General features: G+C 71.0%; 94 protein-coding genes, 5 tRNA genes and 3 pseudogenes (1 of these 102 running past the window's edge). 43 read left to right on the top strand and 59 right to left on the bottom strand.

What is annotated here, in order from left to right; genetic code table 11:
- Positions 1–108: 108 nt before the first annotated feature.
- Both ACIP67_RS15630 and ACIP67_RS15635 read left to right on the top strand, forming a co-directional pair.
- Positions 109–1,107 carry a helix-turn-helix domain-containing protein gene (locus ACIP67_RS15630; RefSeq protein WP_401692151.1) on the top strand — a complete coding sequence of 333 codons (999 nt, stop codon included), beginning with the start codon at positions 109–111 and terminating at the stop codon, positions 1,105–1,107.
- Positions 1,104–1,598, top strand: coding sequence for an LURP-one-related/scramblase family protein (locus ACIP67_RS15635; RefSeq protein ID WP_401692153.1), 495 nt, complete (start codon positions 1,104–1,106; stop codon positions 1,596–1,598). Before ACIP67_RS15630 ends, ACIP67_RS15635 begins: the two co-directional genes overlap by 4 nt.
- 71 nt (positions 1,599–1,669) lie before the next feature.
- On the opposite strand, the gene ACIP67_RS15640 is transcribed toward ACIP67_RS15635, so the two are convergent.
- Positions 1,670–2,467, bottom strand: coding sequence for a carbon-nitrogen family hydrolase (locus tag ACIP67_RS15640; protein ID WP_401692155.1), 798 nt, complete (start codon positions 2,465–2,467; stop codon positions 1,670–1,672).
- Between the two features lie 187 nt (positions 2,468–2,654).
- On the opposite strand from ACIP67_RS15640, the gene ACIP67_RS15645 reads away from it, so the two are divergent.
- Positions 2,655–3,479, top strand: a complete 825-nt coding sequence (locus tag ACIP67_RS15645) for a maleylpyruvate isomerase family mycothiol-dependent enzyme (RefSeq protein WP_401692157.1) — start codon at positions 2,655–2,657, stop codon at positions 3,477–3,479.
- Positions 3,480–3,578: 99 nt separating this feature from the next.
- Here ACIP67_RS15645 and ACIP67_RS15650 read toward each other — a convergent pair whose 3' ends face one another.
- Positions 3,579–4,478 carry a D-alanyl-D-alanine carboxypeptidase family protein gene (locus ACIP67_RS15650; RefSeq protein ID WP_401692159.1) on the bottom strand — a complete coding sequence of 300 codons (900 nt, stop codon included), beginning with the start codon at positions 4,476–4,478 and terminating at the stop codon, positions 3,579–3,581.
- Positions 4,479–4,706: 228 nt separating this feature from the next.
- On the opposite strand from ACIP67_RS15650, the gene ACIP67_RS15655 reads away from it, so the two are divergent.
- The 5 genes from ACIP67_RS15655 (at position 4,707) to ACIP67_RS15675 (ending at position 9,324) form a co-directional block, all read left to right on the top strand.
- Positions 4,707–5,369 carry a GntR family transcriptional regulator gene (locus ACIP67_RS15655; protein ID WP_401692161.1) on the top strand — a complete coding sequence of 221 codons (663 nt, stop codon included), beginning with the start codon at positions 4,707–4,709 and terminating at the stop codon, positions 5,367–5,369.
- Positions 5,366–6,679, top strand: coding sequence for a nitrate/nitrite transporter (locus ACIP67_RS15660; protein WP_401692162.1), 1,314 nt, complete (start codon positions 5,366–5,368; stop codon positions 6,677–6,679). Before ACIP67_RS15655 ends, ACIP67_RS15660 begins: the two co-directional genes overlap by 4 nt.
- A gap of 171 nt (positions 6,680–6,850) precedes the next feature.
- Positions 6,851–6,922 (top strand) — tRNA-His (locus ACIP67_RS15665).
- A 5-nt stretch (positions 6,923–6,927) separates the two neighbouring features.
- Positions 6,928–6,999, top strand: a tRNA-His gene (locus ACIP67_RS15670).
- 3 nt (positions 7,000–7,002) lie between these two features.
- On the top strand, positions 7,003–9,324 hold the full coding sequence (locus ACIP67_RS15675; protein WP_401692164.1) for a hypothetical protein: 2,322 nt from the start codon (positions 7,003–7,005) through the stop codon (positions 9,322–9,324).
- A gap of 331 nt (positions 9,325–9,655) precedes the next feature.
- Here ACIP67_RS15675 and ACIP67_RS15680 read toward each other — a convergent pair whose 3' ends face one another.
- From ACIP67_RS15680 to pdhA (ACIP67_RS15690), 3 genes are read right to left on the bottom strand one after another with little or no spacing between them, the layout of a single operon-like run.
- A complete protein-coding gene (locus tag ACIP67_RS15680; RefSeq protein WP_401692165.1) occupies positions 9,656–11,197 on the bottom strand; it encodes a dihydrolipoamide acetyltransferase family protein in 1,542 nt (513 codons plus the stop codon).
- 10 nt (positions 11,198–11,207) lie between these two features.
- Positions 11,208–12,209, bottom strand: coding sequence for an alpha-ketoacid dehydrogenase subunit beta (locus ACIP67_RS15685; RefSeq protein ID WP_401692167.1), 1,002 nt, complete (start codon positions 12,207–12,209; stop codon positions 11,208–11,210).
- 1 nt (position 12,210) lies between these two features.
- Positions 12,211–13,518 carry a pyruvate dehydrogenase (acetyl-transferring) E1 component subunit alpha gene (gene pdhA / locus ACIP67_RS15690; protein ID WP_401692169.1) on the bottom strand — a complete coding sequence of 436 codons (1,308 nt, stop codon included), beginning with the start codon at positions 13,516–13,518 and terminating at the stop codon, positions 12,211–12,213.
- Between the two features lie 522 nt (positions 13,519–14,040).
- Here pdhA (ACIP67_RS15690) and ACIP67_RS15695 point away from each other — a divergent pair.
- Positions 14,041–15,045: a phosphotransferase gene (locus tag ACIP67_RS15695; protein ID WP_401692170.1), complete on the top strand. Its 1,005-nt coding sequence runs from the start codon at positions 14,041–14,043 to the stop codon at positions 15,043–15,045.
- Positions 15,046–15,151: 106 nt separating this feature from the next.
- Here ACIP67_RS15695 and ACIP67_RS15700 read toward each other — a convergent pair whose 3' ends face one another.
- A complete protein-coding gene (locus ACIP67_RS15700) occupies positions 15,152–16,765 on the bottom strand; it encodes a protein kinase (protein WP_401692171.1) in 1,614 nt (537 codons plus the stop codon).
- Positions 16,766–17,111: 346 nt separating this feature from the next.
- Here ACIP67_RS15700 and ACIP67_RS15705 point away from each other — a divergent pair, with 346 nt between their 5' ends.
- Positions 17,112–18,761 carry a protein kinase gene (locus tag ACIP67_RS15705; protein ID WP_401692505.1) on the top strand — a complete coding sequence of 550 codons (1,650 nt, stop codon included), beginning with the start codon at positions 17,112–17,114 and terminating at the stop codon, positions 18,759–18,761.
- A 117-nt stretch (positions 18,762–18,878) separates the two neighbouring features.
- Here ACIP67_RS15705 and ACIP67_RS15710 read toward each other — a convergent pair whose 3' ends face one another.
- On the bottom strand, positions 18,879–19,427 hold the full coding sequence (locus tag ACIP67_RS15710; protein ID WP_401692173.1) for a bacterial proteasome activator family protein: 549 nt from the start codon (positions 19,425–19,427) through the stop codon (positions 18,879–18,881).
- A 121-nt stretch (positions 19,428–19,548) separates the two neighbouring features.
- Positions 19,549–19,818 carry a hypothetical protein gene (locus tag ACIP67_RS15715; protein WP_401692174.1) on the bottom strand — a complete coding sequence of 90 codons (270 nt, stop codon included), beginning with the start codon at positions 19,816–19,818 and terminating at the stop codon, positions 19,549–19,551.
- A 52-nt stretch (positions 19,819–19,870) separates the two neighbouring features.
- Here ACIP67_RS15715 and ACIP67_RS15720 point away from each other — a divergent pair, with 52 nt between their 5' ends.
- Positions 19,871–20,131, top strand: coding sequence for a hypothetical protein (locus ACIP67_RS15720; protein ID WP_401692175.1), 261 nt, complete (start codon positions 19,871–19,873; stop codon positions 20,129–20,131).
- Positions 20,132–20,166: 35 nt separating this feature from the next.
- On the opposite strand, the gene ACIP67_RS15725 is transcribed toward ACIP67_RS15720, so the two are convergent.
- The gene (locus ACIP67_RS15725; protein ID WP_401692176.1) at positions 20,167–21,147 is read right to left on the bottom strand and encodes an NAD(P)H-quinone oxidoreductase; all 981 of its coding nucleotides are present in this window, start codon (positions 21,145–21,147) and stop codon (positions 20,167–20,169) included.
- Positions 21,148–21,334: 187 nt separating this feature from the next.
- Here ACIP67_RS15725 and ACIP67_RS15730 point away from each other — a divergent pair.
- Together ACIP67_RS15730 and ACIP67_RS15735 are read left to right on the top strand one after the other, a co-directional pair.
- Positions 21,335–21,508, top strand: a pseudogene (locus tag ACIP67_RS15730) (ATP-binding cassette domain-containing protein); the annotation flags it as partial.
- 1 nt (position 21,509) lies between these two features.
- Positions 21,510–21,656 (top strand): annotated as a pseudogene (locus ACIP67_RS15735) (ABC transporter permease); the annotation flags it as partial.
- 162 nt (positions 21,657–21,818) lie between these two features.
- Here ACIP67_RS15735 and ACIP67_RS15740 read toward each other — a convergent pair.
- Positions 21,819–22,487 (bottom strand): annotated as a pseudogene (locus ACIP67_RS15740) (potassium channel family protein); the annotation flags it as partial.
- A gap of 111 nt (positions 22,488–22,598) precedes the next feature.
- Between ACIP67_RS15740 and ACIP67_RS15745 the strand changes: the two are divergent.
- Positions 22,599–23,714: a potassium channel family protein gene (locus tag ACIP67_RS15745; RefSeq protein WP_401692177.1), complete on the top strand. Its 1,116-nt coding sequence runs from the start codon at positions 22,599–22,601 to the stop codon at positions 23,712–23,714.
- A 106-nt stretch (positions 23,715–23,820) separates the two neighbouring features.
- Here ACIP67_RS15745 and ACIP67_RS15750 read toward each other — a convergent pair whose 3' ends face one another.
- From ACIP67_RS15750 to pdhA (ACIP67_RS15770), 5 genes are read right to left on the bottom strand one after another with little or no spacing between them, the layout of a single operon-like run.
- Positions 23,821–25,299, bottom strand: a complete 1,479-nt coding sequence (locus ACIP67_RS15750; RefSeq protein WP_401692178.1) for a molybdopterin molybdotransferase MoeA — start codon at positions 25,297–25,299, stop codon at positions 23,821–23,823.
- On the bottom strand, positions 25,296–26,198 hold the full coding sequence (locus ACIP67_RS15755; protein WP_401692179.1) for an NTP transferase domain-containing protein: 903 nt from the start codon (positions 26,196–26,198) through the stop codon (positions 25,296–25,298). The genes ACIP67_RS15750 and ACIP67_RS15755 overlap by 4 nt, the downstream gene beginning before the upstream one ends.
- 54 nt (positions 26,199–26,252) lie before the next feature.
- On the bottom strand, positions 26,253–27,821 hold the full coding sequence (locus ACIP67_RS15760) for a dihydrolipoamide acetyltransferase family protein (RefSeq protein ID WP_401692180.1): 1,569 nt from the start codon (positions 27,819–27,821) through the stop codon (positions 26,253–26,255).
- Complete coding sequence (locus ACIP67_RS15765) at positions 27,821–28,825, bottom strand: alpha-ketoacid dehydrogenase subunit beta (RefSeq protein WP_401692181.1); 1,005 nt, start codon at positions 28,823–28,825, stop codon at positions 27,821–27,823. Before ACIP67_RS15765 ends, ACIP67_RS15760 begins: the two co-directional genes overlap by 1 nt.
- Entirely contained in the window at positions 28,825–29,958 is a 1,134-nt protein-coding gene (gene pdhA / locus ACIP67_RS15770) for a pyruvate dehydrogenase (acetyl-transferring) E1 component subunit alpha (protein WP_401692182.1), read from the bottom strand. Before pdhA (ACIP67_RS15770) ends, ACIP67_RS15765 begins: the two co-directional genes overlap by 1 nt.
- 190 nt (positions 29,959–30,148) lie before the next feature.
- Between pdhA (ACIP67_RS15770) and ACIP67_RS15775 the strand changes: the two genes are divergently transcribed.
- Positions 30,149–30,634, top strand: coding sequence for an Lrp/AsnC family transcriptional regulator (locus ACIP67_RS15775; RefSeq protein WP_401692183.1), 486 nt, complete (start codon positions 30,149–30,151; stop codon positions 30,632–30,634).
- Between the two features lie 66 nt (positions 30,635–30,700).
- Here ACIP67_RS15775 and ACIP67_RS15780 read toward each other — a convergent pair whose 3' ends face one another.
- On the bottom strand, positions 30,701–31,291 hold the full coding sequence (locus ACIP67_RS15780) for a TetR/AcrR family transcriptional regulator (protein ID WP_401692184.1): 591 nt from the start codon (positions 31,289–31,291) through the stop codon (positions 30,701–30,703).
- A complete protein-coding gene (locus ACIP67_RS15785; RefSeq protein WP_401692185.1) occupies positions 31,288–32,811 on the bottom strand; it encodes a 3-hydroxyacyl-CoA dehydrogenase in 1,524 nt (507 codons plus the stop codon). Before ACIP67_RS15785 ends, ACIP67_RS15780 begins: the two co-directional genes overlap by 4 nt.
- A gap of 212 nt (positions 32,812–33,023) precedes the next feature.
- Here ACIP67_RS15785 and paaN point away from each other — a divergent pair, with 212 nt between their 5' ends.
- Positions 33,024–34,715, top strand: a complete 1,692-nt coding sequence (gene paaN, locus ACIP67_RS15790) for a phenylacetic acid degradation protein PaaN (protein ID WP_401692186.1) — start codon at positions 33,024–33,026, stop codon at positions 34,713–34,715.
- 7 nt (positions 34,716–34,722) lie between these two features.
- Here paaN and ACIP67_RS15795 read toward each other — a convergent pair whose 3' ends face one another.
- The 7 genes from ACIP67_RS15795 to ACIP67_RS15825 all read right to left on the bottom strand — a co-directional run bounded on the left by ACIP67_RS15795 (position 34,723) and on the right by ACIP67_RS15825 (position 42,016).
- Positions 34,723–35,505 carry a TrmH family RNA methyltransferase gene (locus ACIP67_RS15795; RefSeq protein WP_401692188.1) on the bottom strand — a complete coding sequence of 261 codons (783 nt, stop codon included), beginning with the start codon at positions 35,503–35,505 and terminating at the stop codon, positions 34,723–34,725.
- Positions 35,502–36,722 (bottom strand): HTTM domain-containing protein, encoded by a 1,221-nt coding sequence (locus tag ACIP67_RS15800; protein WP_401692190.1) that lies wholly within the window; start codon positions 36,720–36,722, stop codon positions 35,502–35,504. The genes ACIP67_RS15795 and ACIP67_RS15800 overlap by 4 nt, the downstream gene beginning before the upstream one ends.
- Entirely contained in the window at positions 36,719–37,351 is a 633-nt protein-coding gene (locus ACIP67_RS15805) for a DUF5819 family protein (RefSeq protein WP_401692192.1), read from the bottom strand. The genes ACIP67_RS15800 and ACIP67_RS15805 overlap by 4 nt, the downstream gene beginning before the upstream one ends.
- A gap of 1,369 nt (positions 37,352–38,720) precedes the next feature.
- On the bottom strand, positions 38,721–39,050 hold the full coding sequence (locus ACIP67_RS15810) for a rhodanese-like domain-containing protein (RefSeq protein ID WP_389519396.1): 330 nt from the start codon (positions 39,048–39,050) through the stop codon (positions 38,721–38,723).
- A gap of 158 nt (positions 39,051–39,208) precedes the next feature.
- Positions 39,209–40,006, bottom strand: a complete 798-nt coding sequence (locus tag ACIP67_RS15815; protein ID WP_401692194.1) for a hypothetical protein — start codon at positions 40,004–40,006, stop codon at positions 39,209–39,211.
- Positions 40,007–40,051: 45 nt separating this feature from the next.
- Positions 40,052–41,503: a DUF2252 domain-containing protein gene (locus ACIP67_RS15820; RefSeq protein WP_401692196.1), complete on the bottom strand. Its 1,452-nt coding sequence runs from the start codon at positions 41,501–41,503 to the stop codon at positions 40,052–40,054.
- Between the two features lie 429 nt (positions 41,504–41,932).
- Positions 41,933–42,016: transfer RNA gene (locus ACIP67_RS15825), tRNA-Leu, on the bottom strand.
- A 452-nt stretch (positions 42,017–42,468) separates the two neighbouring features.
- Here ACIP67_RS15825 and ACIP67_RS15830 point away from each other — a divergent pair.
- From ACIP67_RS15830 to pknB, 6 genes are all read left to right on the top strand, one after another.
- Positions 42,469–43,338: an FhaA domain-containing protein gene (locus ACIP67_RS15830; RefSeq protein ID WP_401692198.1), complete on the top strand. Its 870-nt coding sequence runs from the start codon at positions 42,469–42,471 to the stop codon at positions 43,336–43,338.
- A 10-nt stretch (positions 43,339–43,348) separates the two neighbouring features.
- Positions 43,349–43,864, top strand: coding sequence for an FHA domain-containing protein (locus ACIP67_RS15835; protein WP_401692200.1), 516 nt, complete (start codon positions 43,349–43,351; stop codon positions 43,862–43,864).
- Positions 43,865–43,956: 92 nt separating this feature from the next.
- Complete coding sequence (locus ACIP67_RS15840) at positions 43,957–45,534, top strand: Stp1/IreP family PP2C-type Ser/Thr phosphatase (protein WP_401692202.1); 1,578 nt, start codon at positions 43,957–43,959, stop codon at positions 45,532–45,534.
- Positions 45,535–45,561: 27 nt separating this feature from the next.
- A complete protein-coding gene (locus tag ACIP67_RS15845; RefSeq protein WP_401692204.1) occupies positions 45,562–47,001 on the top strand; it encodes an FtsW/RodA/SpoVE family cell cycle protein in 1,440 nt (479 codons plus the stop codon).
- Complete coding sequence (locus ACIP67_RS15850; RefSeq protein WP_401692206.1) at positions 46,998–48,464, top strand: penicillin-binding transpeptidase domain-containing protein; 1,467 nt, start codon at positions 46,998–47,000, stop codon at positions 48,462–48,464. Before ACIP67_RS15845 ends, ACIP67_RS15850 begins: the two co-directional genes overlap by 4 nt.
- Positions 48,465–48,634: 170 nt before the next feature.
- Positions 48,635–50,629, top strand: a complete 1,995-nt coding sequence (pknB, locus tag ACIP67_RS15855; protein ID WP_401692208.1) for a Stk1 family PASTA domain-containing Ser/Thr kinase — start codon at positions 48,635–48,637, stop codon at positions 50,627–50,629.
- A gap of 110 nt (positions 50,630–50,739) precedes the next feature.
- On the opposite strand, the gene ACIP67_RS15860 is transcribed toward pknB, so the two are convergent.
- From ACIP67_RS15860 to ACIP67_RS15885, 6 genes are all read right to left on the bottom strand, one after another.
- A complete protein-coding gene (locus ACIP67_RS15860; protein WP_401692210.1) occupies positions 50,740–51,561 on the bottom strand; it encodes a class E sortase in 822 nt (273 codons plus the stop codon).
- 6 nt (positions 51,562–51,567) lie between these two features.
- Entirely contained in the window at positions 51,568–52,644 is a 1,077-nt protein-coding gene (locus ACIP67_RS15865) for a class E sortase (protein ID WP_401692507.1), read from the bottom strand.
- Positions 52,563–53,201 (bottom strand): aminodeoxychorismate/anthranilate synthase component II, encoded by a 639-nt coding sequence (locus ACIP67_RS15870; RefSeq protein ID WP_389519042.1) that lies wholly within the window; start codon positions 53,199–53,201, stop codon positions 52,563–52,565. Before ACIP67_RS15870 ends, ACIP67_RS15865 begins: the two co-directional genes overlap by 82 nt.
- Positions 53,198–53,407: a hypothetical protein gene (locus ACIP67_RS15875; protein ID WP_401692539.1), complete on the bottom strand. Its 210-nt coding sequence runs from the start codon at positions 53,405–53,407 to the stop codon at positions 53,198–53,200. The genes ACIP67_RS15870 and ACIP67_RS15875 overlap by 4 nt, the downstream gene beginning before the upstream one ends.
- Positions 53,408–53,411: 4 nt before the next feature.
- Complete coding sequence (locus ACIP67_RS15880) at positions 53,412–54,146, bottom strand: class E sortase (RefSeq protein ID WP_401692212.1); 735 nt, start codon at positions 54,144–54,146, stop codon at positions 53,412–53,414.
- A gap of 70 nt (positions 54,147–54,216) precedes the next feature.
- Entirely contained in the window at positions 54,217–55,005 is a 789-nt protein-coding gene (locus ACIP67_RS15885; RefSeq protein WP_401692214.1) for a DUF881 domain-containing protein, read from the bottom strand.
- A gap of 140 nt (positions 55,006–55,145) precedes the next feature.
- Between ACIP67_RS15885 and crgA the strand changes: the two genes are divergently transcribed.
- On the top strand, positions 55,146–55,400 hold the full coding sequence (gene crgA / locus ACIP67_RS15890; protein ID WP_385063455.1) for a cell division protein CrgA: 255 nt from the start codon (positions 55,146–55,148) through the stop codon (positions 55,398–55,400).
- A gap of 256 nt (positions 55,401–55,656) precedes the next feature.
- Here the strand turns inward: crgA and ACIP67_RS15895 are convergent, their stop codons facing one another.
- Both ACIP67_RS15895 and ACIP67_RS15900 read right to left on the bottom strand, forming a co-directional pair.
- Positions 55,657–56,550, bottom strand: coding sequence for a rhomboid family intramembrane serine protease (locus ACIP67_RS15895; RefSeq protein ID WP_401692216.1), 894 nt, complete (start codon positions 56,548–56,550; stop codon positions 55,657–55,659).
- A gap of 98 nt (positions 56,551–56,648) precedes the next feature.
- Positions 56,649–57,191, bottom strand: a complete 543-nt coding sequence (locus ACIP67_RS15900; RefSeq protein ID WP_401692218.1) for a peptidylprolyl isomerase — start codon at positions 57,189–57,191, stop codon at positions 56,649–56,651.
- 328 nt (positions 57,192–57,519) lie between these two features.
- On the opposite strand from ACIP67_RS15900, the gene ACIP67_RS15905 reads away from it, so the two are divergent.
- Complete coding sequence (locus ACIP67_RS15905; protein ID WP_401692220.1) at positions 57,520–58,224, top strand: DUF5324 family protein; 705 nt, start codon at positions 57,520–57,522, stop codon at positions 58,222–58,224.
- A 453-nt stretch (positions 58,225–58,677) separates the two neighbouring features.
- On the opposite strand, the gene ACIP67_RS15910 is transcribed toward ACIP67_RS15905, so the two are convergent.
- A tRNA-Ala gene (locus ACIP67_RS15910) sits at positions 58,678–58,750 on the bottom strand.
- A 184-nt stretch (positions 58,751–58,934) separates the two neighbouring features.
- Here ACIP67_RS15910 and ACIP67_RS15915 point away from each other — a divergent pair.
- Both ACIP67_RS15915 and ACIP67_RS15920 read left to right on the top strand, forming a co-directional pair.
- Positions 58,935–59,483: a helix-turn-helix domain-containing protein gene (locus ACIP67_RS15915; RefSeq protein ID WP_389519035.1), complete on the top strand. Its 549-nt coding sequence runs from the start codon at positions 58,935–58,937 to the stop codon at positions 59,481–59,483.
- Positions 59,484–59,698: 215 nt separating this feature from the next.
- Positions 59,699–61,465, top strand: coding sequence for a serine/threonine-protein kinase (locus tag ACIP67_RS15920; protein ID WP_401692222.1), 1,767 nt, complete (start codon positions 59,699–59,701; stop codon positions 61,463–61,465).
- Here the strand turns inward: ACIP67_RS15920 and ACIP67_RS15925 are convergent.
- Positions 61,429–62,808, bottom strand: a complete 1,380-nt coding sequence (locus ACIP67_RS15925; protein ID WP_401692224.1) for a hypothetical protein — start codon at positions 62,806–62,808, stop codon at positions 61,429–61,431. The genes ACIP67_RS15920 and ACIP67_RS15925 overlap by 37 nt on opposite strands.
- A gap of 288 nt (positions 62,809–63,096) precedes the next feature.
- Positions 63,097–63,225 (bottom strand): DLW-39 family protein, encoded by a 129-nt coding sequence (locus ACIP67_RS15930; RefSeq protein ID WP_003999697.1) that lies wholly within the window; start codon positions 63,223–63,225, stop codon positions 63,097–63,099.
- A 349-nt stretch (positions 63,226–63,574) separates the two neighbouring features.
- On the opposite strand from ACIP67_RS15930, the gene ACIP67_RS15935 reads away from it, so the two are divergent.
- Positions 63,575–64,024, top strand: coding sequence for a DUF6344 domain-containing protein (locus ACIP67_RS15935; protein ID WP_401692226.1), 450 nt, complete (start codon positions 63,575–63,577; stop codon positions 64,022–64,024).
- Positions 64,025–64,208: 184 nt separating this feature from the next.
- Here the strand turns inward: ACIP67_RS15935 and ACIP67_RS15940 are convergent, their stop codons facing one another.
- A complete protein-coding gene (locus ACIP67_RS15940) occupies positions 64,209–65,024 on the bottom strand; it encodes a lipase family protein (protein WP_401692228.1) in 816 nt (271 codons plus the stop codon).
- A gap of 295 nt (positions 65,025–65,319) precedes the next feature.
- Here ACIP67_RS15940 and ACIP67_RS15945 point away from each other — a divergent pair, with 295 nt between their 5' ends.
- Both ACIP67_RS15945 and ACIP67_RS15950 read left to right on the top strand, forming a co-directional pair.
- On the top strand, positions 65,320–66,084 hold the full coding sequence (locus tag ACIP67_RS15945) for a glycosyltransferase family 2 protein (RefSeq protein WP_401692230.1): 765 nt from the start codon (positions 65,320–65,322) through the stop codon (positions 66,082–66,084).
- Between the two features lie 531 nt (positions 66,085–66,615).
- A complete protein-coding gene (locus ACIP67_RS15950; RefSeq protein WP_401692232.1) occupies positions 66,616–70,926 on the top strand; it encodes a hypothetical protein in 4,311 nt (1,436 codons plus the stop codon).
- A 241-nt stretch (positions 70,927–71,167) separates the two neighbouring features.
- On the opposite strand, the gene ACIP67_RS15955 is transcribed toward ACIP67_RS15950, so the two are convergent.
- The 9 genes from ACIP67_RS15955 to dnaA all read right to left on the bottom strand — a co-directional run bounded on the left by ACIP67_RS15955 (position 71,168) and on the right by dnaA (position 84,183).
- Positions 71,168–71,244, bottom strand: a tRNA-Ile gene (locus tag ACIP67_RS15955).
- 88 nt (positions 71,245–71,332) lie between these two features.
- Positions 71,333–72,145, bottom strand: coding sequence for a DUF3566 domain-containing protein (locus tag ACIP67_RS15960; RefSeq protein WP_401692234.1), 813 nt, complete (start codon positions 72,143–72,145; stop codon positions 71,333–71,335).
- A gap of 18 nt (positions 72,146–72,163) precedes the next feature.
- The gene (gyrA, locus tag ACIP67_RS15965; RefSeq protein ID WP_401692236.1) at positions 72,164–74,758 is read right to left on the bottom strand and encodes a DNA gyrase subunit A; all 2,595 of its coding nucleotides are present in this window, start codon (positions 74,756–74,758) and stop codon (positions 72,164–72,166) included.
- Between the two features lie 42 nt (positions 74,759–74,800).
- Positions 74,801–76,861, bottom strand: a complete 2,061-nt coding sequence (gene gyrB / locus ACIP67_RS15970; protein ID WP_401692238.1) for a DNA topoisomerase (ATP-hydrolyzing) subunit B — start codon at positions 76,859–76,861, stop codon at positions 74,801–74,803.
- Between the two features lie 409 nt (positions 76,862–77,270).
- Positions 77,271–77,801: a DUF721 domain-containing protein gene (locus tag ACIP67_RS15975; RefSeq protein WP_401692240.1), complete on the bottom strand. Its 531-nt coding sequence runs from the start codon at positions 77,799–77,801 to the stop codon at positions 77,271–77,273.
- Positions 77,798–78,919 (bottom strand): DNA replication/repair protein RecF, encoded by a 1,122-nt coding sequence (gene recF / locus ACIP67_RS15980; RefSeq protein WP_401692242.1) that lies wholly within the window; start codon positions 78,917–78,919, stop codon positions 77,798–77,800. The genes ACIP67_RS15975 and recF overlap by 4 nt, the downstream gene beginning before the upstream one ends.
- A gap of 52 nt (positions 78,920–78,971) precedes the next feature.
- Positions 78,972–79,847: a phosphogluconate dehydrogenase (NAD(+)-dependent, decarboxylating) gene (gene gnd / locus ACIP67_RS15985; RefSeq protein ID WP_401692244.1), complete on the bottom strand. Its 876-nt coding sequence runs from the start codon at positions 79,845–79,847 to the stop codon at positions 78,972–78,974.
- Positions 79,848–80,036: 189 nt separating this feature from the next.
- Entirely contained in the window at positions 80,037–81,167 is a 1,131-nt protein-coding gene (dnaN, locus tag ACIP67_RS15990) for a DNA polymerase III subunit beta (RefSeq protein ID WP_401692509.1), read from the bottom strand.
- 1,081 nt (positions 81,168–82,248) lie between these two features.
- Positions 82,249–84,183 carry a chromosomal replication initiator protein DnaA gene (gene dnaA, locus ACIP67_RS15995; protein WP_401692246.1) on the bottom strand — a complete coding sequence of 645 codons (1,935 nt, stop codon included), beginning with the start codon at positions 84,181–84,183 and terminating at the stop codon, positions 82,249–82,251.
- 377 nt (positions 84,184–84,560) lie between these two features.
- Between dnaA and rpmH the strand changes: the two genes are divergently transcribed.
- The 9 genes from rpmH (at position 84,561) to ACIP67_RS16040 (ending at position 91,516) form a co-directional block, all read left to right on the top strand.
- Positions 84,561–84,698, top strand: coding sequence for a 50S ribosomal protein L34 (gene rpmH / locus ACIP67_RS16000; protein ID WP_003956500.1), 138 nt, complete (start codon positions 84,561–84,563; stop codon positions 84,696–84,698).
- 21 nt (positions 84,699–84,719) lie between these two features.
- Positions 84,720–85,091, top strand: coding sequence for a ribonuclease P protein component (gene rnpA / locus ACIP67_RS16005; RefSeq protein WP_389519005.1), 372 nt, complete (start codon positions 84,720–84,722; stop codon positions 85,089–85,091).
- Positions 85,088–85,441 carry a membrane protein insertion efficiency factor YidD gene (yidD, locus tag ACIP67_RS16010; protein WP_401692248.1) on the top strand — a complete coding sequence of 118 codons (354 nt, stop codon included), beginning with the start codon at positions 85,088–85,090 and terminating at the stop codon, positions 85,439–85,441. The genes rnpA and yidD overlap by 4 nt, the downstream gene beginning before the upstream one ends.
- Before the next feature lie 3 nt (positions 85,442–85,444).
- Complete coding sequence (yidC, locus tag ACIP67_RS16015; RefSeq protein WP_401692250.1) at positions 85,445–86,743, top strand: membrane protein insertase YidC; 1,299 nt, start codon at positions 85,445–85,447, stop codon at positions 86,741–86,743.
- A 15-nt stretch (positions 86,744–86,758) separates the two neighbouring features.
- The gene (locus ACIP67_RS16020; protein WP_401692252.1) at positions 86,759–87,271 is read left to right on the top strand and encodes a protein jag; all 513 of its coding nucleotides are present in this window, start codon (positions 86,759–86,761) and stop codon (positions 87,269–87,271) included.
- 118 nt (positions 87,272–87,389) lie between these two features.
- Positions 87,390–88,106: a 16S rRNA (guanine(527)-N(7))-methyltransferase RsmG gene (gene rsmG, locus ACIP67_RS16025; protein ID WP_389519002.1), complete on the top strand. Its 717-nt coding sequence runs from the start codon at positions 87,390–87,392 to the stop codon at positions 88,104–88,106.
- A gap of 263 nt (positions 88,107–88,369) precedes the next feature.
- Positions 88,370–89,440, top strand: a complete 1,071-nt coding sequence (locus ACIP67_RS16030) for a ParA family protein (protein ID WP_401692511.1) — start codon at positions 88,370–88,372, stop codon at positions 89,438–89,440.
- The gene (locus ACIP67_RS16035; RefSeq protein ID WP_401692255.1) at positions 89,437–90,534 is read left to right on the top strand and encodes a ParB/RepB/Spo0J family partition protein; all 1,098 of its coding nucleotides are present in this window, start codon (positions 89,437–89,439) and stop codon (positions 90,532–90,534) included. The genes ACIP67_RS16030 and ACIP67_RS16035 overlap by 4 nt, the downstream gene beginning before the upstream one ends.
- A 364-nt stretch (positions 90,535–90,898) precedes the next feature.
- Positions 90,899–91,516: a GNAT family N-acetyltransferase gene (locus ACIP67_RS16040; protein WP_389519000.1), complete on the top strand. Its 618-nt coding sequence runs from the start codon at positions 90,899–90,901 to the stop codon at positions 91,514–91,516.
- A gap of 168 nt (positions 91,517–91,684) precedes the next feature.
- Here ACIP67_RS16040 and trxA read toward each other — a convergent pair whose 3' ends face one another.
- The 7 genes from trxA to ACIP67_RS16075 form a co-directional block, all read right to left on the bottom strand.
- Entirely contained in the window at positions 91,685–92,014 is a 330-nt protein-coding gene (gene trxA / locus ACIP67_RS16045) for a thioredoxin (protein WP_401692257.1), read from the bottom strand.
- Between the two features lie 40 nt (positions 92,015–92,054).
- Positions 92,055–93,023: a thioredoxin-disulfide reductase gene (gene trxB, locus ACIP67_RS16050; protein ID WP_401692259.1), complete on the bottom strand. Its 969-nt coding sequence runs from the start codon at positions 93,021–93,023 to the stop codon at positions 92,055–92,057.
- Positions 93,024–93,190: 167 nt separating this feature from the next.
- Positions 93,191–94,156, bottom strand: a complete 966-nt coding sequence (locus tag ACIP67_RS16055; RefSeq protein ID WP_401692261.1) for a hypothetical protein — start codon at positions 94,154–94,156, stop codon at positions 93,191–93,193.
- The gene (gene sigM / locus ACIP67_RS16060; RefSeq protein WP_401692263.1) at positions 94,153–94,878 is read right to left on the bottom strand and encodes an RNA polymerase sigma factor SigM; all 726 of its coding nucleotides are present in this window, start codon (positions 94,876–94,878) and stop codon (positions 94,153–94,155) included. The genes ACIP67_RS16055 and sigM overlap by 4 nt, the downstream gene beginning before the upstream one ends.
- Before the next feature lie 19 nt (positions 94,879–94,897).
- Entirely contained in the window at positions 94,898–96,583 is a 1,686-nt protein-coding gene (locus tag ACIP67_RS16065; RefSeq protein ID WP_401692265.1) for a protein kinase family protein, read from the bottom strand.
- A 138-nt stretch (positions 96,584–96,721) separates the two neighbouring features.
- A complete protein-coding gene (gene murJ, locus ACIP67_RS16070) occupies positions 96,722–99,070 on the bottom strand; it encodes a murein biosynthesis integral membrane protein MurJ (protein WP_401692267.1) in 2,349 nt (782 codons plus the stop codon).
- A gap of 42 nt (positions 99,071–99,112) precedes the next feature.
- Positions 99,113–101,500, bottom strand: coding sequence for a DUF6049 family protein (locus ACIP67_RS16075; protein ID WP_401692269.1), 2,388 nt, complete (start codon positions 101,498–101,500; stop codon positions 99,113–99,115).
- Between the two features lie 256 nt (positions 101,501–101,756).
- Between ACIP67_RS16075 and ACIP67_RS16080 the strand changes: the two genes are divergently transcribed.
- Positions 101,757–103,223 (top strand): CCA tRNA nucleotidyltransferase, encoded by a 1,467-nt coding sequence (locus ACIP67_RS16080; protein ID WP_401692271.1) that lies wholly within the window; start codon positions 101,757–101,759, stop codon positions 103,221–103,223.
- 128 nt (positions 103,224–103,351) lie between these two features.
- Here ACIP67_RS16080 and ACIP67_RS16085 read toward each other — a convergent pair whose 3' ends face one another.
- The 4 genes from ACIP67_RS16085 to ACIP67_RS16100 form a co-directional block, all read right to left on the bottom strand.
- On the bottom strand, positions 103,352–103,840 hold the full coding sequence (locus ACIP67_RS16085) for a hypothetical protein (RefSeq protein WP_401692273.1): 489 nt from the start codon (positions 103,838–103,840) through the stop codon (positions 103,352–103,354).
- Positions 103,841–103,962: 122 nt separating this feature from the next.
- Positions 103,963–105,225, bottom strand: a complete 1,263-nt coding sequence (locus ACIP67_RS16090; RefSeq protein WP_401692275.1) for an MFS transporter — start codon at positions 105,223–105,225, stop codon at positions 103,963–103,965.
- Between the two features lie 90 nt (positions 105,226–105,315).
- Positions 105,316–106,398, bottom strand: coding sequence for an inositol-3-phosphate synthase (locus tag ACIP67_RS16095; protein WP_401692277.1), 1,083 nt, complete (start codon positions 106,396–106,398; stop codon positions 105,316–105,318).
- A 44-nt stretch (positions 106,399–106,442) separates the two neighbouring features.
- The gene (locus ACIP67_RS16100) at positions 106,443–107,126 is read right to left on the bottom strand and encodes a helix-turn-helix transcriptional regulator (protein ID WP_401692279.1); all 684 of its coding nucleotides are present in this window, start codon (positions 107,124–107,126) and stop codon (positions 106,443–106,445) included.
- A gap of 384 nt (positions 107,127–107,510) precedes the next feature.
- On the opposite strand from ACIP67_RS16100, the gene ACIP67_RS16105 reads away from it, so the two are divergent.
- Complete coding sequence (locus ACIP67_RS16105; RefSeq protein WP_401692280.1) at positions 107,511–110,162, top strand: transglycosylase domain-containing protein; 2,652 nt, start codon at positions 107,511–107,513, stop codon at positions 110,160–110,162.
- Between the two features lie 131 nt (positions 110,163–110,293).
- Positions 110,294–111,793, top strand: coding sequence for a glycosyltransferase family 87 protein (locus ACIP67_RS16110; RefSeq protein ID WP_401692281.1), 1,500 nt, complete (start codon positions 110,294–110,296; stop codon positions 111,791–111,793).
- 83 nt (positions 111,794–111,876) lie between these two features.
- Here ACIP67_RS16110 and ACIP67_RS16115 read toward each other — a convergent pair whose 3' ends face one another.
- The 3 genes from ACIP67_RS16115 to ACIP67_RS16125 all read right to left on the bottom strand — a co-directional run bounded on the left by ACIP67_RS16115 (position 111,877) and on the right by ACIP67_RS16125 (position 114,673).
- The gene (locus ACIP67_RS16115) at positions 111,877–112,908 is read right to left on the bottom strand and encodes an alanine racemase (RefSeq protein ID WP_389518985.1); all 1,032 of its coding nucleotides are present in this window, start codon (positions 112,906–112,908) and stop codon (positions 111,877–111,879) included.
- Between the two features lie 120 nt (positions 112,909–113,028).
- Complete coding sequence (femX, locus tag ACIP67_RS16120; protein ID WP_401692282.1) at positions 113,029–114,150, bottom strand: peptidoglycan bridge formation glycyltransferase FemX; 1,122 nt, start codon at positions 114,148–114,150, stop codon at positions 113,029–113,031.
- Positions 114,151–114,361: 211 nt separating this feature from the next.
- A complete protein-coding gene (locus ACIP67_RS16125; protein ID WP_401692283.1) occupies positions 114,362–114,673 on the bottom strand; it encodes a hypothetical protein in 312 nt (103 codons plus the stop codon).
- A 285-nt stretch (positions 114,674–114,958) separates the two neighbouring features.
- Here ACIP67_RS16125 and rpsF point away from each other — a divergent pair, with 285 nt between their 5' ends.
- Together rpsF and ACIP67_RS16135 are read left to right on the top strand one after the other, a co-directional pair.
- Entirely contained in the window at positions 114,959–115,249 is a 291-nt protein-coding gene (rpsF, locus tag ACIP67_RS16130) for a 30S ribosomal protein S6 (RefSeq protein WP_004950685.1), read from the top strand.
- A 79-nt stretch (positions 115,250–115,328) separates the two neighbouring features.
- On the top strand, positions 115,329–115,343 hold the beginning of the coding sequence (locus tag ACIP67_RS16135; RefSeq protein WP_401692284.1) for a single-stranded DNA-binding protein. It continues 564 nt past the right edge of the window; only the first 15 of its 579 coding nucleotides appear in the window; its start codon is at positions 115,329–115,331; the stop codon falls past the right edge of the window.

Below are 115,343 nucleotides of genomic sequence, written 5' to 3' on the forward strand. Positions count from 1 at the left end.
ACGCACCAAAGCAATCTCGTCCGGAGTCACACACTCTCAACGCCATACCGGGCCAGCAGGACACGCAACACCAAAACCAACCTGACCAAGCACTACTAGGAATCGCACATGGCGCAAGGATCCTCTCACCGTCCGCACCGCGTCGCGGTGATCGTCGACGAGGGCACCAACCCGTTCGAGGTGGGGGTCGCCACGGAGCTGTTCGGGCTGCCCCGCCCGGAGCTCGCTCGGCCTGAGCCGCTCTACGAGGTGGTGCTCTGCACGCCCACGCGCGCGGTGCGGATGAACCACGGCTTCTTCGCGATGACCGGCACATCGGAACTGGACGCCGTCGACACGGCGGACACCCTCGTCGTGCCCGGCCGGCCCGACAACGTCGTCCCGCGCGGGACGGACGTCCTGGACGCCATCCGGCGCACCCACGCGCGCGGGGCCCGCGTCATGAGCTTCTGCACGGGCACGTTCGCGCTCGCGGAGGCCGGAGTGCTCGACGGGCGGCGCGCCACCACGCACTGGATGTGGGCCGACGCCTTCCGCGAGCTGCACCCGGGGGTACGGCTCGCCTCCGACGTGCTCTTCGTCGACGAGGGCGACCTGCTGACCGCCGCGGGCAGCGCCGCCGCGCTCGACCTGGGCCTGCACGTCGTACGGCGTGATTACGGCGCCGAGATCGCCAACGCCGTCTCCCGGCGGCTGGTGTTCGCCGCGCACCGCGACGGCGGGCAGCGGCAGTTCGTGGAACGGCCGCTGCCCGAGCTGCCGGACGAGTCCCTCGGACCGGTGCTGGCGTGGGCGCAGGAGCGGCTGGGGGAGTCACTGACGGTGGCGGATCTGGCGGCGCGGGCGGCGGTCAGCCCCGCGACGCTGCACCGTCGCTTCCGCGCCCAGCTCGGCACCACCCCGCTGGCCTGGCTGACCGGGGAGCGTGTGGCGCTCGCGTGCCGGCTGATCGAGCGGGGGGAGGAGCGCCTGGACGTGGTGGCGGACAGGAGTGGGCTCGGGTCCGCCGCGAACCTGAGGGTGCGGCTGCGGCACGGGACCGGACTCAGCCCGTCGGCGTACCGGCGGCGTTTCGGACCGGGCTCCGGGGAAGCGCTGACCGTATGAGATTCCTCGTGCGCGACCGCATCCTCGGCTTCGGTGACGACTACTGGATCGAGGACGACCACGGCAACCGGGTCTACCTCGTCGACGGCAAGGCGATCCGGATGCGGGACACCTTCGAACTGAAGGACACCGAGGGGCGGGTCCTGATCGACATCCGCCAGAAGATGTTCGCCCTGCGCGACACGATGGTGATCGAACGGGACGGCGAGCCGCTGGCGACGATCCGCCGCAAGCGGCTGTCGCTGCTGCGCAACCACTACCGGGTCGCCCTGGCGGACGGCCGCACCGAGCTGGACGTCAGCGGGAAGATCGTCGACCGGGAGTTCGCCGTGGAGTACGACGGCGAACTCCTCGCCGTCATCTCACGGCGGTGGCTGCACGTACGGGAAACCTACGGTGTCGACGTCGTCCGCGAGGACGCCGATGCAGCGCTGCTGATCGCGGTGGCGGTGTGCGTGATCCACCTCGCGGAGAAGGAGCGGGAGGACTGAGCGCGCCCGGAGGGGCGGGGGCTCAGCGCGCCCGGAGGGGCGGGGCTCAGCGCGCCCGGAGGGGCGGGGGCTCAGCGCCGGGGTGCCGCCACCCCGAGGACGCGGTCCTTCAGGGCCGGGAACTGCTCCCGGGTCGTGGCGACCCTCGCCGGGTCGAAGTCGACGGTGAGGACCTCCTCGCCGGCGCCGGCCTCCGCGAGCACCTCGCCCCACGGATCGACCACGATCGAGTGACCCGCCTGGGGAACCCCGGCGTGCGTCCCGGCCGTTCCACACGCGAGCACGAACGCCTGGTTCTCGACCGCCCGCGCCTGGGCCAGCAGCGTCCAGTGCGACCGGCGGCGCTCCGGCCAGCCCGCCGGGATGACCAGGGTCTCGGCACCGGCGTCGACGAGGCCGCGGAAGAGCTCGGGGAAACGGAGGTCGTAGCAGGTGGCCACACCGATGGTGGTCTCCGGCAGCGTCACGGTCACCAGGTCGCCGCCCGCGCCCATCAGGACGGCCTCGCCCTTGTCGAAGCCGAAGCGGTGGATCTTGCGGTAGGCGGCGGCGAGATCGCCGGTGGGGGAGAAGACGAGGGAGGTGTTGTAGAGGGTGCCGTCCGGGTCCCGTTCGGGGATCGAGCCGGCGTGCAGCCATACACCCGCGTCGCTCGCCGCCTTGGCCATCGCCTCGTGGGTCGGGCCCTGGAGCGGCTCGGATTCGGTGCCGAACTGCTGGTAGGCGAAGGCTCCGGTCGTCCACAGCTCGGGCAGCACCACGAGGTCGGCCGATCCGGCCTGCTCCCGCACCAGCGAGGCGACCCGCGCCCGCCGTACGTCGACCGATTCGCCCTCTTCCACGGCGATCTGGATCAGAGAGGCGCGCACACTACCACCGTCCTGGCATTCGAGTAGTCCACACGGGCCTACGATCGTCACACGAAAGCACTGCCGGGGTGCCTCACAGCAGCGTAACTTAGCGTCTCAAGACACCCGCCGACAGCCACCTCCCGCTGGCACCGCCGCCGCCACCATCCTGCCCGCCCGTGTACCGACCGCCGAGGGGTCCCGTTCCGTGAGTCTGCATCCCACCCTCCAGCCCTACGCCGACGCCTGGACCCACTCCATCGAAGCGATAACCGAGCTGGTGCAGCCGCTGGTGGAGGCGGACTGGAACCGCCGCACCCCGTGCCCGGGCTGGTCGGTCCGCGACATCGTGTCGCACGTCATCGGGCTGGACTGCGAGATGTACGGCGACCCGCGGCCGATCCACTCGCTGCCCCGGGACCTCTTCCACGTCACCACCGACCTCCAGCGCTACATGGAGATACAGGTGGACGTCCGCCGGCACCACACGTCACCGGAGATGACGTCCGAGCTGGAGTACACGATCATCCGCCGCAACCGGCAGCTGCGGAACGAGTCGCGTGACCCCGGCGCCAAGGTGCGCGGCCCCCTCGGCACCGAGCTGACGCTGGAGGAGTCCATGCGCAACCACGCGTTCAACGTGTGGGTGCACGAGCAGGACCTGCGCGCCGCCCTCGGCCGCCCCGGCAACCTCGACTCCCCCGGTGCGCACGTCGCCCGGGACGTGCTCCTCTCCCAGCTCCCCGGCGTCGTGGCCACCCGGGCCGACGCCCCGCGCAGCTCCGCCGTCGTCTTCGACGTCCACGGGCCGATCGAGTTCCTGCGCACCATCCGCGTCGACATCCAGGGCCGCGGCACCCTGGAGACGGCCCCCGCCCTCGGGCCCGCCGCCTCCTTCGCCCTCGACTGGGAGACGTACGTCCGCCTCGCCTGCGGCCGGGTGAGCCCGGAGGCGGTCGCGGACCGGGTCAAGGCGGAGGGCGAGCCGGAGCTGACGGCGGCGATCCTGCGGAACTTCGCGGTCACGCACTAGCCTGCATGTCGGCATGCCCGCGTGCCTGCGCGGCAGTACAACGGAACGGGCCCGTCGTGAGCGTCACGACGGGCCCGTCCGCACACGGGTGGGTGCGCGTCAGCTGATCTTGGCGTAGCCGAAGTTGATGAGCTTCTTCACGTCCGCCGTGCGGTTGGCCGCCGTGGAGGAGGTGAGGACGGTACCGATCACCGACTCGCCGTTGAGCGTGGCCGCGAAGACCAGGCAGTACTTGGAGTCCGTACCGGAGCCGGTCTTCACGCCGAGCGTGCCGTTCCAGCCGAGCAGCGTGTTGGTGTTGGCCCACGCCGCCATCGTCCGCGTGGAGCCGGTCTTCGTGACCGTCTTCGCCGTGTAGGACTTGGTCTTCACGACGGTCTTGAAGGTGGAGCTCTTCATCGCGCTGCGGGCGAGCAGCGTGAGGTCGCGCGGCGTCGAGTAGTTCGAGCCGTTGCTGATGCCGTCGAACGAGTCGAAGTGCGTGTTCGTCATGCCCAGGCTCTTGGCCGTGCTGTTCATCTTGGCGATGAACGACTTCACCCGGGCGGCCCGGGTGGTGCCCGTGCCGAACTTGTCGGCGAGCGCGTACGCCGCCTCGCAGCCCGACTTGAGCATCATTCCGTACAGCAGCTGACGGACGGTGACCTTGTCACCGACGATCAGGTTGGCCGACGAGGCGCCCTTGGCGACGATGTAGTCGCTGTACGCCTTCTGGATCGTGACCTTGGTGTCCAGGTTCAGGTTCGACTGCGAGAGCACCACCTTCGCAGTCATGATCTTCGTGGTGGAGGCGGTGAGCCTCTTGGTGTCAGCAGCCTTGGCGTACAGCGCCTTTCCGGTGGCGCCGTTCATCACGAACCCGCCCTTGGCGGTGATCGAAGGCGTCGTCACAGCCTGCGCGGGCGCCGCGGTGAGAGCTCCGGTGGCGAGCACTGCGCCGGTCGTCACGACGACGGCCGCGGCCCTGCGGACACGGAAGCCCTTGGTGGCGGTTATCAACTGAAATACCCCGATTACGTCGAATGCCCCTGAGGTGCGGCCGAGTTGCAGGGGAAAGCAGAAGGGGCCGCATGTGTGTGACACGTAAGTAGCACAGATAGTTGTGCGCTTGCTGCGAGGGGACCCCCTGACGCCCCACCCGTGACCCGTTCGGGGGGCTCCTCGGCCCGGGGTCCGCATGATGGACGCGGAACTCCCATGCGTACGTGTTGTATCTATCCTGTGGACATGCCATCCGCGCCGCCCGCACCCCTCAAGCAGCCACCCGCCGCCGACCGCGTCTACACCCACGTCAAGCAGGGAGTCCTGGACCGCCGCTACGAGGGCGGCACGCTCCTCACCGAGGGCGAGCTCGCCGAGGCCGTCGGCGTCTCGCGCACGCCGGTGCGCGAGGCGCTGCTGCGCCTGGAGGTGGAGGGGCTGATCAAGCTCTACCCGAAGAAGGGCGCCCTGGTCCTGCCGGTGTCCGCGCAGGAGATCGCGGACGTCGTGGAGACCCGGCTGCTGGTGGAGGAGCACGCGGCGCGCAAGGCCGTCCCCGCGCCGCCGGCGCTCATCGAGCGGCTGGAGGAACTGCTCGCGCGGCAGCGGACGCAGGCGGCCGCCGGCGACCTGGCCGGGGCCGCCGTCACCGACCGCTGCTTCCACGCGGAGATCGTCCGCAGCGGCGGCAACGAGATCCTGTCCCGGCTCTACGACCAACTGCGGGACCGACAGCTGCGGATGGGCGTCGCGGTCCTGCACTCCCACCCCGACCGGATCGCCAAGACCCTCACCGAGCACGCCGAGATCCTGGAGGCGCTGCGCTCCGGCGACGCGGAGGCGGCCGTGGGGATCGTCCACCGGCACGTCGGCTGGTTCTCGCACCTGGCCCGGGGGGAGGTCCGATGAGCCCGGCCAGGCCCCTGGGCAACACCACCCGACCGGGTGACCCGCCGGGCGGGCGGCGCGCCGTCGCCGTCTGGGGGATCGGCGTGTCCGTCTACTTCGTCGCCGTCATCTTCCGTACCTCCCTGGGAGTGGCGGGCCTGGACGCCGCCGACCGCTTCCAGGTGAACGCCTCCGCGCTGTCCACCTTCTCGATCCTCCAGCTGCTGGTGTACGCGGGCATGCAGATACCGGTCGGTCTGCTCGTGGACCGGCTCGGCACCAAGAAGGTCCTGGGCATCGGCGTGGTCCTCTTCACCGCCGGGCAGCTCGGGTTCGCCCTCTCCCCGACGTACGGCACGGCGCTCGCCTCGCGGGCGCTGCTCGGGTGCGGGGACGCCATGACGTTCATCAGCGTGCTGCGGCTGGGCACCCGGTGGTTCCCGGCGCGGCGCGGGCCGATGGTCGCGCAGTTCGCGGGGCTGGCGGGCATGGCGGGCAACCTCGTGTCCACGCTGGTGCTGGCACGGCTGCTGCACGGCGTGGGGTGGACCGCCGCGTTCGCGGGCAGTTCGCTCGCCGGGGTCGTCGTCCTGGTGCTGCTGGTGCTGTTCCTGAAGGACCACCCCGAGGGACACGAGCCCGAGCCGTTCCCGCACCAGGGCGCCGCCTACGTACGGCGGCAGATCGCGGCCTCCTGGCGGGAGCCGGGCACCCGGCTGGGCCTGTGGGTGCACTTCACCACCCAGTTCCCGGCGATGGTGTTCCTGCTGCTGTGGGGGCTGCCGTTCCTCGTCGAGGCCCAGGGCCTCGACCGGGCCACCGCCGGCGAACTGCTCACCCTCGTCGTCCTGTCCAACATGGCCGTCGGACTCGTGTACGGGCAGGTCGTCGCCCGGCACCACGGGGCGCGCCTGCCGCTCGCGCTCGGCACCGTCGGGGCGACCGCGCTGCTGTGGGCGGCCACGCTGGCCTACCCGGGCGACCACGCGCCGATGTGGCTGCTGGTGGTGCTGTGCGTGGTGCTCGGGGCCTGCGGGCCCGCCTCGATGATCGGGTTCGACTTCGCCCGGCCGGCCAACCCGCCCGAGCGGCAGGGCACCGCGTCCGGAATCACCAACATGGGCGGATTCGTCGCCTCCATGACGACCCTCTTCGCGATCGGCGTCCTGCTGGACGCCACCGGTGACGACTACCGGGCCGCCTTCTCCGCGGTGTTCGTGCTCCAGGCCGTCGGGGTGAGCCAGATCCTGCGGCTGCGCAGGCGGGCGGCCCGGAGGGAGCGGGAGCGGCTGGTCGCCAGCCGGGTCTCCACCGTGCACGTGCCCGCGTAGACACGGCCCGGTGCCGGCCCCGGTGCCGTGCCGGTCCCGGCCCCGGTGCCGGTGCCGTGCCGGTCCCGGCCCCGGCCCCGGTGCCGGTGCCGGTGCCGGTCCCGGGCGGAACGGACGCCGTTGAAAATCAGGTTGTCCGACCGCCACTCCGGGACCTACCGTCGAAACCATCGACGTGTAGCTCAACAGCAGAGCACCGGGCTGTGGTCCCAGAGGGCACGGGGGCGGAACCCGTCACGTCGGCTCGACGACGTGTAGCTCAGCAGCGGAGCACCGGGCTGTGGTCCCGGAGGGCACGGGGGCGGAACCCGTCACGTCGGCTTATGGACAACGACGCTGACCAGCAGCACCTCGCAGAGGCGAACCCGGGCTACGCGTCCGGCCAACTGGCCAAGGCGCTCAGGACCGCCCACACCCACCAGGACCCCGACACCCGCCGGCGGGCCCAGGAGAAGGGCCGCGCCTGGCGGGCCGTCCTCGCCGGCATGGCGAGCGGCCTGCTCTCCGTCGGCTCGCGCACCCCGGTCGCCGGACTGCCCGCCTGGGTGACCCCGCAGGTCGTCCGCGGCGGCTTCGCCTCCGGCGAGGCCGCGGCCGGCGGCCCCCTGCGCCCCTACGAGACCGAGGTCGCGCGGCAGGCGGGCATCCCGGCGGAGCGGCGGGCCCTCTTCGCGTACTGGCTGTCCGAGGACGGACTGCGCCACCTGTACGACCTGCTGGACAGCGGCCGCTACGAGGTGACCGTCCCCGAGGAGGCCGCCCTGCTCACCGTCGCCTGGCTCGCCCGGGCCGGCGAGACGGACGCCGCCCTGGACCTCGTCGAGGAACTGGTCCCCTTCGCGGACCGGCTGCGCTTCACCCCGGCCCCCGCCGACCGCCCCGCGCCCGACGCCGCCGCGGTGCACCGCCGGACCGTCGGCGACGCCCGGCACGACCTGGGCCGGCGCCGGCCCGGCGAGGCCGTGGAGACACAGCGGGAAGCGCTGGCCGTCTGGCAGCCGTTCGGGGACGAACTGCTCGCGCACTGGCTGGAGACGGCCGAGGACGGCCGGGTCCTGACGCGCACACCCGACGCCGCCTGGCACGAGCGGAGCGCCGCCCTGCTACGCCGCTACCGCGACCTCGCCCGCCGGCACACCCGCTGCACCAAGCACCTCAACCCCAAGCAGAACCTCGCCATCCTGCGGGGCGCGCTGGAGGAGTCCGTCGCCGGACGCCCGCTCGACGCGCGCCGGCTCGGGCTGCTGCGGCACGCGGTCACCTCCATGGTGCGGCGGCGCGGCCTGCCCGGCTCCCCCGGACTGACGGCGCTGCGCCGGGAACAGGCCGCGCAGGCGGCGCTGCCCTCACACCACGCGCTGGCCCAGCTGGTACTGCGCCGGCTGTCCGGGCTGCCGCCGGAGGAGGGCGTCACCGAGGTCGGGCCGCTCGTCGCCGAGGTGAGCGAGGAGGAGGCCCGGGAGACGGGACTGCCCGCGGGGGCGGCGATCCCGCGCGCCCTGCGCCGGCCCGTCGAGACCGCGCTGAGCGCGACGCTGGGCACGCTGGTGGAGCGCGGTGTGGTGCCGTCGAGTGAGGTGCTGGCCGAACTGGTCCCGCAGCTCGTCGCCGTGACGACCGCGCAGGCCTACCCGGACGACTCGCTGCGCACCCTGGCCGCCGCCCACTACCGCGCCTTCCGCAACCGCCGGTCGCTGCTGCTGCTCAACCTGGAGCGGCAGGTGCGGACGGAGGAGCTGCCGTGGGTGAAGGCCGTGGCCGGGTGGCGGGCCGGCGGCGAGGCGGACGAGGTGTCCGCCCTCGCGCTGCGACAGCTCGGCGAACTGGCCGTGCAGGCCTTTCCGGGCACGATCCTGCCCAACCCGCTCGTCCGCGAACTGTCCGTCCTCGCCCGCCAGGCCGACCTCGGCGCTCCGCTGGTCGAGGAGCTGGCCGCCGACATCTTCATGGGCACGTTCACCCCGAAGTTCCTCGTCGCCGCCCGGATCGCCGCGGAACTCCTCGGAGGCGGCTCGCTCTACGAGCGCTACTACGCCATCGACTACCGCGCCGTGCGCAACCTGGCGATCCTCGAAGCCGGTGAGGCCCAGCTCCGGACGGTCCGGCCCCGGACCTCGCCCCGGTTCGCGCAGCTGTGCGCCGAGCGGGCCGGGGCCTCCTCGGCCCGCTCGCGGTGGGGTTCCGGATCGGTGGCGGCGAACGGCACGGTGATCGAGCAGGCGCAGATCCTCACCACGCACAACCTCGCCACCCTGGTCCACCGGGTCGGCATCAGCCCGGCCTCCGGCTGGGAGGACCTGGCCCTCCGCAGCTTCGACACCGTCTGCCGCCTGACCGCCCGCGTCCACGGGAACCCGCGTCCCCTCGCCACCATCAAGGACACTGCCTACGCCTGGCGCCAGATGCTGTTCCACCTGTCCCTGTGCACCCCTCGGGAGCAGTCCCGCACCCTGGACCGGCTGACCGAGGAGACCGCCCGCCGCCCCGGCCACGTCGTGACCCGGCTGGCTCCCGCCCTGACCGGTCTGCGGCAGACCGCCGAAGGCGGCTCGGCGGACGAGGGCGAAGGCCGACGGCTGCTGGGGTGGACCACCGACGGCCACTGGATGCGGAGGGAAACGCCGGGGGCCACCGCCACCCGTTGAGACGGGCGTGCGGTGGGTGGTACCCACCGGTGGGACGACTCCGCGGGGGGCGGCCCCACGCGTTGATGCGGCCCCGCCCGGTGGGGCGACCCCATCCGGCGAGGCGCCCCCACGCGGTAGGACGGCCCCATCCAGCGACGCGCCCCCACGCGGTGGGACGGTCCCGCCCGGTGGGGCGACCCCGCCCGGTGGGGCGACCACACGCGGTAGGACGGCCCCATCCAGCGACGCGCCTCCACGCGGTGGGACGGTCCCGCCCGGTGGGGCGACCCCGCCCGGCGCCGCGGCGACCCCACCCGAGGGGGCCGCCGCTCCCCGCGCTCACCGGGGCTCAGGCCCAGGTGATCAGCTTCTTCGGCTGCTCCAAAATCGCCGCCACGTCCGCCAGTACCTTGGAGCCCAGCTCGCCGTCGACCAGGCGGTGGTCGAAGCTCAGCGCGAGCGTGGTCACCTGACGCGGCTTCACCTTGCCCTTGTGCACCCACGGCTGGAGCTTGATCGCGCCGATCGCCAGGATCGCGGACTCGCCGGGGTTGAGGATCGGTGTGCCGGTGTCGATGCCGAAGACGCCGACGTTGGTGATGGTGACCGTGCCACCCTGCATGGCCGCAGGAGGCGTCCTCCCCTCGCGCGCCGTCGCCACCAGCTCGCCCAGCGCCTCGGCGAGCTGGGGCAGCGTCTTGTCGTGGGCGTCCTTGATGTTCGGCACGATCAGACCGCGCGGGGTCGCGGCCGCGATGCCCAGGTTGACGTAGTGCTTGCGCACGATCTCCTGGTTGGCCTCGTCCCAGGACGCGTTGATGTCCGGGTTCCGCCTGAGGGCGACCAGCAGCGCCTTGGCGATGAGCAGCAGCGGGTTGACCCGCAGGCCCTGCATGTCCTTGTCCTGCTTGAGCTCCTCGACGAGCTTCAGCGTGCGGGTCACGTCGACCGTCACGAACTCCGTGACGTGCGGCGCCGTGAACGCCGACCCCACCATGGCCTGCGCGGTCGCCTTGCGCACCCCCTTGACGGGGACACGGGTCTCGCGGGCCGCGTCGTACGAGACCACCGGGGCCGGGGCCGGGGCGGTGACGGGAGCGGCGGCGGGCACGGGGGCGGCCGCCGGGACGGGCTGCGGCACCTCCGGCCGCGTGGGCTCGGGGGCCTGCTCCAGGGCCACCGCCGCGTGGACGTCCTCGCGCGTGATGATGCCGTCCGGGCCGGACGGGACCACCGTCGCGAGGTCCACGCCCAGGTCCTTGGCGAGCTTCCGCACGGGCGGCTTGGCCAGCGGGCGGGCCTTGCCGACGGGGGCGGCGGACGGGCCGGGGGCCGGTGCGGGGGTCGGTACGGCGGACGGGCCGGGAGCCCGAGCGGGGGCCGGTGCGGCGTGCGCCGCCGGGCCGTGGCCGTTCAGTTCCGCCTGGACGGCGGCGGCCGCCGGTTCCTGGGCGGGAACCTCCGCGGCCTTGCGCGGACGGCGCTTGGTCGAGGAGGCGGCCACGCCGTACCCGACCAGGACCGGCTGGCGGCCGGAACCCTCCGCCTCGGGCGCGCCGGGCTCCCCCGCCACGGCCGGGGCGTCCGCCGGGGCGGCGGCCTGCGCGGGAGCCGCCGCCGACGCCTCGCCGCCCGCCACGTCCACCGCGATGATCGCCGTGCCCACGTCCACCGTGGTGCCCTCGGGGAAGTGGAGCGCGCGGACCACGCCGTCGTAGGGGATGGGCAGTTCGACGGCGGCCTTGGCCGTCTCGACCTCGCACACCACCTGACCGTCGGTCACCGTGTCCCCGGGCCGGACATACCACTTGAGGATCTCGGCCTCGGTGAGCCCCTCGCCCACGTCCGGCATCCTGAACTCGCGAACGGACGCTTCCGTCATCGTCGTCACGACCCTCTCCTCAGTACGCCAGGGCACGGTCGACGGCGTCGAGCACCCGGTCCAGACCCGGCAGGTACTCCTCCTCCAGACGCGCCGGCGGGTACGGGACGTGGTAGCCGCCGACCCGGAGCACGGGAGCCTCCAGGTGGTAGAAGCAGCGCTCCGTGATCCGGGCGGCGATCTCCGCGCCCGAGCCGAAGAACACCGGTGCCTCGTGGACCACGACCAGACGGCGGGTCTTCTCCACGGATGCCTGGATGGAGTCGAAGTCGAGGGGGGAGACCGAACGCAGGTCCAGGACCTCCAGACTCTTGCCCTCCTCCGCGGCCGCGTCGGCGGCCTCCCGGCAGACCTTCACCATCGGGCCGTAGGCGACGAGGGTCACGTCGGTGCCCTCGCGGACGACCTGCGCCTTGTGCAGCGGGCCGGGGATGGCCTCGGTGTCGACCTCGCCCTTGTCCCAGTAGCGCCGCTTGGGCTCGAAGAAGATCACCGGGTCGTCGCTCTGGATGGCCTGCTGCATCATCCAGTAGGCGTCCCCGGCGTTCGACGGGGAGACCACCTTCAGGCCCGCCACGTGCGCGAAGAGCGCCTCGGGGGACTCCGAGTGGTGCTCGACGGCGCCGATGCCACCGCCGTAGGGGATGCGGACGACGACGGGGAGCTTGACCTTGCCCAGTGAGCGGGCGTGCATCTTCGCGAGCTGGGTGACGATCTGGTCGTAGGCCGGGAAGACGAAGCCGTCGAACTGGATCTCCACCACCGGGCGGTAGCCGCGCAGGGCCAGGCCGATCGCGGTGCCCACGATGCCCGACTCGGCGAGCGGGGTGTCGATGACGCGGGACTCGCCGAAGTCCTTCTGGAGGCCGTCCGTCACCCGGAACACGCCGCCGAGCTTGCCGACGTCCTCGCCCATGACGAGGACCTTGGGGTCGGAGTCCAGCGCGTGCCGCAGCGACTCGTTGATCGCCTTCGCCAGAGCCATGGTCGTGCTGGTCTTGCTGGTCGCAGTGCCGGCCATCTCAGTTGCCCCCCTCACCCGCGGCGACGCCGCTGTCGGACTCCGTCTCGAACGACGCCTGGTAGGCGGCGAACCGGGCCCGCTCCTCGTCGACGAGCGCGTGCCCGTCCGCGTACGCGTTCTCGAAGATGGCGAAGTGGTCCGGGTCCGGCATGGCACGGACCGCTTCGCGCACTCGCCTGCCCAACGCCTCGCTCTCGGCCTCGAGTTCCGCGAAGAATCCCTCGTCCGTGTGGTTTGAGGCCTCCAGGTACCGGCGCAGGCGCAGGATCGGGTCCTTGGCCTCCCAGGCGACGCGCTCGTCGTCGTGCCGGTAGCGGGTGGGGTCGTCGGAGGTGGTGTGGGCGCCCATCCGGTACGTGTACGCCTCGACGAGGGTCGGCCCCTCGCCGCGACGAGCCCGCTCCAGGGCCCACTTGGTGACCGCGAGGCAGGCGAGGACGTCGTTGCCGTCGACGCGGACGCCCGGGAAGCCGTAGCCCTGCGCGCGCTGGTAGAGCGGGACGCGGGTCTGCTTCTCGGTCGGCTCGGAGATCGCCCACTGGTTGTTCTGGCAGAAGAACACCACCGGCGCGTTGTAGACGGCGGAGAAGGTGAACGATTCGGCGACGTCGCCCTGGCTGGAGGCACCGTCGCCGAAGTAGGCGAGGACCGCGCTGTCCGCGCCGTCCTTGGCGATGCCCATCGCGTAGCCGGTGGCGTGCAGCGTCTGGGAGCCGATGACGATCGTGTAGAGGTGGAAGTTGTTCCCGTTGGGATCCCAGCCGCCGTTGTTGACGCCGCGGAACATGCCCAGCAGGTTGGCCGGGTCGACACCGCGGCACCAGGCGACGCCGTGCTCGCGGTAGGTCGGGAAGACGTAGTCGTCGTCGCGCAGGGCGCGGCCGGAGCCGATCTGGGCGGCCTCCTGGCCGAGCAGCGAGGCCCACAGGCCCAGCTCGCCCTGGCGCTGGAGGGAGGTGGCCTCGGCGTCGAAGCGGCGGGTGAGCACCATGTCGCGGTACAGGCCGCGCAGCTCGTCGGGGGTGACGTCGGCGATGTACGGGTCGTACTCGGCGTCCTTCACGCGCTTGCCCTCGGGCGTGAGCAGCTGGACGAGCTCGGGCTCGCCGCCCTTCCCGGCGGTGGCGCCGGCGGCACGGGCGGTGCGGGCCCCGGCGGCGGTGCGCTTGCCGGCGGCGCGCTTACCGCCGGTGGCCTTGGCCGCGGCGGCGCGGGTGGTGCCGGCCGCCGTCTCGGTGCCGGTGGCGCCGGCCTTGCCTCCGGCGCTGCGTCGCGGCTTGCGCGCGGCAGTGCTCTCCACGGTCACGTGTGCTCCTCCGTCGGTCCGGCCCCCGGGGTTGCCGGGAACCAGTACGGCTCACCTGTTCCGACACCCGCGCACGGGGTGGGTGCCACTCGGCCGGAACAGGCGTGACAGGTGCCCCGGCGAGCGCCCTGCAAGATGCACGTTACCCAGTACGCCACATATCTGTGAAACCCCACCTGACCTGCGTTTTTGCTTGGATTTCCAAGTAAAATCGGCAAACTCGGGAAGGATCCTGGTCACAGCCTTGCAGGAGGCCGGAGCAACGGCACGTTATCCCGTCGGCCTCGGCAACGGGAAGAGCACGGATAGACGAGCGCACCAACCCACCGGAAAGGGCGAATCACCCCATACCACCACACCGGCCACCGGCCCGGGGGATCACTTCCCGCCCGAGGCCCACCCCAAGGCGACCGTCGGGGACCGCTTGTGACGCCTGGTGACTGTGTGTGACAACGCGCAGCTCACGGCGCCGAACAGTGCCCTAGCATCGGGCGCGTGCCGCGCTCCTGTGTACCACCCCTCATGCCCCACGCGCCCCCTCTGGGCGCCCTGCTCCGCCGGTACGCCGCCGGCTCCCCCCTCGACTGCGCGCCCGTCGACCAAGGGCTGCTGAACCGCGGCTACCGGCTGCGCACGACCCACGGCCGCTACTTCCTCAAGCACCACTTCGACCCGGACACCGCCGACGAGGCCTCGATCGTCCGCCAGCACCGGGCCACCCAGCGCCTGGCCGACCTGGGGGTCCCCGTGGCGCCCCCGCTGCCCGGCCGCGACGGGCGCACGGTCGCCGTCGTCGGCGGCCACGCCTACGCCCTGCACCCGTGGATCGACGGCCGCCACCGCCACGGCGCCCAGCTCACCCCCGACGAGTGCGCCCGTCTGGGGGCGCTGCTGGGAGTCGTGCACGCGAGCCTGGAGCGGGTGATGCCGGCGCACGCGCGGGCCCGCGCCACACCCCCGGAGAGCGTCGCCCCGGCCGACACCTTCGCCGTGATCGACGACCTCCTCGCGCGCGTGCGCCGGCACCGCCCCGCCGACTCCTTCGACGAACTGGCCCACCACCGGCTCCTGGAACGGCGCGCCCTGCTGGAACGGAACGCGGACCGCCGTCCCCCGCGCAGCGGCCCGGCCGGCTGGGTGCACGGGGACTTCCACCCGTTCAACCTGCTCTACCGCGACGACGCCCCCGCCGCCATCGTCGACTGGGACCGGCTCGGCGTGCAGCCGCGCGCCGAGGAGGCCGTCCGCGCCGCCGCGATCTTCTTCGTCCTGCCCGGCGGCACCCTCGACCTGCCCAAGGCCCGGGCGTACGCGCGCGCGTACCGGCGCGCCGCAGGGGCCACCCCCTCGGAACTCGCGGCGGCCGTGCACCGCGTGTGGTGGGAACGCCTCAACGACTTCTGGATGCTGCGCTGGCACTACGAGCGCGGCGACACCCGCGCCGACCCCCAGTTCCCGGCGGCCTCCGCCCTGGCGGTGTGGTGGACGCGCGAGTACGACGCGGTGTGCGACGTCTTCACGCTCTGACCCGGGTGCGGGGCCGCCCCGTCGGGGCGGGCCGCGAAGACGACGACGCGCGCGTGGAGAGCCCGGTCGGGGCCCCACGCGCGCGTGGTGGTGCGGACGGAGGAGATCAGCCGCCGATGGTGCCGAGGCTGGTGGTGCCCTGGTCGCTGCCGCTGGAGGTGCCCGTCGCGGAACCGGCGTCGTCGCCGCTCCCGTCGTCGGTGCCCGAGTCGCTCGACTCGGTGTCGGTCGGCTCCTCCGACGGCTGCGTCTCCGACGGCTCCTCCGACGGCTGCTCGCTCTCCTCGCTGCTGTAGCTCGGGGAGGGCGAGTACGACGGCGTGTACGACGGCGTGTACTCCGAACCGTAGTTCGAACCGGAGCTGCCCTCCGTCGTCTCCTCCTCCGTCGACTCGTCGGTCGGCGAGTCGCTCGGGGACGCGCTGCTCTCGTCCTCCGTCGCGGACTGCGTGACGGTCGGGGACTCCGTGGTCCCCGACCCGCCGCCGCCGTCCGAACCGCCGTTGTTCAGCGCGAGGGCGACACCGGCCGCGATGGCGATCACCGCGAGGACGGCGAGCACCCACAGCTTGCCGCGGCCGCTGCCCCTGTTGCCGTGCCCCTCGAACCCGCCGTCGTCGCCGCCTCCTCCGTAGCCCGAGGGCAGGATCGGCTGGGGGATCTGCGAGGTGCTGGAGCCGTCGGCGCCGTGCGGCATCGCCGTGGTGCCCGCGAACCCGGCCGCGGCGGCACCCCCGGCGGCGGCCGCGTCGACCGGCCCGGTGTTCCAGGTGCCGGTGTGGCCGCCCTGGTCGTACAGCATCTGCAGGGCGTACTGGACCAGGCCGCGCATCTCCTCCGCGGTCTGGAAGCGGTCGTCGGGCTCCTTGGCGAGGGAGCGCATGACGAGGCCGTCGAGTTCGGGCGGGCAGGCGCCGTCCGAGGTGCGCGACGGCGGCACCGGGATGTCCTGGACGTGCTGGTAGACCACCGACAGCGGCGTCTCGCCGGTGAACGGCGGCCGCAGCGCGAGCAGTTCGTACAGCAGGCAGCCCGTGGCGTACAGGTCGGATCGGTGGTCGACGGCCTTGCCGAGGGCCTGCTCCGGGGAGAGGTACTGCGGAGTGCCCATGACCATGCCGGTCTGCGTCATCGTCGTGGACGCGCCGTGCAGGGCGCGGGCGATGCCGAAGTCCATCACCTTCACCGCGCCGTTGTCCGTGATGATCACGTTCGCCGGCTTGATGTCGCGGTGGACGATGCCGTGCTGGTGCGAGTAGGCCAGCGCCTCCAGCACCCCGGAGACGATGATCAGTGCCTGCTCGGGACCCGGCGCCTCGGCGTTGAGCAGCAGATCACGGATCGTCCGCCCCTCGACCAGCTCCATGACGATGTACGGCACGCTCTGGCCGCCCACGAAGTCCTCGCCGGAGTCGTACACGGCGACGATCGCGTGGTGGTTGAGGCCGGCCACCGACTGGGCCTCGCGGGTGAACCGGGCCTTTGACACCGGGTCCTCGGCGAGATCGGCGCGCAGCAGCTTGACGGCGACGGTGCGCCCGAGGCGCACGTCCTCGGCGGCGAACACCTCCGCCATGCCGCCCCGGCCTAGTCTGTGGGTCAGCCGGTACCGGCCGTCCCCGACAAGCCCGCCGTTACCCCACAGCTCCGGCGCATCTGACATACCGCCGCCAGTCGCCTCGGGGTCGGACGGGCCCTGAGCGCGCTGCTGCTGTGCCATCGGTCCTCGCCGTCGTTTCTGCCCGCGGTGCGCGCGGTGTTGTCACGGTCTCCGTCGGCCACGCTACAGCCTCCGCGCAAGCCGCCGGTCCGGGATGAGCGCGGGTACAGGTCGGAGACCGGACCGGCCATCAAACCCGCACTCCGGGCCGGCGTGCAAATTCTGTGTACCGGCCGTACGCCGCCTGTAACGCTTCCGCGACGCTTCTTTCGCGTACGGTCACGGAACGGGCACCGCGCTTGACGTGTCAGTGGCCTGGGGCAGACTTGGCCGGGAATGGCACTTTCGATCAATGGCTGGCCACAGCAAGCGGCAGGTGCCCGACGCCTTACGGGGGACGCAGAAGATGAGCCAGGACGGCGCGCAGGGCCGGTATGCGGGGCGGGCGCTCGCCGGCGGCCGCTATCAGCTGCGCGACTTGCTCGGCGAGGGCGGCATGGCCTCCGTCCACCTCGCCTACGACTCCGTGCTCGACCGTCAGGTCGCGATCAAGACACTCCACACCGAGCTCGGTCGCGAGCAGGCCTTCCGCGAGCGCTTCCGCCGCGAGGCCCAGGCCGTGGCGAAGCTCACGCACACCAACATCGTCTCCGTCTTCGACACGGGCGAGGACGACGTGGACGGCATGACGACGCCGTACATCGTCATGGAGTACATCGAGGGCCGCCCGCTCGGGTCGGTGCTCGACGCGGACGTGCGGCAGCAGGGCGCGATGCCCGCCGACAAGGCGCTGAAGATCACCGCGGACGTGCTGGCGGCGCTGGAGATCAGCCACGAGATGGGGCTGGTCCACCGCGACATCAAGCCCGGCAACGTGATGATGACCAAGCGCGGTGTCGTCAAGGTGATGGACTTCGGCATCGCGCGCGCGATGCAGTCCGGCGTCACCTCGATGACGCAGACCGGCATGGTCGTCGGCACCCCGCAGTACCTCTCGCCCGAGCAGGCGCTGGGCCGGGGCGTGGACGCCCGCTCCGACCTGTACTCGGTCGGCATCATGCTGTTCCAGCTGGTCACCGGCCGGCTTCCGTTCGACGCGGACTCGCCGCTGGCGATCGCGTACGCGCACGTGCAGGAGGAGCCGGTGGCTCCCTCCTCCGTCAACCGCGCGCTGCCGCCGGCCGTGGACGCGCTGGTCGCCCGCGCGCTGAAGAAGAACCCGAACGAGCGCTTCCCCACCGCCGTGGCCATGCGCGACGAGTGCCTGCGCGTCGCGGCCTCCTTCCAGGCCGCCCCGCCGAGCATCGTCCCCGGCGCCCAGACGTCGAGCGGCGCGGGCGTCGGCTCCGCGGTCTTCCCGCCGGTCGGCCAGGGCACCCAGGGACCGACGGGCCATGTGCAGACGCCGTACCAGCCCGCGCCGAACAACCCGTACGGCACCCCGGCACCCTCGACGCCCGCCCCGGCGCCGTCCTACGGCTATCCGGCGCAGGGCGGTTACCAGACGCCCGCCCCGTCGTACGGCCACCAGCAGGCGCCGCACACCCCGCCCGCCTACAACCTCACCCCGCAGCCGTCGACGGCCGTGGGCTCCGGCGATGGACGGGCGAGCAGCAAGCCGGTGGTCGTCGGCTCGACCATCGTCGCGGTCGTGGCCGTCGGCGCCCTGCTCGGCACCCTCATGGCGAACGACGGCGGCGAGGACGACAAGGGCGGCTCGGGCGGAGCCAGTTCCAGCGCCTCCGCCACCAAGGCGGCCGGCTACCGCGGTCCGGACACCTCGAAGACGATCGACGCGGCCGAGTGCTCCGAGCCCGACGAGTCGTACAACGACCCCGACAAGATCCGCGTCCCGAACTTCCAGTTCAAGTACATCAAGTCGGTCAAGGAGTGCTTCCAGGCGGCCGGCTGGACGATGACGATCAAGGACGTCGACGAGAACACGTACGGCCAGGGCGCGGTCATGGACCAGTTCCCGTCCGCCGGGACGGACGTCGACCCCGAGGACATGCCGGAGATCGAGCTGAGCGTGTCGACGGGCAATCCGGCGTCCTGACGCCCCGGCACCCGAAAAGGGCCCGGCGCCGGTCGCCGGGCCCTTCTTACGGGGTCTGCTCTTACGGAGAGTCTGCTCGTACGGGGTCTGCTGGTACGGAGTCTGCTCGTACGGGGTCTACAGGTACGGTCCGCCCGAGCGGCCGCCCGCGCGGGGGTCGTCGATGCCCTCCTGGCCGCCCGCACCCGGCGGCAGCGCGCGGCGCATCTGCTCCAGCTGGGCGCGCGCGGCCATCTGCTGGGCGAACAGGGTGGTCTGGATGCCGTGGAACAGGCCTTCCAGCCAGCCGACCAACTGGGCCTGAGCGATCCGTAGTTCGGCGTCACTCGGAGTCGCGTCGTCGTTGAACGGCAGGGAGAGCCGCTCCAACTCCTCGACGAGCTCGGGCGCCAGACCGTCCTCCAGTTCCTTCACCGAACTGGAGTGGATCTCCTTGAGCCGAGCCCGGCTCGCCTCGTCCAGGGGAGCCGCCCGCACCTCCTCCAGCAACTGCTTGATCATGCTGCCGATCCGCATGACCTTCGCGGGCTGCTCGACCTGTTCCGTCACCGGGGTCTCACGGGAGTCCTCGTCCGCGTCGACGCCACCGAGTGCCATGCCGTCCTGGCCCACGACCAGGATCCGCTGGGCGTTCTCCGGCGACCTTTCGTTCCTCGGCATCTCCATGCCGCCATTCTCTCGCACCCGTACACCTCATCATCGTGCTGCCCCCCGGGAAAGATGATCCACCGTTTCCGTTCGGAGCAGTCCGCGATGCGGTGAACAAGGCCGAATGCCAGGCTTGTCGCTACTTGTTCTCTGTCGGCTGACACCGGGAGGGGGTCACGGGCGTGACTTCATGGCGGTGGGGGTTGTGCGGGCTGGCGGTGAGCCTGGCGCTGACGGCCGGGCTGCCGTACGGCGGCGTCGCGTCGTACGCCGCCGTACCGTCGTCGTCCACGGCCTTGCCCCCGTCTCCGTCCTCGTCCTTGTACACGTCTTCGTACACGTCCTCGTCCGCGTCCGCGTCCCCGGTCGGGCCCGACCGGGCCGGGAGCCGGGCCGGGGAGGGACGCATCCGTCCGGGGCGGACGGCGGACGAAGACCGGGACGGGGCCGAGGACGGGGACGTGTACGGGGACGTGTACGAGGACGATGACGTGGAGGCGTACGAGGAGCAGGACGTCGGGGAGGACCCGGCCGAGGAGGACCCGGCCGAGGAGGAGCCGCCCGCGGCCGGGCTCGTCCCCAGCGCGTCGCCGCGGGCGGTCGCCCAGCAGGAACAGCCCGTCGGGCACGCCCTGCGGGTCCTGCCCCTCGGCAGCGGCCTGATCCTCATCGGCCTCGGTCTCGGCCTCGCCTTCCTCGGACTGCGGCTGCGCCGCGGCTAGGACGGCGCCGCCGGGGGCGGTGCGGTGCGGTGCGGTCAGGGTGCGACCAGCAGGACCTTGCCGACGTGGCCGCTCTCCTCGACGATGCGGTGGGCGGTGGCCGCGTCGTGCATCGGGACCTCGCGGTCGACGACCGGGCGGACGTGACCGGCGGCCAGCAAGGGCCAGACGTGCTCGCGCACCGCCGCGACGATCGTCGACTTCTCCCCGAGCGGGCGGGCCCGCAGCGAGGTCGCGCTGATCGCGGCACGCTTGGCGAGGAGCGCGCCGATGTTCAGCTCACCCTTCACCCCGCCCTGCATGCCGATGATCGCGAGGCGGCCGTTGACGGCCAGGCTCTGGACGTTGCGCTCCAGGTACTTCGCGCCCATGTTGTCGAGGATGACGTCGGCCCCGGCACCGTCCGTGGCCTGCTTGATCTCGGCCACGAAGTCCTGCTCCCGGTAGTTGACCAGGATGTCCGCGCCCAGCTCGGCACACCGCCGCAGCTTCTCCTCGCTGCCCGCGGTGACGGCGACCCTGGCCCCGACGGACTTGGCCAGCTGGATGGCCATGGTGCCGATCCCGCTGGAGCCGCCGTGCACCAGCAGCGTCTCACCGGGGCGCAGGTGGGCGACCATGAAGACGTTCGACCAGACCGTGCACGTCACCTCGGGGAGCGCGGCGGCCTGCCGGAGATCGACCCCCTCGGGCACCGGCAGCAGCTGCCCGGCCGGGACGACGACCTTCTCCGCGTATCCGCCGCCCGCGAGCAGCGCGCACACCTCGTCGCCGACGGCCCAGCCGCTGACTCCGGGGCCGAGCTCGGCGATGCGCCCCGAGCACTCCAGGCCGGGGTAGGGCGACGCGCCCGGCGGCGGGTCGTAGAAGCCCTGCCGTTGCATGATGTCGGCGCGGTTGACGGCGCCGGCCACCACCTCGACCAGGACCTCGCCCTCGCCGGGTACGGGATCGGGGACCTCGTCCCACACCAGCGCCTCGGGACCACCAGGTTCGGAAATCGTGATCGCATGCATGGGAGGGACGCTACTCCTGCGTCCGCGGCGGCCGCCGTAGCGGCCATCGCTCCCGCGTCCCCGGCAGGAGCGATGTCGGCCGTCGTCCGTATGTCCCCGGCAGGAGCGGTGACGGCCGTCATCCTCATGTCTCAGGCAGGAGCCGTGTCGGCCTTCGGTCCCTGCGTCTGCGGGCCGACACCTCCCCATGAGCCAGCACACCGCCGGCCTGGCCATCGAGACCGCGGGCCTGGTGAAGACGTTCGGCGAGACCCGAGCCGTGGACGGCGTGGACCTCACCGTGCCCGCCGGCACGGTCTACGGCGTCCTCGGGCCCAACGGCGCCGGAAGGACCACCACCGTCAAGATGCTCGCCACGCTCGATCTGGCGGCCGTCGACGATGATCGGCTACCTCCTCGGCGATGCCCTGCGCTACACGATCGCCTCCGTCGTGATGCTCACCGTCGGCATGATCCTCGGCTACCGCCCGGACGGCGGGTTCGTCGGCGTCGTCGCCGGGATCGCTGTTCGTGCTGGTCTTCGAACCGGTCACGATGCGGCTGTACAACCGCAAGCAGGAAGGCTCCTCCTGGAGACAAGACGCCGTCCACGAGAGCCGGATGCCATCCGCTTGAGGCGGGGCGCCGTGCGAGACGCCGGGCGCCGACCGCTGGAGGCCGGGTGCCGTCCGCTAGAGGCGGGGTGCCGTCCGCGGCTCCGGTGGCACCCGCACGATGGTGACCAGGCGGTCCGTCAGCTCCAGGACTCCGATCGCCGGATCGTCGTAGGCGAGCACCCGGTGACCGCGGACGACGCTCACCACCAGGTCGTCCGTCTCGCGCGGACTGCGTCCCGACTCGGCCTTGGTGACGGGCCGTTCCACGAGGTCCAGGCCGCTGCCCTGGTGCATGAGGTCCTCCATGACCCGGCCGGCCGCCGGGCTGAGCACGGACAGCCCGAGGAGGCGTCCGGCCGCTCCCGCACTGGTGATGACCTCGTCGGCGCCCGACTGCTGGAGCAGCGGCGCGTTCTCCTCCTCCCGCACCGCGGCCACGATCTTCGCCCGGGGATTGAGCTGGCGGGCGGTCAGGGCCACGAGGACGGACGTGTCGTCACGTTCCGTCGCGATGATGATCTTTCCGGCCCGCTGCACCTCCGCCCGGCGCAGCACGTCGCTGCGCGTCGCGTCGCCGACCACGCCCTCGTAGCCCTCGGCCGTCGCCGCGGCGATCATCTTGGCGCCGGGATCGATCACGACGACCTGCTCCTTCCGCAGTCCCGAGGCACAGGCGGTGCGGATCGCGGCCCGCCCCTTCGTGCCGAAGCCGACGACGACGGTGTGGTCGCGCAAGGGAGACCTCCGGGATACTGGGCGGAACCTCGGTACGGACGGGGTGTTGCGTGCTGACGGGAACAACCCGCCGGGAACCATGGTGCCCACCGTACGGATCACCATGACAGGGGGCACGCGATGCGAGACCACGAACGACAGCCTGCCGGGGCGCGGCGGCTCTCCCTCCTCAGGTCGCTCTGGTACCGCTCGCGCGCCGAGGCCCGTGACGACGCCGAGGCCGGCCGCTCCATCACGATGCCGGTGCAGAGCGCTCTGCCGCCACTCCAGCAGGTGCTGCGGCGCCTCGCACTGGCCCTGTTCGTACTGGCCGTCACCACGTTGATCGTCTACGCCGACCACGAGGGTTACAACGACAACTCCGACGGCTCCGTCGATCTCCTCGACTCGGCCTACTACGCCACCGTCACCCTCTCCACCACCGGATACGGCGACATCACGCCCGTCAGCGACACGGCCCGGCTCATCAACATCCTCGTCATCACGCCGCTGCGCGTGCTCTTCCTGATCATCCTGGTCGGCACCACCCTCGAAGTGCTCACCGAGCGCACCCGTCAGCAGGTCCGCGTCCACCGCTGGCGCACCCGCACCCACAACCACGTCGTGGTCGTCGGCTACGGCACCAAGGGCCGCCACGCGGTGGAGACGCTCATCGGGCAGGGCATCCCCAAGGAACAGATCGTCATCGTGGACGCGCAGCTCAAGGCCGCGGTGTCGGCCGGGGACGACGGGCTGGTCACGGTGACCGGGGACGCCACCCGCTCCGAGACGCTCCTCAAGGCCGAGGTTCCCAGCGCCGCCCGGGTGATCGTCGCCCCTCAGCGCGACGACACCGCGGCCCTGGTCACCCTCACCGCCCGCCAGCTGAACCGGCGAGCCACGATCGTCGTCGCCGCCCGGGAGGACGAGAACGTCCCGCTGCTCAAGCAGAGCGGCGCGGACACGGTGGTCACCAGCTCCAGCTCCGCCGGCCGACTGCTCGGCGTCTCCATGGTCAGCCCGATCGTGGCGAGGACCCTGGAGGACCTGATGACCCTGGGCAGCGGACTGGACCTCATCGAACGTCCCGTCACCCGGCAGGAGGTGGGCCGGTCGCCACGCGCCTGCGCGGACCTGATGGTGGCGGTCCTCCGGGGCAAGGACCTCCTGGACTTCGCCGACCCGAAGCTCACCGAGCTCAAGGCGGGGGACCGGGTGATCACGGTGAGCCGGGCCCCGGTCACCGAGCAGGTGTGACCCGGGCGGGCGACGCTGAAGAGGCGAACGTTTCACGTGAAACGAGCAGGTTGTGATCGGTCGAGGTGTTTCACGTGAAACAGGACGAGTGGGCCATTCGCGTGTTTCACGTGAAACAGGCGTCGATCCCGGCCGCAGCCCACGGCAGGTCCAGCAGTTCCGTCTCCTGACCGGCGCGTGCCCCACCCGGCGGTACGACGGCCAGGGCGTCGGCCGCCGCGATGCCCCGCAGCATCGCCGGGCCGTTGTAGTGCAGCGGCACGGCATGGTCGCCTCGCAGGACGGCCGGGACGAGCCGGGTGTCGTGCGGGTGACCGTGCACCGCCTCCTTCAGCGGCAGCGTGTACGGCTCGGGGGCCGGACGGGCGGCGAGCGTACGCAGCAGCGGCTCGGCGAGGGTGACCAGGCCGGAGACGGCCGCGAGGGGGTTGCCGGGCAGGCCCACGAGGTGCCGGCCGTCCTGGAGACGGGCCAGCAGCATCGGATGGCCGGGGCGGACCTGCACCCCGTCGACCAGGAGCTCGGCGCCGACGCGGCTCAGTGTGGGGTGGACGTGGTCGACGGGGCCGGAGGCCGTACCGCCGGTGGTGATGATCAGGTCCGCTCCTGACGTCGTCAGGGCCCGGTACAGGGCCTCCGCGTCGTCGCCCAGTCTGCGCAACGCCACCACCTCGGCACCCAGCCCGCGCAGCCACGGGGGGAGCATCGGGCCGAGCGCGTCCCTGATGAGGCCGTCGTGCGGGCGGCCCTCGGTGAGCAGTTCGTCGCCGAGGACGAGCACCTCCACGCGGGGCCGGGGGACGGCCGCCAGCGTGTCGTAGCCTGCGGCCGCGGCGAGCCCCAGGACGGCCGGGGTCACCACCGCTCCGGTCGGCAGCAACTGCTCCCCGCTCCGGCACTCCTGGCCACGGGGACGGATGTCCTGGCCGTGCCGGCTCTCACCGGTGGGGTGCAGCCGGCCCTTCTCGTCGATACGGCCGTGCTCGCTGCGGAGCACGGCCGTGGTGTCGGGCGGGATCCGGGCTCCGGTGGCGATACGAGCGGCCTCACCGTCGGCGAGGGGCGCGGGCTGCGCGTGCCCGGCCAGGACGTCCTCGTCCCGTACGGCCCAGGGACCGGGGCCGGCGACCGCCCAGCCGTCCATCGCGGAGGTGTCGAAGGAGGGCAGGTCGGTGAGGGCGGTCAGAGGGGCGGCCAGGACCAGGCCGAGCGCGTCGACGAGGGACACCGAGACGGGGGTGCGGCGGGCGGCGGTGGAGCGGGCGGCCCGGCCGGCGATCGTGCGGGCCTCGGCCCACGGGGTGGCGGTGGCCCGGTGACGGGACGACGTGTGTCCCTGGGCGTCACGGGAGCCGGATGCCCCGCCGTGCCCTGCGCCGGGCCGGCCGGCGCGGTCGTCGCCGTTCCGTCCGCCTCGGTCCTCACCGTGCGCGGCCGCCGACGCGGGGCTGCGGTCCCCGTCCGGGCGGACGGCGCTGTCTCCGGCCGGGCCGGGGGAGCTGTTGCCGTGGTTCACGAGGGCGAGCGCCTCCTCGACGTCGAGGTCCTCGGCGTCCTGGCCGTCCCGGACACCGAAGGCGGTCATCCGGCGTCCGGGCGGGTGTCGGGCGTGGCGTCGGGAGCCACGTCGGACCGGCCGTCGCCGGGTTCGTCGGCCCAGCGCACGGCCAGGTCGGCGGCCTTGCGGGAGGCCTCGGCGACGGCTTCGGGGCCTCCCTGGGCCCGCCCGGCCGCGTAGCCGACCAGGAAGGTGGTCAGCGGGGCGGCGGGCCGGGCCACACCGTGGGCGGCGTCACGGGCGAGATCGAGGAGGACGCCGGTGTCGACGTCGAGGTCGATGCCCAGTTCGTCCTTGACTGCGGAGATCCATTCATCCAACACGTGGCCATGCTCCCTGATACGTGCCCTGGCGGTGGCGATGTCGTCCCAGGTGTCGCAGTCGAAGGACGCGACGGGGTCGGGGACGCGGGTGAGGTCGAGCCCGGCGGTGAGCCGGCGCAGCGGAAGGCCGGTGAGGCCGTCGTGCTGCTCGCCGAGCGCCGTCAGTTCGCGGCGCAGGGCGGGCGTGCGGTAGGCGGCGACGAGCGGCTGGTCGCGGCCGTCGGCGTCGGTGAGCAGCGCGCCCTCGGCACGGTTGTCGTCCAGGGCGGCCAGCAGGCTGCGGACGGTGTCCGGCGCGAGGAACGGCAGGTCGGCGGAGAGGACGAGAACGCGGTCGGCGGTGGTGTGGCGCAGTCCGGCGCCGAGGGCCGCGACCGGACCCGCGCCGGGCGGGTCCTCGCGCGCCCACCGCACCGGCCGGACGGTGGGCCGGGGGTCGGCGACGACGACGGTGGTCCGCGCGTCGGCGCAGGCGGACAGCACCCGGTCGAGCAGCGCGCGCCCGCCCACGCGGACGCCGGGCTTGTCGGCACCGCCGAGACGGCGGGCTCCGCCGCCGGCGAGCACGACGGCGTCGTGAGCGGGAGACGCGTTCGGGGTCATCCCCCGAGTATGCGCGGCCCGCCGATCACGGGGAACGCGCGGGCGTCCGCGTCATCACAGTGTGCGCAGCAGCACCGCCGGCTGTTCCACGCAGTCCGCCACGTAGCGCAGGAATCCGCCCGCCGTACCCCCGTCGCACACGCGGTGGTCGAAGGTGAGCGAGAGCTGGACGACCTGGCGCACCGCCAGCTCCCCCTCGTGCACCCACGGCTTGGGGACGATGCGGCCGACGCCGAGCATGGCCGCCTCGGGGTGGTTGACGATCGGCGTGGAGCCGTCGACGCCGAACACGCCGTAGTTGTTCAGCGTGAAGGTCCCACCGGTCAGATCACCCGGGGTGAGGGTCCCGGACCGGGCCGCGTCCGTGAGGCGGGCGAACTCGGCGCTGAGCCCTTCGGCGTCCCGGGCGTGCGCGTCGCGGACGACGGGGACGACCAGCCCCCGCTCGGTCTGGGCGGCGAACCCGAGGTGGACGTGGTCGAACCGGACGATCTCCCGCGCGTCCGCATCGACGGTGGAGTTGAGCTCCGGGAACCGGGCCAGGGCAGCGGTGCAGATGCGGGCCAGCAGCGCCAGGAGGGAGATCTTCGGGCCGCCGACGGCGTTCATCGCCGCGCGGGCGCGCATCAGTTCCGTGGCGTCGGCGTCCACCCAGCAGGTCGCGTCGGGGATCTCGCGGCGGCTGCGGGAGAGCCTGTCGGCGGCGGCCCCGAGCACGCCCCTGAGCGGGATGCGGTGCTCTCCCACGGGCGCGGGAGAGGCGGCGAACGTCGGTGGTACGGGAGTGTGCCGGGAGGCGGGGGCCGGAGGCGCGGGGACCTGGGGGGCGGCGGGAGCCGAAAGCGCCGCCGCCGGCGCCTGCTGTCCGGCCGGCGGCTGTGCGGTCCGCCTCCGGGCGGCGGCCACCCGCAGCGCGTCCTCCACGTCCGCCCGCAGGATCAGACCGTCCGGCCCGGACCCCTTCAACCGGGCCAGGTCCAGGCCGTTCTCCCGGGCGAGACGGCGCACCAGCGGGGAGATCACCGGGACGGGACCGTCCGCCGTGGAGTCGGCGGAGCCTCCGGCCCGCCCGTGGGCCGCCGCGGGCGCGGAGAAGGACGCGACGGCGGGCTCCCGGCCCGCGGAAGGCGCCGACGGAGCTGACGGAGCCGTAGCCGTCCGGGCCGACTCGCCCTCCGGCGTCGGCCGTCCCGCCCGCGTCGGCTCAGTCGGCCGTACCCGGCGCCGTCGCGCGGGCGCCTCCGAGGTGCCGTACCCCACCAGGACGTTGCCCGAGCCCTGGACACCCGGGGCCGGTGCGTCCGGTCCACGGGTGCCCGCGCCCTGGACGCCGCCGCCCCGGGTGTCCGAGTCGTCCGTCGGTCCTTCGGCGGAGGGTCCGCCGACCGCGACGGTCAGCAGCGGGGCGCCGACGGGCAGTTCCGTGCCCTCCTCGCCGAACCGGGCGGTGACCACGCCGCCGTAGGGGCACGGCACCTCGACCATCGCCTTCGCCGTCTCGACCTCGACGACCGGCTGGTCGACGGCGACGACGTCACCGACCTGCACCATCCAGCGCACGATCTCCGCCCCGGTGAGCCCCTCCCCGAGGTCCGGCAGCTTGAACTCCAGCACCTGTGCCATCAGCTCTCGGCCTCCCACTGCAGACGCGCCACGGCGTCCAGGATGCGGTCGACGCCTGGCAGGTGGTGGCGCTCCAGCATCGGCGGCGGGTAGGGGATGTCGAACCCGGCCACGCGCAGCACCGGCGCCTCCAGGTGGTGGAAGCAGCGCTCCGTGACACGGGCCGCGATCTCCCCGCCCGGGCCTCCGAAGGAGCCCGATTCATGGACGACGACCGCGCGGCCGGTCCTCCGTACCGAGGCGCAGACCGTCTCGTCGTCGAACGGCACCAGGGAGCGCAGATCGACGACTTCGAGGTCATGGCCCTCGGCGCGGGCCGCCTCGGCGGCTTCGAGGCAGACCGGCACCGACGGCCCGTACGTGATGAGTGTGGCGCTCCGGCCCGAGCGCCGCACCACCGCGCGGCCCACTGGTTCAACGGCCGGTGGTTCGTCCGGGTTCCAGGAGTCCTTGGACCAGTACAGGCGCTTGGGTTCGAGGAAGACGACCGGGTCGTCGGAGGCGATGGCGGCGCGCAGCAGGCCGTAGGCGTCGGCGACCGTGGCGGGCGTGACGACATGGAGCCCCGGAGTCGCCATGTAGTACGCCTCGGAGGAGTCGCTGTGGTGCTCGACGCCGCCGATGCCACCGCCGTAGGGGACGCGGACGGTGATCGGCACGGGCATGCGGCCGCGGGTGCGGTTGCGCATGCGGGCGACGTGGCTGATGAGCTGCTCGAACGCCGGGTAGGCGAAGGCGTCGAACTGCATCTCCACGACCGGCCGCAGCCCGTACATGGCCATGCCGACGGCCGTGCCGAGGATGCCCGCCTCGGCGAGCGGCGTGTCCGTGCAGCGGTCCTCGCCGAACTCCTCGGTGAGTCCGTCGGTGATCCGGAAGACGCCGCCGAGGGTGCCGACGTCCTCGCCCAGGACGTGCACGGACGGGTCGGCGGCCATCGCGTCGCGCAGCGCGCGCGTGAGGGCCTGCGCCATGGTGGCGGTCCTGGCGGCGACGGTGGTCATCAGTGCCCCCCTTCCCGCTCCGCGTCGAGCTCGGCCCGCAGCAGGGCGCGCTGCTCGCGCAGCTGGGGAGTGGGATCGGCGTACACGTGGGCGAACAGGTCCATGGGGTCGAGCGTCGCATCCTGGTGCATGCGGGCGCGCAGGTCGGCGGCGAGGGCCTCGGCGGCGTCCCGCGCGGCCTGCTTCTCCTGCTCGTCGAGCAGCCCGCGGGCGGTCAGCTCGTGTTCCAGCAGCAGGATCGGGTCGTGCTCGCGCCAGGTCTCGACCTCGGCGTCGCCGCGGTAGCGGGTCGCGTCATCGGCGTTGGTGTGGGCGTCGATGCGGTAGGTGACCGCCTCCACCAGCGTCGGTCCGCCGCCCGCGCGCGCGTGCCGTACGGCGTCGGACAGCACCTGGTGCACGGCGACCGCGTCGTTGCCGTCGACGAGCCGGCCCGGCATGCCGTACCCGACGGCCTTGTGGGCCAGGGAGGGGGCGGCGGTCTGCTTGGCGAGCGGGACGGAGATCGCGAAGCCGTTGTTCTGGACGAGGAAGACGACCGGTGCCTGCCAGACGGCGGCGAAGTTGAGCGCCTCGTGGAAGTCACCCTCGCTGGTGCCGCCGTCGCCGACCAGGGCGAGCGCGACCACGTCGTCGCCCTTCAGGCGTGCGGCGTGGGCGAGGCCGACGGCGTGCGGGAGCTGGGTGGCGAGCGGGGTGCACAGGGGCGCCACCCGGTGCTCGAGGGGGTCGTAGCCGGTGTGCCAGTCGCCGCGCAGCAGGGTCAGGGCCTCGACGGGGTCCACGCCGCGTGCGACCGCCGCGAGGGTGTCGCGGTAGCTGGGGAAGAGCCAGTCCCGCTCCCGCAGGACGAGCGCGGCGGCGATCTCGCAGGCCTCCTGGCCGGTGCTGGAGGGGTAGACGGCGAGGCGGCCCTGCTTGGTGAGGGCGGTGGCCTGCGCGTTGTACCGGCGGCCGCGCACCAGCTGGGCGTAGAGCCTGCGCAGCAGCTCCGGGTCGGCCTGCGCGGCCGCTTCGGTGCCGAGCACGCGGTGGGGCTCGGCGTCGGGCAGCAGCGGCGCGGGGTCGGTGCGGGGCTGCCAGGCGGGCGGCGGGGTCGGCCGATACGCGCCCCGCTGCTCCATGACCGTCATGACGGCACCTCCTCGTGGGGGTGGCTACGGGAGGCGGGTCGGCTGTGACCCGCCTCACCTACCGATTGTTCGGTCGTCGGCACATTTTGGCTACTGGCCCCCCGAGGCTGTGGACAAACGGTTCTCCACAGCCTGAGATGGACGCAGGTCGTCCACGGCGGAGAGGCGGGGGGACATGACACCTGAACAAATGGCCGACAGTCCGGACGACGGCTCGCCGCAGCCCCTGCCCCGCCCGCTGGACGCCATCGATCAGGACATCCTCCGGATGCTCCAGGCGGACGGCCGCGCCTCGATACGGTCGGTCGCCGAACGGGTCCACGTCTCGCGCGCCAACGCCTACGCGCGCATCAACCGGCTGCTCGACGACGGTGTCATCCGCGGCTTCGGCGCCCGCGTCGATCACGAGCGCGCGGGCCACGGCACGTCCGCGTACATCACGCTGAAGATCGTCCAGAATTCCTGGCGCACGGTGCGCGAGCAGCTCAGACAGCTCCCCGGCGCCTCCCACATCGCGCTGGTGGGCGGCGACTTCGACGTCCTGCTGCTGGTGCACGCACCCGACAACAGGGCGCTGCGCGAGCTGGTGCTCACCCGGCTCCAGGCCATTCCCCAGGTGCTCAGCACCCGCACGCTGCTGGTGTTCGAGGAGGAGGACCTGGAGCCGCAGGGGTGACCCGGGGGCCGGGACCCGTCGTTCGGATCACCCCGCAGACGCGGTCCGGACGACAGGGCCCGGTCCTCAAGCCTCCCGGCGCAGCCCCGAGAAGACCAGCCGCGCCACCGCGTCGGCCACGTCCCGCTCGCCCATGCCCCGCCCGTCCGGCCGGTACCACTCGACGATCGAGTTGATCATGCCGAAGACCAGCCGGGTCGCCAGCCGCACCTCGACGTCGCCGCGCACGTCCCCGTCGGCGGCGGCCGCCTTCAGCAGCGCGGCGACCCGGTGGTCGAAGTCACGGCGGCGCTCCAGGGCCCACCGCTCGGTGTCGGTGTTGCCGCGCACCCGCAGCAACAGGGTCACGTAGGGCAGTTCGGCTATGAGCACCTCGACCATGCGCCGCACGACGTACTCCAGGCGCTCGGCGGCCCGCCCCACGCGCGCGTGCTCCTCGTCGAGGATCCCGAAGAGGCCGTCCAGCGCCCGGCTCACCGCGCGCCGCAGCAGCTCCTCCTTGCCGGAGACGTGGTGGTAGATCGACGACTTGGAGATGCCGGCCGCCCGGGAGAGGTGCTCCATGGAGGTGCCGTCGTAGCCGCGCTCGTTGAAGACCTGCACGGCGACCGAGAGCAGGGTCTCCGGGGTGTACGTGTCCCGCTTGGCGGTGGTCATGAGGTCCCCTCCCGCCGGTCGGCGGCGTGTCCGTGGCGGTACAGCGCGAGCGAGGGCGCGTAGCGGCCGGAGGGTTCGCGCAGGTGCAGCTCCTCCAGCAGGTCGTGCGCCCAGGTCCTGCCCAGCCTGCGGCTCCACTCGAAGGGGCCGAGGGGGTAGTTGACGCCGAGGCGCATCGCGGTGTCGACGTCCTCCTCGGTGGCCACGCCCTTGGCGACGGCGTCGTGCGCGAGGTCGACGATCCGCGCAACCGTCCGGGCGACGATCATGCCGGGGACGTCGCCGATGACGCTGACGTCCTTGCCGAGCGCCTGGAACAGGCCGATGGCCTCGGACAGGGCCTGCGCGGAGGTGTCCTGGGAGGCGGACAGGGCGATGCGGGTGGCCTTGCGGTAGTCCAGGGCGAGGTCGAAGTAGACGACGTCGCGGAACTCGACGGAGGTCTGGCCGTCGGCGAGCGCGAGATGGCCGCCGCCGGGCAGCATCAGGCGGGTGCCGTGGTCCTCTTCCTCCTCGTGGACCGGGATGCCCGCCTCGCGGATCATCGCGAGCAGTTCCGCGGCGGGACCGAGGTCGCCCTCGGCGACGACGTGGGCGGGCGGCCGGTGCCGCTCCGCGGTGTGCGGCTCGGGGCGCTCGCCGGCCCCGGCGTCACCGCGGTGGTCGAACCAGCCCTGACCGGTCTTGCGGCCGAGGCGGCCGGACTCGACCAGACGGCGCTGGGCGAGCGAGGGGGTGAAGCGCACGTCCTGGAAGAAGGACTGCCACACGGAGTGCGTGACGGACTCGTTGACGTCCTGCCCGATCAGATCGGTCAGCTCGAACGCGCCCATCCGGAAACCGCCCGACTCGCGCAGGACGGCGTCGATGGTGGCGGGGTCGGCACCCTGGGACTCGTAGACCGCGAAGGCCTCGGCGTAGAAGGGCCGGGCGATGCGGTTGACGATGAAGCCGGGGGTGTCGGCGCAGGCGACCGGGGTCTTGCCCCACGCGCGGGCGGTCTCGTACGCGCGCGTGGCCGAGGTGACGTCGGTGGCGAAGCCGGAGACGACCTCCACCAGCGGCATCAGCGGCGCCGGGTTGAAGAAGTGCAGGCCCACGAAGCGGCCCGGGTTGCGCAGCGCGCCGCCGACGGCCGTCACCGACAGGGAGGAGGTGTTGGTGGCGAGCAGGCAGTCCTCGCCGACGACGTCCTCGAGCGCCCGGAACAGCTCCTGCTTGACGTCCAGCCGCTCCAGGACGGCCTCGACGACCAGCGCGCAGTCGGCGAGGCCGGCGAGGCCGTCCACGGGCAGGAGGCGGGCGCGGGCGGCGTCCCGCTCGGCGGCGGTGAGCCGGTCCTTCTCGACGAGCCGGTCGAGGCGGGCGCCGATCGCCGCGGACGCTTCCCGGGCGCGGCCGGCCACGGCGTCGTACAGCCGTACGGGGTGGCCCGCGACCAGCGCGACCTGGGCGATGCCCTGGCCCATGGTGCCGCTGCCGACGACGGCCACGGGGCTGCTGAGGTCGAGTGCTGTCATGTGCGCGATCCTCCCGCACGGGGTTTTCCACAGATGCGGCAGGCCCCCTTGTCCCGACCGATCGTTCGGTTACTCTAACTCTGACTGGCCGAACCGTCACCCGCCTCCAGCCCGACCGAGGCGCCCCGCACCGCGTCTCCCGATGTCCTGCCCTTCTTCCGCCCAGGTCATGAGCTCGACGAGGAGCTCTCACGACGAGGAGTTGGTCCCGCATGGCCGCCGAACCCACCGCACCCGATCTGATCGCCAGGCACCGGCCCACCCTCGACCAGGCCCTGGAAGCGATCCGCACCCGCGCGTACTGGTCCCCGCACCCCGAACACCCCAAGGCCTACGGCGACCACGGCAGCCTGGACGCGGCCGCGGGCAAGGCGGCCTTCGACGCCCTGCTGGGCACCCGCCTCGACCTGGGCCAGCCCGGTACCGACGACTGGGTGGGCGGCGAGGTCTCCCCGTACGGCGTGGAGCTGGGCGTGACGTACCCGCACGCGGACGTCGACGTGCTGCTGCCCGCCATGCGGGCCGGCCAGCGGGCCTGGCGCGACGCGGGGGCGGAGGTCCGCGCGGTGACCTGCCTGGAGATCCTCAAGCGCATCAGCGACCGGACGCACGAGTTCGCGCACGCCGTCATGCACACCTCCGGCCAGGCCTTCATGATGGCGTTCCAGGCGGGCGGCCCCCACGCCCAGGACCGCGGTCTGGAAGCGGTGGCGTACGCGTACGCCGAACAGACCCGCACCCCCGACACCGCCGAGTGGACCAAGCCGCAGGGCAAGCGCGACCCGCTCGCGCTGACCAAGCGGTTCACGCCCGTCCCGCGCGGTGTCGCCCTGCTCATCGGCTGCAACACCTTCCCGACGTGGAACGGCTATCCGGGCCTGTTCGCCTCCCTCGCCACCGGCAACGCGGTCCTGGTAAAGCCCCACCCGCGCGCGGTGCTGCCGCTCGCGCTCACCGTGCGGATCGCCCGCGAGGTGCTGGCCGAGGCCGGCTTCGCCGCCGACCTGGTCGCGCTCGCCGCCGAACGGCCGGGCGAGGGCATCGCCAAGACCCTGGCCCTCCGTCCCGAGATCAAGATCATCGACTACACCGGTTCGACGGCCTTCGGCGACTGGCTGGAGGACAACGCCCGCCAGGCGCAGGTCTACACGGAGAAGGCCGGCGTCAACACGGTCCTCGTGGACTCCACCGACGACTACCGGGGCATGCTCTCCAACCTGGCCTTCTCGCTGTCCCTGTACAGCGGCCAGATGTGCACCACCCCGCAGAACCTGCTGATCCCCCGCGACGGCATCCGCACCGACGAGGGCCCCCGCGGCTACGACGAGGTCGTCACCGACCTGGCCCGCTCGGTCGACGCTCTCCTCGGCGACGACGCGCGCGCGAACGCCCTGCTCGGCGCCATCGTCAACCCCGACGTCAAGGCCCGGCTCGAAGCGGCGGCCGGGCTCGGCGAGGTGGCCCTCGCCTCCCGTGAGGTGCCCCACCCGGACTTCCCCGACGCGGTCGTGCGCACCCCCGTGATCGTGAAGCTGGACGGCGCCAAACCGGACGACGAGGCCGCCTACATGAGCGAGTGCTTCGGACCGGTCTCCTTCGCCGTCGCCGTCGACTCGTCCGCGGAGGGCGTCGAGCTGCTGCGGCGCACCATCCGCGACAAGGGCGCGATGACGGTCGGCGCGTACACCTCCGACGCGGAGGTCGAGCGGGCCGTCGAGGAGGTCTGCCTGGAGGAGGCCGCCCAGCTGTCCCTCAACCTCACCGGCGGGGTCTACGTCAACCAGACGGCCGCCTTCTCCGACTTCCACGGCTCGGGCGGCAACCCGGCGGCCAGCGCCGCCCTCACCGACGGCGCGTTCGTCGCGAACCGCTTCCGGGTGGTGGAGGTGCGCCGGGAGGCCTAGACCTGTCCTACACCACGTCCGGCCCGGGAGAGCCGCCCCGCAGATCCGTGCCCCCGCCCCCGGCGCTCCAGTGGTACAGCGTCATGGCCACGCTGGTGGCGAGGTTGTAGCTGGAGACCTGGGGGCGCATCGGCAGGGCGAGCAGGTGGTCGGCCCGCGCGCGGAGCGCGGCCGACAGCCCGCTGCGCTCCGAACCGAAGGCGAGGACGGCATCGTCCGGGAGCTTCACGTCCCGGAGGTCCTCGCCCTCCGGGTCGAGCGCGAACACCGGGCCGGGCGGCAGTTCGTCGACGGCCAGCCGCTCCACGGCGGTCGCGAAGTGCAGCCCCGCACCGCCGCGCACCACGGTCGGATGCCAGGGGTCGAGCGTGCCGGTGGTGACCACGCCGGTCGCCCCGAAACCGGCCGCCAGCCGGATCACGGCTCCCGCGTTGCCCAGGTTGCGCGGCTCGTCGAGCACCACGACCGGCGCGGTGCGCGGCAGCCGGGCCAGCGCCCGCAGATGCGCCTCCCGGGAGGGCCGTAGGGCCAGCGCGGCCACGGCGGTGGGATGCGGACGCGGCACCAGCGAGGCGTACGTCGCCTCCGGCACCTCCGTCAGCAGCGCGTCCAGCGTCCGCCGGACGTCGGGGGCGAGCTCGTCGGCGAGGGCGAGCGCCGCCCGCCGGTCGACGGCGACCGCCACCGGGATCTCGGCCCCGAAGCGCACGGCGTGCTTCACGGCGTGGAAGCCGTCGAGGAGCACGCAGGCGTCGGCCGTCCGGCGCCACAGTGCGAGGGGGTCGGTCATGCCGTGAAGCCTACGCGGCTGGGCTCGGCGTCCTGGGGCGTGCGCGGGCCCGGCGGCGGCTCCGCCGCGACGGCCCGGTCCCGTGCCACGATCGCCACGCCCGCGCGGGCCGCCCACCCGCCGAGCCGGCGCAGGAAGGGCGTCGGCAGGAAGACCGCGTCCGCCGCGATCATCGCGAGCGAGAAGAACGGCAGCCCGAGGACCACGGCGATCGCCGCGTGCTCGATCATCATGACCACCAGCAGGACGTTCTTCACGCGCCGGTTGAACAGCGTGAAGGGGAAGGCGACCTGCACGGCCACCGTCCCGTAGGTCACCAGCATGACCATGGTGCCGCTGGAGGACAGCAGCTCGCCCAGGGCGGGCCAGGGCGAGAAGTAGTCCAGGTGCAGCGGGTAGTAGACGGCGGTGCCGTCCTGCCAGCGGGAGCCCTGGACCTTGTACCAGCCGGCCGTCGCGTAGATCAGACAGGCCTCCGCCATGATCACCAGCAGGGCGCCGTTGTGCAGGATGTTGGCGACGACGTCCAGCAGGATCCTGGGTTCCGCGGACCGTGTCAGGCGCCCCACGGCCCACCACAGGCCCTGTGCGGCCCACACCGCCCACAGGATCGCCGGCACGACCGGATCACCCTCCAGACGCCCCGTCCCGGTCGCCACGACCAGCACCAGCCCGAACACACCCCACAGGGCGGGCCCCACCCGGTCCGTGACCCGCTCGCCCCGCGCGCGTGCCTCGGCCGCGCGCCGCGCCCGCCGCGCGTCCAGCGACCACACCTGGGCGCAGCGCGTGAACACGAGGTAGAGGGACATCAGGTGCATCACGTTGTCGCCGCCGTCGCCCACGAACACACTGCGGTTCTGCAGCGACAGCACGCCCGCCATGAACAGCACCGACACCGTGCGGGTGCGCCAGCCGAGCAGCAGCAGCGCGCTCGCCAGCACCGCGCACGCGTAGACGAGCTCGAACCAGACCCGCCCGTCCGACCACATCAGGGCCGAGAAGGCGCCGTTGCCGTCGATCAGCCGCCGGGCCAGCTCCCAGCTCCAGGGGCCGTCGGGGCCGTAGAGCTCCTCGCGGTGCGGATACTCACGCAGCAGGAACAGCAGCCAGGTCAGGCTGAAGCCGATACGGACCACGGCGCTCTGGTAGGGCCCGAGCGCGGCCCCGGTCACACGGGCCATCGCGGCGGACACCGACAGGGACAACCGGTTCACCGCGCACCTCCCTCGGCGGCCGGAACCGACCACCAGGGCAGCACGCGGTACACCGGCCGCGAGGTGACCTGGTCGGAGACCCAGGGGGGCGCCGGCACGTTGGTGGTGCGGGAGCGGACCTGGACCCGCTCGATCAGGCCGCCCTCCCCGGCCGCGCCGCCACGCTCCAGGCGCCCGACGACGATGCGGCGCAGGTACTCCTCGGACAGGGCGCTGCGCGAACCCACCGCACGGTCGTCGGCGTCGTGCGAGCCCAGGTAGAAGTCCCAGGCGCGACGCAGCTCGTTCTGCTGGGTGTGGCTGGGCACCAGGTTGCCGTCGATGGCCCGGCCGTCCTGCGCGGAGAGGTCGTACCAGCCGGTGGTGCGCGAGGAACCGTCCGCGGTGCGGACGTCGGCGCGGACCTGCACGGCGATGTTCTGCTGGAGCGGGTTCGGCGCGAACAGCTTCCAGTTCTGCTCGAACTCCGGGTAGATCCAGTCGTCGATCGCGTCGCCGTGTGCCTTGGTGACCGTGTTGGACGGCGCGACGTGCAGGAACACCATGCCGAGATGCGCGCAGACGGTGACCGCGACGACCGCGAGCGCCAGGGCGGCAGCGATCTGGTAGCGGGGGGAGAGGGCGGCCACACCGGTACGCGGACCGGCTTCGGGAGCGGGAGCGGGGGCAGGGCTGTCGCCGGGACCGGAGCCGGGGCCTGGACGGGAATCGGGACCGGAGCCGGGGCCTGGACGGGAATCGGGACCGGAGCCGGGGCCTGGACCGGAGCCGGGGCCGGAGCCGGGGCCTGGACCGGAGCCGGGGCCGGAGCCGGGGCCTGGACCGGAGCCGGGACCGGAGCCGGGGCCTGGACCGGAGCCGGGACCGGAGCCGGGGCCTGGACCGGAGCCGGGACCGGAGCCGGGGCCTGGACGGGAATCGGGACCGGAGCCGGGGCCTGGACCGGAGCCGGGGCCGGGACGGGAATCTTGGCCGGGACTGGAGCCGGGGCCGGACGCGTGGTCGCGCTCGGCAAGGGGTGTGAGGGCTGCCGCGCCCTTGGCGGAGGCGCCGGGGCGGCCCCGGGGTATTCCGGCGGCGGGCAGAGGGTCCTCACCCTCGGCGCCGGCGTCGGCCGGGCGGCGTTCGGGCGGCGGCCCTTCCGTGGGCCTGCTTGTCTCCGGCCCCCGCACCGCCTCCTCCGCCTCCGCCTCCGCCTCCGCCTCCCGCGGAGCGTCAGAGCCTCCGTCGTACGCGTTCATTCCGCCCCGTTCCCCGATTCCGGTCCGTTTGACTGTGCGGCGTCGACCGAGCGGCGCCGCGGCGGCCGATCCTCCGGCCGCCCATACGCCCGCGCCCCCGGGCTCGACCGCATCCGCGGGCACGACCGCGCCCCGGGCACCGCGCACCACCGCGCACAGCCGGACGGCCTTCGCACGGCCGTCGCACAGTCGTCGCACGGAACGGTACTCAGACCCACCCGCTCCGCGCAGCCCTCCCCCCGGACCGACCCGTCCGGACTCGGGACGAAAGAGGTCCACGGCGCACCCCGGACTTCACGACACCCCGAACCCCACAACACCCCGAACACCACCGCATCCAGGCGTCCGCAGCACCGGCACCAGCCCGCTCGCCCTGCGGGTGGGCGTGCGACCGGTCGAGGGCGGCGTGTGCGGGACCCGCTGGGCCTTCCTGGTCTCCGGAGAGGTGCGGATGGACCGCACCTTCGCGCTGGAGCCGGAGGAGACCCGGGCGGGCCATGTCCTCGCCTGCCCGTCACACCCTCTGACGGAGACGGCGGAGGGGACTTCGCCCGCTGAACGGGCCGGGGCGAGAACCGGACCCGGCCGACCACGCCCGCTCCCGAACGCCACTCGCCGGCCCCACTCATGACACACCGTCAGCCCAGCCGACCCGCCTGTGAGGGTGCTGGAGGAACCCGCAGAGCACCGAAGAAACCGCGCAACTCGCGGAACTTGCGGAACTTGCGGAACCCGCAGGACCCGCAGGACCCGCGCTCTAGAGGACGAAACCCGGCCGTCCCTCGTCGGTCACGACCGGACGGCCGACCGTCGCCCAGTACTGCATGCCGCCTTCGACGTTCACCGCGTCGATGCCCTGCTGCACCAGGTACATCGTGACCTGGGCCGACCGGCCACCGGAGCGGCAGATCACATGGACCCGCCCGTCCTGCGGCGCCGCCTCGGTCAGCTCGCCGTACCGCGCGACGAACTCGCTGATGGGAATGTGCAGTGCCCCCTCGGCATGACCCGCCTGCCACTCGTCGTCCTCGCGGACGTCCAGCAGGAAGTCGTCGTCCTTGAGGTCCCCGACCTCGACCGTGGGCACACCAGCTCCGAAACTCATACTCCCGACGCTACCGGACGGCACGCACCCCGACCGGACCACCGCCCCACGCCGCCGCCCCCGCCCCACGCCGCCGTCACCACCGTCGCGCGGTCATCCTCACCGCCCGCGTCGAGACGGCCACGGCCCCGCCGGGGCGACTACCCCACCAGCTCCGCCAGCTCGGCCTCCTTCTTGGCAACCTCCGCCAGCAGCTGGTCGGCGATCTCGTCGAGGAGACGGTCGGGATCGTCCGGTGCCAGCCGGAGCATCCCGCCGATCGCGCTCTCCTCCAGCTCACGGGCGGCCGTCGCGAGCAGTTCCTTGCGCTCGGCGAGCCACTCCAGGCGGGCGTAGAGCTCCTCGCTGGGGCTCGGCTTGCGTTCCGCGGGCGCCGGACCGGCCGCCCACTCCTCGGCCAGGGTCCGCAGCGCGGCCTCGTCGCCACGGGCGTAGGCGGCGTTGACGCGGGTGATGAACTCCTCGCGCCGCGTCCGCTCCGTCTCCTCCTGCGCCAGGTCCGGGTGGGCCTTGCGGGCCAGCTCGCGGTAGAGCTTGCGGGCCTCGTCACTGGGCCGCACCCGCTCCGGCGGCCGCACAGGCTGCTCGGTGAGCATCGCCGCGGCCTCCGGGAACAGCCCGTCACCGTCCATCCAGCCGTGGAACAGCTCCTCGACCCCGGGCATCGGCAGCACCCGCGCCCGCGCCTCGGCCGCCTTGCGCGCGTCCTCCGGGTCACCGCTGCGGGCGGCACGGGCCTCGGCTATCAGCGCCTCCAGCTCGTCGAGCCGGGTGTACATGGGACCGAGTTTCTGGTGGTGGAGCCGCGAGAAGTTCTCGACCTCGACGCGGAAGGTCTCCACCGCGATCTCGAACTCGATCAGCGCCTGCTCAGCGGCCCGCACGGCCTGCTCGAGCCGCTCCTCGGGCCGTGCCTGCTCAGCTTCGGGGGTCGTCACCCGACCAGCGTAGGCCACGGGCGGGCGGGCTCCGTGACCCTCACCTCACACGCCCGTCTCCGCCGCGATCCTCCCCGCCCGCACCGCCGCCACCAGGTCCGCGTGGTCCGCCTCCGTGCGGTCGGCGTACGCGACGGCGAACGCCGCCACCGCCTCGTCCAGCTCGTCGTTCTTGCCGCAGTAGCCGGCGACGAGGCGGGGGTCGGCGCTGTGGGAGTGGGCGCGGGCCAGGAGGGCGCCGGTCATCCGGCCGTAGTCGTCGATCTGGTCGGCGGCGAGGGCGGCGGGGTCGACGCTGCCCTTGCGGTTGCGGAACTGGCGGACCTGGAAGGGGCGGCCGTCGACGGTGGTCCAGCCGAGCAGGATGTCGCTGACGACCTGCATCCGCTTCTGGCCGAGGACCACCCGCCGCCCCTCGTGGCCCACGTCCGGGGCGTCGAGGCCGGCGGTCCGCAGGTGCGGCACCAGCGCCGACGGGCGGGCCTCCTTCACCTGGAGCACCAGCGGCTCTCCCCGGTGGTCCAGCAGCAGGACGACGTACGACCGGGTCCCGACGCTGCCCGTGCCGACGATCCGGAAGGCGACGTCGTGCACCGCGTACCGGGCGAGGAGGGGCAGGCGGTCCTCGGGGAGTGTGGTCACGTACTGCTCCAGGGACGCGGCGACCGCCGCCGCCTCCGCGTCGGACACGCGCCGCAGCACCGGCGGGGCGTCGACGAAGCGGCGCCCCCCTTCCGGCGTGGGCTCGGTCGACTTCGCCGCGAACCGCCCGCTGGTGTTGGCCCGCGCCTTCTCCGAGACCCGCTCGAGGGTGCCGAGCAGGTCGTGGGCGTCGGTGTGGGAGACCAACTCCTCGTCGGCGATGGCGTTCCACGCGTCCAGCGCGGGCAGCTTCGCCAGCAGGCGCATGGTGCGGCGGTAGGCACCGGCCGCGTCATGGGCCGCGCTGCGGCAGGTGTCCTCGTCTGCGCCGGCCGCCCGGCCCGCGAGCACCAGCGAGGTCGCGAGCCGCTTGAGGTCCCACTCCCAGGGACCGTCGACGGTCTCGTCGAAGTCGTTCAGGTCGATGACCAGGCGGCCGCGGGCGTCGCCGTACAGACCGAAGTTGGCCGCGTGCGCGTCGCCGCAGATCCTGGCCCGGATCCCGGTCATGGGGGTGCGGGCGAGGTCGTACGCCATGAGGCCCGCCGAGCCGCGCAGGAACGCGAACGGTGTGGCCGCCATCCGTCCCACCCTTATCGGGGTGAGGTCGGGGATACGGCCCTGGTTGGACTCCTCGACCGCCGTCACCGCGTCCGGACGGGAGGGGTCCAGGTCGAGTCCGGCGTGGGCCGCGCGCGGCACCCGGTGACGCAGCGCCTTGCCCTCCTCCTTGGTAGATCCCGCGGCAGGCCACTCGGCGAACCCGGGCACCCGCGGCAGCCGCTCTTTCCCGACCGCACCCACACCCGCACCCGCGGCCCGTCCAGCTCCGCCCTCGGTCACCTCGGCCACCATGACCGCCTCCCCCGCATGTAACGCGTCATCCGTACCCCGGCCCGACGAGCCGAACATCAACTCGAGCCGACCGTACAGCTCGACGACCGAACCGCGTCAGACCTGTGGACAACTCCCCACCTGTGGACAACTCCCCCACGACTCACGCCGACGCCCCCTCGCACCCCGACATCCGGCCCGTGAGATAGCTCACGCGCGCGAACCCCGTACACCAGCCCCAGCCCCAGCCCCACACGCACCCGCACCCGCACCCGCACCCGCACCCGCACCCGCACGACACCACAGCTCGCCGCCGCCCCCGCGCCCCGAAGACAAGACACCCCACCCCGAACACCCCGAAGACAAGACACCCCACCCCGAACACCCCGAACACACCCACCCCGAACACGAAGAAGCCCCGCAGGTCTAAGACCTGCGGGGCTTCCGCTGTGCGCGAGGGGGGAGTTGAACCCCCACGCCCTTGCGGGCACTGGAACCTGAATCCAGCGCGTCTGCCTATTCCGCCACCCGCGCATTGGGTGTGTCCTCGGGCTTGTGGGCTTTTCGGCCCGGCGCCTTCCGACATGCAGAACATTAGCACGCTGGCGAGGGTGCCTTCACATCCCTTCTCCCTGGGCAGGGGGCCAAGGACGTGCGGCGACACGGAACGTCCCGGCGGCGACCGGTTCACGTATCAACCTCGTACCTATGACGGCCGTCTCCCCGGCAGCCGGGCCAGGTCCACAGTCAGGTGCGGGACACTGGTCCTCGGCCGCCTCTACGATCCTGGGCAGAAACAGGTACGGCCCCCGACCGAAACAGGGGAACGGATCCTGGGCAGAAGCAGGTAGGGAGAGGGTGTCGACACCCGTCGACGGGGCCGACAGGGGGAACCAGCCGATTCACCGGCGCGTGGATACGATCAGTAAGCAGTACCAGGTAAGCAGCAGGACGCGGGACGCAAGTCACGACGGAGGAGGTGCCCCATGGGAGTCCTGAAGAAGTTCGAGCAGCGTCTCGAGGGTCTGGTCAACGGCACCTTCGCCAAGGTCTTCAAGTCCGAGGTCCAGCCCGTGGAGATCGCCGGAGCGCTCCAGCGGGAGTGCGACAACAACGCGACGATCTGGAACCGTGACCGCACGGTCGTGCCCAACGACTTCATCGTGGAGCTGAGCGCGCCGGACTACGAGCGCCTCAGCCCCTACTCCGGCCAGCTCGGCGACGAGCTCGCCGGCATGGTGCGCGACTACGCCAAGCAGCAGCGCTACACCTTCATGGGAGCGATCAAGGTCAACCTGGAGAAGGCGGACGACCTCGACACCGGCCTGTACCGCGTGCGCAGCCGTACGCTCGCCTCCTCCAGCAGCCAGGAACCCGAGCGCGCACCCGCGGCCGGCGGCCAGCGCCCCGGCGGCTACGGCCATCCGCCCGCCGCCGCGTCCGCCGCACCGCCCATGCCGTCCTCCCCACCGCCCGGCGCCCGCGCCGGCGGCTACGGCTACCCGCCCGCGGCAGGCGGCCGGCGCCCCGGCTCGGCCGGCGGCGGCCCGGTCGGCGCACCGCAGCCCGGTTCCCGCACCCGCCACTGGATCGAGATCAACGGCACCCGCCACCAGATCTCCCGCGCCACGCTCGTGCTGGGTCGCAGCACGGAGGCCGACGTGCGGATCGACGACCCCGGCGTCTCGCGCCGGCACTGCGAGATCCGGACCGGTTCGCCCTCGACGATCCAGGATCTCGGCTCCACCAACGGCATCGTGGTGGACGGGCAGCACACCACCCGCGCTACGCTCCGCGACGGCTCGCGGATCGTCGTGGGCAGCACCACCGTTATCTATAGGCAAGCCGAAGGGTGAAGCGGGGGCAATGTCAGAGCTGACCCTCACGGTCATGCGGCTGGGTTTCCTGGCCGTACTGTGGCTGTTCGTGATCGTGGCCGTGCAGGTCATCCGCAGCGACCTGTTCGGTACGCGCGTCACCCAGCGCGGCGCGCGCCGGGAGGGCGGACGGGCGCAGCAGGCCGCCGCCCGGCAGGCCGCGCCCCCGCAGCAGCGCCAGCAGGCCGGCGGCGGCCGCCAGCGCCGTAACGCCCCCTCCAAGCTGGTGGTGACCGAAGGCACTCTCACCGGCACGACCGTCGCGCTCCAGGGCCAGACGATCTCGCTGGGCCGCGCGCACGACAGCACGATCGTGCTGGACGACGACTACGCCTCCAGCCGCCATGCCAGGATCTACCCGGACCGCGACGGCCAGTGGATCGTCGAGGACCTGGGCTCCACCAACGGCACGTACCTCGACCGAAACCGGCTGACGACTCCCACACCGATCCCGCTGGGCGCGCCGATCCGTATCGGCAAGACCGTCATCGAGCTGCGGAAGTAGTGCTACATCATGAGTGAGCGCGAGCGGAGCGAGCACGCGGCGGCGGCCGGCACCCCGGGCCCCGGCGCGCTCCCGACCGGAGGGTGGGCAGTGTGGCTCGACACGACCGGCTGTACCCGGGGCCGACGGGCGAGGTGGGCATGAGTCTGTCACTGCGCTTCGCCGCCGGATCGCACAAGGGGATGATCCGGGAGGGCAACGAGGACTCCGGCTACGCCGGTCCGCGCCTGCTCGCCATCGCCGACGGCATGGGCGGCGCCGCCGCCGGTGAGGTCGCCTCCTCCGAGGCGATCTCCACGATCGTCGCGCTCGACGACGACGTGCCCGGCTCCGACGTCCTCACCTCGCTCGGTACGGCCGTGCAGCGCGCCAACGACCAGTTGCGCGCCCTGGTCGAGGAGGACCCCCAGCTCGAAGGCATGGGGACGACGCTCACCGCCCTGCTGTGGACGGGCCAGCGGCTCGGCCTGGTGCACGTCGGCGACTCACGCGCCTATCTGCTGCGCGACGGGGCGCTGACGCAGATCACCCAGGACCACACCTGGGTCCAGCGGCTGGTCGACGAGGGCCGCATCACCGAGGAAGAGGCCACCACCCACCCCCAGCGCTCCCTGCTGATGCGGGCGCTCGGCAGCGGTGAGCACGTCGAACCCGACCTGTCGATCCGCGAGGTCCGGGCCGGCGACCGCTACCTGATCTGCTCCGACGGCCTCTCCGGCGTCGTCTCCCACCAGACCCTCGAGGACACCCTCGCCAGCTACCAGGGCCCGCAGGAGACCGTGCAGGAGCTGATCCAGCTCGCGCTGCGCGGCGGCGGACCCGACAACATCACGGTGATCGTCGCCGACGTCCTCGACCTGGACACCGGTGACACCCTGGCCGGGCAGCTGTCCGACACCCCGGTCGTGGTCGGCGCCGTCGCCGAGAACCAGCACCAGCTGCACGACAACGGCATCATGCAGACCCCCGCCGGCCGCGCCGCGGGCCTCGGCCGCCGCGGCGGCGGACAGGGCGGCGGCGAGTTCGGCCCGCCCGGCTCCGGCGACGTGACCGGGTTCATCCCCACCGGCGGCTTCGGCGACTACACCGACGACGACTTCGTCAAACCGCGCAAGGGCCGCAGGTGGCTGAAGAGATCCCTCTACGGCGGTCTCGCCCTCGCCGTCATCGGCGGCGGCCTGTACGGCGGCTGGCGCTGGACGCAGACGCAGTACTACGTCGGCACCAAGGGCGAGCACGTCGCGCTGTACCGGGGCATCAGCCAGGACCTGGCCTGGGTGTCGCTGTCGAAGGTGGAGAAGGACCACCCCGAGATCGAACTCAAGTACCTCCCCGAGTACCAGCAGAAGCTGGTCGAGGCGACGATCGCCGAGGGCAGTCTGTCCACCGCCCGGAAGAAGATCGACGAACTGGCCGTGCAGGCCTCCGCGTGCCGCAAGCAGGCGGAGACGGCCCAGCAGGCCAAGAGCCCGAGCGAGAAGACCTCCAAGACGGGCGAGGGCGAGGCCGGAGGCACCACGGGAACCACTCCCTCCTCCCTCACGTCCAAGGCGACACCGAGCCCCTCGGTGTCCGCGTCCCCGTCCGCAACCGCGACCGCCACTCCCAGCCCCGGCCCCAGCCTCTCGGAGGAGGAGCAGAAGGTCGTCTCGCTGTGCGGTAAGCAGTAGGCAAGCCGTGAGAGGCCCCGTCACACGATGAGCAGTTCAACCAACACGCCGACGCACCACACGTCCACGATCGGCTCGATCGGGACGCCGAGCCGGCGCAACACCGAGCTGGCGCTGCTGGTGTTCGCCGTCGCCATCCCGGTGTTCGCCTACGCCAACGTGGGCCTCGCCATCGACGAGCAGGTCCCGGCCGGCCTGCTCAGCTACGGCCTGGGCCTCGGCCTGCTGGCCAGCGTCGCCCACCTCGTGGTGCGCAAGTTCGCGCCGTACGCCGACCCGCTGCTGCTGCCGGTGGCGACCCTGCTGAACGGACTCGGGCTCGTCGCGATCTGGCGGCTCGACCAGTCCGAGCTGCTGCAGTCCATCCAGCAGGCCGGCACCGCCGCGCCGCGCCAGCTGATGTACACGGCGATGGGCATCGCCTTCTTCATCGCGGTGCTGATCTTCCTCAAGGACCACCGCGTCCTGCAGCGCTACACCTACATCTCCATGGTCGGCGCGCTGATCCTGCTGCTGCTGCCGCTGGTGCCCGGCCTCGGCAAGAACATCTACGGCGCCAAGATCTGGATCCAGGTCGGCAGCTTCTCCATCCAGCCAGGTGAGTTCGCCAAGATCGTCCTCGCGATCTTCTTCGCCGGCTACCTGATGGTGAAGCGGGACGCGCTGGCGCTCGCCAGCCGCCGCTTCATGGGCCTGTACCTGCCGCGCGGCCGCGACCTCGGCCCGATCCTCGTGGTCTGGTTCATCTCGATCCTGATCCTGGTCTTCGAGACCGACCTCGGCACCTCGCTGCTGTTCTTCGGAATGTTCGTCATCATGCTGTACGTCGCCACCGAGCGGACCAGCTGGATCGTCTTCGGTCTGCTGATGTCCGCGGCCGGCGCGGTCGGTGTGGCCAGCTTCGAACCGCACGTCCAGCAGCGCGTCCAGGCCTGGCTCGACCCGATGAAGGAGTACACGCTCTCCCGCGAGGGCGTCGTCGGCCACTCCGAGCAGGCCATGCAGGCGCTGTGGGCGTTCGGCTCCGGCGGCACCCTCGGCACCGGCTGGGGCCAGGGCCACTCCGAGCTGATCCGGTTCGCCGCCAACTCCGACTTCATCCTCGCCACCTTCGGCGAGGAGCTGGGCCTGGCGGGCATCATGGCGCTGCTGCTGCTGTACGGCCTGATCGCCGAGCGCGGTGTGCGCACCGCCCTCGCCGCCCGCGACCCGTTCGGCAAGCTGCTCGCCATCGGCCTGTCCGGCGCCTTCGCGCTCCAGGTCTTCGTCGTCGCCGGCGGTGTGATGGGCCTCATCCCGCTCACCGGTATGACGATGCCGTTCCTGGCGTACGGCGGGTCCTCCGTCATCGCCAACTGGGCGCTCGTCGGCATCCTGCTGAGAATCAGCGACACCGCGCGCCGCCCCGCCCCGGCCCCCGCCGCCAACCCCGACGCCGAGATGACCCAGGTGGTCCGCCCGTCATGAACAAGCCCCTGCGCCGGATCGCGATCTTCTGCGGACTCCTGATCCTCACCCTGCTCATCCGCGACAACTGGCTCCAGTACGCCAAGGCCGACGACCTGGCCACCGACGACGCCAACCGCCGCGTCAACATCGCGCGGTACGCCACCCCGCGCGGCGACATCATCGTCGACGGCAAGGCGATCACCGGGTCCGTCGAGGCCACCAGCGGTGACTACAAGTACAAGCGCACCTGGACGAACGGCGCCATGTGGGCGCCCGTGACCGGCTACTCCTCGCAGGCCTTCGGCGCCAACCAGCTGGAGAAGCTGGAGGACGGCATCCTCACGGGCAACGACGACCGGCTCTTCTTCCGCAACACGCTCGACATGATCACGGGCAAGAAGAAGGAGGGCGGCAGCGTCGTCACCACCCTCAACGCCGCCGCGCAGAAGGCCGCGTACAACGGGCTGGGCGACAAGAAGGGCGCCGTCGCCGCGATCGACCCGACCACCGGCAAGATCCTCGCGCTGGTCTCCACGCCGTCGTACGACCCGTCGAAGTTCGCGGGGACGTCCGACTCGGACGCCGAGGCCTGGAAGGCCGTCCAGAAGGAGAACAACGAGGACGACCCGATGCTGAACCGGGCGCTGCGCGAGACGTACCCGCCGGGTTCCACCTTCAAGGTCGTCACCGCGGCCGCCGCGCTGGAGAACGGCGTCGTCTCGGGCATCGACGAGGCCACCGACACGCCGGACCCGTACCAGCTGCCGCAGACCACCACGGACCTCACCAACGAGCACGGCGACTGCGAGAACGCCACCCTGCGCGAGGCCCTGCGGGTCTCCTGCAACACCGTCTTCGCGAAGCTGTCCGACACCGTGGGCAGCGAGAAGATGATCGAGCAGGCGGAGAAGTTCGGCTACAACAACGCCGAGCTGGACACCCCGGTCCGCGCCTCGGAGAGCGTCTACCCCGAGGACAACCGGCCGCAGAACGCGATGGACGGCATCGGCCAGGCCTCCAACCGGGCCACCCCGCTCCAGATGGCCATGGTCGCCTCGGCCGTCGCCAACGACGGCAAGCTGATGAAGCCGTACATGGTCGACCAGCTCAAGGCCGCCAACCTCGACACCATCGAGACGACCGAGCCGCAGGAGCTGTCCCAGGCGGTGTCCTCGGAGACCGCGCAGAAGCTCCAGCAGATGATGGAGACGGTCGTGAAGACCGGTACGGGTACGACCGCGCAGATCGACGGCGTCACCGTCGGCGGCAAGACCGGTACCGCCCAGCACGGCCTGAACAACAGCGAGAAGCCGTACGCCTGGTTCATCTCCTACGCCAAGCTGTCCGACGGCAGCTCGCCGGTCGCCGTCGCCGTGGTCGTCGAGGACGGCTCCGCCAACCGTGACGACATCACCGGTGGCGGTCTGGCCGCGCCGATCGCGAAGAAAGTGATGCAGGCAGTCATCGACAGCAAGAAGTGACCCCGATCACGTCGCCTACACATCGGTGCACGTTGCGATACCGGTCCTGTATCGGGTGACGGGCTTGGCCAGGTCACGCAGCGCCGTCCGGGTACGGTAATGCCCGGACGGCAGCCTCCGGCCGCACATGTGTGCCGGTCGGGACCGACGGAGAGGGCTGGTAGGTAGCTATGGAAGAGCCGCGTCGCCTCGGCGGCCGGTACGAGCTGGGCCATGTGCTCGGCCGTGGTGGCATGGCCGAGGTCTATCTCGCGCATGACACCCGCCTCGGCCGCACCGTGGCGGTGAAGACGCTGCGCGTGGACCTCGCGCGCGACCCTTCCTTCCAGGCCCGGTTCCGCCGGGAGGCCCAGTCTGCCGCCTCGCTCAACCACCCCGCGATCGTCGCGGTCTACGACACGGGCGAGGACTACATCGACGGGGTCTCGATCCCGTACATCGTCATGGAGTACGTCGACGGCTCCACCCTGCGTGAGCTGCTGCACTCCGGCCGCAAGCTGCTGCCGGAGCGGACGCTGGAGATGACCATCGGCATCCTCCAGGCCCTGGAGTACTCGCACCGGGCCGGCATCGTCCACCGCGACATCAAGCCGGCGAACGTCATGCTGACGCGCAACGGCCAGGTCAAGGTGATGGACTTCGGCATCGCCCGCGCCATGGGCGACTCCGGCATGACGATGACGCAGACGGCCGCGGTCATCGGAACCGCCCAGTACCTCTCCCCGGAGCAGGCCAAGGGCGAGCAGGTGGACGCCCGCTCGGACCTCTACTCCACGGGCTGTCTCCTCTACGAACTGCTGACCGTCCGGCCGCCGTTCGTCGGCGACTCCCCGGTCGCGGTCGCCTACCAGCACGTCCGCGAGGAACCGCAGGCCCCCAGCGTCTTCGACCCCGAGATCACCCCCGAGATGGACGCCATCGTCCTGAAGGCGCTGGTCAAGGACCCGAACTACCGCTACCAGTCCGCCGACGAGATGCGCGCCGACATCGAGGCCTGCCTCGACGGCCAGCCGGTCGCGGCCACGGCGGCGATGGGCACCGTCGGCTACGGGGGCTACCCCGACGACCAGCCCACCACGGCCCTGCGCTCCACGGACGCCGGCGCCACCACGATGCTGCCCCCCATGAGCCCGGACGACGGCGGCTTCGGCTACGACGACCGCCCCGACCGACGCCGCCAGAAGAAGTCCAACACCTCGACGATCCTGCTGGTCGTCGCGGCCGTGCTGGTGCTGGTCGGCGCGATCCTGATCGGCAAGTGGGCGTTCGGCGGCAGCGCCGAGGACCAGCCCACCGAGACACCGAACTTCGTCGGGCAGACCCTGGAACGCGCCAAGACGATGGCCACCAACGTCGAGCTGAAGCTGGTGAGCACCGAGGAAGCCTGCGAGGACACGCCGAAGGGCAGCGTCTGCGAGCAGGACCCCAAGGCCGGCACCGAGGTCGACAAGGGCGACACGGTCAACATCGTCGTCTCGACCGGTGCGCCGAAGGTCGCCGTGCCCAGTGTGCTCGGCAAGACCCTGGAAGAGGCCAAGTCGACGCTGGAGGGCGACAAGTACCAGCTCGTCGTCGAGACGAAGGAAGAAGTCTCCTCGGAGGAGGCGGGCACGGTCATCGGGCAGGACCCGGAGCTGGGCAAGGAGGTGGAGAAGGGGTCCACGATCACCCTCACCATCGCCAAGGCCGAGGAGAAGGCCACCGTCCCCGACGTCTCCGGCAAGACCTGTGACGAGGCCAAGGCGCAGATGGAGGCCAACAACCTGGTCGGCAGCTGCACCGAGGTCGACACCCAGGACCAGAACCAGGTCGGCAAGGTCATCCAGACCACGCCGACGGCCAACTCCCAGGCCGACAAGGGCTCCACGGTCCAGATCCAGATCGGCCGCAGCACCCAGACCCAGGTCCCGGGCAACCTCCAGGGCCTGAGCCTGAAGGACGCCAAGAAGGCCATCGAGGACGCGGGCCTCACCGTCGGCAGCGTCACCGGCTCCAGCGACGACAACGCCGTCGTCGTCAGCTCGGACCCGCAGCCGGGCACCACGGTGAGCAAGGGGCAGACCGTCAACCTGGTCGCCGCCGGCGGGAACAACGGCAACAACGACGGCGGGAACGGCGACGACGGCGGGGTGAACTTCTTCGGCGGAGGCGACGGGGAGGATTGATACCGCCCCCACCGACGCGTCGGGCCCTGCCGGTCGATCCGGCAGGGCCCGTGTCGTTCGTGGTCAGCCGCTGTCCCCGGCGTTCCCGCGCAGGCGGCGCCGCCGCGGGGTCAGCGCAGTTCCTCCGGCGGCGTCCGGTCCGCGTCCACCTTCTCCACGCGCTCCAGCTCGCCCCAGACCACGTACCGGTACCGGCTCGTGTAGACCGGCGTGCAGGTGGTCAGCGTGATGTACTGGCCGGCCTTCTTCCGGCCCGACTCCTTCGGGACGGCGCCGAGGACCTCGACGTTGTACTTCGACGTCTCCGGAAGGACGGCGTACACCGTGTAGACGTACCAGTTGTCCCGCGTCTCGAAGACGATCGGGTCGCCCTTCTTCAGCTTGTCGATGTTGTGGAACTTCGCGCCGTGGCCGTCGCGGTGTGCGGCCAGCGAGAAGTTGCCGTCCTTGCCGCTGGTGGGCAGCGTGGCCTTGACCGGATCGGTGTAGTAGCCGGCGACACCGTCGTTGAGGATCTTCGAGGAGGTGCCCTTCTCGACCAGGACCTCACCGTTGTTCATGGCGGGCACGTGCAGGAAGCCGATGCCGTTCTTGGTGTCGAGCGCACCCGGGCCGGTGTCCTCGGCGGCCCAGGTGTCCCGCACCTTGTCGCCCTGCTGGTCCGCCCTGCGGTCGGCTATGACGTTGGTCCACCACAGGGAGTAGACGACGAACAGGCCGAGCACCAGCCCGGCCGTGATGAGGAGTTCGCCGAAGACGCTCACCGCCAGGGCGATCCGGCCGCGGCGCCGCGGCGCGGGCGGGGACGCGTCGGTGTGCTTTGCGCGATCCGCGTTTTCCGCGGGTTCCGCGGGTTCCGCGGGTTCCGCGGGTTCCGCGGGTTCCGCGGGTTCCGCGTGCTCAGTGTCGTCGGTGGTCGCTGCCACGGTCATCTGCCCCTACTCGACGAGCGCATCCGGCTTGCCCTTGCTGCGCGGCCGTTCCTCGACCATCTTGCCCCAGACGATCAACCGGTACTTGCTGGTGAACTCCGGCGTGCACGTCGTCAAGGTGATGTACCGGCCCGGCCCGGTGAATCCGGAGCCCACGGGCACGGGTTCGAGGACGCTCACGTTGCTCGGCGAGGTCACCGGCAGCATCGACGCCATCTTGTAGACGTAGTACTCGTCCTGCGTCTCGACGACGATCGCGTCGCCGGGCTGGAGCTTGTTGATGTACCGGAACGGCTCGCCGTGCGTGTTGCGGTGGCCCGCGAGCCCGAAGTTGCCGGTCTTCGCGTCGGGCATGGCCGTCTCCAGCGCGCCCTCGCCGTAGTGCCCGACCATGCCCTTGTCGAGCACCTTCTTGTTGCTGGTGCCCTCGGCGATCGGCACCACCACGTCCAGCTTGGGGATGTGCAGGATGGCGAATCCCTGCCCCGGCGAGAAGGTCCCCGGGTTGCGTTTGCCGTTCGCCCAGTCGTCCTGGAGGCTGTCCGCCTCCTGGTCCGCCTGCGCGTGCGCCCGGACGTTCGTCCACCACAGCTGGTAGGTGACGAACAGCAGCATCAGCACGCCCGTGGTGATGAACACCTCGCCGACGGCGCGGCTGGCGATCACGGCCGCGCCGGGCTTGCGCGCCCGCGCCTGCCGCCGGGCCTCCACCCGGGAGAGCGGCCGCGACGGCGACTCCTCGGACCGAGCGGGTGCGGGGACCGCGCCCTCGCCGCCACGACGCCCGTGACGGCGCTTGGCGGCCTTTCTGCGGGCCGCTCGGCCACCGGCGGGGGTTCCCGGAGCGGGAGAGGGGGCCGGGGCCCCAGAACCGACCAGGGGCTCGCCGCCGAACGCGGACTCCGGTGGCTGCGGTATCCGCAGGGCCACCGTCTCGTCGTCCAGGGGAGGCTCGTACGGCGGGCCGCCGTAGAGGTCCTCGCGCTCGGGGCGCAGCGCGGTCACGCCGTGGCCCTGCCCACCACCGGCGCCAGGCCCGCCGACCTCGCCACCGCACTCTCGTCGCCGCACTCCACCAGCCAGTTGGCGAGCATCCGGTGCCCGTGCTCGGTCAGCACCGACTCCGGATGGAACTGCACTCCCTCGACCGGGAGTTCCCGGTGGCGCAGGCCCATGATGATGCCGTCGTGGGTGCGGGCCGTGACCTTCAGCTCGTCGGGCACCGTCGCCGGCTCGGCCGCCAGGGAGTGGTAGCGGGTCGCCGTGAAGGGCGAGGGCAGCCCGGCGAAGACGCCCTCGCCTTCGTGCTCGACCGGCGACGTCTTGCCGTGCAGCAGCTCCGGTGCCCTGTCCACCACGCCGCCGTACGCCACCTGCATCGACTGCATGCCCAGGCAGACACCGAAGACGGGGACGCCGGTCGTCGCGCAGTGGCGGACCATGTCGACGCAGACGCCGGCCTGCTCCGGCGTGCCCGGGCCCGGGGAGAGCAGGACTCCGTCGAAGCCGTCCTGCGCATGGGCCGTGGAGACCTCGTCGTTGCGCAGGACCTCGCACTCGGCGCCCAGCTGGTACAGGTACTGGACCAGGTTGAAGACGAAGCTGTCGTAGTTGTCGACGACGAGAATGCGCGCGCTCACTGGTTGTCCACCGTCACATCGTTGAAGGGAAGCAGCGGTTCGGCCCACGGGAAGACGTACTGGAACAGGACGTACACCACAGCCAGAACCAGCACGATCGAGATCAGCGCCTTCACCAAGGCGTTTCCCGGCAGATGCCGCCAGATCCAGCCGTACATGCCGTCCCTTCCGTCGCACCACGGCACCAGACTCACGCCGTACACCACCAGACTAATGGTGGAGGGCTTCCGGTTCGCCTGCCTCCACGGGCTGAGTGGAGTCCAGGTGCGCCCAGACGATCAGCCGGTGACTGTGCCCCCACTCGGGGTCGCACGTGGTCAGCGTCAGATAGCGCCCTGGACGCGTGTACCCCGACGCGCGGGGCACCGCGTCGATCACCTCGACGTCCGCCGGCACGGTCCGGTAGGGCCCTCGGTCGATCCGGTACGTGAACCAGGTCGTCCCGTCCGTCAGCACCACCGCGTCGCCGGGCCGCAGCTTCGGGAAGTCCTTGAAGGGGTCGCCGTAGGTGCGGCGGTGCCCGGCGACGGAGAAGTTCCCGGTCTGCCCGAGCCGCGCCGTGCCCGTGTAGTGGCCGAGCCCTTTCTTCAGGGTGCCGGTGTCCGTGCCTTCGAGCACGGGCTTGTTCCACGTGAAACCGAGCCGCGGGATGTACATGATCGCGAAGGGGCTGCCCGGCCGGTACGCGGCGGGCGGCGCGGGGCTGGAGGAGGCACTCGGGGACTGCGGGGGCGACGAGGGCTGTGGGGACTGCGGGGACTGCGGGGACCGGGAGGAGCTCTGCGCCGGGTGCCGCGCCCACTGGTCACGGAGGTGGTCGACCTGCTCGTCCATCACGTGGTCGGCCCGCACGCCCGTCCAGAACAGCACGTAGACGACGAAGAGCACGATCACGGTGCCCAGGGTGACGCAGAGCTCGCTGACGGTCCGGACGATCAGGCGCACCGGCGGCTCCCTGGAACGAAGGGCTGCTCCGGCTGCTCCGCTTCTTCCGGAAGGTCCCGGCTGCCCGCGGCTACTCCACCGGCTCGGCGTAATGCAGGTCCACTGTGCCCGAGTAACCCGGCAGCGTCACCGTCCCGTCCTCGGTGACGTTCCAGCCGAGGCCGTAGACGTTGACGTAGACCATGTAGTTCTGGATCGCCTGCGAGTCCGCGAGCGCCTGCTGGAGCTTCTCCGGGTCCCCGACCGCCTGGATCTTGTACGGCGGTGAGTAGACACGGCCCTGGAGGATCAGGGTGTTGCCCACGCAGCGCACGGCGCTGGTGGAGATCAGCCGCTGGTCCATGACCTTGATGCCCTGGGCGCCGCCCTGCCAGAGGGCGTTCACCACGGCCTGGAGGTCCTGCTGGTGGATCACCAGATAGTCGGGCTGCGGCTCGGGATAGCCGGGGAGCTTGGCGGTGGCGTCGGGCGGAGCGTCGTTGAGCGTGACCGTGATCGCCTCGCCCTTGAGCTCCTGCGTACCCGCTTGCGCCTCCAACCCGGCGAGTTTCTCGTCCTCGGCCTTGGTGCTGCCGTCGTCGGCCTCGGCCAGCGACTCCACGTCGTCACGCAGGGCGGCGTTGGACTCGTCCAGTGCGCCGTTCTCGCGGCTGCGCTCCTGGATCAGGTCGGAAAGCTGCAGCAAGGACGCGTCGGTGCGGATGTTGGTGCCCTTGGCCGTGTTGAAACTGGTGACGAAGAGGAGTCCCGCGAGGGCGAAGACACCCACGGTGAGCACCCGCACCGGGCGGAAACGGGGCCGGTGGACGGGAGCGGAACCCGTTGAACCCGTCCCGGGGGAGTCGGCAGAATTGCTCAACGTACCCTTATCTCCTTCGGCGCCGTAGAAGCACTACGCTAACGGACGCCCGGGGGAGCCTCAGTGTCCCCTTGTACGCTGCCCCGAGCCCGACCCAGTTCCCTGCGCGGCCACGCAGCGCATCGACAGGAGAGACCCTCGTGCCGAAGTCACGTATCCGCAAGAAGGCCGATTACACGCCGCCGCCGGTGAAGCAGGCGACCGCGATCAAGCTGAACAGCCGGGCCTGGGTCGCGCCGGTGATGCTGGCCATGTTCCTCATCGGGCTCGCCTGGATCGTCGTGTTCTACGTGACCGACGGGTCCCTGCCCCTCGACCAGCTGGGCAACTGGAACATCGTGGTGGGCTTCGGCTTCATCGCCGCCGGATTCGGCGTCTCCACCCAGTGGAAGTAGCAGGCGGACCACTCCTCCGTCCACCTCTGCCCAGGGGTATCCACCGAGTTATCCACAGCCGTTTTCCACAGTGGGGAAAAAGAACGACGATCTGTGGATAACCGGCCTGAGGTTGACACCGGTGTGACGAACCCCAAGTCCTCGAAAACCTGTTCGCCCCCTGCCTGACCTGCGAGAACATCGGTCGGTGACAGGGGGCACAGCTGTTCCCCCACCGTGTGCACAAGATCGGGCACACGCTGTGGACAACCTGCGCTCAAGTGAGCTGGCCGGTCCTCAGGAGGGTCATCACCACGGCTGCCACGAGCACCAGTGCACAGGTGCCGAACTGCACCAGGGCACGCCGCTCACGCGGGGCGTGGACCATGCCGTAGCCGATGGCGACGCCGGCCACGAAACCGCCGACATGGGCCTGCCAGGCGATGCTGCCCCACCCGAAGGTGATGATCCCGTTGATCACCAGCAGGGCGATGATCGGCCGCATGTCGTAGCGCATACGGCGCATCAGGACGGCGGTGGCGCCGAACAGTCCGAAGATCGCGCCGGAGGCGCCGAGCGAGGGCTGGTTCGGGGCCGCGAGGAGGTAGGTCAGGGCGCTGCCCGCGAGACCCGAGACGAAGTAGAGCGCGAGGTAGCGGACCCGGCCGAGGGCCTGTTCGAGAGGACCGCCGAGCCACCACAGGCTGAGCATGTTGAACAGGATGTGCATGTAGTTGCTGTGCAGGAACATCGAGGTCAGCAACCGGTACCACTCGCCCCGCGCGACACCCCCGACGTCCTGGAGGGCCGGCACGTAGGCCTGTCCGATCAGGTCGAACCGGTCGGTGAAGCGGTCCCCGACCGAGAGCTGCACCAGGAACGCGGCGAGGCAGAGGCCCATCAGGACCTTGGTGACGAGGCGGGGGTCGGCGGCGACGGTGCCGCCCGCGAGGGTCCGCGGCTGCGACGCCGAGGGCGCGTGTCCCGTGCCGGAGCCGGTGCGGACGCAGTCCGGGCACTGGAAGCCGACGGAGGCGCTGACCATGCACTCGGGGCAGATGGGGCGCTCGCACCGGGTGCAGCGCACGCCCGTCTCACGGTCGGCGTGCCGATAGCAAGCGGGCAGGCCGCTGTGGGCGTCGTCCCGGCGGCTGCCCGGCGCCTGGTCCATGGGGTCCCCCAACGTCGTCGTCTGCAAGGCTGTGCCCCGCTCGTCACTACGGACGAGCGGGGCAAATGGTTCCCGACGGGAACCGGTGCGTCCTGCCGTCAGTGCTTCTCGACAGGGGCCGGCTCGATGACGACCGACTCGATGACGACGTCGTTGAGCGGGCGGTCGGTGCGCGGGTTGGTCTGCGTGCCCGCGATGGCGTCGACGATCTTCTGGCTGGCAGCGTCGGTGACCTCGCCGAAGATGGTGTGCTTGCGGGTCAGCCAGGCCGTCGGGGAGACGGTGATGAAGAACTGCGAGCCGTTGGTGCCCGGACCGGCGTTGGCCATGGCCAGCAGGTAGGGCTTGTCGAAGCGCAGGTCCGGGTGGAACTCGTCCTCGAACTGGTAGCCGGGACCGCCGGTGCCGTTGCCCAGCGGGTCACCGCCCTGAATCATGAATCCGCTGATCACCCGGTGGAAGACCGTGCCGTCGTAGAGCTTCGCCGAGGACTTCTCGCCGGTGGCGGGGTGGGTCCACTCGCGCCCGCCGGTGGCGAGCTCGACAAAGTTCTTGACCGTCTTGGGGGCGTGGTCCGGGAAGAGCCGGACCTTGATGTCGCCGTGGTTGGTCTTCAGGGTGGCGTACAGCTGCTCGGCCACGATCTGCCTTCCGTTGTCTTCCTGTAACGCCCCGATCCTCGCACGCCCGGGACCGCACGTCGCCCGGCACCCGCGGCGGAAGGGGGCACTCCGGTACGGAAGGGCGCCCGGGACGTTCCGGGGCGGGAGCGGGCGGAGCCGATCCGTGGCATTGTCGACGACAAGCCCCTGTCCCCCCGTATTCACCCCCTCTTGCATCCGATCACTACGACTCGGGACGTTCGGCACCCGTATGCCCCTCCGCGCATGCCGAGGCGGCCGCCGACAGGCATGATCCGTAAAAGGGTGGAAAGTCGAAATACCGTACGCCACCGAGGAGGAGGAACCCGTGACCCGCATCGACAGCGTGCGCGCCGCGACCGGTTCGGCGAAGGACAGCGTGCTGCACGCCGCGGAAGTGGTGGCGCCCTACGCCGACACGGCCAAGGAGAGGGCCGCGCTCTATGCGCAGGAGGCCCGCGTACGGCTCGCGCCCAAGGTGTCCCAGGCCGCCGTACAGGCCCGCGTGCAGTACGGCGCCCTTGTCGCGCCCCGCCTGGAGCAGGCCCGGGCGCATGTGCCGCCGAAGGTCGACCATGCCGCTCATGAGGCGGCCGCCCGGACGCGTCAGGCCGCACGGCAGGCCGCCGAGTACTCCCGGCCGAGGATCGAGCAGGCGAAGGCCGCGGCCGGACCCGTGAAGGACGAGGCCGCCGCCCGGGGCATCGCCGCGCTGGCCGCGCTCCGCGGCCAGGTGACGCCCAAGGAGATCGAGAAACTGGTCCGCAAGCACCGGCGGCGGGCACGGGCGGGCAAGCTCGCCAAGGCCCTGGCCGTGGCGGGTCTCGTCGGCGCGGGCGCCTACGCAGCCTGGAAGTGGTGGGACAAGCAGGCCAACCCGGACTGGCTGGTCGAGCCGCCCGCCGCCACGGAGGTCCCCGCCGGGGGCGGTCTGAACTCGGTGGGCGGTACCGGCGAGACGTCCGCCCTCGACCCCGAGGTCCAGGCCAAGGAGGCCGAGGAGGAGGCCGCGAACCGCGAGGACCGCAGCTGAGGCTTCGACTCCTACGACATATCGAGTACGTGGCGCCTACGACGTGGGCCGGCGATGTACGGCGATCACGGCGGACCGGAACGACGTTTCACGTGAAACACCCCTTTGACCGCGTTTACGTGGCCGGAGGGGTGTTCCTCATGAGGGCGGTGTTCCTCGTACCGGGGCGGTGCTCGCCGTACCGGGGCGGTGCTCGCCGTACCGGGGCGGTGCTCGCCGTACCGGGGCGGTGCTCGCCGTACCGGGGCGGTGCTCGCCGTGCAGGAGCGGTGCTCGCCGTGCAGGAGCGGTGCTCGCCGCGCACGGCGGTGACGGAGCGCGCTCAGGGTGTACCCGTTGCGTATCCGTGGCGGAGGGGGCGTATCGGGGCCTCCTGCGGGCGCTGCCTCCGCACAGGGCGCAAAAAAAATGCCCTCCGAACTGCTTTTCCGCAGTTCGGAGGGCGTCTCCAGGTGGAGCCTAGGGGAGTCGAACCCCTGACATCTGCCATGCAAAGACAGCGCTCTACCAACTGAGCTAAGGCCCCTGGAAGAAAAGCGTCCAGCCGGAGAAACCCCCTACCGGTGGGCGCCGCAGACCAGAGTACCGGGTCACCCCCCTGATCCCGCAAAAAGATTGGGGGTCCCCGCGCATGACCACGCTCCGTAAGATGCTCGGCGTGGTTCGCGGCAGCGAACCACGGTTTCTGGGGAAGCGATGGGGAGACGCACATGGACGCCGCACAGCAGGAAGCCACCGCGAGAGCGCGGGAACTGCAGCGGAACTGGTACGGAGAGCCGCTGGGGGCGCTCTTCCGCAAGCTCATCGACGATCTTGGGCTGAACCAGGCTCGTCTCGCGGGGGTACTGGGACTGTCGGCGCCGATGCTGTCGCAGCTGATGAGCGGTCAGCGGGCGAAGATCGGCAATCCGGCGGTGGTGCAGCGGGTGCAGCTGCTTCAGGAGCTGGCGGCCCAGGCCGCCGACGGCAGCGTCAGCGCCGCCGAGGCGACCGAGCGCATGGACGAGATCAAGAGGTCGCAGGGAGGCTCGGTGCTCAACAACACCACGCAGACCACCAGCGGTTCGGGGGCACCGACGGTCAAGCGCGTGGTCCGCGAGATCCAGTCGCTGCTGCGCTCGGTCGCCGCCGCCGGCGACATCATCGAGGCCGCCGACACCCTCGCCCCGACCCACCCGGAGCTGGCAGAGTTCCTCCGGGTGTACGGCGCCGGCCGCACCTCCGACGCGGTCGCGCACTACCAGTCCCACCAGAGCTGAGCCGACGGCCCGGAAGACCGAAGGGGGTTCGGCGACCGGGCCGGAGACAGGCAGGAGGGCGTCATCGCCCGTCACGGGGGTCCTGCCGCCCGGAAAGGGACGCACCACGCGTCCAGGGGGTCGAGTCACTCGTCACGGAGGGGGTCCTGTCACTCGTCACGGGGGTAACGAGGGACAGCAGGGGGAAACCGCAGGGGGAGGAGCGACGCACTGCCATGGGTGAGGTCTTCGCCGGACGGTACGAACTCGCCGACCCGATCGGCCGTGGAGGGGTGGGCGCCGTCTGGCGCGCCTGGGACCACCGGCGCCGGCGCTACGTGGCCGCCAAGGTGCTCCAGCAGCGCGACGCCCACGCCCTGCTGCGTTTCGTCCGCGAGCAGGCCCTGCGCATCGACCACCCCCATGTGCTCGCCCCCGCCAGCTGGGCCGCCGACGACGACAAGGTCCTGTTCACCATGGACCTGGTCGGTGGCGGGTCGCTGGTCCACCTCGTCGGCGACTACGGTCCGCTGCCTCCCGCGTTCGTCTGCACGCTCCTCGACCAGCTCCTGTCCGGACTCGCCGCGGTCCACGCGGAGGGCGTCGTGCACCGTGACGTCAAGCCCGCCAACGTGCTCCTGGAGGCCACCGGCACGGCCCGGCCGCGGCTGCGGCTGTCCGACTTCGGCATCGCGATGCGCCTGGGCGAACCCCGCCTGACCGAGACCAACCTCGTCGTGGGTACGCCCGGTTACCTCGCGCCCGAGCAGATGCTGGGCTCCGACCCCGACTTCCCCGCCGATCTGTTCGCCGTCGGCCTGGTGGCGCTCTATCTGCTGGAGGGCGCCAAGCCCGACGCCAAGGCGCTCGTCCATTACTTCGCGGAACACGGCACACCCGGCGCGCCCCAGAGCATCCCGGAGCCGCTGTGGCAGGTGGTGGCCACGCTGCTGCAACCGGATCCGCAGGCCCGCTTCCGTACGGCCACCGGGGTGCGCAAGGCACTGGCGGCAGCCGCGGAGCTGCTGCCCGAGCCCGGCCCGGACGACGAGCAGATCGAGATCTTCGACCAACTCGGGCCCCTGCCGCCGGGGTTCGGCCCCGAGGGCCCTCTGAAGCGCGCCACGGGCATCACCGTGGCGCCGTCGGCCTTCGAGCGGACCTCGCCGCAGCACGGCCCGGGTACGGGGTCCGTGACGTACGGCCGGGACACCGGCTCCAGCACCGGCTCCAGCACCGGCTCCGGCTCCGGCTCCAGCACCGGCTCCAGCACCGGCTCCGGCTCCGGCTCCGGCTCCGGCTCCGGCTCCGGCACGTCCTCCACAGCGAGCGATCCACGTCAACCCGGACGCTCGCCGGCCTCCGTGCCCGCGACCGGTGCTCCCGCCCCCTCCATGTCGGACACCGGCAGCTTCCACCTGCCGCCCCCGCAGCCCACCCAGACGCCCACGCCCACCCCCGCCTCCACTCCGGCTTCCACCCCCGAGCCCCCTCCCGCTCTCCCTCCGCAACCGCACCACGTCACGGGCTCCCCGCACGTCTCCCCCCATGGGTCCCCGTACGACTCCACGTACGCGCTGCACTCGGGCGGCCGACGCACCGGCGCCTCCACCACGGCTTCGTACACGGCTCAGGACCCGCCGCCGCAGGACGTGCCCTCGGGGCCGCGGCATCCGGCGGCGCGGCCGTTCTCGCCGCAGCCGCCCTCGCCGCCCGCTTCCTCCGAGGCTCCCGTTTCCTCCGAGGCTCCCGCTTTCTCCGAGGCTCCCGTTTCCGCCGAGGCTCCCGTTTCCGCCGAGGCTCTCGCTTCCGTCGAGGCCCCTGTCTCCCCCGCTGCCCCCGCTGCCCCCGCTGCCCCCGGAAGGACAGCGGGGACCCGCCGGGGGCACCGCCGTGCCCGTGCGCCGCGTCGGCCCGGCCCGCCCGCGAAGGTGGCGCTGCCGCTGCTGCTGCTCGCGCTGGCCTGTTACGCCGTGGGGTTCTGGGCGTTGGCGCGGATCTGAGCGGAGGTCCGGCGCCGGGCCGTGACCGTCCACACGCCGAGCACCAGCAGCAGCGCGCTGCCGGTGCCGATACCGCCCACCGCGACCGCCCTCATGGCGGTGCCACCGCCCTCGCCCGCGGCCACGGTGCCGCCCGGCGCGCGGGCCGGTTCCCGCGCACCGGCGTCGAAGACGTCACGCGGCACCGGCTGCCCGGCGTACCCCGGCCCGGACCGGCCTGCCGCTCCGTCGACGCGGACGCGCAGCCTCAGGCCGTACGGCCCGTCACCGAAACGCTCGGCGACCTGCGCCGACAGATGCAGTACGAGGTAGTAGGAGCCGGCGAACCGCAGGCTGTCGGCGGGGTCGGTGGGGGCGTACCGGTTGGCGTAGCGGACCGGCGGCACGGGGGCGAGGGAGGTCGACGTCTGTCTGCCGCCGTAGCCGGCGCTCGTGTGCACGACCTCGGCGCGCACCGGGTTGTAGAGCGTCATGTCGAGCGCGGGCACCACGAACCCGGTGTCCTGGTCGGCGCTGTCCAGGTCGACGGTGGCGTACACCTGCTGCCCCCAGCCGACGGGCACCTTGTAGAAGAGGGTCTGGCCGGGGGTGAGGTCGTCGCTCCAGACGCCCTGTGACAGCGGGGTCGCCCCGGCGAAGCCCGATCCGCCCCGGCGGGCCACCGGCTCGGCGGTGAGCGGGGCGGGGGTGGCGGAGTTCCACGTCTCGGGCACGCCCGTGGCGCCCGCCTTCTCCAGGGGCGGCTCGGAGACGGGCACCAGCTCCAGGTCCCAGGGCCGGTCGGACTCGGTGCCGGTGCCGGTGCCGGTGCGCTCGACGACGACGTAGTAGGTGCCCGCTTCCTGGCACAGGCCCAGGCCCGGCTGGATCTCTCGGGCGGCCCAGGCGGTGATCGGTTGCGGGTTGCCGGAGGCGCCGGTGATCACGGAGTCGTAGGAGCAGCCGACGCTGTCGGCGTTCTGCACGGAGACGCTGATCCCGTCGCCGCTCGCCGGCGCGGCGCCGGGGCGGGGGACGGCCGTGACGGAGACGTAGGTGTTCGAGGTGGCGTCGAGTTCGAGGCGGTAGTAGGCCTTGCCACGGCCCGTGAGGGAGCTCCGGTAGGTGGTACCGGGATACAGACGTACGGCGTCGCCGGTGCCCTTCGCGGCCTCGGCGCTCCGGGCGTCGTCGTCGAAGCCGTAGCCGTAGCCGTAGCCGTCTGCGGAGTCGGGGGCGTCTGCGGAGTCGGGGTCGTCGTCACGGTCGTAGGGGTAGGAGAGGACGGTCGCCACGGCAGCGGTCCCGGGGAGCAGCACCGACGTCACGAAGGTCACTGCCGTCACCGCGGTCACAGCGGCCATGCGCGCCATGACCCTCACAGCGGCGGTCACCCCGGTCCTCGCGGCGACTCGCCTCCGGGCGGTCCGCCGCTCCGCACGCCGGCCCATCCGCACGCCCCCTCGCCCTCGCCGGCACCGGATCCGCCCGGACCCGGCCGTGGGCCATCCTGCCCCGTCGGCCCGGGCGCCACCCGCGCATTCCGTACGGGCGTCCGAAACGTTCACCCCTGTACGGGGTCGGGGTCCCGTACAACACGAAACCCCGACCGCTGAGGCGGCCGGGGTCTGCTCAGTTCTCGGTGTCGGTGTTCACGAACCCGTGGGCACGGAGTCGGTCGCCTCCGTCCACAGATCCTGCTCGGCGCGATCCGCCTGGATCTGGCGGTACACGAGGAGCCCGCCGATGGCGGCCAGTGCGACCAGGAGAAGCTTCTTCACCGCGCGACCTCGTCTTTCGTTGACGTTGGGGACCTCTGGCGCCCGACTATACACACCGACCGATATCGATCGGTGACCTGCGTCGGCCCCTCAACTACCGCCCGCGGCGGCGCAGTAGCCGAGACCGGAGAGACCGGATCGCCCCATCGGACCGGAGGGTGATCACTTCTCCACGGAGGGTGATTTCGCCCCACCTGCGCACACCTCCAATACTTTTCTTCCCTTATGCGGCCATCCGAGTGGTGTTCATCCGAACATCGCGGCGGCGCGAGCGTTGCTCCACCACTTCGCAGCCCTCATACACATCATGAGGAAAGTACGCAAATCGCTCGACCCGAAAGTGAGGGACATGACCGAGAACCGGGTCATGAAGCTGTGGACCGCCATCGTCACCGCCTTCTTCGCCGTGTGCGCCGCGCTCGGATTCATCACGACGACCGCCACGACGGCGGTTGCACAGACCGAGCCGGCGCGCAACAGCGACAACGGAGGGCGCACCGTCCACCCAGCCGTGCCGGCGGTGTCCCCCTGGGCCTGGCTCCACGCACGGTCACTGCCCCCCACGATGAAACAGCGCATCCGCGCCGAGGCCCACGGCAAGTCACCCAGCTGCCGCACGCGGCCCCTCCCGGAGGCGGACCCGGCCGAACCGGCCACCGAGCCGGCCACCGAACCTGCCGCCGGCCCGGAAGCCGCCCCGGGCACCGGCCCGGGCGAGCCGGCCGAGCCCTTCACGACGTCCTGCGAGCCCGAGGCCCTCCCGCGCGGGCCCAAGGCGCCGATCCCGCTCCAGCGCTGAGGACACGGCACCCCCACCGACACGATGTAACGGCGACTTGCGTACAGCGTTACAGCGCGCACGAAGCAGGCCCGGCGGCTCCCACGAGCCACCGGGCCTCCGCCGTGCCCGCCGGACGTCGGGCGGGACCCTCGCACGGCGGCCGGTCGCGTCGGCACGCCTCGGTCAGCCCGGGCGGCACAGGTCAGCGCACGTTTTTCTCCAGCAGGGCGACATACCGGTCGATGAAGTGGTCGCGGATGCCGTCGCCGGCCGGCGCGAACGGATCCGCGGTGGCGCCCCGCACCTTGTCGGCGAGCAGGCCGACAGCGGGGATGCGGTCGTGCAGCCTGCCGTCGGCGTCGAAGTAGCGGAGGGCCTCGACGTGGCGGAACGGCGTCGGCGGGACCTGGGGCACGATGTCGTTGTTGTTGACGAACCGGAACGTGCGTCCCTTGAGCGCGGTGTCGTAGGCGGTGGCCAGGGCGGCGTCGCAGGTACGCGGCTGGCCGTAGGTGTAGACGCCGTGCGGGGTCAGGTTGGGCGCCTCGAAGTACATGCGCGCGCCGGACAGCATCGCCAGGGCTCCGCCGAGACTGTGCCCGGTGAACCACACCGACTGGCCGTTGTCCTTGAACTCCGCGACCGTCTCGCGGATCTGCGGGTGCACGACGTCGAGCGCACGGTGAAATCCGATGTGCACGTAGCCCTTACCGTCCGGTCCGGGGACCGGCGGGGTGGCGGTGTCGGTGAGCCAGTCGCGGATCTGCTCCGGCTCGGTGCCGCGGAACGCGACGAGGACCATGTGCTCGCTGGCGGCGACGTAGGCCTGGGTGTCCTCGATCGGGAAGGGCATGGTGTGGGGGGCCGAGAAGTGGCGGAACCGGTCGAACTTCCAGTCGCGGGCGAGCTGTTCGGCCTTCTCCGGGGGCTGGTACGCGGCACGGGCGGCGTGCGCGAGCCAGTAGGCGTGCGTCGGCGAGTAGCCGGAGGCGGAGTGGTCCAGGGGCGCTACGGACACGGGCGTCTTCCTTTCGACGGCGTGGGGGAGGGGAGAGGAACGGTCCGTGATGCTGGCAGGGCCGCGCGTGCCGGTCCGTGCGCGACATCCGGCCCCACGGGCGGCGCGCGAAGCAGATCAGGGGCGCACGGATCCGCGTACGGGCACACATACGATCCCCGTACGGGCCGACGACGCGCCCGTCCACCGCGAACCCCGTAACCCCCCGCCCCCATCACCCCTTCTGACGGTCCATAGGCTGGTAGACCATGACGGAGTCGTCCGTGACCACGCTCCCGGAAAGGTGGTGAGTGCGGTGATTGCTGCCGTGAGCCGGCGCATCGTCGTCGTCACCGCGGTGCACGCCCCGTCCGCCCCGTACCTGCCGGAGGCCCACGCGTCGCTGTGCGACCAGGAACTGCCCGACGGCTGGGAGTGGCACTGGGTGGTCCAGGAGGACGGCGCCACGGACGAGGTCGCCCCGCACCTGCCGGTGGACGACCCGCGCGTGACCTTCCGTCAGGGGCGCCGGGGCGGACCGGGTGTCGCCCGCACCGTCGCGCTCGCCCACGCCGAGGGCGAGTACGTGAAGGTCCTGGACGCCGACGACCGGCTCGCCCCGGGCGCCCTGGCCCGCGACCTGGCCGCCCTCGAAAGCGACCCGGCGATCGGATGGGCGACGTCGTGCGCCTTGGACCTGCTGCCGGACGGCACGACGGCCGGCTTCCCGGACGATCCGCCCGACGGGCCGATCGAGCGGGGGGAGGTGCTCGCCCACTGGACGGCGAACGGCTACCGGACGCAGGTGCATCCGGCGACCCTGTGCGTACGGCGTGATCTGCTGCTCGCGCTGGGCGGCTGGATGGCGCTGCCGGCGTCGGAGGACACCGGGCTGCTGCTGGCGCTCGACGCGGTGAGCCGTGGGTGGTTCTCGGCGGAGGTGGGGCTCCTGTACCGGAAGTGGGACGGCCAGGCCACGGGGCAGGCATCACACGTCGATCCGGCCGAACGGGCGGCCCGCATGGCCGTCGTGGCGGCCCGGGCCCGGGCGCTGGCGTCCCTGCGGTGGCGCGGCCCCTGAGGGCTCCCCCTACGCGAACCAAGAGACCTACCGGCGTGACGGCCCCCGCACGGCTCCCTCAACCGACCGCGCCCCTACGGCGACCCGACGGCGCCCCGACGGCGACCCACCGGCTCCACACGCCGCACCCCACACGCCGCACCGTTCGGCACCGGTCCCTCCCCTCGTGCGGACCGCTGCCGAACGGTGCGGGTGACGTCGGCCCGCGCCGTGGAGGCGTGGACCGAGGTAAGCCGGGAACCCGTGGCCCGGGTGGGGCAGCAGTCCGGTCGGGGAACTGCTTATCGGGTCCCCGCGCGCTCAGGCGACGGGGGTCGCGACCGTATGGGAACTCTGGCGAAAATTGGCCGGGAACATGCGGCGCCCCGAGCCGCCCGCGACCGCTGAGCTGGTGGCCTGTGCGGGCGTCGTCCGGTTGATGCGCCGCTACGACGCGATCCTGCCATTTTCGGCCCGCGCGGAGGGAGGCTCCGGCGTCCGGTCCCCGGCTTAACCGCAGGTCAGCCATATAAAGTGAGTTTTCCGGACCGGATGCCGACTGCGGGGGGAGTAAGGGGTGGAGACTTGGGTTCCGGCTCAGGGGCGCGCACGGCCTTCGCGGAACGTCTCGCGCTGCTGTACAGGGAGGCCGGCAACCCGCCGCTCAAGCGCGTGTCCGAAGCGGTCGCCCGCCTTCAGCGGGTCGATGAACGCGGGCGGCCCGTACGGGTGTCCGCCCAGCGGATCAGCGACTGGCGGCGGGCCCGTAACGTGCCCGCACAGTTCGCCGCCCTGGCGGCGGTCCTGCATGTGCTCATCCCCGAGGCGCGCCGCCTGCGTCCCGTCCCGGTGTCCACGGGACTCTACGACCTGACCCAGTGGCAGCGCCTGTGGGAACGCGCGGTGGCCGACCCGGTCGTCGACGGTCCCGAGACGGCCGAGGAGGAGCAGCCCCCGGGCGACCCCCCGCCCGTCCCCGGCGGTGTCTGCCCGTACCGGGGGCTGGCCTCGTACCGCCAGGAGGACGCCCGCTGGTTCTTCGGCCGGGAACGGAGCACGGAGGCCCTGGTCGCCCAACTCCGCGCGGCCGAGGAGACCGGTGGCCTCGTGATGCTCGTGGGCGCCTCGGGGGCGGGCAAGTCCTCCCTGCTGAGCGCCGGCCTGGTGCCCGCGCTGCGCGACGGCGCGCCGGGCGACGAGGACAACCGGAGCAGAAAGGTCCTCCACCTCGTACCGGGCGCCGATCCCCTCGCGGAGCTGACCCGCTCCCTCCCGGAACTCACCCGGGCCCTCCCCGACCTCACCCAGCCCCCTCCCCACCCGGCCCGGACCGGCCCGCCCGCGCGGGACACACCGGTGCCGGCGGCGAACGGACCCGGCACCCCGCACTTCGCCCGGACGGTACGGGCCGCCGTCACGGCCTGGGCGACGACGACACCCAGCGGCCCCACGCCGTCCGAACCCTCGCCATCCGTCCGCACACCGCCCGCCCCCACGCCGCCCGCCCCCACACCGTCCGTCCGCACACCGCCCGCCCCCGCGCCGTCCGAGCCCACACCATCCGTCCGCACACCGCCCGCCCCCACGCCGTCCGAGCCCACACCATCCGTCCGCACACCGCCCGCCCCCACGCCGGCCTCTCCCCCTCCCCCCACCCCGTCCCCCACCCCGTCCCCCCGCCCGGTCCTCATCGTCGACCAGTTCGAGGAGACCTTCACCCTCTGCCCCGACGAGACGGCCCGGCGGACCTTCATCCAGTTCCTCCACGCCGCCTGCACCCCCGACGCACTGGGCGAACGGGCCCCCGTCCTCGTCATCCTCGGCATCCGCGCCGACTTCTACGAGCAGTGCCTGGGCTATCCCGAACTGGCCGACGCCCTCCAGCACCGGCACATGGTGCTCGGCCCGCTGACCACCGCGGAGCTGCGCGAGGCGGTCACCGGTCCCGCCAAAGCCGTGGGACTGGAACTCGAGCCCGGCCTCGCCGAGCTGATCGTCCGTGAGGTCAGCGCCGACGGTCCGCGCGGCGCGCACGACGCGGGCGTGCTGCCGCTCCTCTCCCACGCCCTGCTCGCCACCTGGCAGCGGCGGAAGGCGGGCCGGCTGACGCTGGCGGGCTACCGCGCGGCCGGCGGCATCCAGGGAGCGGTGGCGGCGACCGCCGAACGCGCGTGGTCCGGACTCGACCCGGCGGCCCGCACGGCGGCGCGGCTGCTCCTGCTCCGGCTGGTCCGGCTGAGCGAGGACACCCAGGCCACCCGCCGGCGCGGGACCCGGCGCCAGCTGGCGGCCGAGTCGACGGACCCCGGCAAGACCGAGGAGTCCCTGGAGGCGCTGGTGCGGGCCCGGCTGGTGACGCTCGACGCGGAGACCGTGGAGATCACCCACGAGGCGCTGCTGCACGCCTGGCCGCGACTGCGCGACTGGATCGACGAGGACCGCAACGGAAACCTGCTGCGCCAGCGCCTGGAGGAGGACGGCAGGGCCTGGGAGGAGTCCCGGCGCGACGCGTCGCTGCTCTACCGGGGTTCCCGTCTGGAACAGGCCCGTGCGTGGGCCCGGTCCGCCGGCGACACCTACCTGACCCGCGGCGCGGTGGAGTTCCTGGCTGCCTCGGTCAGGCTGCGCAGACGGATCGTCCTGCTCAGCCGTGCCGCGGTGTCGACCCTGGTCGTCCTCGCGATCCTGGCCGTCGGCGCGGCGGTCGTCGCCTGGCAACAGCGCAACGACGCCGTGTTCGAGCAGGTCGTCGCCGAGGCCGACCGCGTCCAGTACACGGACCCGTCGCTGTCCGCGCAGCTCGACCTGGTCGCGCACCGCCTGCGACCGGACGACAAGGGCACCGTCAACCGGCTGATCTCCATCGTCAACGCCCCGCTGGCCACCCCCCTCCTCGGCCACACCGGCGCCGTCTACCTCACCTCGTTCAGCCCGGACGGACGGCTCCTGGCGACCGCCAGCTACGACCGGACCGTACGGCTGTGGGACGTACACGACCCCGAACGCCCCGCACCGCTCGGCAAGCCCCTCACCGGTCACACGAGTTGGGTGAGCAGCGCCGTCTTCAGCCCGGACGGCCACACCCTCGCCAGCGCCGGCGACGACGGCACGATCCGGCTGTGGGACGTCACCGACCCCCGCCGTCCGAAGCCGCTCGGCGCTCCCCTGACCGGCCACGAGGGCACGATCTACCTGCTCGCCTTCAGCCCCGACGGGCGGACCCTGGCCTCCGCCGGCGAGGACCGCACCGTACGGCTGTGGAACATGGCCGACCCGGCACGGCCGAAGGCGCTGGGCGCGCTGACCGGCCACACCGCCGCGGTGCGATCGGTGGCGTTCAGTCCCGACGGACGGACGCTGGCCTCCGGCGGTGACGACGACACGGTCCGGCTGTGGGACGTGGCCGAGCCGGACCGGCCCGCGGCGCTCAGTAAGCTGACCGGCCACACGGACCTCGTGCACTCCGTGGCGTTCAGCCCCGACGGGCGCGTCCTCGCCAGCGGCGGCGCGGACGACACCATCCGCCTCTGGGACGTCTCCGTCCCCCGCCGTGCCGGCCAGCTCGGGCCGCCGCTCACCGGGCACACGGCGCCGATCTGGTCGGTGGCGTTCAACCCCGCCGGCACCATGCTCGCGGCGGCCAGCGCCGACAGCACGGCCAGCCTGTGGAACGTCAGCGACCCGGCGTACCCGTCCCAGGTCGGTGAACCCCTGGCCGGGAGCAGCGGCGAGATGTACGCCCTGGGCTTCAGCCCCGACGGCCGGACCCTCGCCACCGGGAGCGGCGACAGCAAGATCCGCCTGTGGTCGATCCCGACGTCCGACATGATCGGCCGCAGCGGGGCGTTCCGCCCGGACGGGCGGGTGCTCGCCACGGCCGCGCGCGACGGCAGCGTCCGGCTGTGGAACGTGGAGAGACCGGACCGGCCCGTCCTGCTCAACGAGCCCTTCCTGCCCGGCAACGGCGGCCAGCGCTCACTGCTCTTCTCCCCCGACGGCCGCACCTTAGCCGTACTCACCGGCAGCCGCTCGGTGTACCTGTGGAACGTCACCGACCCGGCCCGGCCGGTCTCCTACGGCGCTCCCCTCACCCTGCGCACCCGCTTCATGGGCCCCGAGGCACTGGCGTTCAGCCCCGACGGCCGCACCCTCGCCACCGCCTACGACGACCGCACCCTCCAGCTCTGGAACATCACCGACCCGTCCCGCCCCACCCCCTACGGCACCCCCCTCACCGGCCACAAGGGCTACGTCAACGCCCTCACGTTCAGCCCGGACGGCCGGACCCTGGCGAGCGCCAGCGCGGACGGCACGATCCGCCTGTGGGACGTGACCGACCCCCGCCGCGCCGCTCTCCTCGGCACGCCCCTCGCCGGGCACCACGGCCCGGTCAACACCCTCGCGTACAGCCCCGACGGCCACACGCTGGCCAGCGGCAGCGACGACGACACGGTCCGCCTGTGGGACGTCACCGACCCCCGCCGGGCCTCCCGGCTGGAAGCTCCCCTCACCGGGCACACGGAAGCGGTCGTGTCCCTGACCTTCAGCCCGGACGGCCACACCCTGGCGAGCGGCGGCAACGACAACACCGTCCGCCTCTGGAACGTCGCCGCCCCCTCCGCGGCGGCCCCCATCGGCCAGTCCATGAGCCCCAACGCCAAGACGGGCAACTTCCTCGCCTTCAGCCCCCAGAGCCCCATGCTCGGCGTCTCGAGCGGCACGGACACCGTGCGTCTGTGGAACCTCGACGTCGACGACGCCATCCGCCACATCTGCGCGACCACCCGCGGCGTCCTGACCAAGGACAAGTGGCAGGAGTACCTCCCCCGCCTCTCCTACGAACCTCCCTGCGACGACTCCTGACAGCAAAGTGATACCCGTCACAACGCCTGGCCTTAGAAGAGAGTTCCTCCCCCTGGGCAACCACCCTTGTTAGCCTTGGCCATAGCCCGGTCGCTGGTGCATCCCCCGTCGCCAGCGACCGGGCCTTCGCATGCCCGGAACCCGACCGCCTCCGCGCACCGACACCCACCCACGCCAGGCCGTTGGTGTCAGCCGCAGACGCAGAAGACCCCCAACCGTGATCGGTTGGGGGTCTTCTCGCTGGTGGGGCTAACAGGATTTGAACCTGTGGCCTCATCCTTATCAGGGATGCGCTCTAACCAACTGAGCTATAGCCCCGCCGCGCTCTGCGGTGGGTGTCCCGCGCGCTGACTCCTGAAGATTAGCGCACGACCGGGGCAGTCCCAAAATCGGTGGTCGGGGCAGGTCACTCGTCCTCGGCCAGCGTCAGCTCGACGCCGCCCACGAAGCCCGCGGCGAGGTTGTAGATGAAGGCGCCGAGGGTCGCGAGGGCCGTCGCGAGGACGACGTCGATGACCGCGATGATCGACGTGAACATCAGGACGTGGGGAAGCGAGAGGAACGCCTGGAGATCGAAGCCGTTCGACTCGTTGGAACCGGTCGCCTGGGCGATCGTGCCCCCGACCGTCGAGAAGACGCCCATCGCGTCCATGACCATCCACAGGACGGCGGCCGCGACGATGGTGCAGATGCCGAGCGCGATGGAGAGCAGGAAGCTCACCTTCATGACCGACCAGGGGTCGGCCTTGGCCACCCGCAGCCGGGCCTTGCGGACCCGGGGCGTGGTGCGGGCGCCGGTGCGCGGACGGCGTACCGCGCCGGCCGGGGCCGGCGTCTGGTAGGCCTGCGGTGGGTGGTACGGCCCGGTGGGCTGCTTCTGCTGCCGCTCACCGGGCAACGGGGAGGCCCCCTTCTGGGTCTGCGGGCCTCGGGTGTCCGTCACGGTTCCCCCCTGGGATCCCTGGGATGACTGCGCTCCCTGTCCGTCGGACGAGGGCGAGTCGGCCGGGGACGCCTTGACCGGCTTCAGCTGGGTGGTGTGCGTGTCCGCCCCCCGCCCGTCGGCGCCCCGCGCATCGGTGGGATGCGCGTCCCCCGCCGGCGCGGCGGAGCCACGGCCGCCGTCGTCCGTCGCCTTGTCGGCAGACGTTCCGGTGGAAGGGCCCTCAGAGGTGCCGGCCGGCGTACCGACCGAACCGGCGCCCGTGGCTCCGCTCACGATGACTCACTCCTCGTGCTACTCGGACGAGGGCGCCTCACCCTCGTCCGTGCCGCTGGTCGCGGCGTCCTCGGCGGTCTCGTCGACGACGATGTCGCCGTCGACCTCCTCCGCCTCGCGCCCCGCCTCGGCGTTACGTGCGATGCCGACGACGGCATCGCGCTTGCCCAGGTTGATCAGTTGGACGCCCATGGTGTCACGGCCCGTCTCCCTGACCTCGTTGACTCGCGTACGAATCACACCGCCACCGAGCGTGATGGCGAGGATCTCGTCGGTCTCCTCGACCACCAGCGCGCCGACGAGCGAACCGCGGTCCTCGACGATCTTGGCAGCCTTGATGCCGAGGCCGCCGCGACCCTGGACGCGGTACTCGTCGACGGCGGTCCGCTTCGCGTACCCGCCGTCCGTGGCAGTGAACACGAACGTACCGGGTCGAACAACATTCATCGAGAGCAGCTCGTCGCCCTCACGGAAGCTCATGCCCTTGACGCCCGAGGTGGCACGGCCCATCGGACGCAGGGTGTCGTCCGTCGCGGTGAACCTGATCGACTGCGCCTTCCTGCTGATCAGAAGCAGGTCGTCGTCGGCGGAGACGAGTTCGGCGCCGATCAGCTCGTCGTCGGAGCCGTCCTCCCGCTCCCGCAGGTTGATCGCGATCACGCCGCCGGAGCGGGGCGAATCGTAATCCTTCAGCGGCGTCTTCTTGACCAGGCCCGCCTTGGTGGCGAGGACCAGGTACGGCGCGGCCTCGTAGTCGCGGATGGCGAGGATCTCGGCGATCGCCTCGTCCGGCTGGAACGCCAGCAGGTTCGCGACGTGCTGGCCCCGCGCGTCCCGGCCGGCGTCGGGCAGCTCGTAGGCCTTGGCGCGGTAGACGCGGCCCTTGTTGGTGAAGAACAGCAGCCAGTGGTGCGTGGTCGACACGAAGAAGTGGTCGACGATGTCGTCTTCCTTGAGCTTCGTGCCGCGGACGCCCTTGCCGCCGCGCTTCTGGGCGCGGTAGTCGTCCGTCTTGGTGCGCTTGACGTAGCCGCCGCGCGAGACGGTGACGACGATGTCCTCCTCGGCGATCAGGTCCTCGATGGACATGTCACCGTCGTAGGGCACCAGCTTGGTCTTGCGGTCGTCGCCGTACTTCTCGACGATCGCCGCCAGCTCCTCGCTGACGATGCCGCGCTGGCGGACCGGGGAGGCGAGGATCTCGTTGTACTCGTTGATCTTCGCCTGGAGTTCGTCGTGCTCCTGGACGATCTTCCGGCGTTCCAGGGCGGCCAGCCGGCGCAGCTGCATCTCGAGGATGGCGTTGGCCTGGATCTCGTCGATCTCCAGGAGGTCCATCAGGCCCGTACGGGCGATTTCGACGGTGTCGCTGCGCCGGATCAGCGCGATGACCTCGTCGATGGCGTCCAGGGCCTTCAGCAGGCCGCGCAGGATGTGGGCGCGCTCCTCCGCCTTGCGCAGGCGGAAACGCGTCCGGCGGACGATGACCTCGATCTGGTGCGTCACCCAGTGGCGGATGAACGCGTCCAGCGAGAGCGTCCGCGGCACACCGTCGACCAGCGCCAGCATGTTGGCACCGAAGTTGGTCTGCAGGTCGGTGTGCTTGTAGAGGTTGTTCAGGACGACCTTGGCGACGGCGTCCCGCTTGAGCACGATCACCAGGCGCTGGCCGGTGCGCGACGAGGTCTCGTCGCGCACGTCGGCGATGCCGCCGATCTTGCCGTCCTTGACCAGGTCGGCGATCTTCTGCGCGAGGTTGTCGGGGTTGACCTGGTAGGGCAGCTCCGTGACCACCAGGCACTGGCGGTTCTGGATCTCCTCGACCTCGACGACCGCGCGCATGGTGATCGAGCCGCGGCCCGTGCGGTAGGCCTCCTCGATGCCCTTGCGGCCCACCACCAGGGCGCCGGTCGGGAAGTCGGGGCCCTTGATGCGCTCGATCAGCGCGTCCAGCAGCTCCTCGTGGGAGGCCTCGGGGTTCTCCAGGTACCACTGGGCGCCGGCCGCGACCTCGCGCAGGTTGTGCGAGGGGATGTTGGTCGCCATGCCGACCGCGATGCCCGCCGAGCCGTTGATCAGCAGGTTCGGGAAGCGGGCGGGCAGGACGGTCGGCTCCTGGGAGCGGCCGTCGTAGTTGTCCGTGAAGTCGACGGTCTCCTCGTCGATGTCGCGGACCATCTCCATCGACAGCGGCGCCATCTTGCACTCGGTGTACCGCATGGCCGCCGCCGGGTCGTTGCCCGGAGAACCGAAGTTGCCGTTCGAGTCGACGAGCGGCATACGCATCGACCACGGCTGCGCGAGGCGGACCAGCGCGTCGTAGATCGAGGAGTCGCCGTGCGGGTGGTAATTGCCCATGACGTCGCCGACGACACGGGCGCACTTGTAGAAGCCGCGCTCGGGGCGGTAGCCGCCGTCGTACATGGCGTACAGGACGCGGCGGTGGACGGGCTTGAGCCCGTCCCGGACGTCCGGCAGCGCGCGCGAGACGATGACGGACATCGCGTAGTCGAGGTACGAGCGCTGCATCTCCGTCTCAAGCCCGACAGGCTCGATACGCATGGCGATGTCGCCGCCCTCTTCAGGGGTGACGGGAGTGTTCTCGTCGGTCATTGCTGGTGATGATCCTTCCTGGTCCGGTCAGCTGAGACCGACTCAGATGTCGAGGAAGCGGACGTCCTTGGCGTTGCGCTGGATGAAGGCACGGCGCGCTTCGACGTCCTCGCCCATGAGGACCGAGAACAGGTCGTCGGCCTGGGCGGCGTCGTCGAGGGTGACCTGGCCGAGGACGCGGTGCTCCTGGTCCATCGTCGTGACGCGCAGTTCCTCGGCGTTCATCTCGCCGAGGCCCTTGAAGCGCTGGATCGAGTCCTCACGCACCCGCTTGCCGCGCTGGCGGCCCATCTCGATCAGCGCGTCGCGCTCGCGGTCGGAGTACGCGTACTCGATGTCGTCCCGGCCCCACTTGATCTTGTAGAGCGGGGGGCGGGAAAGGTACACGTGCCCGGCCTCGACCAACGGCCGCATGAAGCGGAACAGGAAGGTCAGCAGCAGGGTGCTGATGTGCTGGCCGTCGACGTCGGCGTCCGCCATGAGGATGATCTTGTGATAGCGGAGTTTCTCGATGTCGAAGTCCTCGTGCACACCGGTGCCGAAGGCGGAGATCAGCGCCTGGATCTCCTGGTTCTGCAGGATCTTGTCGATCCTGGCCTTCTCGACGTTGAGGATCTTGCCGCGGATCGGGAGGATCGCCTGGTACTGCGGGTTACGGCCGGACTTGGCCGAGCCGCCGGCGGAGTCACCCTCGACGATGAAGATCTCGCACTTGGTGGGATCGTTCGACTGGCAGTCGGACAGCTTGCCCGGCAGGGAGGCCGACTCCAGCAGGCCCTTGCGGCGGGTGAGGTCGCGGGCCTTGCGGGCCGCCACGCGCGCGGTGGCCGCCTGGATGCCCTTGCGGATGATGTCCGCCGCCTCGTTCGGGTTGCGGTCCAGCCAGTCGTTGAGGTGCTCGTAGACCGCCTTCTGGACGAAGGTCTTGGCCTCGGTGTTGCCCAGCTTGGTCTTGGTCTGCCCCTCGAACTGGGGTTCGCTCAGCTTGACCGAGATGATCGCGGTCAGGCCCTCGCGGATGTCGTCGCCCGTGAGGTTGTCGTCCTTCTCCCGCAGCAGCTTCTTGTCGCGCGCGTACTTGTTGATCAGGTTCGTCAGCGCCGCGCGGAAGCCCTCTTCGTGCGTACCGCCCTCGTGCGTGTGGATGATGTTGGCGAAGGAGTAGACGCCCTCGGTGTAGCCGCCGTTCCACTGCATCGCGACCTCGAGGGACAGGCTCCGGTCCTTGTCCTCGGCCTCCAGGTCGATGACGGAGGGGTGGACCGCCTCTCCCTTGCGGGAGTTGAGGTACTTCACGAAGTCGACGATGCCGCCCTCGTAGTGGTACGTGACGGTCTTGACCTCGTCCTTCTCGTCCGCACCGGCCTCGTCGGCCCCCGTGACCGCCTTCGCCGACTCGCGCTCGTCAGTGAGTTTGATCGTCAAACCCTTGTTGAGGAACGCCATCTCCTGGAAGCGCCGCGAGAGCGTCTCGAAGGAGTAGTCGGTGGTCTCGAAGATGTCGCCGTCGGCCCAGAAGGTGACCGAGGTGCCGGTCTCGTCCGTGGCCTCGTGCCGGGCGAGCGGGGCCGTCGGCACGCCCATCTTGTAGTCCTGCGTCCAGCGGTGACCGTCGGTCCTCACCTCGACGGAGACCTTGCTGGACAGGGCGTTCACGACCGAGACGCCGACGCCGTGCAGACCGCCGGAGACCGCGTAGCCGCCGCCGCCGAACTTGCCGCCCGCGTGCAGCACGGTGAGCACGACCTCGACGGCCGGCTTGCCCTCGGAGGGGACGATGCCCACCGGGATGCCACGGCCGTTGTCGACGACCCGGACGCCGCCATCGGCGAGGATCGTCACGTCGATGGTGTCCGCGTGACCGGCCAGCGCCTCGTCGACGGAGTTGTCGACGACCTCGTACACGAGGTGGTGCAGACCGCGCTCACCGGTGGAGCCGATGTACATACCGGGTCGCTTGCGGACCGCGTCCAGACCCTCGAGGACGGTGATGGCGCTGGCGTCGTACGAGGCCGTGACCTCGCCGTTCGAGGTCACGGCCTCGGCGTTGGCGCCGGCGTCGGTGGACGGGATGTTCTCGTTGGGGTTGCCGGAATCGGCCACGAAGCGCCCTTTCTGGCACAGCACGAGCCGGGCTCGTCGGCGGGTTGCCGGAGCGGCTGCGGCATGTTGCGTTGGTAAGCCTTGATCAGCGTTGCTCAGCGTCTCCCGGGCGGTCCCCACGTTCGGGGCGGGATTCGCTTCCAGTCTACCGGTAGCGCCGACAGTGATGGGGGTTTGCCGGTACCTGAGTCCGCATGTGCCGCCCTCAATCGGTCTCGCCCGACTCCCGATATACGGATGGGGGCTCCAAGAGGCTCACGGAGGCACTCAGCGCTTCCGGGCGTCAACCCTTGGCTACCGCACAGTCACGTCCGTAATCGCAACCGCGTGCGAGCCGTGCGCGCCCGGACGCAACGGCGGCCGGGGCGGTCCGCACGGACCGCCCCGGCCGGGAAAGAAGTGAGGTACGTCACCCGTAGGTGTCGCCGGGACCCGTACTGCCCGGGGCCCGCAGCGGACCGTACCGACGGGCGGGGCCGCCGGGGCCCTGCACCCTGATCTGCCGCACCCTGCCGTGCCCCAGGTCCTCGTTGAGGCGCGCGACGAGCGTCGGGGCGAGCAGCCGCAGGTTCGTCGCCCACGCCGTGGAGTCGCACCGCACGACCAGGACGCGCTCGTCCTCGTCGTACCGCTCCGGCACACAGTGGTTGGCCACGTCCTCGCCGACGATCTGCGGCCAGCGGCCCATCACGCCGCCCACCGCGGCCGGCGCCTCCCAGCCGCGTTCGGTGAGCAGCCGGTTGATCGCGGCGCCGAGCGCCATCGGATCGCGGCCGTCCGCCCGCGCGCCGGAGCGCAGGCCGCCCCCGCGCCGCGCCTGTTTCTTCTGCTGCGCCGCGTCTCCCCGCGCGCGTGCCTGCTCGCGCGCCGCCCGGAGCGCCACCCGCGCCAGGTCGACCCCGGAGGGCTGCGGGGCCTTCTGCGGTTCCTCGTCGCTCATACGCGTTCCACCGTCCCGTTCGACACGGCGTACCGGGCCCCCGTGAGGACGTGCGGCACGTCGTCGTCGACGGCGGCCGTCACGAGGACCTGCTCACCGGGCGCGACGAGTTCCGCCAGCCGCTCCCGGCGGCGGGCGTCCAGCTCGGCGAAGACGTCGTCGAGCACCAGCACCGGCTCGTTGCCCTCCGCGCGCAGCAGGTCGTAGGAGGCCAGCCGCAGCGCGAGCGCGTAGGACCACGACTCCCCGTGGGAGGCGTACCCCTTGGCCGGCAGCTCACCGAGCTTCAGGACCAGGTCGTCCCGGTGCGGACCCACGAGGGTGACGCCCCGTTCGATCTCCTGCTTGCGCACGTCGGCGAGGGCGGCCATCAACTGTTCGTAGAGGTGCTCGCGAGTGTGCGCCTCGCCCGGCGCCGACGGCCGGTACTCCAGGGTGACCGGTCCGCCGCCCGGGGCCAGCTGCTCGTAGGCCTTGTCGGCGAGCGGCTGGACCGCGGCCACCAGATCGAGCCGCTGGGCGAGCAGCTCGGCGCCCACGCGCGCGAGGTGCTGGTCCCACACGTCGAGCGTGGACAGGTCCATGGTGCGGCCGCCGTGGCGGCGGGCCAGCGCGGCCGACTTCAGCAGGGTGTTGCGCTGTTTCAGCACGCGCTCGTAGTCGGAGCGCACGCCCGCCATCCGCGGGGAACGGGCGGTGATCAGCTCGTCGAGGAAGCGGCGCCGCTCACCGGGGTCGCCCTTCACCAGCGCGAGATCCTCGGGCGCGAACAGCACGGTCCGTACGATGCCCAGCACGTCACGGGGCTTGACCTGCGAGGACCGGTTGATGCGGGCGCGGTTGGCCCGGCCCGGGTTCAGCTCCAGCTCGACCAGTTGCTGCCGCTCGCCCTGGCGCACCTGCGCCCGGATGACGGCGCGGTCGGCGCCCATGCGCACCAGGGGCGCGTCGGAGGCGACGCGGTGGCTGCCGAGGGTGGCGAGGTAGCCGACCGCCTCGACGAGGTTCGTCTTGCCCTGCCCGTTGGGGCCGACGAACGCCGTGACGCCCGGGTCGAGCGGGACCTCGACCCGGGCGTAGGAGCGGAAGTCGGCCAGCGACAGATGCGTGACGTGCATGGTCGTTCGCCGACCTCCCCGGGGGTTGTGGACCGCCGGGCGGCCCTGTGGACTACTTCTTCTCGACCGCGTGGCCGCCGAACTGGTTGCGCAGCGCGGCGATCATCTTCATCTGCGGCGAGTCCTCCTGGCGGGACGCGAACCGCGCGAACAGCGAGGCCGTGATCGCCGGGAGCGGCACGGCGTTGTCGATGGCGGCCTCGACGGTCCAGCGGCCCTCGCCGGAGTCCTGGGCGAAGCCGCGGAGCTTGTCCAGGTGCTCGTCCTCGTCGAGGGCGTTGACCGCCAGGTCCAGCAGCCAGGAACGGATGACCGTGCCCTCCTGCCAGGAGCGGAACACCTCGCGCACGTCGGTGACCGAGTCGACCTTCTCCAGCAGCTCCCAGCCCTCGGCGTAGGCCTGCATCATGGCGTACTCGATGCCGTTGTGGACCATCTTCGCGAAGTGGCCCGCGCCGACCTTGCCGGCGTGCACGGAGCCGAAGTCGCCCTCGGGCTTGAGCGCGTCGAAGACCGGCTGCACCTTGGCGACGTTCTCGGCGTCACCGCCGTACATCAGGGCGTAGCCGTTCTCCAGGCCCCAGACGCCGCCGGAGACTCCGCAGTCGACGAAGCCGATGCCCTTGGCGGCCAGCTCCTCGGCGTGCTTCTCGTCGTCGGTCCAGCGGGAGTTGCCGCCGTCCACGACGATGTCACCGGGCTCCAGCAGCTCGGCGAGCTCGTCGACGGTCGACTGGGTGGCGGGGCCGGCCGGGACCATCACCCAGACCACGCGCGGGCCCTCGAGCTTGCCCACAAGCTCTTGCAGGCTGTGGACATCGGCGAGGTCCGGATTGCGGTCGTATCCGATGACGGTGTGGCCTGCGCGGCGAATCCGCTCGCGCATGTTGCCGCCCATCTTGCCGAGGCCGACGAGACCGAGCTCCATCAGTTGTTCCTTAGGTCGCTGTGTGGCGTGTGAGGCACCTTCGTACCCCTGTCCGAGCCTAAACCCGGACCGTCACGCACACCTGTGGGCATACGCGCTCAGACGTACGGTCCCACCTGCGGCTTCTCCCACGGTCCGGCCGGTTGTCCACCGGGCTGTGGACAACCGGCCGGACCCGGGGATCCGGTCTCAGCCGCTCAGGCGCACCGGCATGATCAGGTACTTGTAGGCCTCGTCCGCCTCGGCGTCCACGGCCGGCTTGCCGCTGAGCAGCGCGGGCTTGGTGGACGTCGTGAAGGAGAGCTGGGCCACCGGGGAGTCGATGGCGCTCAGGCCGTCCAGCAGGAAGGTCGGGTTGAAGGCGATCGAGATGTCGTCGCCCTCCAGCTGGGCGTCGACCCTTTCCACAGCCTGTGCGTCGTCGCTGGAGCCGGCCTCCAGGATGAGCACGCCCTGCTCGAAGCTGAGCCGCACCGGGGTGTTGCGCTCGGCGACCAGGGCCACGCGCTTGACGGCCTCCACGAAGGGCGCGGTCTCGATGACGGCGATGCTGTTGAACTCGGTCGGGAACAGCGTGCGGTACTTCGGGAGGTCGCCCTCCAGCAGCCGGGTCGTCGTCCGGCGGCCGGCGCCCTCGAAACCGATCAGGCCCTCGCCCGAGCCGGAGCCGGACAGCGCCAGCGTGACGCTGTCGCCGCTGGTCAGCGCCTTTGCGGTGTCCAGGAGCGTCTTGGCGGGCACCAGGGCGACCGCGGAGGCGTCCGGGTTCTCCGGCTTCCACAGGAACTCGCGGACCGCGAAGCGGTAGCGGTCGGTGGAGGCCAGCGTGACGGTGTCGCCCTCGATCTCGATGCGCACACCGGTCAGGACGGGCAGCGTGTCGTCACGGCCCGCGGCGATGGCGACCTGGGCGGCCGCCGAGGCGAAGACCTCACCGGGGACCGTGCCCGTGGCGTTCGGCATCTGCGGCAGCGACGGGTACTCCTCCACAGGCAGTGTGTGGAGGGTGAAGCGGGAGGTGCCGCAGACCACCGTCGCCCGTACACCGTCTGTGGAGATCTCCACCGGGCGGTTGGGGAGGGCGCGGCAGATGTCGGCCAGCAGCCGGCCGGAGACGAGGACCGTGCCCTCCTCCTCGACCTCCGCTTCCACCGACACGCGTGCGGAGACCTCGTAGTCGAAGCTGGAGAGGCTGAGGGCACCGTCGTCGGCCTTCAGCAGGAGGCCGGCGAGGACAGGCGCCGGCGGACGGGCCGGGAGGCTGCGCGCCGCCCAGGCCACTGCCTCCGCGAGTACGTCGCGTTCCACCCGGATCTTCACTCTTGCCGCCTCCTGCTGTTGCCGGCGCTTCTCGCCCTGCCTGGCTTCGTCGTCTGTCTCGGTGTCGTCGGCCCCTGTGAGGGGAAGGACCACCTGGGACCAGTCTGACGCACCGCACTGACAGTAGGTGCCCGTCGGGGTCAAGTCGTGACGAGGGACAGCCGGAGGCCCGGGAGCGAGTTGTGCACAGGACCCGCTTCGAAACGGATGCCGAGCTCTCTCTAGTCGGGAGTAGTAGTAGGGCCTGTGGATACCGTGGATAACCTCGTCTTCGCAGCTCAGAGGCGAGATTTTGTCCACGGACCCTGTGGGTGGGGGCGGTGGACAACCGGGGTCATCTGTGGAGAACGGAAAGTTCTGCACACCCCGTACACAGGCAGAGGGGACTTCTCCCCAGACGCGTCCCCAGGTTTACCCGTCTTTCCCACAGCCCAACCCGGCAGCTTTGTGTGACGCCTTTCACTCGAGACGGTGAGGAGGCCTCTGAGCTTGCCGAACAGTGGACAGAGGTGTGGAGAAGCAGGCGATCGCTGGGGACAACCGGCTCGAGCCTGTGGGTTGCCGGTGGACAACTTCGTGCACAGGGTGTGGATCCTCGCTCTGTCCACAGCCTGTGGAAATGTTTCATCCACGAATCCACAACCGGATGACCTGGTCCGATGTTCCTTCAACAGGGTCGCCTGTGGACGGGATCTGGACAACTCCGCAGTCCCCAGCCTGTGGAGGGGAAAAAGTCGCCGAATCTGTGGAGGGTGGCCGTAACCCGGCAGGTAATCGAACAGCGGGTGGCCTCCGGGAGCGGCGTGCTTCTCCGGAGCACGGCCCGGCAAGCGTCCCCAGGCACCCCGCCGACGCCCATCCCACGACACGGGCGCCCGCCGGGGCACGGTCCCGGGGGCGGACCCGGAGGGCGTGCGGTGTCACTGCCGAGGCAGGGCGGGGCGGAGGGCGTGCCGGATTCGCTGCCGAGGCACGGGGACGGGGCAGCGGGGCGGGGGGCTCCCCGGAAGCGCTCCTGGGGATGACGAAGGGCGCCCCGGGATCACTCCCGAGACGCCCTCGACGGGTCTCTGCGGCCCGTTCAGCCGGCCTTGATGCGGTTGGTCAGCTCGGTCACCTGGTTGTAGATGGAGCGCCGCTCGGCCATCAGATTGCGGATCTTGCGGTCGGCGTGCATCACCGTCGTGTGGTCGCGGCCGCCGAACAGCGCGCCGATCTTCGGCAGCGACAGATCGGTCAGCTCGCGGCACAGGTACATGGCGATCTGCCGGGCGGTCACCAGGGCACGGCCCCGCGAGGTGCCGCACAGGTCCTCGACGGTCAGCCCGAAGTAGTCCGCCGTGGCGCTCATGATGGCCGTCGAGGTGATCTCGGGGGACGAGTCCTCGCCCCCGGGCATCAGGTCCTTCAGGACGATCTCGGTCAGCCCCAGGTCCACCGGCTGCCGGTTGAGCGAGGCGAACGCCGTCACCCGGATCAGCGCGCCCTCCAGCTCGCGGATGTTGCGCGAGATCCGCGAGGCGATGAACTCCAGCACCTCCGGCGGGGCGTTCAGCTGCTCCTGCACCGCCTTCTTGCGGAGGATCGCGATACGCGTCTCCAGCTCCGGCGGCTGCACATCGGTGATCAGGCCCCACTCGAAACGGTTCCGCAGCCGGTCCTCCAGCGTCACCAGCTGCTTGGGCGGCCGGTCACTGGAGAGCACGATCTGCTTGTTGGCGTTGTGGAGGGTGTTGAAGGTGTGGAAGAACTCCTCCTGCGTCGACTCCTTGTCCGCGAGGAACTGGATGTCGTCGACGAGCAGGATGTCCATCTCGCGGTAGCGCTTGCGGAAACTGTCGCCCTTGCCGTCGCGGATGGAGTTGATGAACTCGTTGGTGAACTCCTCCGAGCTCACGTAGCGCACGCGCGTGCCCGGGTAGAGGCTGCGCGCGTAGTGGCCGATCGCGTGCAGGAGGTGCGTCTTGCCGAGGCCCGACTCCCCGTAGATGAACAGGGGGTTGTACGCCTTCGCGGGAGCCTCGGCGACGGCGACCGCGGCCGCGTGCGCGAAGCGGTTCGACGCGCCGATGACGAACGTGTCGAAGAGGTACTTCGGGTTCAGCCGGGCCGTCGGCTCACCGGGGCCGCCGGCCGCCGCGGGCTGTGCGCCCGTCGGGCCGGGCCCGCCGGCACCCGGCTGCCCGGGGCCGGGCTGGCCCCCGCGGTGCGGGTGCCCGCCGGCCGACGGATCGGGCAGCTCACGCCGGACCGGGTCCCGCTGGTCGTAGTCGGGACGCGAGGACTCGTACTCGGAGCGCTGCTGCTCGTACGGGGACGGCTCGTAGGACGGGCGGTCCATCGGCTGGGGGCGGTAGTCCTGCGGGGGAGACCCGTAGGAGTCCTGACCGGACGGGCCGCCGTAGGCGTCCTGCGACCGGGAGGCGTAGGGGTCGCGCTCGGGGAAGCCGAGCCGCTGCTGCTGCCAGCCGTAGTCGTCCTGGCCGGGGCGCGGCCAGGCGCCGGGCTCCGGCCGCTGGTACTCCGAGGGGTACGCCGGCCGGGCGGTCGGCAGCTGGTCCTGGCGGGGTCCCTTGTCCCCGGAGGGCGTCGGCGGCTGGTCGCCGCGGTGCCGGCCGTATCCCTCGTACGGGCTGTCGTAGGGCGGCCGGTCGTAGGAGCCCTCGTAGGGGCCGGAGGGCCGTTCGGGCTCCTCGTAGCGCGGCGGGACGGGGGGCGCGGGCGGCGTCGGCGGCTCGCCCGCGGAGTCGTCGACGGTGATCGCGATACGGATCGGGCGGCCGCACTCACGGCTCAGGGTCTCGCTGACGATCGGGGCCAGACGGCCCTCCAGCACGCCCTTCGCGAATTCGTTCGGTACGGCGAGCAGGGCGGTGTCGGCGACCAGCGCCAGCGGCTGGCAGCGCCGGATCCAGTGCTCGTCCTTCGCCTCGACGCCCTGGCCGCGCCCCTCCCCGAGCAGCTGCTCCAGTACGCGTGGCCACACTGCGGCAAGATCGGCAGGTACGTCAGCCACAGGGCACGCTCTCTCACAGGTCCCACGAACGTGTGACGGTGGGACGGTTCGGTTTCACATCGGGGCGGGTCAGGGACAAGGGAACGAATCGGAGTCCAGCCACGGTAGTCAGCGCGGCGGGTACGGTTCAAGTTGTTGTCCCCAGGCTGTGGATAGTGTCTCCCGGTGACCGTCGGTTTGACCGGATGGCGTAGCCGCGCGTACCGTAACCAGGTCGAGTTGTCGATGGCTGCTGCCGCCTGCCTCCGATGGGCACAGATCGCGTAAAGGTGATCGGGAAGCGGTGCACTCGGGCGCTGAACGCGAGCTACTCGTGGGCGCACGGTGACAGCCAGGACGGCACCCCGCCACTACCGATTGATTTCTGGAGCCCCCGAGTGAGCAAGCGCACCTTCCAGCCGAACAACCGTCGTCGCGCGAAGACCCACGGCTTCCGGCTGCGTATGCGCACCCGTGCCGGCCGCGCGATCCTCGCGTCCCGCCGTAGCAAGGGTCGCGCCCGTCTGTCCGCCTGATCCCGGTCAGGTCATGCCGTCGTGCTGCCCACCGAGAACCGGCTGAGGCGGCGCGAGGACTTCGCGACCGCGGTACGACGGGGCCGTCGGGCCGGACGCCCGACTCTCGTCGTCCATCTTCGTAGCGGTGCCACGGACCCGCACGCGCCTGGGGAGAGCGCTCCCCCGACGCGTGCGGGTTTCGTCGTGAGCAAGGCTGTGGGAGGAGCGGTCGTCCGCAACGCGGTGAAGCGCAGACTCCGCCATCTGATGCGCGACCGAGTCGCCCTCTTGCCCCCCGGTAGCCTGGTAGTCGTACGGGCGCTGCCCGGGGCGGGTGACGCCGACCACGCACAGCTGGCCCAAGACCTCGATGCCGCCCTTCAACGGCTACTGGGAGGGGGCGCGCGATGAAGTACCCGCTGCTGGCCCTGATCAAGCTCTACCAGTGGACGATCAGTCCGCTGCTCGGGCCGGTGTGCAAGTACTACCCGTCGTGCTCCCACTACGGCTACACGGCCATCGACCGGCACGGCGCGATCAAGGGAACAGCCCTCACCGCCTGGCGCATCCTGCGGTGCAACCCCTGGTCGCTGGGAGGCGTGGATCACGTCCCGCCGCGCAAGCGCCCGCGGTGGCACGAGGCGCTGCGCGATGCCTGGCGCGCACGCAAGGGCGGGCCCTCCGCCGCCGAAACGGCCACCGAGGAGAATCGCTCTTCGAGCCCGGCCGCAGAGACCCCGTCCCATGCCCAAGGAGCATGATTAGTGGACACGATCGCAAGCCTTTTCAGTTTCATCACCACACCCGTCTCCTGGGTCATCGTCCAGTTCCACACGGTGTACGGCTCCCTCTTCGGCCCGGACACGGGATGGGCCTGGGGCCTGTCCATCGTGTCCCTGGTGATCCTCATCCGGATCTGCCTGATCCCGCTCTTCGTGAAGCAGATCAAGGCGACACGGGCGATGCAGACGCTGCAGCCCGAGATGAAGAAGATCCAGGAGCGCTACAAGAACGACAAACAGCGCCAGTCCGAAGAGATGATGAAGCTCTACAAGGAGACGGGCACCAACCCGCTCTCCTCGTGCCTTCCCATCCTGGCGCAGTCCCCGTTCTTCTTCGCCCTCTACCACGTGCTCAATGGCATCGCCAATGGTGAGACCATCGGTGTGATCAACCAGAGCCTGCTGGAGAGCGCGCAGAAGGCGCACATCTTCGGCGCCCCTCTGGCGGCGAAGTTCACCGACAGCGCCTCCGACGTCGCCGCACTCGACGCCTCGCTGACCAGCGTCCGCATCGTCACCGCGATCATGATCGTCATGATGTCGGCCTCGCAGTTCTTCACGCAGCGCCAGCTGATGACGAAGAACGTCGACACCACGGTGAAGACGCCGTTCATGCAGCAGCAGAAGATGCTGATGTACGTCTTCCCCATCATGTTCGCCGTCTTCGGCATCAACTTCCCGGTCGGTGTCCTCGTCTACTGGCTGACCACCAACGTGTGGACCATGGGCCAGCAGATGTACGTGATCCACAACAACCCGACCCCGGGTTCCAAGGCGCAGGCCGCCTACCTGGAGCGCCTGCACAAGCGCGTCACGCAGCACGGCAAGACCCGTGGCCGCGGCGAGAAGGCCATCGTCAAGGCGATCGTGGCCAAGGGCCGGGACCGCAACGAGTTCGAGCGCAAGTTCATCAACGGTCTGAGCAAGGCAGGCCTCGCGGCCCAGGTCGACGGCACCGTGGCGAAGGGCGAGACTCAGATCGACACCCTGACCGAGGACGGCACGCCCCTGACGGCGGCCGCCGCGGCCAAGCGCCAGCAGCCCAAGCGCCAGTCCAAGGCACAGCGCCAGTCCGGAGGCCCCAAGGCGGCCGGCGAGACGACGACCTCGCTGACCAAGTCCGACGCTCCGCAGGACGCCGAGCCCGCCGACGTCGCGAAGTCGGCCGGTCCCGCGAAGCCCGCCGGTCCCGCGAAGCCCGCCGGCGGTACCCGCAGCAAGGCACAGTCCGGGCAGCGCAAGGGCGGCCCGCAGCGCCCCAAGTCCCCGTCCAAGAAGTAAGAAGGAGCCCATCCCGTGACGGAAGGCACCACCTCCGCCGCCGCCGAAGGTGCAGACACCCTGACCCGCCTGGAGCAGGAGGGCGAGATCGCGGCGGACTACCTCGAGGGCCTGCTGGACATCGCCGATCTCGACGGCGACATCGACATGGACGTCGAGGCCGACCGGGCCTCTGTGTCGATCATCAGCGACACGGGCACCCGTGACCTGCAGAAGCTGGTCGGCCGGGACGGCGAGGTGCTGGAGGCGCTGCAGGAGCTGACGCGCCTGGCCGTGCACCGGGAGACCGGCGACCGCAGCCGGCTGATGCTGGACATCGCGGGTTACCGGGCCAAGAAGCGCACCGAGCTCTCCGAGCTGGGCGCCAAGGCCGCGTCCGACGCGAAGAACAGCGGCGAGCCGGTGAAGCTGAACCCGATGACGCCCTTCGAGCGCAAGGTCGTCCACGACGCCGTCAAGGCGGCCGGTCTGCGCAGCGAGTCCGAGGGCGAGGAGCCCCAGCGCTTCGTCGTCGTGCTTCCCAACTGATTCGGTTCCACGTTCCCCCCGGCCCCGTCTGTTGTGCAGGCGGGGCCGGTCTTTGTCAGCCTGGTAGTTCTGGTGATCGGCGCCGAGTGCGCCGATGCGGTACGGAAGGACGGTCCCCGTGACGGAGGCAGCGGAGCTTCCCCCTGCGCCCGAGCAGGCACGCGAGGTATTCGGTGAGCGCTTCGCGGATGCGGTTCGGTACGCCGAGCTCCTGGCCGAGGCAGGAGTGCAGCGCGGGCTCATCGGGCCCCGGGAGGTGCCCCGCCTCTGGGAGCGGCACCTGCTGAACTGCGCGGTGCTCTCCGAGGCCGTGCCCGAAGACGTGACGGTGTGCGACGTCGGCTCCGGCGCGGGCCTGCCGGGAATCCCTCTGGCACTCGTCCGCGAGGACCTGAAGATCACCCTGCTGGAGCCGCTCCTGCGGCGCACCAACTTCCTCACCGAGGTCGTTGAACTCCTCGGCCTGGACCATGTCACCGTCGTGCGCGGACGCGCCGAAGAGGTCATGGGCAAGCTGCCTCCGGTCCATGTGGTCACTGCCCGGGCAGTGGCACCACTGGACCGTCTCGCCACCTGGGGCATCCCTCTACTGCGCCCCTACGGCGAGATGCTGGCCCTCAAGGGGGACACCGCCGAGGACGAGCTGAAGAGCGCGGCGACCGCACTGAGCAAACTGGGCGCGGTCAGCACATCGATCCTGCACGTCGGTGAGGGCGTCGTCGACCCGCTCTCCACAGTGGTCCGGGTCGAGGTCGGGGAGAGCCCTGGCGGGGTGCGCTTCGCGGCCAAGCGGGCCAAGGCGGCCCGGACCAGCCGCACCCGTCGCCGTCGCTGATCCGGCCGCGACCGGCGGTACTCCACACAAGCTGAGCAAACTGCGCAAGACGGAGTGTCGCGACAGTTCGGCCGCGGGCGCTGTGCATCGTGTTTCACGTGAAACGTCGCTCACTGCTGCAGGGCATCATCAGCCGGGGCCGCGCCGCGGCCGAACCTCGCGACCGCAGGCCTCTCGGCTCACTCGACAAGGGCACGAAGTTGTCCACAGAGGTGGATTTCTCCACAGAAGACCAGGGCTCACTGGTTCACGACCCTGGAGACATGGGAGGCTCTGTTCATTGCGAGCCTGAAGTCGAGGAGAGTGAATCCTTGCGGTCCGACGCCAACATCGCGGGACCGATGACCGATCCGGTCCCCGGTCCCCGTACCGAGTCGATGGGGGAGGATGTTTCACGTGAAACGCCGCCCCCGATGGACGACACTCCGATCGGTCGCGCGGCCCAACTGGCGGTGGAAGCTCTGGGCCGTGCCGGCGAGGGCCTGCCACGGCCCGAGCAGACGCGCATCGTCGTGGTGGCCAACCAGAAGGGCGGTGTGGGCAAGACGACGACGACCGTCAACCTTGCCGCTTCGCTTGCCCTGCACGGGAACCGTGTGCTGGTGATCGACCTGGACCCGCAGGGCAATGCGTCCACCGCCCTGGGCATCGATCACCATGCCGAGGTCCCGTCCATCTACGACGTCTTGGTCGAGAGCCGTCCTCTCTCGGAAGTCGTTCAGCCGGTCCCCGATGTCGAGGGCCTCTTCTGTGCTCCGGCCACCATCGATCTCGCCGGTGCGGAGATCGAGCTGGTGTCCTTGGTGGCACGCGAGAGCCGACTGCAGCGAGCGATCCAGGCGTACGAGCAGCCGCTGGATTACGTCCTCATCGACTGCCCGCCCTCGCTCGGCCTGCTGACAGTCAACGCGATGGTGGCGGGCCAGGAGGTCCTCATCCCGATCCAGTGCGAGTACTACGCGCTGGAGGGCCTGGGCCAGTTGCTCCGCAACGTCGACCTGGTGCGGGGGCACCTCAACCCCACTCTGCATGTGTCGACCATCCTGCTCACCATGTACGACGGCCGCACGCGTCTTGCGTCGCAGGTCGCGGAAGAGGTGCGCACCCACTTCGGCGACGAGGTGCTGCGGACGAGCATTCCCCGCTCGGTCCGCATCTCCGAAGCGCCGAGCTATGGGCAGACGGTGCTGACGTACGATCCTGGTTCGAGCGGCGCCCTCTCCTATCTTGAGGCGGCCCGTGAGATCGCGCTGAGGGGTGTCGGCGTGAGCTACGACGCCACCCACGCCCACATCGGTGCACAGAACAATCCGAGCATGGAGGGGATCCAGTGAGTGAGCGACGGAGGGGGTTGGGTCGTGGTCTTGGCGCACTGATCCCCGCTGCCCCGACCGAGAAGACGCCGGCGTCCGCATTGGGAGGTGGTCCCTCGGCGTCCCCCGCAGCGGTTCCGCTGCTGACGGGTGACCGTGGGGTGGCCGCGGCACGAGTAGCGACACTGCCGCCTGTTTCACGTGAAACCGAGGAACTGGCGCCGCATGCCGTGGGGGAGACACCTGCCCCTCCCCTGGGTGCTCACTTCGCCGAGATTCCGCTCGACGCCATCACGCCGAACCCGCGTCAGCCGCGTGAGGTCTTCGACGAGGACGCGCTGCACGAACTGATCACCTCCATCAAGGAGGTCGGTCTCCTCCAGCCCGTCGTCGTACGGCAGCTGGGCCCCGGGCGCTACGAACTCATCATGGGTGAGCGGCGCTGGCGGGCCTGCCGTGAGGCGGGCCTGGAGGCGATCCCGGCGATCGTGCGGGCCACGGACGACGAGAAGCTGCTGCTGGACGCCCTTCTGGAGAACCTCCACCGGGCGCAGCTGAACCCGCTGGAAGAGGCAGCCGCCTACGACCAGCTCCTCAAGGACTTCAACTGCACCCACGACCAGCTGGCGGACCGCATTGGCCGGTCCCGCCCGCAGGTATCCAACACCTTGCGTCTGCTGAAGCTCTCTCCCGCGGTCCAGCGCCGGGTCGGGGCCGGGGTGCTCTCCGCCGGTCATGCCCGGGCGCTGCTCTCCGTCGAGGACTCCGAGGAGCAGGACCGACTGGCGCACCGGATCGTGGCCGAGGGGCTGTCGGTGCGGGCCGTCGAGGAGATCGTGACCCTCATGGGATCGCGTCCTCAGACCCCTCAGCGCGCCAAGGGCCCCCGTGCCGGCGGCCGGGTCTCCCCGGCGCTGTCCGAGCTCGCCACCCGGCTCTCGGACCGCTTCGAGACCCGGGTGAAGGTCGACCTGGGGCAGAAGAAGGGCAAGATCACCGTCGAGTTCGCCTCCATGGAGGACCTGGAGCGCATCCTCGACAGCCTCGCTCCCGGAGAGGGGCCCGTCCTGCAGAAGGAAGTCGTCGAGGGCGAGCCCGAGGCGACGGAGGACTGAGCCGTCCTGCGGGCGGACCTCACCTCCCGCGGTCGGGCAACCGTCCAGCGGCCGGGTTGAGTCCCGTGAGGGCTGTACGAGCGAGCCGTGTCCGGTGTCTGCCGGACACGGCTCGCTCTTTGCTTTCATGCAGTGTCGAGGCAATCGCTTCGTGGATACGATGCGTTGGGGGTATGGCCCATCCACCGAGCAGCACCTCTGAGGGGGAGGCGGAGGCCATGCGAACGATGAGCCGGACCGGACTGGTGAGTGCGGGACTGGGACTGGGTGCGGTCGGAGGCTTCGTCGGCAGCCTGCTCAGGGAACGGTGCGCTCTGACAGCCGCCCGCGATGCCGCGGGCGAAGGAAGCGAGGAACAGCCTTCATGGGGCGTCGGCTCGTACCGCTCACGCTGGACAACCTCAAGGATCTCCCCCAGCGCTGCCGCTCGTGTGTCTTCTGGGAACTGGACCCCGTCAGCGGAAAGGCCGCGCTGAGCGAGGGCACGGCCGTCGAGGAGAAGGAGGCGTGGATCTCCGCCGTCCTGCTGGACTGGGGCTCCTGCGGCCGGGTCGTCTACGTCGATGACGTGCCTGTCGGCTTCGTGCTCTACGCCCCGCCTGCGTACGTGCCCCGTTCGACGGCGTTCCCCACGAGCCCGGTGTCCCCGGACGCCGTGCAGCTGATGACGGCGTTCATCATGCCCGGCTACCAGGGCCAAGGGCTTGGCCGGGTGATGGTGCAGACAGTGGCGAAGGATCTGCTGCGCCGGGGATTCAAGGCGATCGAGGCGTTCGGCGACGCCCGGTGGAAGGAACCCGCCTGTCTTCTTCCTGCCGACCATCTGCTGGCGGTGGGCTTCAAGACGGTCCGTCCACACCCCGCGCACCCACGGCTGAGGCTGGAGTTGCGGACCACGCTCTCCTGGAAGGAAGACGTGGAGATGGCACTCGACCGTCTACTGGGCGCGGTTCAGAAGGAGCCGGCGCTGCGGCCGCTGTGACGGCGCTGCGGCCGGTGGCACACGTGCTCACCACAGCCGGATGGTGGGGCGGTCGTTGAGACCGTCTGGGGATACACAGCATGGACAGACGAATGGGCCAGCAGGTCGGGGCTGGCCCATTCGTGTTTCACGTGAAACATCGGCCGACGAGGTGCCGGCTCCAGAACGTCACTCGGCGATGAAGTCCTCGAGGTCGCGGACGATCGCGGCCTTCGGCTTGGCGCCGACGATGGTCTTGGCGACCTCGCCGTTCTGGTAGACGTTCAGGGTCGGGATCGACATGACGCCGTACTTGGCGGCCGTACCCGGGTTCTCGTCGATGTTGAGCTTGACGATCTCGATCTTGTCGCCGTACTCGTTGGCGATCGCCTCGAGGGACGGAGCGATCTGGCGGCACGGGCCGCACCAAGCAGCCCAGAAGTCCACCAGGACGGGCTTGTCGCTCTTGAGGACGTCCTGCTCGAAGGAGTCGTCGGTCACGTTCTTCAGGTTGGCCACGGCGGGCTCCTTTAACTGTGTGCGGTGGGGCGGGAGGAGGTCAGACGGCGGTCTTCTCGGGCTCCGCCTGCTCCTCGTCGGCGAGGGCGGCGAGGAAGCGCTCGGCGTCGAGAGCGGCGGAGCAGCCGGTCCCGGCTGCGGTGATCGCCTGGCGGTAGGTGTGGTCGACCACGTCACCTGCGCCGAAGACGCCGGTCAGGTTCGTCCGGGTGGAGGGCGAGGCGACCTTCAGGTAGCCCTCCTCGTCCAGGTCGAGCTGACCCTTGAAGAGCTCGGTGCGCGGGTCGTGGCCGATCGCGATGAACAGACCGGTCACCGGCAGGTCGGAGAGTTCACCGGTCTTGAGATTGCGCAGCTTCAGGCTCGCCAGCTTCTGGTCGCCCTGGATCTCGGCGACCTCGCTGTCCCAGACGAACTTGATCTTCGGGTCGGCGAAGGCACGCTCCTGCATCGCCTTGGAGGCACGCAGAGTGTCGCGGCGGTGGACGATCGTCACCGACTTGGCGAAGCGGGAGAGGAAGGTGGCCTCCTCCATCGCGGTGTCGCCGCCGCCGATCACGGCGATGTCCTGGTCCTTGAAGAAGAACCCGTCGCAGGTGGCGCACCACGAGACACCGCGGCCGGAAAGGGCGTCCTCGTTGGGCAGGCCGAGCTTGCGGTGCTGCGAGCCCGTGGTGACGATGACGGCCTTGGCCTGGTGGACGGTACCGGCGGTGTCCGTGACGGTCTTGATCTCACCGGTCAGGTCGACGGAAACGACGTCGTCGGGAATGAGCTCGGCACCGAACCGCTCGGCCTGGGCGCGCATGTTGTCCATGAGCTCGGGGCCCATGATGCCGTCGCGGAAGCCGGGGAAGTTCTCCACCTCGGTGGTGTTCATCAGTGCACCGCCCGCGGTGACGGCACCTTCGAAGACCAGCGGCTTCAGCGATGCGCGCGCGGTGTACAGCGCCGCGGTATAGCCGGCGGGCCCGGAGCCGATGATGATCACGTTACGGACGTCGCTCACGGCTTGATTCCTCGTCTCTGGTCAACGTCGTTCGACCGGTGGGAGCCTGACTGAACTCTCACCCCACCCAACGGATCCTAAGGGGCGCGCATTCCCGGTGTGGCCGGGCACACGGAGGTCGGACACCGTACGGGATACCACGTGGGAGAGAGTCGATGCCTGAGCCGTCAGCGGCGGGTGTAGGTGCCCTGTAGGAACACCTCGGCCGGTCCGGCCGACCGCTGCTCCACACAGGTCGCGTCCATGAGGTAGGCGGTGACCTTGGTGCTGTCGGACGCGGGCAGGACGACGAGGAGAGCGTCCTTGCCCCGGTACGTGCCGGGCTCGGTGGCGAGCGCCGCTTCGCTCCGCCCGATGCCCTTCTGGACGCACGGAGGGACCGACGGCTGCAGCAGGAGCGTGGGTCCCTTGACCTCGGGCTCGGTCTGCGCCCCCATCTCATCCGGATTCCGGGGCCCCGCGGCCTCGGCGAGGAGGTTCGTGACGTGCTGCTCCAGACTGCTCGCGGCAAAGGTGTCGACGGCAGTGGACGAGGACCCTGCCGGGGTTCCGGAGCCGGCATCCTCGGTCAGTGTTGACACCAGGACCGAGCCGAGCCCCAAGGCGGCCACGGCGAGGACGGTACCCAGTGCGGCGACCTTACGGCGCCCCCTCTTCGTGCGTGCCTTTCGGCCCGGACCCGTGGCGGAGCCGCGGGCATGCCCTGCGGGGCGGGACGCGGCTGCCGATGTTTCACGTGAAACATGTGCAGCGGCATCGGGCTCCGGCTCGGGAATCGATTCCGTGAGGGGTTCCCGATCCGTGGAAGCGACTTGGTCCGCGGAGGAGATCTGGTCCGCGGAGGGGGTCTGGCCCGGGACCGTGGCGTCGGGTGCGGTGGCGTCGAGCAGAGCTTCCGCCGCGAGCGCGGCGTTGATGCGGTGGGCCACGTCGTCCGGCATGCGCGGCGCTCCGGGCAGGGTGCCCAGGAGACCACGGATCTCCTCCAGCGACGCGTGGACGTCCGTGCAGAGGACGCACGCGTCCAGATGCCGCCGGACGTCGGCACTGCGGGACGGCGGCAGCAGGCCCTCGGCGAGATCGGAGATCTCCTCGACGTCCGGGTGCCCGGTCGTGTCCGTCATCGATGTCACGCTCGCCCACCTCCGCCCTTCACGGCAGCTGAATCGCCCGTCCCGGCGCCGTCCGGCCCCTCGCCACGAGGTTCCGCTGCGGGTGGGACGGATGTCCCCTGCGCCCGGTTCCGTCCCGCCGCGTCTTCCCGCTCGTCGTCGCTGCTCCCCGACCTGAGATGGGTGAGCAGTGGAAGCAGCTTGGCTCTTCCCCGGGCGCAGCGGCTCTTCACGGTTCCGGGCGGGACGTCGAGCACACGGGCGGCCTCGGCGACCGGGTAGCCCTGCATGTCGACGAGGACGAGCGCGGCGCGTTGGTCGGGGGGGAGCGTGCCGAGTGCCTCCAGGAGCTGGCGGTGCAGGTCGTTGCGCTCCGCCGGGGCCGAGGCCGCCTCGTGCGGCTCCAGCAGCTGCTCCAGGCGTTCGGTGTCGTCGACCGGAGCGGTCTTGCGGGAGGCCACCTTGCGGGCCCGGTCCAGGCAGGCGTTCACCGTGATGCGGTGCAGCCAGGTCGTGACGGCCGACTGGCCACGGAAGGTGTGGGCGGCCCGGTAGGCGGAGACGAGGGCGTCCTGGACCGCGTCAGCGGCTTCCTCACGATCTCCCAGGGTCCGCAGCGCCACCGCCCACAGCCGGTCGCGATGGCGCCGTACGAGCTCCCCGAAGGCGTCGGGGTCGCCGTCCACATGACGGGCGAGGAGGTCCTGGTCGCTTGCGTCGCCGTACGCGGTGCCTTCAGCCATCGGCCCCCTCCCCTCAGCGTCAGCCGGCCACCTTGATGTCCGCCACCCGGCCACGATAGGTGCCCTCTTCGGTCAGCGGCAGCTTGGTCAGCCAGACCAGAAGGTAACGGCTCCCGACCGCTTGCGTGGGCTGAAGCGTCACCGTCGTACCGGTGCCCTGGGCGACCTTCGTGTAGTCGCTGAAGGCCGAGGGGGCGGAGTCCGCGCTCTCGGGGGCGGTGAGCAACTGGACCGACGTCTCCCCCACGAAGGTGACGGTCACCTTCTCGACCTGCTGGACCTTGTCCAGGTCGAGGATGATGCCGAGGCCCTCCTTCAGGTTCCCGAAGGCGGCACCCTGGTAGTAGTCCGTCTGCCAGTACGTCGAGGTGCTGTCGTCGTACGCCTTCCCTATGTCGGAGGGCTTCTCGGAGCCGTCTCCGAACGGGTCGAAGTCCTGGGCCCCGCTGATGGCGATCGGCACACTGGCCGGCTTCGACGGGCTCTTCTCGTTGCTCTCCGTCGTCTGGGTCTGGTTGGTGTCGTCGGACTCGCCCTGGTCCATCAGGGCGTCCGCGAGCTGCCAGCTGCCCAGGCCGAGGGCGGCGATGAGCAGGGCGGACACCGCCCACTTCAGGGCCTTGCCGGTGCGGCTCTGGAGCGGGGGCGGCGGGGCCGGCACCGGCTGGGTGACGCCCGGCGCAGCGGGTCGCCCGTAGGTGCCCTGCTGGTACGTCGTGCGCTGGTACTCCGGGGGTGCCGTGAAGGCGGGCTCCGGCGGGCGGATGCGGGGCATCTCGCCGATCGCCTTCACCAGCTCCTCCGGCGTGGTGCACGCGGCCTCGTGCCGGGACGCGGTCGCCCCGTCGTTGGCGAGCGCGCGCATCGCCAGCTCCGACAGTCCCCGGTGGACGCCGGCGCGCACCTGGTCGGGAGCGATCAGCCCGATGTCCTTCGGCAACCCGGACAGGCCGTGGGCGTCGCTCTCGTACGGCCAGCGCTGGGTGAGCACCGCGTACAGGAGGGCGCCGATCGCCTCCGTGTCGGTGCGCTGGGGGGTGTCGGAGGAGATGCCGCGCAGCGCGGCGTTCACGGCGAGGCCGCGGATGCGCCACTGGCCCGTGGAGGTCCGCAGCACGGCGTTGGGATTCAGCCGCAGGTGCGCGAGCCCCTCACGGTGGGCGGCCGCCATGGCGGAGGCGATCTGGCTGACCATCTGGTACGCGTCGTGCGGCTCCAGCGGCCCGGCGGCCAGGAGCGTGGTCAGCTCGGTGGCGTCCGGCAGCCATTCGTGGACGACGTAGACGAGGTCGTTCTCCTCGACGGCGTCCAGCACCTGGACGAAGCGGGGGTCGCCGAGCAGCGCGGAGGAGCGGGCCGCGGCCAGCACCGAACGGGCCCGAACGTGATCCGCGGGCAGGACATGGACGCCGACGGCACGACGGAGTTTCTCGTCGACCGCACGCCAACTGCTGAAACCGTCCAGACGGGTGACACAGTCCTCGAGACGGTAGCGTCTGGCCAGTTTGTGACCGCTGTGCAGTTCAGGCGCCGAGGCCTTCCCGGGACGCTCCGCCCCGCCGCTCCCCTGTGCCTCGTCGCTGTCCGTGTCCCGCTCCCGGTTCTTGGCCACCCCGTCGGCCGTGGACTGGTCCGCCTCCGCGGTCAGCGGCTTGTCACCGCTGTTGTCTGCCACGTCGACGGCAGCCGTACTCCGTTCCGCCACCGTCGTCCCTGCCTCCCCATCCGTTGCGCGCCGTCCGACCTCGTGCGCGCCGTCCGACGCCGAAACCAATTGTGCCCACAGTCCGCCGCTATGCACGACACGCGGCGGCGGACGATGGTTGTGCGCCTACCCCCTGCCTCAGCGACCCAGGCGTCCGCGGACCATGCCGACGAGCGAATTGAGCTCCTCGATGCGCATGCGGCGGGCGGCGACGTAGAAGATGCCGAGCAGAACGGTCCCACCGGCCAGCAGCGCGGCGAAGGAGCCGAGGACGCCCTGGCCGAGGCTGTGCCCGATGCCGTAGCAGGCGGCGCCACTGAGCAGCGCGGCCGGAACGGAGGCGATGCACAGCCGCGCGTACGTCCGCAGCACACGGGAGCCGTCCAGATCGCCGCCGAGCCGCTTGCGCAGCCGGTTCCAGGCGACGCCGACGCCGATCGCGTAGGCCAGTCCGTAGGAAGCGGACATGCCGACCACGGCCCAGCGAGGGTCGAGCACGAAGTAGCAGACCGCCGAGGCACCGGCGTTGACCGCCGCCACGATGACCGTGTTGTAGAAGGGAGTGCGGGTGTCCTCGTACGCGTAGAAGGCGCGCAGGACCACGTACTGCACGGAGTAGGGGATCAGGCCGAGGCCGAAGGCCATCAGCATGAAGCCCATGTTCGTCGCCTCGTTGGTGCCGGAGGAGCCGAAGATCAGGGTGCACATCGGGATGCCGAGCGCGAGGAAGCCGAAGGCGATCGGCACGATGGCGACCGCCGTGGTGCGCAGACCCTGCGAGATGTCGTCGCGGACCGCGCCGCTGTCGCCCTCGGCCGCCGAGCGGGACAGCCGGGGCAGCAGCGCGGCCATCAGGGAGACCGTGATGATGGCCTGCGGCAGGCCCCAGATCAGCTGGGCGTTGGCGTAGGCGGCGAAGCCGGTGCCGTCGACGGGCGAGTCCTTGCCCGCCGCCGTGGACAGCTGGGAGACGACGATGGCGCCGGCCTGGTTGGCGAGGACGAACAGGAAGGTCCACTTGGCGAGGGTGACGGCCTTGCCGAGGCCGTGGCCCCGCCAGTCGAAGCGCAGCCGCAGCCGGAAGCCGGTCTCCCGCAGGTACGGGATCATCGCCAGTGCCTGGACGACTAGGCCGAGCAGGACGCCCACACCGAGGAGCCGCTGGCCCTCCGGCGGGATCGTCGTGACCTCCATGCCCGAGTCGGCGGCGGTGCCGTAGACCCAGATGAACGTGCCGAGCGTGACGATGATGACGATGTTGTTCAGGACCGGTGTCCACATCATCGCGCCGAACCTGCCCCGCGCGTTGAGGATCTGTCCCATGACGACGTGGACGCCCATGAAGAAGATCGAGGGCAGGAAGTAGCGGACGAACGTGACGCCGACCTCGTTGGCGGCGGGGTCGCTGGCCACCGGGTCGGACAGGAGCCGGATCAGGAAGGGGGCGGCGGCGACCGAGGCGACCGTGAGCAGGCCGAGCGCCACGACGACCAGAGTCAGCAGGCGGTTGGCGAAGGCCTCGCCACCGTCCTCGTCCTCCTTCATGGCGCGGACGAGCTGGGGCACGAAGACCGAGTTGAGGCCGCCGCCCACGGTGAGGATGTAGATCATCGTCGGCAGCTGGTAGGCGACCTGGAAGGTGTCACCGAGCAGACCGACACCCAGCGCGGAGACGATCAGCGCGGAGCGGACGAACCCGGTGAGGCGCGAGACCATCGTGCCCGCCGCCATCACGGCGCTGGACTTCAGCAGACCCGCGGCGCGGCCGCCCTTCTTCGCGGCCGGGGCAGCGGCCACGGGGGCAGCGGCCACGGGGGCAGCGGCTACGGGGGCAGCGGCCGCGGGGGCAGCGGCGGCAGGGGGAGTCGCGGTCAGGTTCATGGTCACGTCGGCGCCGGGCGAGGGGTTCCCGGGCACCGGCGCCCCGGCGGCGGACGGAGTCCCGTACTGCGGTGCACGCCCCTGGGCGCCCGGGGCGGCGGTCGGGCCGGGTACCGCCGGGTGCTCCGTCAGCGGACGGCTGCCGGCCTGCTGGTCCCGGAAGAGGTGCGCGAAGGCGTCGGGCTGGTGCTGCTCCTCGCCGGAGTGCGAGACCAGGTCGTCCACGCCCACGAACTGGGTCGTGCGGGGGTCGTCACCGTACGGCAGGTACTGGTTCGGGCCGTCCGGCTCCGGCGCCGGCGTCTGTGCCCACACCCGCGGGTCGGGAGCGAACGGTGACTGCTGAGGCTGGGCGTACAGCGGCTGCTGCGGCTGGTGCGTCCCCGGTGGCGGCGGGGGATGCGAGGCACGGTCGTAGAGCGCCTCGGCTACCGGGTCCTGAGCGGTGAGGTCCTGGGCGCGGTAGGGGTCCTGGTCGTAGGCGTCCTGGAGGTACATGTCCGCGGGGTGCTGCGGCGGTACCTGGCCGTGCTCGGGCGGCGGGCCCTCGGGGTGACCCGAGCTGCCCGCGGCCTGGCCGCGGTCACCGTCGTACGGCGCGTTCATGGTTACCCCACCTCATCGTTCCGGGCCCACCGGCCACGACATTCAACGGTCCACTCTCTCACCCGTCCGGGGCGGGTCGGTGCTTTCCGCTGCGGTGTCCGGAGTCCCGTCACTCGGCTGCACCGGGTCCTCTGCCCCGTGCCGGACAGTGGATTCTTCGGCGGGAAGGACCTCGGTCTCCCGAAGGAGCGCGTCGGTGTCCTCGGCCCCGATCGACTCGTCGGGGACGTCCTCCTCGGCCTCGCGGGCCGCGGCCCGCTTGCGCTGGGTGTACATGCGGAAGCCGGCCAGTACGAGCAGCAGGACACCGCCGCCGATGACCAGCATCACGGTGGCCGTGATCTCGGTGACCTTCACGTCGAAGGTGACCGGAGCGCCGTACTCCCGGCCGTCCTCGGTGTAGAGCTGGGCGACCACCGACGTCTGGCCGTTGACGTTGGCGGAGGTCGTGAACTTCACCGTCGTGCTGTGCCCGCCGGAGACCGCGATGCGCTGCTCCGCGTAGGGCTCGCCGCCGATCTCGAGCCGGGTCGGGTTGGTCGAGCTGAGCCGCAGCACCAAGTGTTCGACGCCCTGCACCAGGTTGTTCTGCACGGTGACGGGGATCGTGGCGCTGCGTCCGGAGAGCTTGGTCTCCGACTTCTGAATCAGTTTCACCTGGTCGGCGAGCGTGTCGAGGTAGCTCTGCACGCCTTGGCGGAAGGAGCTCGCCGCCGTGCTCCGGCCGCGCCACGACGTGGACATCTCACGGTTGACGGCCCGGCCGAAGGGAGTCACCACCCGGGACTCGTCCGTGAGGATGACCTTGAAGTTGTCGAGCTTGTCCTGGGTCGCCGCGATCTCCTCGAAGGCGGTCCGGGGCAGTTCCTGCTTGCGCAGCGTGGCGCGGTACTTCGTCCGCGACGGGACCTTCGTGGTGGCCGCGGCGTCGGGCTTGGCCGCGGCCGCCGCCGTGAGCTGCTGGGACTGTGACCAGGTGCCGTCCTGCAGGGCGGTGACCGCCGCCGCCATCGTCTGGGCCTGGCTCGCGGTCGGCATGCGCTGCGGGGCGACGACGATGCTGCGCTCCTTGCCCGTCTGCAGGTTCAGCGCGAGGCTCTGCGCGAGGAACTCCTGCACGGCGAGCGTGGACGTGGAGGCCCTCGTCAGATCGCCCTCGAACACCGTCGACAGCTCCGCGTCCGCCACCACCGCAGTGGTGCCACCGCCGATGGGGCGGGCCGCGGACGGCGTGTACGACAGGCTGCCCGTCTCCTTGAGACTGTCGCTGCGCGCGATCACCTTGTCCGCGCCGGCCGAGGTGGCGACCTTGACGATCGACGGGTCGACGGCGCCCTCCACCGGCCAGGCGAAGTCGGTGCTCGGGGTGATGTGCAGCACGGTCTCCACCGTGGTGGCGGCGACGTCGGTGGCTGCCTTGAGCTGGCTCAGTGAACCGGTGACCCCCGTGCCGTTGTGGGCCAGGGAGGCCAGGTCCGGATCGGCGAACGGGAGAGCGACGACCTCCTTGCCCTCGACCGCCTTCTGCAGCTGTGCGAGCCACTGCTTGGCGAGGGCCTGGTGGGTGCCGGCCGTGGTGGTGGCGCCGTCGCCGCGGACGTCGTAGCGGCCGGCCATGGCGTCGACGGACGCGAGGAGGTCCGGGTCGATCAACCAGGTCACATCGAGGTCCTTGCCGAGGCTCACCATCTGGTCGAGGCGGCCACCGGGCGAGATCTCCTCGGCGAGGTCGTCATTGAGGAAGAGCGGCGTCTGCTGTTCGTTGGAGCCGGTCTCCGCCGTCATGTGGACGGTCGACATCAGCGGCCACAGCACGGTGGTCCTCGTGGCGGTCTTCGCCTTCTCGGGCTGCCACGGCAGGAAGGTCCGCTGGATGCCCAGCAGCTGCTCCCACGGCTTCGCGGCGGTCTCGCCCGAGAGGGAGACACCGAGGGGATAGACCCCGTCGTCCCCCAGGTCGAGCTCGCCGACCGGTACGGAGATGCTGAAGCGCTGGGGGACGCCCGGGGTGAGCTCGGCGAACGTGGCGACGTACTTGCCGCCGACCTCGGTCCCGGTGGCGCCCGAGAGAGCGTCGGCCTTCTCGGCCATGGTCTCGATCGCCGAGCGGGTGGTCAGCTCGGACCCCACGCGCAGGTCCACCTGGGCGTCGGTGACCGCCTGCTTGCCGTTGTTGGTCACCGTGCCGGACACCGTCAGCGTGTCCCCGTCGGTCGGGACCCCGGGGCTGAGCGAGTCGACGGCGACGGCCACCGTGCCCGTGTCGGAGGCCTCTGCGGCGGAGGCCCGGCCTTCGGCGTGCGCCGAGGAGGCGGGCAGCTGGAGCAGACCGGCGAGCAGGGGCGCCCCCGCGAGCAGCGCTCCGGTGCGCCGCAGCCACCGGCGGGCAGGTGAGGGAGCCATCCCCGGGAAGTCTGCCGCCTCGGCCACGCGTTCGTCCGTCCCTCGTCGTCGTCAGTGGTCGTCGGAAAGTGCGTCCACGCATGGTAACGATGCGCGCCGAGGGGAAGTGCCGCGGACCGCTCCACAAGATCGGCGTAGAGAGACCTGGCACCCCCTATGTGCACGTATGAAGAGGAGTGGCCGACTATGTCACGAGCGCAAGTCTTGGGCGGCTATCGGGTGAGATGTCCCCCGCCGTAAACGGGGCGCCCGTGGCTCGCCGAGGCACGTACCCTCTTCTGTTGTGCCGAACGCCAACGAAGAGAACCTCAGTGCCCTGACCCAGGTGCAGCACCGCGCGGTGAGTGAGCTGCTGCGGGTCGCTCCTGTCGCCGACGACCTCGCCTGCCGTTTCCAGGAGGCCGGGTTCTCACTCGCCCTGGTCGGCGGCTCGGTCCGGGACGCGCTGCTCGGCCGGCTCGGCAACGACCTCGACTTCACGACGGACGCCCGCCCCGAGGACGTTCTGAAGATCGTCCGTCCGTGGGCGGACGCCGTGTGGGAGGTAGGGATCGCCTTCGGCACTGTCGGTGTGCAGAAGGACGCCCGCGTCGGTGACGTGGACCGACGCTTCCAGATCGAGGTCACCACCTATCGGTCGGAGGCCTACGACCGGACGTCCCGCAAGCCCGAGGTGTCCTACGGCGACTCCATCGAGCAGGACCTCGTCCGGCGTGACTTCACCGTGAACGCGATGGCCGTGGCGCTCCCGGAGAAGAAGTTCATCGACCCGCACGGCGGCCTGGAGGACCTCGCGGCCCGTGTGCTGCGTACGCCGGGCACGCCGGAGGAGTCCTTCTCCGACGACCCGCTGCGGATGATGCGTGCTGCCCGTTTCGCCGCCCAGCTCGACTTCGAGGTCGCCCCGGAGGTCGTGACGGCGATGACGGAGATGGCCGGCCGCCTGGACATCGTCTCCGCCGAGCGCATCCGGGACGAGCTGAACAAGCTGGTCCTCTCCGCGTACCCGCGCAAGGGGCTGAGGCTGCTGGTGGAGACGGGGCTCGCCGAGCACGTCCTGCCGGAGCTGCCCGCGCTGCGGCTGGAGAGCGATGAGCACCACCGGCACAAGGACGTCTACGAGCACACGCTGATCGTTCTGGAGCAGGCGATGGCGCTGGAGGAGGACGGCCCCGACCTCGCGCTGCGTCTGGCCGCGCTGCTGCACGACATCGGTAAGCCACGCACCCGTCGCTTCGAGAAAGACGGACGGGTCTCGTTCCACCACCACGAGATGGTCGGCGCAAAGATGACCAAGAAGCGCATGACGGCCTTGAAGTACTCCAACGAACTGGTGAAGGACGTCTCCCGGCTGGTCGAACTCCACCTCCGCTTCCACGGGTACGGCACCGGCGAGTGGACCGACTCCGCCGTCCGCCGCTATGTGCGGGACGCCGGTCCGCTGCTCGAACGTCTCCACAAGCTGACCCGCTCGGACTGCACCACGCGGAACAAGCGCAAGGCGGCCGCGCTCTCACGCGCGTACGACGGGCTGGAGGAGCGCATCGCCCAGCTGAAGGACCAGGAGGAACTCGACGCGATCCGTCCGGACCTCGACGGCAACCAGATCATGGAGATCCTCGGTGTCGGTCCCGGCCCTGCCGTCGGCAGGGCCTACAAGTACCTGCTCGAACTGCGCCTGGAGAACGGTCCGCAGGAGTATGACGCGGCGGTGGCGGCGCTCAAGGAGTGGTGGGCCGAGCAGAGCTGACACCGTGAAACGGGGTCATGTTTCACGTGAAACATGACCCCGTTTCCGAGCCGCGAACGGTCGGCGCATACGCCGAGGGGCGATGTTTCACGTGAAACATCGCCCCTCGGTGTATGGGTGCGCTATGACTACGCGACTTCCTTGAGGCAGAGGACCACGTTGTGGCCACTGCCCACCTGGTAGTAGGAGATCGTCGCCTCTTCGACGGTCTCGCACTTGGTGTCGTCGCTGGTGTCGTCGAACTTCTCGACGACCTCGAACTCGGCCTCGCTCGACGAGCAGTCGACCTCGTTGAGGTCCGGGCTGGTCTCCGTGCCGTCGTTGTGCATGCAGGACCCCACCGAGGTGGTCTCGGCGTCCGTCCGGTCGGCCCACCAGCCGATGCCGAACTTCACGCCCAGGCCGAGTATGACGACCACGATGACGCCCACGACGCGCAGCACCTTCTTGCCGGCCCGGCCCGTCGGCGCGGGCGGCGGAGGCACAGGGGCGCCCTGGTTCGGGAACGGCGCGTACGGCTGCTGCGGCGGGACTCCCGGCTGGCCGGGCTGCTGCCCCGCGGGGCCGGTGGGCGTCTGGGCGTACGGGTTCTGGCCCTGGGGCGGCGGAGTGGTCATCTGGGGGTCCCCCTAGAACATGCATGCGCGTGGCGCGTGGCGCGAAATAAGACTCCCGTAAAGTACAGGCCGCCACTGACAACCTTGTAGCCCAGGAGCCGGCTGTGGCATTTATGTGACACTTACCGGACCGAGAATCGGGACATACCTACGGCAACTCCCCCGTAGATGAGGGCGACCATGACGACCAGAGCCACCGATCGGCCGTCCGGCGGGAGCATCAGGGCAGCCAGCGCCGCCGCGCCGACGAAGGCGACGTTGAAGAGCACGTCGTAGACGGAGAAGATCCGGCCGCGGAACCCGTCGTCGACCGACGACTGCACGATCGTGTCCGTGGCGATCTTCGCGCCCTGGGTGGCCAGCCCCAGCACGAACGTCGCGACCAGCAGCGGAACCGTGGCGAAGGGGAGGCCGAGAGCCGGCTCCAGGATCGCGGCGGTCCCCGCGCAGACGACGATCCAGCGGGCCGGCCCGAGCCGTCCCGCCGCTGAAGGCGTCACGACGGCCGCGGTGAAGAACCCGGCGCCGGAGACGCCCAGCGCCATTCCCAGCAGGGCCAGGCCGTCCTCGGTGTCGGATGTCAGGGCGTACCGGCACAGCATCAGCAGCATGACCAGCAGGGCGCCGTAGCAGAACCGCATCAGGGCCATCGCGCCCAGCGCCCGGGCGGCTGCCCTGCGGGGCGGCTCGGTGAGATGCCGTACGCCCGCCACCAGATCGCGCGAGGTCCCGGCGAGCGCCGTCGCGAGCCGGGGCTGGACGAGCGCGCGGTCGGGCCCCAGCACCTCACGCCCGATGCGCAGCGCCGCCAGCGCCCCGCACAGGTACAGCGCGGAGGCCAGGAGGACGACGACGGCGTCGGAGTCCGCGCCCGCCAGCCGTACGACGAAGGCGAGGCCGCCACCCGCCGTCGCGGCCAGTGTCCCGGCCGTCGGGGAGAGGGAGTTGGCCAGCACGAGACGCTCGGTGTCGACCACGCGCGGCAGGGCCGCGGACAGGCCGGCGAGGACGAAGCGGTTGACCGCCGTGACGCACAGGGCGGAGACGTAGAAGAGCCAGTCCGGGACCTGGCTGACCATCAGGACGGCGGTCACCGACGCCAGAACGGCACGCAGGAGGTTCCCGTGCACGAAGACCTGGCGGCGGCGCCAGCGGTCCAGCAGGACGCCGGCGAAGGGGCCGACCAGCGAGTAGGGCAGCAGCAGCACCGCCATCGCGGAGGCGATCGCGGTGGCCGAGGTCTGTTTCTCCGGGGAGAAGACGACGTACGTGGCGAGCGCGACCTGGTAGACGCCGTCGGCGCACTGCGAGAGCAGCCGTACGGCGAGCAGGCGCCGGAAGTTGCCCCAGCGCAGCAGGACGCGCAGATCACGGACGACGGCCATGGGGCACAGCCTCACACACGGAGAGGGCCCCCGGGCCATGTGACCCGGAGACCCTCTTCAGCCCTGGCAGGAGCGACTCAGCGACGAGCTCTAGCGCTCGACCTCACCCGCGATGAACTTCTCGACGTTCTGGCGGGCCTCGTCGTCGAAGTACTGGACCGGCGGGGACTTCATGAAGTAGCTGGAGGCCGACAGAATCGGGCCGCCGATGCCGCGATCCTTGGCGATCTTCGCGGCGCGCAGGGCATCGATGATGACACCCGCGGAGTTCGGGGAGTCCCAGACCTCGAGCTTGTACTCCAGGTTCAGCGGGACGTCACCGAAGGCGCGGCCCTCGAGGCGGACGTACGCCCACTTGCGGTCGTCGAGCCAGGCGACGTAGTCGGACGGACCGATGTGGACGTTCTTCTCGCCGAGGTCCCGGTCGGGGATCTGCGAGGTGACGGCCTGCGTCTTGGAGATCTTCTTGGACTCCAGGCGCTCGCGCTCGAGCATGTTCTTGAAGTCCATGTTGCCGCCGACGTTCAGCTGCATCGTGCGGTCCAGGACGACGCCGCGGTCCTCGAACAGCTTCGCCATGACGCGGTGCGTGATGGTGGCGCCGACCTGGGACTTGATGTCGTCACCGACGATCGGGACGCCCGCCTCGGTGAACTTGTCCGCCCACTCCTTGGTGCCGGCGATGAAGACCGGGAGGGCGTTGACGAAGGCGACCTTGGCGTCGATGGCGGCCTGGGCGTAGAACTTCGCCGCGTCCTCGGAGCCGACGGGCAGGTAGCAGACGAGGACGTCGACCTGCTTGTCCTTGAGGACCTGGACGACGTCCACCGGCTCCTCGGCGGACTCCTCGATGGTCTGGCGGTAGTACTTGCCGAGACCGTCGAGGGTGTGGCCGCGCTGGACCGTGACACCGGTGGTGGGCACGTCGCAGATCTTGATGGTGTTGTTCTCGGACGCGCCGATGGCGTCCGAGAGGTCCAGGCCGACCTTCTTCGCGTCCACGTCGAACGCGGCGACGAACTCGACGTCACGGACGTGGTAGTCGCCGAACTGGACGTGCATCAGGCCCGGGACCTTGGACGCCGGGTCGGCGTCCTTGTAGTACTCCACGCCCTGCACCAGCGATGCGGCGCAGTTGCCCACGCCGACGATGGCTACGCGAACCGAACCCATTCCGGTTGCTCCCTGTGTGTACGAGTGAGGCCCTGAGTGGGCGCTCACGTGGCGGTGTCGTCGGGCGTATCCGTCCCGGGGATCTTCCCGGGACGGGGCAGGCCGCCCGTCGCTCCAGATGTGGTGTCCTGCTGAGCGGTCTCCCCGGAGACGGAACCCCTCAGGTCCCGTCCGGCCCGCTCGCTCTCGATGAGCTCGTTCAGCCAGCGCACTTCGCGCTCCACGGACTCCATCCCGTGGCGCTGGAGCTCGAGCGTGTAGTCGTCGAGGCGCTCCCGGGTGCGCGCCAGAGAGGCGCGCATCTTCTCCAGACGCTCCTCCAGGCGGCTGCGGCGGCCCTCCAGCACGCGCATGCGCACATCGCGGGACGTCTGCCCGAAGAAGGCGAAACGAGCGGCGAAGGTCTCGTCCTCGTACGCGTCCGGGCCCGTCTGCGAGAGGAGCTCCTCGAAGTGCTCCTTACCTTCCGCCGTCAACCGGTAGACGATCTTGGCGCGGCGGCCCGTGAGGGGAGCCGTGAGGGCGTCCTCCGGGTTGTTCCCCGCCTCCTCGATCAACCAGCCGTTGGCGACCAGCGTCTTGAGGCAGGGGTAGAGCGTCCCGTAGCTGAACGCGCGGAACACACCCAGCGACGTATTGAGTCGTTTACGCAGCTCATAGCCGTGCATCGGGGACTCACGGAGCAGACCGAGGACGGCGAACTCGAGGATGCCGGAACGCCGGCTCATACGTCGCCTCCTCTCTGCCGCCACCCGTGACGACGGGTGCCCGATGCCTTTATGCCGTGCTGATGTATCGACTCGATACATCACGACGATAGAACGGCCTTCCGGAAGCGACAAGAGGGGGGATGGTGAACGGGATCACATCAGTGATTCATCGGAGGAGAGTTGCCCCATTTGATGCGAACCTCGGCCCTAGGCGGGTTTTGACGGTGCGTAGTCTGTGCGCCATGCAGACCACCGGGACTCACGTGACGCTGGGGGGCGTCGATGTCACCGGTGCCGTACGGGTGAATGCGCGACCGACCGCATCCGTACTTCGGGGGGACAGGAAACCAGCCGCCGTTTCCAGGCGCGCGCGGGTGCGCCTGCCCGAGGAGTAATCGTTCGATGAGCGAGCACCGTCGCAAACCGCCGCAGCCGCAGGGAGGCGGACGTGCCGCGGCCCGACGCGGCCAGTCCGGCCCGTCCTCCGGCCGCCGTGCGGCACCGCGAGGCGCCACCGGGTCTCCGTCCGACTCGCACGAGTCGGATGCCTACGGCTCGGGAGGTGAGGAGCGGTCGTACGGTGGCCGCGCCGAGTCCCGGCGCGCGGCACAGAGAGGCACCGGCCGCCGAGGCGGGCCGCCCGGACCACCGGGCCGCGGCCGCGCCGCGCCCGGCAAGAAGCGCCTGATCGACTATCCGCGCGCCGGCAAGGACGGCTGGCAGCGCTGGATGCCGTCCTGGAAGCTCGTCGCCGGTCTGTTCATCGGCTTCGTCGGCAGCCTGGTGGCCGTGGCCGGCATCGGGTACGCCATGGTGGGCATTCCGAAGGTCGACGAGACGGCGGAGGCGGAGAACAACGTCTACTACTGGAAGGACGGCAGCCAGATGGTTGCCACCGGTGGGGAGACGAACCGCCAGATCATCGATCTCTCGCAGATCCCCGAGGCGATGCGCTGGGCGGTGATCTCGCAGGAGAACAAGACCTTCTACGACGACAACGGCATCGACCCCAAGGGCATCGCGCGCGCCGTCCTCAACATGGCCCGGGGCGGTCAGACGCAGGGTGGTTCGACGATCACCCAGCAGTACGTCAAGAACGCCATGCTGAACGACCAGTCCCAGACGATCTCCCGCAAGGTCAAGGAGATCTTCGTGTCGATCAAGGTGGGAGCCGAGGTCGACAAGGACAAGATCATGGCCGGCTACCTGAACTCCGCGTACTACGGCCGTAACGCCTACGGGATCCAGGCCGCCGCCCGTGCGTACTTCGACAAGGATGCCATCAAGCTGAACGAGGGCGAGTGCGCCTTCCTGGCCGCCGTGCTGAAAGGCGCCACCTATTACGACCCCGCCGGCGCGGTGTCCATCGACTCGTCCGCGACGCCGCAGGCCAACAGCAAGCGGGCGCTGATCCAGATGCAGGACACGCTCGACAAGATGGTCGAGTACAAGCACCTCAGCTCCTCGGTGCGGGCCAAGTACACCAAGCTCCCCGACGTGAAGAACCCGCGCTCGAACACCCAGCTGAGCGGCCAGATCGGCTACCTCGTCGACCTCGCCAACAGCTACGTGGTGACCCACAGCGACGAGACGGGGATCACCCAGGACAAGCTCCAGCAGGGCGGCTACTCGATCTACACGACCTTCGACAAGGCGAAGGTCAAGGAGCTCACGGCAGCCGTCACCAAGGTCTACAAGGCCAAGATCGACCCCGAGAAGCGGCCGGACACCGACACGCATGTCCAGTTCGGCGGGGCGTCCGTCAACCCGGAGACCGGCGCCATCGAGGCGATCTACGGCGGTGAGGACGCGACCAAGCACTTCACCAACAACGCCGACCAGACCGGTGCCCAGGTGGGTTCGACGTTCAAGCCGTTCGTCCTCGCGGCCGCGATGACGTGGGGCGTACGCGACCCCGATCTGGGCTCGTCGCAGGCCCAGGACGAGCGCACCATCGTCTCCCCCAAGAGCCTGTTCAGTGGACAGAACAAGCTCAAGATCAAGAACTATGACGGGACGGTCTGGAAGAACGAGGACGGTGAGGAGTGGCTGCAGACCAATGACGGCCAGGTCTCCTACGGCACTGCGCCCGACTACAAGATCGACCTGCGTGAGGCGATGCGTGAGTCGGTGAACTCCGCCTTCGTGCAGCTGGGTATGGACGTCGGCCTGGACAAGGTGAAGGACGCCGCCGTCAGCGCCGGCCTGAAGGAGAGCAGCCTCGCGGGCACCACCTTCCCGTCGTTCTCGATCGGTATCTCCGACCCGAGCGCGATCCGGATGGCGGGCGCCTACGCCACCTTCGCGGCCAGCGGCAAGCAGCGCGACCCCTACTCGGTCCAGAAGGTCACGAGCAAGGACGGCGTGATCTACACCCACAAGACCGAGACGGAGCAGGCGTTCACCTCGAAGGTCGCCGACAACGTCACGGACGTCCTCAAGACCGTGGTGGAGGAGGGCACCGGTACCAACGCCCAGCTGACCGGGCGTGAGGTGGCCGGCAAGACCGGTACCACCGACGGCAACAAGTCGGCCTGGTTCGTCGGCTACACCCCGCAGCTGTCGACCGCGATCACCATGTTCCGGTACGACGACGACGAGACGAACAAGGACCGCGAGTTCCTGGAGATGTTCGGAACGGGTGGCGAGGAGAAGATCCACGGCGCCTCGTTCCCGGCACAGATCTGGCACGACTACATGGAGGAGGCCATGGACGGCCTCCCCGTGAAGAAGTTCCCGACCCCCGAGTCCATCGGAGAGGTCCTCAACGAGGACCCGGAGCCGTCCCCCAGCCCGTCGGTCACCGAGACGGAGGAGGAAGAGGAGAGCCCGTCTCCGTCGCCGACTCCCTCCGAGACGGAGACCGAGCCGTCGCCGAGCCCGAGCGAGACGTGCACCACCTTCTTCGGCTGCGACGACTCCACGGGGGGCACGAGCAGCGAGGGCCAGGACGGAGGTACGGGCGAGACGAGTGCGTCGCCGTCCGAATCGGAGAGCGAGGACACCAGTAGAGGCAATCAGAACGGCGAAATCTTCGGAGGACCTGAGGGTTAGCCGTCCTGTCGTCCGACACGGGCGTTTCACGTGAAACATGCGCATGTTTCACGTGAAACGAGGGCCGTCCCACCGCACCAGGTGGGGCGGCCCTCGGCCTTTTCCTAGGTCCGTACGGCAGGATGTGGCGCATGCCCAGTGCAGAATCGACGCCAGCGCGCGTGCACGAGCCGGACCCGGTACGGCCGACCAGGGACGACGAGATCGCTGCGGCCGGCAGCGAGCTGATCGGCGGCCCCCTGGGGTGGCGAGCCTTGACCGGGACGTCATGGCTGACCCCCGTGCGGGTCGTCGCGCTCGTGGCGATCGGGATGTTCGCCCTAGGAATGGTCCAGAAGGCGCCCTGCTACAACGGTGCGTGGTTCTTCGGTGCCAGCTCCCAGTACACCCACGCCTGCTACTCGGACATTCCGCATCTCTACCAGGGACGCGGGTTCGCCGATGGGCTGGTGCCGTACTTCGACAAGCTCACCGGCGACATGGAGTACCTCGAGTACCCCGTGCTCACCGGAGTGTTCATGGAGGTGGCCGGCTGGCTGACCCCGGGCAGCGGCAGCATCCAGGACCAGGAACAGTGGTACTGGATGGTCAACGCCGGGATGCTGATGGCGTGCGCGGCCGTCATCGCCGTCTGCGTGGCCCGTACGCACGGCCGGCGGCCCTGGGACGGCCTGCTGGTCGCCTTGGCGCCCGCCTTCGCGCTGACCGCCACCATCAACTGGGACCTGCTGGCCGTCGCCCTGACGGCCGCGGCGATGCTGATGTGGTCGCGGGGCCGGGCACTGGCTTTCGGTGTCCTGCTGGGGCTCGCCACGGCCGCCAAGCTCTATCCCGTCTTCCTCCTCGGCCCCCTGTTCGTGCTGTGCTGGCGGGCCGGGAAGTGGCGGCAGTTCGGCAGCGCCCTGGGGGGCGCGATCGTCGCCTGGCTGGTGGTGAACCTGCCGGTCATGCTCTTCGCCTTTGAGGGATGGTCGAAGTTCTACACGTTCAGCCAGGAGAGGGGGGTGGACTTCGGCTCGTTCTGGCTGATCCTCGCCCAGAACTCCAGCGACCCGCTCACCACGGACAGCGTCAACACCCTGGCGACGCTCCTGGTCCTGGTGTGCGCCCTGGGCATCGCCGGACTCGCGCTCACCGCTCCGCGCCGCCCCCGCTTCGCCCAGCTCGTGTTCCTGATGGTGGCTGCGTTCATCCTCACCAACAAGGTCTACTCGCCGCAGTACGTCCTGTGGCTGGTGCCGCTGGCGGCACTGGCCCGGCCGAAGTGGCGGGACTTCCTCATCTGGCAGGCCTGCGAGGTGGCGTACTTCCTGGGGATCTGGATGTACCTCGCGTACACGACCAGCGGAGAGGCACACAAGGGCCTGCCCACCGACGGTTACCACTGGGCCATCGGCGTCCACCTGCTGGGGACGCTGTATCTGTGCGGCGTGGTGGTGCGGGACATCCTGATGCCCGAGCGGGACGTGGTGCGGCAGGCCGGGGACGACGATCCCTCGGGCGGTGTGCTGGACGGCGCGGACGACGTCTTCGCCTTGGGCGCGGCGGCCCGGGCGCACCGGCACGCGGCGCACTTCGACGGGCCGCAGGTGGAGTGGGGCAAGGGGAGCACGGCCGACGGTTCGCCCTGAGCGAACAGGGTGCCGCCACCCCCGGCCATGCGAAAGGCCGTACCCGGGACCCCCGGGTACGGCCTTTCTCGTTGCTCAGGGGCTCAGCGGTCCATGATCCGGTCGAACTGCGTGGTGGTGTGCCGGAGATGCGCCACCAGCTCGTCGCCGACCGTCGGTTCCGGGGCGTCCGCCGGGACGAAGAGGATGGACACCTGCATGTGCGGCGGCTCGGCGAACCAGCGCTGCTTGCCGCCCCAGACGAACGGCGAGAGGTTCCGGTTCACCGTCGCGAGGCCGGCTCGGGCGACGCCCTTGGCCCGCGGCATGACCCCGTGCAGGGCCTTCGGAGCCTCCAGGCCCACCCCGTGCGACGTACCGCCCGCCACGACCACCAGGAAGCCGTCCGAGGCCGCCTTCTGCTGGCGGTAGCCGAAACGGTCGCCCTTGGCGACGCGCGTGACGTCCAGGACAGCCCCCCGGTACTCGGTGGCCTCGTGGTCCCCCAGCCACAGCCGCGTGCCGATCCGGGCGCGGAAGCGCGTCTGGGGGAACTGCTGCTGCAGCCGGGCGAGTTCCTCGGCCTTGAGGTGGCTGACGAACATGGTGTGCAACGGCAGCCGGGCCGCACGCAGCCGGTCCATCCAGCCGATGACCTCCTCGACGGCGTCGGAGCCGTCGGTGCGGTCCAGGGGCAGATGGATGGCGAAGCCCTCCAGCCGGACGTTCTCGATGGCGGAGTGCAGCTGGGGCAGGTCCTGCTCGCTGATGCCGTGCCGCTTCATCGAGGACATCACCTCGATCACCACGCGGGCGCCCACGAGCCCGTAGACGCCGTCGATCGACGACACCGAGCGCACGACCCGGTCGGGCAGCGGCACGGGCTCCTCGCCGCGTCGGTACGGCGTCAGCACCAGCAGGTCACCGCCGAAGAAGTCCTTGATGCGCGCGGCCTCGTACGTCGTGCCGACGGCGAGGATGTCCGAGCCCAGCCGGGTGGCCTCCTCCGCCAGCCGCTCGTGCCCGAAGCCGTAGCCGTTGCCCTTGCAGACCGGGACGAGCCCCGGGAACTGCTCCTGCACGTGCTTGTGGTGCGCCCGCCAGCGCGCGGTGTCGACGTAGAGGGTGAGCGCCATGGCCGGACCTAAAACCTTTCTCGTGGCTGCGGTGTGTCAGAGGTGGGGAAGCTGTGGGACCCGACGGACGCCGTGGAAGTGATCGGAGCCGTCGGAGCCGTCTGCGGGGAGGACGCGTGCTCAGCGGCGCGACATGTAGAGGTCGAGCGCCTTGTGGAGCAGCTTGTTCAGCGGGAAGTCCCACTCGCCGAGGTACTCGGCGGCCTGCCCGCCCGTGCCGACCTTGAACTGGATCAGGCCGAACAGGTGGTCCGACTCGTCCAGCGAGTCGGAGATGCCGCGCAGGTCGTAGACGGTCGCGCCGAGCGCGTAGGCATCGCGCAGCATCCGCCACTGCATGGCGTTCGAGGGCCGGAACTCGCGGCCGATGTTGTCGGAGGCGCCGTAGGAGTACCACACGTGCCCGCCGACGATCAGCATCGTGGCCGCCGACAGGTTCACGCCGTTGTGGCGCGCGAAGTACAGCCGCATGCGGTTGGGGTCCTCGGTGTTGAGGGCCGTCCACATGCGCTGGAAGTATGACAGCGGGCGGGGCCGGAAGTGGTCGCGCACGGCCGTGATCTCGTACAGCCGCTGCCATTCCTCCAGGTCGTGGTAGCCGCCCTGGACGACCTCGACGCCGGCCTTCTCCGCCTTCTTGATGTTGCGGCGCCACAGCTGGTTGAAGTTCTTGTGGACCTCTTCAAGGGAACGGTTCGCCAGCGGCACCTGGTAGACGTAGCGGGGCTGGACGTCGCCGAAGCCGGCGCCGCCGTCCTCGCCCTGCTGCCAGCCCATCCGGCGCAGCTTGTCGGCCACCTCGAAGGCGCGCGGCTCGATGAAGTCGGCCTCGATGTCACGCAGCCGCTTCACGTCCGGGTTCTGGATGCCCGCCTTGATGGAGGTGGCCTCCCAGCGCCGGATGATCACCGGCGGGCCCATCTTCACGGAGAAGGCGCCCTGCTGCTTGAGGTGGGCGAGCATGGGTTCCAGCCACTCGGTCAGATTGGGCGCGTACCAGTTGATGACCGGACCCTCGGGCAGATAGGCGAGGTAGCGCTTGATCTTCGGCAGCTGGCGGTAGAGCACCAGACCGGCCCCGACGAGCTCTCCGGTCCTGTCGTCGAACCAGCCGAGGCTCTCGGAGCGCCACTCGGCCTTGACGTCGGCCCAGGCCGGAACCTGCATGTGGCTCGCCGACGGCAGGCTCTGGATGTACGCCAGATGCTGCTCGCGGCTGATCGTCCTCAGGGTCAGGCTCATTCGGGGCGCTCCTCGGGCTGGTGTGTCCCCATGGGTACAGGGGCTCCGGCTCTCGCGCCGAAGCCTACTGCGCCGTGCGGGCGGCCGGTTTGGGCGTACGGCAGCTTCGCCCCGGCCCCACGGGCGGTCGGGGCGGTCGGCACGGCGCGCAGTGCTCCTGCGCGCCGTGATCAAGGACGGTTGTCCGCCGGCGCGGCCGGCGCCGGTCAGGTCACCACAGTCCGCCGAAGAGGCCGCCGTGCGCCATGCCGAGGAAGAAGCCGATGCCGGAGGCACCGAGGCCCAGGATCAGACCGAAGCGCTCACGGGTGGTCTCGGAGATCCACTGTCCGTAGGCGCCGGTGAAGATCCCCACCAGACCGGTCCACGAGCTGATCAGATGAAGGTGGTCGAACATTGCCGTGACGAACGAGGCCACCCCGAGCACCAGGGTCACCACTGTCAGGGCGTCCTGGACGGGGTGGGGCCGGTCGTCGGTGGCGAAGAGGGATCCGGCGGTGTTGGGTCGCAATGCCTGTGCCATGGGGCACCTCCTGCGGAAAACGGCGCATCGTAGCGCCATACACACCCGACGTGTACAGATTGGCGGTCACCCCGGCCGGATTTCAACCGGAAGCCGGTGTGCAGGTAGTCTGTAGCGTCTGCACCGGTGTCTGCCCAGGCACAGCCAGGGGCCCGCCCAGCTCAGATCGGGGACGTCGCAAGCCGACCCCGATTGTCAGTGGCGGCCGATACCGTTGCGTACGCATCACAACCCTCCTGCCACGGAACGACCGTGGCCGCTGAGTCCAAAGGAGGTGGGTTCCACATGCGTCACTACGAGGTGATGGTCATCCTCGACCCCGATCTCGAGGAGCGCGCTGTCTCCCCGCTGATCGAGAACTTCCTCTCCGTCGTCCGTGAGGGCAACGGAAAGGTGGAGAAGGTCGACACCTGGGGCCGTCGTCGTCTCGCGTACGAGATCAAGAAGAAGCCCGAGGGCATCTACTCGGTCATCGACCTGCAGGCCGAGCCTGCGGTCGTCAAGGAGCTCGACCGCCAGATGAACCTGAACGAGTCGGTCCTCCGGACCAAGGTCCTCCGTCCCGAGACCCACTGAGCTCTTCCGCTCAGCTGATCTCGGGATTCGAGTAGCAGCACAAGCAGCCAGCAGCAGCAAACCCGCCGAGAGGTTCCCCATGGCAGGCGAGACC

The sequence above is a fragment of the Streptomyces sp. NPDC088812 genome, assembly GCF_044750285.1.
Lineage (GTDB): Bacteria > Actinomycetota > Actinomycetes > Streptomycetales > Streptomycetaceae > Streptomyces.

Excerpts from the sequence above, each read along its gene's own strand:
- ACIP67_RS15630 (WP_401692151.1), top strand. The coding sequence starts at position 109 with ATGGCGCAAGGATCCTCTCACCGTCCGCACCGCGTCGCGGTGATCGTC.
- ACIP67_RS15635 (WP_401692153.1), top strand. The coding sequence starts at position 1,104 with ATGAGATTCCTCGTGCGCGACCGCATCCTCGGCTTCGGTGACGACTAC.
- ACIP67_RS15655 (WP_401692161.1), top strand. The coding sequence starts at position 4,707 with ATGCCATCCGCGCCGCCCGCACCCCTCAAGCAGCCACCCGCCGCCGAC.
- ACIP67_RS15660 (WP_401692162.1), top strand. The coding sequence starts at position 5,366 with ATGAGCCCGGCCAGGCCCCTGGGCAACACCACCCGACCGGGTGACCCG.
- ACIP67_RS15675 (WP_401692164.1), top strand. The coding sequence starts at position 7,003 with ATGGACAACGACGCTGACCAGCAGCACCTCGCAGAGGCGAACCCGGGC.
- ACIP67_RS15685 (WP_401692167.1), bottom strand. The coding sequence starts at position 12,209 with ATGGCCGGCACTGCGACCAGCAAGACCAGCACGACCATGGCTCTGGCG.
- ACIP67_RS15695 (WP_401692170.1), top strand. The coding sequence starts at position 14,041 with ATGCCCCACGCGCCCCCTCTGGGCGCCCTGCTCCGCCGGTACGCCGCC.
- ACIP67_RS15700 (WP_401692171.1), bottom strand. The coding sequence starts at position 16,765 with ATGGCACAGCAGCAGCGCGCTCAGGGCCCGTCCGACCCCGAGGCGACT.
- ACIP67_RS15705 (WP_401692505.1), top strand. The coding sequence starts at position 17,112 with ATGAGCCAGGACGGCGCGCAGGGCCGGTATGCGGGGCGGGCGCTCGCC.
- ACIP67_RS15710 (WP_401692173.1), bottom strand. The coding sequence starts at position 19,427 with ATGGAGATGCCGAGGAACGAAAGGTCGCCGGAGAACGCCCAGCGGATC.
- ACIP67_RS15715 (WP_401692174.1), bottom strand. The coding sequence starts at position 19,818 with ATGCGTCCCTCCCCGGCCCGGCTCCCGGCCCGGTCGGGCCCGACCGGG.
- ACIP67_RS15725 (WP_401692176.1), bottom strand. The coding sequence starts at position 21,147 with ATGCATGCGATCACGATTTCCGAACCTGGTGGTCCCGAGGCGCTGGTG.
- ACIP67_RS15745 (WP_401692177.1), top strand. The coding sequence starts at position 22,599 with ATGCGAGACCACGAACGACAGCCTGCCGGGGCGCGGCGGCTCTCCCTC.
- ACIP67_RS15750 (WP_401692178.1), bottom strand. The coding sequence starts at position 25,299 with ATGACCGCCTTCGGTGTCCGGGACGGCCAGGACGCCGAGGACCTCGAC.
- ACIP67_RS15755 (WP_401692179.1), bottom strand. The coding sequence starts at position 26,198 with ATGACCCCGAACGCGTCTCCCGCTCACGACGCCGTCGTGCTCGCCGGC.
- ACIP67_RS15760 (WP_401692180.1), bottom strand. The coding sequence starts at position 27,821 with ATGGCACAGGTGCTGGAGTTCAAGCTGCCGGACCTCGGGGAGGGGCTC.
- ACIP67_RS15765 (WP_401692181.1), bottom strand. The coding sequence starts at position 28,825 with ATGACCACCGTCGCCGCCAGGACCGCCACCATGGCGCAGGCCCTCACG.
- pdhA (WP_401692182.1), bottom strand. The coding sequence starts at position 29,958 with ATGACGGTCATGGAGCAGCGGGGCGCGTATCGGCCGACCCCGCCGCCC.
- ACIP67_RS15775 (WP_401692183.1), top strand. The coding sequence starts at position 30,149 with ATGGCCGACAGTCCGGACGACGGCTCGCCGCAGCCCCTGCCCCGCCCG.
- ACIP67_RS15780 (WP_401692184.1), bottom strand. The coding sequence starts at position 31,291 with ATGACCACCGCCAAGCGGGACACGTACACCCCGGAGACCCTGCTCTCG.
- ACIP67_RS15785 (WP_401692185.1), bottom strand. The coding sequence starts at position 32,811 with ATGACAGCACTCGACCTCAGCAGCCCCGTGGCCGTCGTCGGCAGCGGC.
- paaN (WP_401692186.1), top strand. The coding sequence starts at position 33,024 with ATGGCCGCCGAACCCACCGCACCCGATCTGATCGCCAGGCACCGGCCC.
- ACIP67_RS15795 (WP_401692188.1), bottom strand. The coding sequence starts at position 35,505 with ATGACCGACCCCCTCGCACTGTGGCGCCGGACGGCCGACGCCTGCGTG.
- ACIP67_RS15820 (WP_401692196.1), bottom strand. The coding sequence starts at position 41,503 with ATGGTGGCCGAGGTGACCGAGGGCGGAGCTGGACGGGCCGCGGGTGCG.
- ACIP67_RS15830 (WP_401692198.1), top strand. The coding sequence starts at position 42,469 with ATGGGAGTCCTGAAGAAGTTCGAGCAGCGTCTCGAGGGTCTGGTCAAC.
- ACIP67_RS15835 (WP_401692200.1), top strand. The coding sequence starts at position 43,349 with ATGTCAGAGCTGACCCTCACGGTCATGCGGCTGGGTTTCCTGGCCGTA.
- ACIP67_RS15845 (WP_401692204.1), top strand. The coding sequence starts at position 45,562 with ATGAGCAGTTCAACCAACACGCCGACGCACCACACGTCCACGATCGGC.
- ACIP67_RS15850 (WP_401692206.1), top strand. The coding sequence starts at position 46,998 with ATGAACAAGCCCCTGCGCCGGATCGCGATCTTCTGCGGACTCCTGATC.
- pknB (WP_401692208.1), top strand. The coding sequence starts at position 48,635 with ATGGAAGAGCCGCGTCGCCTCGGCGGCCGGTACGAGCTGGGCCATGTG.
- ACIP67_RS15860 (WP_401692210.1), bottom strand. The coding sequence starts at position 51,561 with ATGACCGTGGCAGCGACCACCGACGACACTGAGCACGCGGAACCCGCG.
- ACIP67_RS15895 (WP_401692216.1), bottom strand. The coding sequence starts at position 56,550 with ATGGACCAGGCGCCGGGCAGCCGCCGGGACGACGCCCACAGCGGCCTG.
- ACIP67_RS15915 (WP_389519035.1), top strand. The coding sequence starts at position 58,935 with ATGGACGCCGCACAGCAGGAAGCCACCGCGAGAGCGCGGGAACTGCAG.
- ACIP67_RS15920 (WP_401692222.1), top strand. The coding sequence starts at position 59,699 with ATGGGTGAGGTCTTCGCCGGACGGTACGAACTCGCCGACCCGATCGGC.
- ACIP67_RS15925 (WP_401692224.1), bottom strand. The coding sequence starts at position 62,808 with ATGGCCGCTGTGACCGCGGTGACGGCAGTGACCTTCGTGACGTCGGTG.
- ACIP67_RS15935 (WP_401692226.1), top strand. The coding sequence starts at position 63,575 with ATGACCGAGAACCGGGTCATGAAGCTGTGGACCGCCATCGTCACCGCC.
- ACIP67_RS15950 (WP_401692232.1), top strand. The coding sequence starts at position 66,616 with ATGCCGACTGCGGGGGGAGTAAGGGGTGGAGACTTGGGTTCCGGCTCA.
- gyrA (WP_401692236.1), bottom strand. The coding sequence starts at position 74,758 with ATGACCGACGAGAACACTCCCGTCACCCCTGAAGAGGGCGGCGACATC.
- ACIP67_RS15975 (WP_401692240.1), bottom strand. The coding sequence starts at position 77,801 with ATGAGCGACGAGGAACCGCAGAAGGCCCCGCAGCCCTCCGGGGTCGAC.
- recF (WP_401692242.1), bottom strand. The coding sequence starts at position 78,919 with ATGCACGTCACGCATCTGTCGCTGGCCGACTTCCGCTCCTACGCCCGG.
- gnd (WP_401692244.1), bottom strand. The coding sequence starts at position 79,847 with ATGGAGCTCGGTCTCGTCGGCCTCGGCAAGATGGGCGGCAACATGCGC.
- yidD (WP_401692248.1), top strand. The coding sequence starts at position 85,088 with ATGAAGTACCCGCTGCTGGCCCTGATCAAGCTCTACCAGTGGACGATC.
- ACIP67_RS16030 (WP_401692511.1), top strand. The coding sequence starts at position 88,370 with ATGGGAGGCTCTGTTCATTGCGAGCCTGAAGTCGAGGAGAGTGAATCC.
- ACIP67_RS16040 (WP_389519000.1), top strand. The coding sequence starts at position 90,899 with ATGGGGCGTCGGCTCGTACCGCTCACGCTGGACAACCTCAAGGATCTC.
- sigM (WP_401692263.1), bottom strand. The coding sequence starts at position 94,878 with ATGGCTGAAGGCACCGCGTACGGCGACGCAAGCGACCAGGACCTCCTC.
- murJ (WP_401692267.1), bottom strand. The coding sequence starts at position 99,070 with ATGAACGCGCCGTACGACGGTGACCGCGGCCAGGCCGCGGGCAGCTCG.
- ACIP67_RS16085 (WP_401692273.1), bottom strand. The coding sequence starts at position 103,840 with ATGACCACTCCGCCGCCCCAGGGCCAGAACCCGTACGCCCAGACGCCC.
- ACIP67_RS16090 (WP_401692275.1), bottom strand. The coding sequence starts at position 105,225 with ATGGCCGTCGTCCGTGATCTGCGCGTCCTGCTGCGCTGGGGCAACTTC.
- ACIP67_RS16095 (WP_401692277.1), bottom strand. The coding sequence starts at position 106,398 with ATGGGTTCGGTTCGCGTAGCCATCGTCGGCGTGGGCAACTGCGCCGCA.
- ACIP67_RS16100 (WP_401692279.1), bottom strand. The coding sequence starts at position 107,126 with ATGAGCCGGCGTTCCGGCATCCTCGAGTTCGCCGTCCTCGGTCTGCTC.
- ACIP67_RS16105 (WP_401692280.1), top strand. The coding sequence starts at position 107,511 with ATGAGCGAGCACCGTCGCAAACCGCCGCAGCCGCAGGGAGGCGGACGT.
- ACIP67_RS16110 (WP_401692281.1), top strand. The coding sequence starts at position 110,294 with ATGCCCAGTGCAGAATCGACGCCAGCGCGCGTGCACGAGCCGGACCCG.
- ACIP67_RS16115 (WP_389518985.1), bottom strand. The coding sequence starts at position 112,908 with ATGGCGCTCACCCTCTACGTCGACACCGCGCGCTGGCGGGCGCACCAC.
- femX (WP_401692282.1), bottom strand. The coding sequence starts at position 114,150 with ATGAGCCTGACCCTGAGGACGATCAGCCGCGAGCAGCATCTGGCGTAC.
- ACIP67_RS16125 (WP_401692283.1), bottom strand. The coding sequence starts at position 114,673 with ATGGCACAGGCATTGCGACCCAACACCGCCGGATCCCTCTTCGCCACC.
- rpsF (WP_004950685.1), top strand. The coding sequence starts at position 114,959 with ATGCGTCACTACGAGGTGATGGTCATCCTCGACCCCGATCTCGAGGAG.